Origin of the sequence: Pseudomonas sp. PDM32 (genome assembly GCF_019219225.1) — a bacterium.
Lineage (GTDB): Bacteria > Pseudomonadota > Gammaproteobacteria > Pseudomonadales > Pseudomonadaceae > Aquipseudomonas > Aquipseudomonas laurylsulfatiphila.
In genome coordinates, this window is the sequence record NZ_JAHUWE010000002.1 from 53,771 (window position 1) to 166,459 (window position 112,689).

Sequence of the window (112,689 nt, forward strand, 5' to 3'; positions counted from 1 at the left end):
CTGCGCCTGCGATGCGGTTTGCACGGCGGCGGTATTGCCACTGATCGAAGCCTGCAGTTGCTCCGAGCGTTCGACTTGAGCCAGATCCGCCGACGCCAAGGCGCGGGTTTTCTGCGCGAAGAGCGCGGTGCTCTGGCACGCCTGAATCACCCCCGCCAAATCACCGTTGGCCGTGTCGTCCCGGCCCATGCCGTACACCGCCTGAACGGTGTTTTTCACTCCAGCCAGCGCCTCGTCGGTGTTGACTTGCGACGTCTGCACCTCCTGGATCTTGGCGGTGTTCTGCTCGACCTTGGCTTCGTTGGTCTCGATACGCTGGGTTTGCGCCGCGTCGGCCGCCGCCCGCGTTTCAGACTCGACGCCGAGCGCCGCCGTGTTGCCGGCTACGCCACTGGTGAGCTGATCAAGGCGCGCGGAAGTGGCAAACCTGTCCGTCACGACCACGGTTTCCAGTGACCGAATCCCCGCCCTGTTCTCGCTCACTGCTGCATCCAGTACAGTGGTGCGCTCGACCTGCGCCAAGTTGTCAGCTGCCTGAACCTTCACCTGTTGCGCAAATGATGCGGCGCTTCCCCAGTCATTGAGGACACCAGCCAACGATGCCGAGCCGTCGTCAGCGCGGTATGCCGCACGCAGCGACTGTAAGGCCGCCGCCGAAGCCGTGACCTTGCCGTCCACCTCGGTGATCTTGGTGCTGTTGAAGGCGACCTGTTCCGCCAGTGCATTGGCGGACTGCAGCAGGGTTCCGACATCCGTCCAGTAGGTGACATTCGGCGGCGCTGCATCCACCGGTACCGCGCTGATGGCTTGGTACAGATGCTGGCCCTGCCGGACGATCTCACCGGCGACGTAGGTTTTGCTCGGGTCATACGCCAGGGCGTCGGTGACCTGATCAATCAACGCGGTCAGCTCTTCCTTGGCCTGATCCAGACGCTCATTCACGGAGCCCGGGCCAGCGCCATCGATCAATTCGATGCGGCCCAACAGATGCTCACCAAGCTCCGTCTCGGTGAGTTTGCCGACCAGAATGTCCAGGATAGGGCTGGCTTCAGAGCTGGCCTGCCCCATCACGCCGTTTACCACGGGATAGAACGGGCCGATGTTGCCTGTCCGGTCGACCAGGCGCGCCCAGAAGAAGAAGGTCGCGCCAGCCAGCAGACTTTGCATGACGTAGTCGCTTTGCGGGTAAGTCAGATCGGTCAGCTTGGTTGCAGCTTCCAGGTTGTTGGCCGGCCCGTACCAGATCTCCGTGCGCTGGGTGTCCTCGGCGCCAGCGGGGAAGCCCCACTTGAGGCCGATGCCAAACAGCAGCGAGGTGGCGGTCAGGAACGACACCGCCGGCGGCAGGCCGACCTTTCCGGCCAGGACAACCTCAGGGCTGTTACCCCAAATCGAGGTCACATCCATTGCGTTGACTGAGCTCACGCGAGCTATGTAGCGACCGCTATAGATCCCTTCTACTTCAGCCCCGAGATTCCCGGTGCGTGGCAGGCGAACCCAGTTTCCGCTGTCCTTGCGCCATTCGACGTTATAAGCAATGGCGCCGGGCGCAGCGTCCCAAGTGATGCGCATGCTGGTGACCGCGATCCCCTGCGACACCACGCTCCTCGACTCGATTCCGATGTTCTCCGGCGGAGACATAACGCCCGGCGGGATTATGCTGGTCGGCTGCGGATCAATCCGCGCGCCGGTATCGATAGCCTGGTACTTCAGCGGCTCATGCTGAGTAGCGGAAATCTTGAACTGATGCAGACCTTGCGGCTCGATGGTCTGCACGCGAAAGCGCATGACAGCCAGGTCAGAGCTCTCGACAGACCAACTGCACTCTGGCTCGGGCAGCTCCGAATAGTCAGCCATGACGGTGACCAGGCGGCCGGATACCGATTTGACAATCCGGCCCTCGGACTTGCCGCTCGGCAGGTTGAGGATAAGTCGATCTTCCTCATGCACCTCGGCGTCGATATCCAGCGTAATCACGCGCCTGGTGGCTGCACTGATGCGCCCACCGTTTGCTCGACCAGAAAACATTTCGTCAGCCACGCAGATGATCTGGCCGGGCTCGACGTTCCGACCCTCCATGCCGGTGGTGAAACTCACGGACCATTCTTCGTACTGCTCGGACTTCAGCGCCCAGATACCGTGCCGTATGGCCTCGCCTTCGACCGTGCAGCCGAATCGCGAGATATCCAGCATTCTGTGGCCAAGCGCACCGATCAGTTCGTCGTTGGTGACCGGCGCCGGCTGGGTCTTGAATTCGTTTTCAGGGTTGTCCCAAGCGACTTTCGCTCGGGTGTGTCGATCAGGATAGGCGGCTGCGACGTACTCGAACTCACCAATGATGTTCGAGCGGGTGAAAACGTAGCCATCCTCATTGCCCGGGATGTCCGCCACCATCGTGACCTTTGATCCGTTCCAGCAGCTGCTGCCACGGAACACGCTGGCCAGGTCGGACAGAAGCGCGTAGCCCTCAATTGAATCCTGGATATAGACGTTGGTGGTCATGCGCGGCTGCATACCGCCCTTGCCATCGGGCACCATCACATCGCAGTAACGGCCAATCTCGTATAGCGACCAGTGGTCCACCATGTCGGCAGTGATGCGACGACCCAGACCATAGCGGCGGTGCAACAACAGATCGCGCCACACCCAAACCGGATTGTTGGTGTAGGCCAGTTTGAACGTGCCATTCCAGTCGCCGGTGTAGGTGCGCGTTACTGCGTCGTAATTGGTCGGGACTTGAACAATCCGGCCACGCATCAGGAAGCTGGCCTTCGGTGTGTCCTGGAATTGCTTCGCGTCGAACTGCAGGCCGCCGAGGGCCAAATTCGGATAGCGCAGCTTTTTGTCGATGACCTCTGTCAGGCCCTTGATCCGCATCAGGTCCGCAAAGTTGGAATCATTGCGGTTCGGGGTCAGCCGGCGCACGCGCACCAGCGCGCTGGTAAAACCCTCCGGAAGGTCGATACGGTGCGTACGCTCGTACTCGGTGGTCCCCTTGTCATCAAGGGTGGCCGAGAGAATCGTCTGATAACTGCCGCCGTCAACCGAAAGATCAATGGCGTAATCGATGCGATAGCCGATCTGGTCGCCGTTGGTCTTCACTTGCCATATCTGCGGCCACGACAAGCGAACGCGCACGGCCGACAGTTGCTGGTCGGTGATAGCGCGCGTCCAAGAGTTGTCCGACTTCAGCTCTACCGGAAGCCCTTGGGAAGCCTCATTCTCGATGGCCGGAAAGCCCGCGATATGTTCCTGATCCACGGTGCCCGAGCGAAAGTCCCAGACGGTTCCGGGGAAGTTCTCACTACCATCCGGCGAGATGAGCGGGGTCCCGTTGAGCTTCACTGACCGCTTATCGTCGACCGGGCCAACAATGGGGCCTTCGCTCAACGCATACAGCAACTTTACCGTAGCAACGGACAGCGCACTGTCCGGGGCTTTATAGGGCGTGTATGGCTTCTGCTCTCCACCCTTTGCGCCCAAAACGCGGGCAGCAGCAGGCCGGCGCCGGCGCGGGGAAGCAGGCGCTGTTGCGGTCTTGGACATGGGTTTTCCTTACTGCTGATTTTCCGAGAAGACACCAGCCGAGATGAGGGCGCCGCCGATATCGCGCTCGCCGTAAAGCAATGGTTTGCAGCGGCCCTGGGCCATCGTGGTAACGGCGCCGCCGAAGGCATATGACGGCCTGTTGCCATCTCCTTCCTTATCAAGCACACCCACCGGTGAAGGGGACATACTCATGGCGATACCACCGATCATCAGGCCAGCACCTGCTGCTGCTAAGTAGTACTGCTGGGTGACTGCCCCAATCACCACGAGCGCCAGGCCGGCGATAGTGGCGAAGATGCCGCCACCCTTGCTGCCGATCACGATTGGCGCGATGCGGATGGGCTCTACGGTGTCCTGCCGCATCTCAATCTCGGCGTCGCTGAGGTTCTTCTTCCCACGAAACACGGCATAGGTAAGCCCGCGTTCTTCTGAAAACCGCATGAAGCGCTTGAACCCGGGAATCTTCACGCACAAGGCGTGGACCGCCTCAGCACAGGACGCAACCGCCAGGTGGTGAACACGCCCAAATCGGGCACCAAGCACGCCGTACAGCATCACCAGCACCACAAGGGGCTGCGGGCGAACCGTTGTTCTCATCGCCATCAGTCAATCTCCGGCACTCTTTGGTGCCGAAGGATCAGCACGGTGTAATCGGACCACATGCCGCCGTACACATCGCGGGTGGATTTCTTGTTGTAACGATGGTGCAGGAAAGTCCCGGGCGCCGGGTGCAGGTCCGGAACGCTCGCCAGCAATCCATCGCCCAGGTAAATGCCCGCATGGTTCGGGGCGTCAGCATTGATCTGCATGACGATCATGTCGCCCTTGCGCGGCATGGATACCGGGTAGAACCCTGCCTCTTCGTAGTATTTTTCGTAGAGGCTTTCGCCGGTGTTCCACCAGCCGTCGCGCCGTGGGTAGTTGGGTAATTCAATCCCATACTCGCGCTCGTAGTAATCACGGCAAAGTGCGTAGCAGTCCAGCAAGCCATGGCCAAACTCTCGCCCAACCAGTGGCGCCTGGTAGCCTTCCGGCTTGAATTCGAAGTACTCCCCTGACGGCCAGCTCACAATGCCCCAGGGCTTTTCATGCAGTTCGCAGCTCACCCGGTCGGTCATACTCGGCAGCGGAGGCACGTCAGGGTGACTGTGAATGATCATCGTCACCTCGCCGCGGTCCTCTGCATCGCACTTATCGCCAGGGTTGATGATGAAGTGCTCGCTTGGCGTCTTGGCGTCATTGCCGCAGGGCACGTACTTCAGGCGGCCCGCCTCGCGGATCACCACGCCGCAGCTCTCCTTGGGGTACTCCCGGGCGGCGTGGGCCTGAATCTGTTTCAGCATCGATTTGTTCATTACTTACCTATCCAATGAGTGCAGCACCTGGAGCCCCGCCAAACGGCAGTGGATTCCCCCGGCCGTGCCGTATCTCGCAATCACTCGGGCGCCCGCCGCATCGATCAAGCGCCGGGTCATCCACGGGGTTCCCGTCGAGGTCGAACATCTTGATGCCTGTGTAGTTGCAGTCAGGGCCGCGGTACTCCCCCCACAGACACCACTCACAGCGGTTCATGATCAACCCGGCCGGCAGCCTCTGCCCTTTCACTGCAGTCGGCGGTGCCAGCGAGAAGACCACCTCTTCGCGCAACAGGCTGGTGACCTGGTTGATGTAGGAGATATCCAGCCTTTCCATCGTGCTGGCTAGCGGGTTGCCGCCGGGGAAGTTCACGGCGTCCAGGTACTTAGCGTAGGTCTGACGCACCGTCAGCTTGACTCCACTAAGCCCCTGAAACTGACGACAAAGCGCAGTGATCACGCCGTCGATGTTGCTGATCTTCAGAATGGGCGTGGAATTATTGCCCTCGACGCTGCGCCCGAAACCACCCGTCTCATATGGTCTGGGCAGGTATATATCGCCCTTCCAGATAATCGGCGCGGATTGCTTGTGCGCGTGGTAACGCAGGATGCCCATGCCGCGCGCTTCGCCGTCCAACTCAATAAGCTGAATCAGCGCCCCAGGCTCAAGCTTCTGATCGTCCAGTGTGATCATGGGTTGAATACCTGCTGGAAGGTGGTGCTCAAGGTGTACTTCTTGTTGCCGTGGGTTTGCAGTTGCCACCCACCGGTCGTGATGTACGCCCCTTGAACCTCAAGCGGGGGCGTCCACAGGAAGTGGTTCGCCCCCTTGTGCCTTTTAAAAAACTCGCGGATTGGTTTGATGTAGGCCTCGCCACCGGTAAAAGACACCGCGTAGGCCCCTGCTACATTGTTGATTCCGACCGACAGGCGCTGGCTGTAACCGTTTCCATACTTCGACTCAAGGATGTCCGTCTGGTCATCACCAGACGAGCCAACCCGTGGCGACCAAGCGAATACCTCTGCCATCAGCTATTTCTCCGATTGTTTGGATCAAGGAGACCGTTCTGGCCCTTCTCCTGCTGTATCACCGCGCGGGCGATCTTCGGCATTTCGGAGCGTGCGGTGGCCAGCAACGCCAGCCCCATCTGCTCGTAGCCCTCTGGCGAGTTGACGGCGCCACCGGTACCGTCACCGTTGATGTGCAGATTGATCTCAGGCGCACTTCCCCAACTACCACTGGTAGCGACAGTCGGTGCGGTGAACGCTGGTGAAATACCCGGACTACCGACGAACCCGCCGCTGGCGTAGCCAGGCTTGCCACTGCGGTTCAGGCCAATCAGGTAGTCCTTCATGCCAGGCTGGTCGACCACTTCCTTACGGATCACCACCTCGCCACCGTGCACTACGCCCTTGGGCTCAAACTTGCCGCCCGGACCGGTGTAGCCGCCATCGGAGAAGCCGGCCAACGCCATGCCGGCCACCATGCCCGCGTTGGCATAGCCGGCTGCAAGCAGTCCAGCACCGACAGGGATGCCACCCAGGATGGTGAGCTCTGCCGGCGCTTTCGCCGCAGCGATCTGGGCGTTCATGATGATCGACGCAACAGCGAACGCTTTTTGCGCGAGGAAAAGAGATTTGTACGCGCCCGACTGCTCGCCTGCGATCTTGCCAACCATGTCCGCGGCTTGCCCTGAAAGCTCACTGAAGGTGCCCGTCACGGCCACCTTGTAAGCACCCTGGATATCCGAAAGCCTGGACTGATTGGTCTGATTAATCTCGACTACGCGATCCAAATACTGCTGCTCTGCAGCGAGTTTTTGTTCGTTGGTCGACTTCTGATCGGCCAAGATCTGGTCACGCAGGTCAGCCTGCATGGATAGCTGTGTGTCATGCCATTTTTTGAGCGCAGACTCTGCCTCGGCAATCTTCACCAGTTCGCCGGATGGGCCGCCTACCGACGAGTCAATACCGCCGAACTGAGGCGCCTCTGTAACGGTCGCCTTCGAGATAGCATCGGCACCCGCACGGTAGTCGTCCGAGCTGAGCTTGCCTGCACGGTTCGCTGTTTCCAGCACCTGCATGCGTTCTTTGGTCGTCGACAGCAGCGCCTGTTCTTTGGTCTGCAAACTGGACATCAGGCCGTCGTAGGCTTTCCTCGCATTGAGCGCGTCCAGTTCAATCGCCTTGCCCTCGAGCATCACCTTGTTTTTGTCAGTTAGCTTGGAGAGCTCACCGGTGGTGAGGTCGTACCGCAAGCGCCCAATCTCTGTGGTCTCACCATAGAGCGCTACCTGCTGAGTGAGGTTAGCCAGAGTCTGTTTGTAGGCATTGTTGAGCTGTTCAGCCTGTCGCTGGATATCCTCCGAGGCCTTCTTGGCCTTTTGTTGAGCCTCCTCGGATGCCTTGGCTGCCGCCTCAGACCCCTTGATTGCACCGGCAAGGATTCGCCAGCCCTCGGCGGTGCTGGAGTCGACACCTTCCCGCTCAATCCGGCGATTCACCTCACCAACCAGATCGCCACCGTCACGAACAGAGTTCAGGCGCTCGACAAGATTTTTGGTGTAGGTGCCCCATCCATCGATGGTCTTTTGGTCAGGCCCATCAATCGCTTTCAGGCCTGCTCCAGCCTGCCCTGCAGCGACAGCAACATCGTTCAAACGACCAGTGAGCATCGTGGCGACATCGCCATAGTCTCCGGAGGCCTTGACCGCCTCACCGTATGCAGCCGAAGACGCGTTGATCGCCTTGGTCATTTCCTCATTTGGACCAATCGCCGCAACGAGCTCCTGGCTCGCCGAGTCGATGTCTTGTCCCGCGGCGATACGACGATTGAAATCCGTTACCGCCCGGTCCCGCTGGAAGGGGTTGGCCTTGTAGGTGTCACCCCATTTGTCATTACCCTGAGCCGCTGCACGGATTTCCCGCAGCGCGTTCTGTGCGGCGATTTGCGCATCGGCCTGCTGCTGGATGACACCGCCGAGCTTGTACCGGGCCTGCTCCTTGCCCAGTTCGGCGAACTCCTTCCGGAGTTCCTCAACTGGGCGCTTCAGATCGACAGTGGCCTGGCGAGCCTTATCGCTGTTATCGCGAAACAAAAGGTAGCTGGCAGCCACCGCGCCGGCGGTCACAGCAAGCCCTACAGGGCCACCCATCACACCGAGAAGCGCCGACCCTGCACGTCCAGCCAGCGATGTCGCGGTCGTTTGAGCGGCCTGCGCTGCGCCCTGAGCGGCCGTCGCCTGTGCATCGGCCAATCTGGCCATACGCAGACGACTGAGCGCGGCAGCATGTGCATCAGTAAATTTGGTTGCTGTGACTTCGGCTTCTGCGGCGACAACCTCGGCAGCTGCGCGGCGTACAGCTGTAGTCGCTGCGTCTAATTGTGCCTTGGTCCGGCCGATTTCGGCTGACCGCGCCTCCCGCAATGCGAGTGCTTGATCCTTCAGCCCCTTGACCAACTCGCCAACCTTCAGACCACCATAAGCTGCGCCGGCGATCAACACTGAAGCGGCAAGGGCATCCATGTGCTTGGTGACAAAGTCTATTGATCCTGCCAGTACGGTAGTGCTACCCGTGGCCGCATCCGCGCCACCAATCCAAGCTTGGAAGGCATTACCCAGCGCTGTCGTTGATCGACTTACCGAAGGTGGCATTTTATCGAACTCATCGTTCAGCACGCCAAGCTGGCTGATTAGAGCCGGCACAAGCTTATCGATGGTGATCAACCCATCATCCGCCATCGCTTTGAGGTCTTTCCGAGCAACCCCCATTCCCGCCGCAAGAGCCCGCAGAACTCGGTCACCGCTATCCGCAATGGAGTTGAACTCCTCGCCTCTTAGCACGCCCTGAGCAAGGGCCTGTGAAAACTGCATAATGGCCGCCGACGCTCCTTCAGAGCTTGCTCCAGAGACCTGCAGCCCAACAGAAAGCGCCTCTGTAACCCCAAGAACATCAGAAGTTGAATAGCCAAATTCGCGCATCGAGGACGCGGAACGACTGAATAGGCCGGCATTGTCAGAAAAAGTTGTCCCAGTCCGCTGACTGAGATCGAACAAAGCTTTCTGGCTGACAGCAAAGTCTTCCGTGCCTGTCGTGGCTTGCTTCAGTCGAGCATTGACCTGGTTCCATGCGTCAGCTTGGTGGATGACATTGCCGACTGCCAGTGCGCCAGCCATGGCTGCTGCATAACTCCCAACCGTGGACGTAAGCGACTGCATCGCCGCGCCCTGAGCGCGCACAGCGGCCTCCTGAGATCGCCACGAACTGGTCGCATCCCGATTTCCAGATGTGATTGTCCGAAGGTAGCTCTGCCCCATGCGCCCAGCTCTGGCCATTTCACGCTGGTAGGCGCTTGTCTCGGCAGACACGCTAACAATCAAAGAGCGAAGGGTCTGTCCCGCCATGCTTTTCTCCAGGTAAAAAAAAGCCCCGCACTTGGCGGGGCTCTAGTAGCTCTCTGTATCCTAAGCGCGGTTTGCACACCCCTGACGCGAGGTGTCGATAAGCAAATCACCCTCGACGCGGAAACCGATCATCCCGACCAGAAATGAGTGGTTTAATTGGCTCATGACGACATCAGTCAGGCCTACCGCGCAGCTATCTTGTTGGATGGCGTTATCCATCGCGGTCTTCATATTCGGAATACCCGTAGGGAAGAGAATTACCGGGTAGTTATCCTCGCCGGTAACGCGCTTTCCTTTTACGAACTTCGAGGAATTTACGTTGTAATTCTTGGTACTTGCGACGGTCATGTCGGCCACACGAATGGTGCAGCCAGAAGCAACAGCTGCGCCAAGAAGCATTGCGATAACGGCTTTTTTCATGGATCCCTCCGTAAATTTGGCCGCAATATAGCAGGTCGCCACTACTACAAGTTGAGATTTTCCTAATTAGGTTTCCTTGGCCTTGACCATCAAGAAAGCCCTGAACAGCTCAGCTCCCTCCTCAGCCTGGGCAGCCTCGTCAACAACTTGCTCCGGCTCGGCTTTCCACTTCGGCAACAAGTCCACGGCCGATACCTTCGCACCCTGAGCCTGAAATACTGACGCAGCGATGATCGAAGCCTGGATATCGCCTCGCGTGTCGCTGAGTGGCGACTCCTGGTTGTAGGCCATCCAGAGGAACAACTCCTCGGCAGTCATCCTTGACCGCAAATCCTGCAATGTCATACCGAGCCGGAGGGCTAGAGTCAGCATAAACACCAACTCTGGCTCCTCCTTTAGCCGTTTCCCGCTACGTCCACCGGGTCTTCTGCATCTGCTCCCGCCGCAACACCGCTGAGTTCGAAAGCCTTACCAACCAGTCGGTCGTGGACAGGACTGAAAGCCTCGGCAACCACGGTGACATCTTCGTCGGCAAACACCCGGGAGTTGGACTCATCAAACAGAGTGCGAACCAGGACGAAGGCATAAAGTGGTGACGACTGAATTTCCACCAGTGGCTCCGCCGGCGGTGACTCATCACCTTCAACTTCGACGGGCTGTGCGGTTAGTCCAGCAGCGAGACGTGCAGAGGTAACGATTTCAGACGCCCGCCGACGATATTCGACCCAATCACCGGCGCTCATCGCACGAACCACTACCTTGGCACCGCCCCACTCTGGTACCGGCACCGCTTCATGCTTGAAGTTGCGCATAGGGTCGAGAGCCATTGATCGCAGATCCGTTGCCCCCAATGCTTTTACCTTCGCCATTATGGAATCACCGGCAGATCGAAGGACACGGCACCGGTGATGCGCACATTGAAGGTGCCATTGACCGTACCGTTCGGCGCGGCGTCCCAGGTGAACTGGGTAACCAGACCCAAGAAACTCGAGGACGAACCATCCTTGAACACCGACTTGAATGCCCGGGGCTCGCCGTCGTCACGAGCAGTACGCAGCACGGTCTGGGCTTCGTCATCTGCTTTCCAGTTGCCGGACATGCTGAACGTACCGTTGTCAGCCAGACCAACAGTAAATTCTTTGGCCTCGCTGGCCAGCACCGTAACTTCAATTTCGTCCGACTGACCGCCCTGGAACTGCGGCTGTTTGATGGTGACCGACAGATCCGCCCAGGTCAGGCCCGCCTCTTTCGGATCGGTGGTGGTGAGCTTGGAAACGCTGAGAGCGGTGCCCTGCGTTTTGACAAACTTCGCTTTCGTTGGGGATTGAGCGGCCATGAGGCCTCCTATGGTTGCAGGGTGTATTCCCAGCTCACGCTGTGGAGTTTGGTGTCATCTTCAAAAACGTCTGGCAGTCGATCAGCACTGCCGGTGGTGAAGTCGTCGCCGTCGGCAGTCATGGCGGCAAATGCCAGCCCAGCCAAGGTCAAAGCCTGTAGAAAGCTTTCGCCCCAAGCGTCCAGCTGGATGGTTAGTTCGCTGGAACCATCCCACCCAGCGAGCGTAAAGCCGGTACCGCCGCTGACCGTTTGGATAACCAGTCGCGGTTGCAGGGCGTCTTCGGGGGCAACGCCGAAGTAAACGCGTCCGTCGACCAGAGGCGAGAGCCTGTCGATGAGGGATTTCTCAATCATTGGGTTTACCGGGTGATTGCGTTGTCGATGCCTTCGGCCAACTTGTCGGTGGTGGCCTTCTCGATCTCAGCGATGCTGCTGTCCCAGGCAGGGCGAATGAACGGAGCAGCCGGCATTTTCGACGTGCCTTGCTCGATGAACTTCCAATAGAAAGGTGCCTCGTTGGCCTTCGCTTTCTTCCCATTGGATTTTTTCACTCGGACGCCAGCCGTTGCACCACCAGGCGTATCGGACTGTTTGAGTCGAACCGCTGTGACGTTCTTTTTAAGGATTCCCGTGCGAACTGGTGTCTTCTCCCGAGTTTTGTCCCGAGCTACACGAGCGCCGGCCATGACGGCGTCCCGCACAATTTTGTTGCCCATGGACTTGGCCAAGCTTTCGAAGTCAGCCTGAAGCTCTCCGAAACCCGTCACACTTATGGTTCCATTGCTCATTTGGGCTTCACCGTTTTACACATGAGCTTGAGCATGTCCCGCTGGTTGGTAGCCAACGGGGCAATGATTTCGTAAGAGATACCGTCGTGCACCAAGTGCTGGCCCGCCACGACATCCTTGCGGTAGCGGATGTTGATCTCGGCGTTGACCGTGACCTGCATCTGTGACGCGGCTTCGTACATCCGCCCAGAAGGAATGTTGATCTCTGCCCAGATCTGGCCGAGGTCGTCCCACGTTTTCGATGGCTGGCCGAGGGCGTCCTTATCTTCAACGTAGCCCCGGAGAACACAGAGGTGACGCAAAGGGCCGGCTCTCATACGTTCGCCCAACGATGTGGTGCCCAAAGAGCATTGGTAGCCATGGGAAGCTCGGCAGTGATCGTACCGACCACTACGGCCTCACGACTTGCGTACCAATGTCCAATCAATAGCAAGGCGCCCTGCCGGATAGACTTGGTGATGAGCAGTGCCTTGCCGACCGGATTAGGCAGCGCGCTGCCCTCCTCGATCAGCTTGCGATTGGTAAAGAGCTCGAAGGTGTTCAGGGCTGCTTCTGTGTAGCCCTGAATCAGATCGTCCTCCGCATCGTGAGTAACACGCAGGTGCGCCTTCACGATGGCGAGATCAATCATTTTCCGGCACCAAGGCTTGCAGTGCAGGCTTGTTCGCAGACGGGTCGAAAGTAATGCCCTTGGCGGTGAGCCACTCCTTCAACTTGGGTACCGTCATCTTGAGCGGGTCGGTTTCGCCCTCGGCATCCTTCTGCGCCTTGATAGCCAGGTCGATCTCTTCCTGAGAGCTGCGTGATTCATAACCCTCAGGCGGATAGTTGGTCGCCAGATACCCGGCCTCGACAAACTCGGCGATGGTCGGACCATCTTCACGCAGGACCGACTGCAATTGCCTGTCGAGATATTCGGCCACGCCCAGATGCTCAACCGCTACCAGAGCGCAGCGCTCCGACACTTCCTGCTCGCCAGCCTGAATCTCAACTACCTGGTTACCGTCCACTGCAAACGGGAACGGCTTATTCACGAAAATAATTGGCATACATCCTCCGGTGAACGGGCGCCCGAAGACGCCCGCCACGATTACGCAGCGCTGAGGGTCAGGATCTTCACCGCCTGGGAGTCGACCAGCATGCCGCCGACGCGCTTGGTGGTGTAGAAGCCAACATATGGCTTGTTGGTGTAGGGGTCGCGCAGCACGCGGGTACCGATGCGGTCCACGACCAGATAACCGCGTTTGTAGTCACCGAACGCGACTGCATTGGCATCCGCCGCCGCATCGGGCATGTCTTCGTTTTCCGTGATGCCATAGCTCAACAGGCTGGACGGCTGACCCAACTCCAGGCCCGGACGCCACAGGTAGTTGCCCTCCGCATCCTTGAGCTTTCGCACCATGCCAACGGTGAGGTTGTTCATCATGAACGTAGCGTTCTGGCGGTAGCCGGCCTTGAGCGATTGCACCAGGTCGATCAACTTGTCGCCGGTGATCCCTCCCGCTACGCCAGAAATCAGCTTTTGCAGCTTGCCAAAGGCGCGAACCTTATCGCCTTCCAGTGTCATGTCGTAAGCCAGCAGCCCTTTGGGCTTATTGACACCGTTGCCCAGCAGGAACGCACTGGCTTCCTTCTCGGAGAACTCACGCGACACCTCGTCGTTCAACCACTTTTCTGGATCGAAGAACATGTCATCCAGGCTTTTTTGCGTGGCTTGCGGGTTGGCATAAATCTCGCCCATGAACGCCGACAGTGGCGCCAAGGTCGGGGTGCCAGTTGCCGGCCGATCATCGGTCTCACCGACCCACCCCGAACCCGCACCGCCCAGGCTCACCAGTTTTTTGTAGTCCTCGGTACCGACTGTAATTTGCCCACACACCTGACGCATCGGCGACGCATCCCGCAACAACTCGATGATGGTGCGGTCGAGCTCTTCCGGTACCGCATAACCGCCATCGGCTTCGACGCCAATCTGCAGCGCCTTGGCTTGCAGCTCGCCCAGCCCCGCATCGATGCCCTTACGCACAAACTGCATGAATGCTGTCTTGTGCTCGCTGGCTTCCTTGGTACCGGTACCGTCCGGACGCTTCAGTGCCAGCAGCTCTTTCTCCAGGTTGCTTTTAAGTTCGTCCAGCTCGCTTAGTTTTTCGTTGAGCGTGTCGACCTGGCCGGACAGCTTGCTCTTTTCGGCTTCCAGGCCATCGACTCGCTTGTCGTTCTTTTCCTTGAACTCGTCGAACTTCTTGCCGAGTGCTTCGGCAACTTCCTGCACATCTTTGATTTCAACAGCCATGAGAGGCTCCTTACATTCGGTCAATCAGGGATTTAATGGATTGCAGTGCTTCGCCGGCACCCGCCTCTCGCGGTGATACTGCGCCGTAGCCTTTGGCCATAAAGGCCTTGGCTTGGGAGCCAGAAAACCCGACCTCTCGAAGGGCTCGCTCCACTTTGCTGGGCGGCGGTGTTTCACCGCGAGCCAGCAGAGATTTCACGTCAGTGATTCGGGCTTCATCGTTTGCCGGGAAGGTGACCAGGGAGACTTCCCACAGGTCGATAGCCTTCAGCAGCCAGATGCCTTTTTCCTTGTCGTATTCGTAGTCGTCGAGCATGTAGCCGATGGACATACCGGTCAGGCTGCCGGCCTTCATGTGGCCGTGGGCACGCTTGGCGAGCGGATCGGCCTCGACCAGCAATTGGCCTTTGACGTACAAACCGACGTCGTCCTCGCGCATCTCGGTGTAAATGCCGATCGGCTCGCTCATGTTGTGTTGCCAGAGCATTGCCGGCAGACGCCCCTTCTCTTTCCACTTGGCCAGGCTGGCTGCGAATGCGCCACGGATGACCACGTCGCCGTAGCTGTCTTCGACACCGAACACGGAGCCATAGCCTTCGAACTCGCCGCTGTCGCTGACCGATTTAATGGTCAGCGGCAGGTCAAGACGCTGTTTTGTCTGCATCGCCGGCAGCCTCTGGGTTGGTGGTCATGTTCATAGGGGTGAGGTAGATGTCGCCACCTTCACGGGGGTTTTCGTCCTCGAGCTCGCGGCAGTCGTTGGGGCTCAAGATCCCCCACTGAATACCCTTGCCGTAGGACTCATACCGCCCTTTCAAATCGCCACGCATCAAGGCGCCTGCGTTGAATTTTGCGTAGTGGGTCAGGCGGTCTTTCTCGCTGAGCAGTCCGACCTGAATGCGGTGCTCGATGCGGGTCATGATCGGAACCAGCGAGTAGTTCACGAAGCTCATGCCCATGTGCTCGATGTTGTTGAGCGTCATCTTTTCCATGCTGGCCACCAGGTGCGGCGGCACGCGGAACAAACCGCAGATCTGCGCCTCGGTCAGCTTTTTCGACTCGATGAACTGAGTGTCTTGAGCGTTGAGACTGATGGGCTTCCAGTCGAGTCCCATCTCTAGAATCATGGGTTTATAGGCGTTGGCCACGCCCATGTGTTCACCTTGGAACTCAGTCTTAAGCCGACCGAATGCTTCGTCGGTAAGCTGCTGCTCGGTTCGCAGGACACCACTGGTTACGGCGCCGTTGGTGAATAGCTTCGCGGCATGCGCATCCATCGCCTGGCCAAGGCCAAGCGCCTGACGGGCATAAGCAATCGGATTCAGCCCGTTGAGCCCGTCCAGGGTGAACAGCCGGACATGCCAGATCTCATCTTGTGTCAGCGTCCGCGGGCCGGACTTGAAATTGACCCTGTACTCAACGGACCAGTCATCCTTGAGTTTTGGTGTGACGATGTCCGGGCTGAGTGGAAGAAGCTCGACCACGTTTCCCAGCGCCATCACCTTGTATGCGTAGAAGTTGCCACGCAGACACAGGCACGCGACCAGCATTTCCCAGAACTCTTGAGCCGTCATGTAGCTGTTTGGGGCCATGGTAATCAGCGGGTAAAGCCGGTGAGTCGTAGCAGGTAGTCGAACCCGGCCGGACTGTTTCAATAACCGGCAAGGAAGCATCCCCATCGACTCAGCTAACACCCGCACACAGTTGAACACCACGAGTTGCTGCATCGCGCTGGTGGTCGTTACCCGCTGCCCGGCGCTGGTCTCATAGCCAGTACCTAGCGCTTGCGCAAGCTTCTCCGGTGTATCGATGATCTGCGGATCGCTCTTTCTACCAAGGAGGGCTCGGAGCATCAGCGACCACCTCGGACAATAGAGACTACGGATAGAGCCATCAGGATCAAGCCACAGACTGACAGGGCCACGGCCTCTCCCACTCCTACCCACAAGCCACGGGCAAGCAGCGCATAGCCCAATAGGCCGACAGCATCCGGCAATGCTTCACGAAGGCGTGCGAAGCCCGGTGCCCCAGTCGAACTGGGCACCTCATCTTCAGGGGTCATAAGGTTCTGATTCCGTATTTTGAGATGTGATCCGAAAGCGTCTTCACGACCTGAGGATTCGTTGCCATCAGCGACACAGCGCAAAACAGCGCCATCAGGGGGTCGATCTTTGCTGAGCCGCTGGCCTGCTTGGTAATAAGGATCGAGTTGCCGCGGGGTTCAACCCGGGCGTTGCCGCAGCACCAGTTCATCAGCGGCTGATCTGCATGGACCAAGCCCCCTTCCGCAAGCTTGCGCTCCGTCGTCTTGATCGCTCCACCGAGTCGCCAGCCCTGACTGACGCCCACGATTTTTTCTTGATCAACCCCGCGCGCGTTGATCGCTTCGAGGATGGCGCCGATACCAGCCGGGTCGAGCCCCACCTGGTGCAGAAGACCTGATGCATCTACCTCTTCGACGATGTCAGCAACTTCCTCTACGTCATCGCCAATTCGGTTGACCAGCACGAGGTCGCCGCTGCGTGCGTAGTCATGCAGGTTTGCCGCGATGTCCTTCCGGCGTTCCAGCACAGACGGGTGAGCCCATGCTCGACACCAGGCCAACCACTCCCTGGTCTCGCGATCACGACCTACAACGGCAAGCCCCAACAGGTCATCAAGTCCGCCGCCGTCGACCCCAATGGTCACCACTTCACTGCGTTCTAGGATGTGCTTCAGCGTAACGACCTTGCGAGCCTGAGCCTCCCAAAACTCGGCACCGGCCCAGCGATTCGAAAGCAGTGCCAGCCCAATTTCGACGTTGAGGAACTTCGACAGAAATCCACGCAGAGACTCTTCACCCGATTCCTCGGCTTTGGCCAGCTCGCGCTCCAAGTACTCCCTGTCCACCGAGTAGCCCAGATTCGGGTTCACAACGTGAAAGTTTTCAGGCTTGCGATGCTCACCGGCCTCGATCATCGAGCGCGGAAACTCGTAGATAACAGCCAAGAACCGTGGATCGATGATCCTTCCGTCTCGTACGCCGCGGGCGTACTGCAGCTTCTGCAAAAACAACCCGGCTGGAGGCTTATCGGACTGCGTCGTGAGATAGATGATGCAGCCTTCAGGGCGCGATGCCAGGCCTCCAGTTGCCTCGCGCAGCATGTTCTCGGCATTGTGGTTGCTGCCGAACAGGTGGATCTCGTCCACCAAAATGAAGCTCGCCTTCTTGCCACCAACCGTGTTCGAGTCGGCAGCCACAACCTTTAGGGTCGCACCGGTCTCACGATGGGTAATCGTCCTGATGTGCTCTTGCACATGTAGCAGATCAGCCAGGTCCTCATCGTGCTTGACCATGTCTCGCGCCGGAGCGAAGGCGTTTTGCGCAACCTCGATCGTTGGCGCCAGAATGATCAGCTCGGCCGATTGCCGCCAGTTGCGGATCAACAGCGTCAACATGATCGCTGCGGCAATCGTGGACTTCGAGTTCTTCTTGGGAATGACCAGAGCGAACTCTTTGATTTCACGGCGACCAGTGTCTGGGTTGTATGATCCGAATACTGAGCCTGCGAAATCGGATACCCAAGGGGCGCAAGCCTCGCCAATGGTCGGGCTGCCAGGGGCATCCACGATGCGCAGCTGCTGCATCACCTCAAGACCGGCCTCTGACTCCTCAGGAAACAGCGGCGGCATCGGGATCAGCGACTTGCCAGCAACGATCCTCTCTTCCCAGTCAAGGCAAGCAGTGGACCATTCCATTCAAATCACCGTGTGTTATCGACTGCCAACCTTGGCGGTGCACCCTGGCCAAAACGGCCGGTTGATGCCTTCTTCGCGGCGCCAGCCTTCTGCCCCTTCTTGCCCTGCTCCGCAACTTTGCCGTGCACATAGGGCATGAGTGTCTTGGCAGCCTCGACCCGCAGTCGCGGTTCTGCCACATGCTCATTCATGACCGCCAACAGGAAGTCCCTGGGGTCGTCAAATTCGGCAAGCAGGAACTCTCCATCCTCGTTATCAGCCAGCGGCGAGGAGTTAACTTTTAACTCGGGTTTAACTTCTGCCTTAGCGGCATCCCTGCGCCTGATTTGGCGACCCATGGCGGCAAGCACGTCGGGGTCTTTAGCAAGCTTGGAGCCCGCCTGCGACGCGGTTTTCTCGGAATAGCCAGCAGCAATTGCCGCCTCTCGGTTTGACGCCCCCGACAGCAAAGCGTCAGCAAACCGTCGCTTCTTATCGGTTAACGCCATGTTTAACTTTTCCGTGAAAGGGGAAAAAATCTACGAATGGGAGGGGACGAGGTTTCCGAGCATCTAATGCCTGAGCTTTTGACCCTCCCCCTCCCCTTTGAAGCACGTGAAAGCCCCGAATCCGCACCATTTCAGTGCTCCTGCCTCGATCAGCTTAGGGGCTTTCACTTGAGGTCTTCGTCGCATGACAGCCAGCCTTCACTCGCTGGTCACCGACCATTTCAAAGCGCACGCACAGCACTTGGCAGTTGGCTTCTATGTCTTCACCACCCATGTAGAGCGGAACCTTATGGTCAAGCTCAAAGCCTCGGGGGTAGTCGACCACTCGACCGCATACTGCGCATGTTGGATCGCGTTGCCACACTGCCAGACGTCGAGTCTGGAGCCGCCGACCAGTGATGCGCCTGTCGGCGACCACTGGAACCTTGACGATCTGACTTGCCGCCATCTTGAGTGGTGACTTGACCATCTTCAGCCTGGCCATCAGTTGGATCGCCGCGGCAACTTGAAGTCAGCGAACCGATCAGCCAGATCGGCTATCTTCTTCACACCAAGGAAACCAATGAACACACCGGCGGCTGTGGCGAAGTTCTGAGGCAGGCCGAAGTACTCGAGCAGCGGGATCAGGCCAATGGTTATCAGCGTGCAGAGCGAGGCTTCCAGCAGCGCCTGTCGCCGTGTGCCACCGCCATAGATGATACGCAATGCACCGACGACGAAAGACAACCCGCCGGCATAGATCGTCGGCGAGTGCTGACTCAGCCACGCGAGAACGAGCAGCCAGGTATCTGGTTTGTCGGGCATGTTCGGCATCTCGGGTTCCTCCCTCTCGGGGAGCGGTATAGATCCGGCTCCAATAGCACTCCCAGCTGGGAGCGATGGGTGTGGTGGAGCCGAAAACGAAAAAGCCCCGCACTTGGCGGGGCTTTGATTTGTTTCTATTCGTATCTAACGGACTGACTTGCCGGGCTTAGGAAACGGCACATGAGCACCTTTCGGACCCGACCTGATCGCCTCTTCAGCAATCTTAGTCACCAACTGATCTCGCAACTTGTACTCCGATGAAGATTCGACAACGACTCGCCATGGTCCGTCCTCGGCATCTCGCAGGATTTCCTGCACACGCTGCCTACTAAGTCCCAGCTCGCTAGCCATCTCTGAGATATCAACACTACTCATCTCAGCCGGTGCCGTCTTTACAGCGCTCTTTCCGCGATAAACCGCAACCACGATGAGCAGAAGAACGCCAAATGCCCACAGGGATAGGATCAGAACAGTCATGATTCCTCCTCAAGCATGGCCACCAAATAAGAGGCAACGATTACGAAGAAGCTGATAGCGGACATCGTAGCACCTGTCCTGATCGTATCAGCATCAATTATGTCGCCAATTACCAAGGCGGCAGCACCGGTAACCATAAATCCGGTGCCAATACTCAACAGTAGATTGGTTAACCATCGAATAGTTTTGTTGTTCATCAACATCCTTGCTAAACGATACCCTGTCAAAGGCACCACAGGGTTAACCATACACACATTGTAGCAATGAAAAACCCGACACTGTGGCCGGGTTTTTTATGCCTATCCTCATAACGCGCAAGATCGACATGATGGGGCTAAATTACGATCATTCCGCCAGTACGTCAAGCGGCGTCAATGAAGATTTCTTCCCGGTCGAATATCTCGGTTGCGTGGATGACTGCAGCCTCTTCCAACGATTCAAGGCGCTTGGCGATGCCAGTCTTCCAGCGCCGGCGTGTTGACTCTGGCTTGCCTTCTGTGTCCCAAGTGTTCATGTCATAGAACTCAGCTGGCAGCACGATCATGTCGGTGGAGCGCTTACCGTTCTGGACACCTTTCAGCTTTGGAATGGCCCACGCAGTGAGCGCCTTATAGATGAACAGTTGAGGCGCTGGGGAAACCATGCGGGCCACCAAGCGGCCAATGGCGGCGACCTTGTTGGCCTTGTGTGTCGAGTACTTGGCGACCAGCACATCCCACTGAGCGGGCTCAAGCTGACGATGCAGCAACGCGTAGAGGCAGCAGTCATAGTCGAACTTGTCGCGCACCGACAACGAACTGCCGGTGCCGCCCAGGCGAACGTCGGCATCGATCAGCCTCTGCCAGCTTTGCTTGGTGCTGTTGTCGATGTTGTCGGCGGCCAGTACCCGGACCAGCGTGCTCATTACGTCTTTGTAGATACCCATGGCGTTCCCTCAATCCCCGGTGAAGTTGGTGCCGCCGGCGCCGCGGCGGTTATTCCGTTCGTGCTGCGCTGCCGGACCAAACATCAGTGGCTCGCGCTTCAATAGTTCGACTTGGTGTTCGGCGGCCTGGAGCCGGATGCTCAGTTGGGTTACCAGTACCTCCAGCGGCAGCGCATCGCCGGTATCAGCCAACACCCAACCGGAGGCGTTGCATTGGACGCAGGCCAAGTCGTGGAAGACGCCCTTCACAACCGCCTTGCCCGCACAGATAGAGCACTGAGCCAGGTCGAGCTGATCAGCTTTGAAGGCGGGGCCATGCTGCCTTTTCATCATTTTTTAAACCTCGCCTATGGTTGATTCTTGAATGGCCTTGCAGCCCTTGTGTTCCGTGGGTTCCAGCGGATTACCCGAATTTTCGTTTCTACCGCCCTTCAACCCGTGAATCAGGGCAAAACCCTTCTGGTCTAAATGGGCGTGCCACAGTTCGAGGGCAGCGCGCTTGCGCTCTTCAACGGTGGTGTGGATGTAGGCCTGCACGTTGTGGCCCATGGCGTGGTTGATCAGCATCTCGCCGATCAGGAAGTCGATCCCGAGGTCCGCCCACCCGGTCCTGGCCAACTTGCGCAGGTCGTGACTGCTCCACTCGCCCTTCCCCAACCCGGTGAACACGGCGCTGGCCTGCCCTTCGCTCATACCCTTTCCACTGTGGGAGCGAAACAGGCAGTCGCCGTCGTAATGGCTCGCCTGTTGCGCCGCGCGGTACCGGATTAGAAGGTTGCAGACCTGCTCCGTCAGTGGGAGCGAGTGTTCGACGCGGGTCTTGGTGTTGCCCACCGGCAGGTACCAGGTGCGCTCCGCGAGGCTGATGTGCGACCACTGGGCTTTGCGGGTTTCACCGATGCGGGTGCCGTGGCACAGCATCATCAGCGCGAGCATGGCCGGCTGGGGATCGAACTCGAACAGCTCATGCAGCTGGCCCAGCAGGCCCTCGATCTGCACACCACGAAGGCGCGCCGGCTTGGCCTTGATCTTGGTCTTGGAGAAGTCGCTGAACTTGATCCCTGCCATCGGGTTGGACGGGATCAGGCCCAGCGTGTGTGCCTGGCGGCAGGCGACCACCAGCAGGCCGAAGATCAGACGGACGAACTCCAGCGACAGCGTCTCCTGCAGCGGCCACATCAGTTGGGTGTCGAGGGTGCCGTGACGGACATCGGCAAGCGCCAGATCACCCACGCGCGGAATCAGGTGGCACGCGATGGCTGACTTGCCCGTGGCTTTGCGCTTGTCGGAGAGGTTGCGGTCGCGGCTCATCCGGTCGGCGTACCAGTTCAGCAGCTCGCCCAGCGTTGCCCACGGCGATACGGCGGCACCCGCGTCAGGGTCGGAGCTCAGCCGCATGCGCAGGTCAGGTAATGCCGCCAGCACCGCTTTCGCCGACAGGTCCGGATAGGCACCAATGCGGTTCCACTTCTTGCGCACCACCAGACTCCAGGTCCCGCGCGGTCGAGCCTCGGTGAACCGGAAGTACAGCCCCGGGTGACGCGGGTCACGCATCAGCACCGCGGCCGGATCATCGGCGCGCCGACGAATCTCGGCATCAGAAAAGGCCACGGTCATTGTCATGCGGCCACCACTGTGGGAGCGAGCCGCAGGTAAGCGCGGATCTGCTCGATGGTGTCGAAGTGGCCACGGCACACCACCGCCAAATACCCCTGCTCATTGAGCTTGCGAATACGCGTATGCTGACTGGACGAGATAGGGGCATCGTTCGGCGGTGTGGCCTTGAACTCGATGTACAAGCCAAAGAACCCGCCACGCGCCATGGTCAGCACTAGGTCCGGGATCCCGGCCTTCACGCCCTGGGCTTTCAACTTGCCGGCCACCGCCTTCACGCGGTGTCCGCCGTTGGGAACGTGGTACATCAGCTCGAATACCGCCGGGTACCGCAACTCAAGCTCACGCATCAGGGCGGCCTGCTCCTGCCCTTCCCGGTCGACTGGCTTCGCGCGCAGGGTCCTTTGTTTGAAGAGTTTGGGTTTAGCGGGCGTCATACTGTTTCTCCAGTCAATCGGTCGATCACTTCAAAGGTCGAAGGCCACATCCGCGCACCGTAGGTTTTGGCCATCTCGACGGATCTGAAAATGGCCACAGCGTGGTCCTGCTCGAAGGTGAGGTCCCACTTGTAGCCGCAGCAGTGCACGGCGTAGCGGTAGTCAGACGGGTCCGTTGGTGCGAGATATTGGTTAGGCACGAACAGCGCCTCCCGAACGCATTGCGCGCAGATTGGCAAGCGCCTGGTTGCCGATAGCAGGAGTTCGCTTAGCCACCGGTGATGCCAGTTCGGCCACCGGTACCGGGCTAAGCACAGCCCCCATCCAAACCTTGTGGGTCACCTCCAAGTAACGCTTTTCGAAACTGATCAGAGCCAGTTCGCGACTGAGTAGCGGAAGGCTGTGAAACCCGGCTGCCGCTGTGGCGTGATACACCGCCGGGTGAAACCACTTCGCAACGCCTCGCATTGCCGGATGGCAGTTTCGCAATGCTTGGTCAAACGCAGCGTCAACGCTCGGCAGGCCGATCATTTCCGGTGTCGGCACGCAGCCCTGAATGAACTTGCCGACGCTTGGAATGAAGTCCGATGGCTCCGCACGGCAACGCATCAGACCGAGATCGATTTGCTCTTGGGTGCAGATACCGTTCTCGATAAACGCCTTCAGCCAGGTGGTTTTCGATTCCATGTAGGCCTTCTTGTCCGGCCACGCTTGGCGCCATGCGGTACGGATCGAGCGCAACTGGCGAAACAGCTGGTTAATCACCTTGCCGGTCTCACGTGCTTGGTCCTGCTGGGTTTGTGCCGATACGCCTGTGGTTGCTTCGATAAATTCGCCGTGTCGAACCTTGCTCATAGCCTGGGCCGCGACCGTAGAAACCGCTCTCATTTCGAACCCCCATTCATCCATTCGGTGTTGTCGTCGTCGAACTCATCCGAAGCGGCGGACGATGCATTTCCGGCTGCCTTCACACGCTCACGCTTTACCCAGGCCACCAGTCGGAAGCACCAGCCAGCAGCGCTGTCGATGGTCGCGGGCTTGGCGACGAAGAAGCCCTTAAACCCAGCGAGCTGTTCGACGGTCACTGAGTCATCGGGCAAACCAGCAATGGCGAGCTGATCAGACATCGCCTTTGCCGCAGGCTGCCAAGTGGCGAACATGGCAAAGCGTTGGCGCTCATTCAGCGCCTCGATGGCGGCCTGATTCTGCTCGGCAACCACGTCGGCAAACTCGCGCTGCAGCTGCTCTTCGGTTCCTTGATGGTTAATTGATGTATTGGGTGCAGCGGCTGCACCCCGTTCTGTTCCAGGCTGCACCCCGTTCTGTTGTGAGTTGCACCCCGTTGCGTCATCTGCACCCCGTTTTGTACGGGGTGCAGGATTTGCACCCCGCGATAGTTGAAGGTCGTAAACAACTGGGCGGCGGTCATGACGATCGATGTGCACGGCGGCAATAGCCTGATTGCCCTTCTGGATCAGCCCGACCTTCTCCAGATCGTCCAGCTTGTAACGCACGGTACGCTCGGACAGACCAGTGTCCTGTGCCAGAGTTGAGGCCGATGGAAAGGCACCGGAACCGTTCGAACCGGCGTAGTTGGCAAGGCACAGCAGCACATGACGCGCGCTTGAGTCCTTCAGGGATTCGGTAGGCAGCGAGAGCGCCCAGGACATTGCTTGAACACTCACAGCGAGGCTCCGATATTGAATTCGGCCAGACGAGCAAGGCCTTTCGGGGTAACCAGTGGATCGAAGGCCGCGCGCTCGGCGCCGGTTTCTGGATCAGCCTTCAAGGAAGTGACTTTGTGGATCATGTAGCCGGACGTGATGCGAGGCTGGTAGGCAGTCCAGCGACCTGAGCCCTGACGCCGAAAGATCCACCGGTGCTGCTCCATCCAGGCGAACAGCTTCGACGGTTGAACTTGCAGATGCTTGGCTGCGTCGGTGATGCATATCGCACCGCCAGCCGCAGCCAGTCGTTTGATGGCGGCAACTTTCGGCGCCTGATCGAGAATGACCAAGCGCAGTGACTGATTGTCCTTGGCCTGGTCGGCAGCCGCCTGCAACGCCTCAGCGTAAGTCGCGGGTATCTGAAACTGACCGGCTTGGGCTTCCAGCTCCTGCCAGCGATCAATGATCCGTGCGCGCAGTTCGACGCTGTAGCCCGAGACCACCACCAAGGTGTCGCGTTGGGATAACAAGAACTCGCGGTAGACCTGACCGTTTTGTTGGTGCACATAGGGGGTGTCGTTTGAAGAAACGACACCCTTGGCAACCAGCGCACGAACAGTTTTCAGTACATTGTCATGCGTACTGCCGGTCAGTTCGGCGATTTCGCGTGACGACATGGTGTGATGCGACACGTTTTGCGATTGCTCCAAAAGTGTCGCGACATGGCGGGTATTGCCTGGGGTAACGATCGTGTTCATAATGGCCCCTCAGTGTTTTGCGTTGTGAAGAAGCCGGTCTAGCCACCGGCTTTTTTGTGCCTGCGATTCAGGCGATTACTTTCCTGCAGACGCGACCAATCCCGCCGACTGAGCTACCGCTCTCAGCGTTCAATGTCCCCGCGCGTCCTGTTTTATCGCCGTCCATTTCCTTTCCCCTAATGGTCTTCCTGGTGGATCCGTTCTACTGGATGAATCAACAGCTAACTCTGCGCGCTACCTCGACCCCCAGCTAAACCCGATACTGGTGCCACTCGACCTTCTCGCTACTTCTCGATGTCCTGAAGGTCTTTCCGCAACCGCTCAAGATCTTCCTTGAGCAAATCGAGGTGGCATTGCATGTCTTCCAGTCGCTCCAGTGGGCTTTCGGTTGCTGGCACAGCCCCCGCTATGCCGCAGCCTTTTTTACAGGGTCGCCAAGGGCAGTCTCGGAGACTTGACCCGATAGGCTCGGGCGTAGATCCCGGGCAAGAATTTTTCCGCCGGTCAGCACTTCAGCTCTCAATGCCACCTCCGCCGAACAGCCGTGTAGACCTCGAACCCAGCCGCTGACTGAGCCTTGCTTAACGTTCAGGGCTGCTGCGGTCGCAGCTTGCGAGCCAAAATGCTCGACGAGTTTTTTGAAATTAATGTTCATCGAATCTCCGCCCATATAAAGGGATGCCTTTATGTTATGGAAAGGGATACCTTTTTGCAACTCGAAAGGTTGGCCTATAAATTGGCGGGCATGGAACTCAAAGATCGATTGAAACAAGCGCGTAAAAACGCCGGCCTAACTCAGGTCGAGCTAGCCGAGCGCGCCGGTATAAAGCAGGCTTCCGTATCAGAAATTGAGCGAGGGCTCACTCGGACGTCGGGACACCTAATAAAGCTTGCCCAGGTGTGCGGGGTCGATCCGGTTTGGCTTTCGGATGGAACGGGCAGCCCAGAGGGGAAGTATTCGTCGCAAAACGACAATCGGACCGAAACTATCGAGTCAAACGCGATATTGCTCGGCCCTATGGATGTATGGGACGACGACACACCGCTGGATGATGATGAGGTATACGTGCCGTTTCTCAAGGAAGTAGAGCTGTCCGCAGGCGCGGGGATTAGCGCTGTACAACAGTCCCATAGGCAGAAGCTTCGTTTTGGCAAAGCTACCCTTAGACGGCAAGGCGTACAGCCATCAGAGGCAGTCTGCGTAACCGTTTCAGGGAATAGTATGGAGCCAGTACTCCCCCATGGAAGTACTGTCGGAGTCGACAAGGGCTCCACCTCCATAACTGACGGAAAAATGTACGCCCTCGATCATGGTGGGCAATTGCGAGTTAAGACGCTGTACCGCTTACCAGGTGGAGGAATTCGTATGCGAAGCTTCAACCGCGATGAACATCCAGATGAAGAGTACAGCCCACAGGACATGCTTCAGAAAGAGATAATTGTACTCGGCAAGGTATTCTGGTCTTCAGCGCTTTGGTAATTTCCCCCCTTCTAATTCAATGAATCCCGCTATTGCGGGATTTTTTTTGCCCTCTACAAAAAAATAAAGGCATACCTGTTGACTCAAAATAAAGGCTGCCCTATATTTTGCCCATCGCCGGATAGCCACCGGCCAGATGGAAGGCAGCGATGAACCGGCCTCAACGGTTCAGAGGGTTGGCAACTGACCCAGGTGTGCAGCGTAAAGCACCGCAAACAGTTATCCGGCGGACTGAGTCGCGGTCGGACGAACAACTTGTAAGAGCCCGTACCGCGCCAGCAGCGCCGAAGGGACACGGAATTTTTCACTGATGCACCTGGTTGTCCGGGTGCATTGGGAAAACAACCGGGAGTCAACGCGATGGAAACAGAGATCGTAAATGGCACATGGAAGGGTCACCTCGGACGTGGACTGGCGCCACGAGAACTTCAGTTCCTTCTATGGGTTGCCCTCGGGCTGACCGCGAAAGAAATAGCGCGGGAAGTCGGCATCTCGCCGGCCACCGTAGCGAAACGCCTCACCAACGCAATGTTCAAGCTCGGCGTCACCCGCCGCGCCGCCTTGGTGGCCGAAGCAATGCGCCGCCAAATCATTTCGCCGATGTGCTTCGTGCTGGCTGCGCTCATCGCCATGCACGCAATGCTCGATGGCGACTCAATGCGGCGTGATCGTCGGGTACCTGAGCGCCGTATCGCCCAAGTCCGGACGGCAAAGCGCGCCGAGGCTTACGACCACCACGCATAGCATCACTTCTGCCCATTCACTGAGTGGGTAGCGGGATGCGGATGATTCTGCACCGCGCAATGCGGCCCCCCGCAGGTAGCAAAACCAGAGAACGGCGAGCGCCCGCCAAGATGCCAACGGCGCGTTCTTGAGGATGACCACCATGAAGTAGTCCACCGATTCCCCGGCGTGGCGCAGTAAGCCTGAAGGCTGCGCCCTTCACCCTGGCAGGCAGCGGACATCTGGGCCGACGGTGTCACCGCGCACCAACCGGGCAACCGGTAGGCCTACCCCCTCGCGACAACACACTGATGATGATTCAAACCCAGGCCGTTGCCAGTAGCGGGCCTGGGAGGCTGTCACGTAGGGAGGTCTTCGTGACGCAAACAAAAGCCCGGTTCCGATCGGGCTTTTTTACGCCTGCCTTTATCCGTCAGCACTCTCCCCTGCGCCCAACGGCAACCAGCAGGAGGCCAGAGTGCTGACGAATACACGCAACCCACACCGAGGGATCAGCCATGCAGCAAATGCACCCACTGATACAGCAGCGCCGGGATGTCATCGGCGCCTTGATGATTCGCACCCGCGCTGCCCGTGGGGAGTTCGCCCGTCTTGTCGGCCTGCCACTGCCAACGAAGAAGGTGCGCTTCCAAGTGAAGACGGTCGGCAAGGCCTACCACGTTATTGACCTGGTAACCGACAAGGCCAAAGCCTTCCGCTGGACCTACAAAGCGGCGCTGGATATGGCGATTCAGTTTGAAGAACAGGCCAATCGCCTTAATCAATAACCGATGGCCCCTTCCCGTAGCGTTCTAACCACGACACCGACACCCAATTTATTGCAAATATCACCAAGCATAGAAAAATCAAGTGCAGAAACACTTCTAACCCGAAAACTAAACTTAGATTCCACCGGCGTATTTTTGGTGACTAATACTTGATTCACGCCAGGCATCATTCCTATGGCCCTTCTAGCTTTATCAGAACTACCCTCATCCCCCTCCATGTCCATCTCGTACAACCATGACTGGCTGGGAGCACTAGCTGCCTTAGTGAAGCTGGTGGACATTGCACCTGACTTAATTTCTCCTATGAATGTTTCAATATAGTCTAATTTTTTAATAAGAAAGCTCTGCGCATCATCTGTATCCACGGATTCGCGTAAAGCCTTACTGCCCGTGACACGTAACACTGGATTGTCCACCTCTTCCAATGTCATGGCTGCTTCAACAGCTATAGCCAATCTTGGGCCAAGATCAACCACGCCGGCCATATCATTTTCAAAGAACAATGTTCTTTCATCAGATATATCAAATGGCAGCCTAGTACCATTTTCGGCTAGAACAATAATAGGCAACCCCACACAATGCCTTACCGCAAGCTCGTACATTACATTCGGGTTCAGCTCAGATAAATTCGCCACAACTAAATCATCATATATAACATGCTCAATCACTTGCTTTGTAATTGACCCTGGTGCAGCAATCTCGTGAGCCACATAAACCTCATATCCTAGAGACTTAAGGACCGGCTTCATAACTGCATTAATAAGCCCATCCGCAGCCCTGCGAGTCGCGCTGTTATCAACACCGATAGGGGTAACAATAAAACATTTTTTAGGAGTGTTTTCTTCTTTTGGCGACTCGCTGAGTTTTTTCGTCATTTCCTTGAATTCTCACTTGTAAAATGAACCGCAATAGTTGACCACGTATCTGTTCAAGTCAAATACGAAACATACCTATACGCTGCGTATCCGATCACGGAAAGCGGCGCCTGAACGATCACTAAATCGGGGTCGCACCCCAGTCGTATCGGGAATACAGATGGGTCCTGCTGTCAGGGGTCTTCTTCTTTTTCTCTTTCACCATTAAACGAAATTTCGAGCCCGCCGGATTTTTCTCTCTGAAACTTTTATCGCACTCAATGACCATGTCCGGTGGATACTTCTGCCCAGGTAGCGGCCTAACCCTCATGTGTCCCCTGCGCTGATCAAAGTACAATTCAGCGTCTACCCATTCGTAATCGGCCATCTCGCTTCTCCTTGATCCGGCTCCATACCGGGCCGAACACAAATACCCCACTTCAACGAATCACGCCAGCCGGCGAGGCAGTGTCAGTTGGTTAAAACCGCAGGCGCACCTATTTACCGGCCTTTGCCTTCTCCCACTCCTGTTTGAGAATATGCTGACACCAGCTGACTACATCATTCGCAATCTCTTTCGCGGGGCCACCTGGTTTATCACATTCTTTATATAACTCATTAACTGCGATCATTAGCTCTTTTGAATCTATTTCTTCTGGATTAAGCAAAAGCTCCAGCTTAGCTTTCAGACTCACAAGCTCTTTAACTGATTGAACATGTGACGTCGACCATTCTGAGCGTAGCCTGTCAACATGTGAAAAGTCTATGACACCTCCACGCATACTGATTGCTGATTGGGTAGACTCCCAGTAAACGTTCAGGCGATTTACGTTAAGAGCTGCGGCTATAAATAAGGCTGTTGTGTCACGCAGATCGTTAATCCAATTCTGCCTGCTAGTCTTCAATGAGGCTTGACTAGCAACACGTTCCTGACTAGCGATCATCTCCTTTTGAACTTCAAATGTTTGTTTTGCGGCCTGATCTTGCCCAGCCATAGCATCTCTTTGCAAATCAAAATTTTGTTTGGCTGAAAACTCTTGACTCTCAATTAATTTTTTCTGTAACTCAAAATTTTTCTGAGCAACCGTCTCCTGGCTAATAATGGTTTTATTGAAATTCCGCACAGTGAGATATGTGCCCAAGACGAAAATGGCGATAGTTGCAGAAAAACTCCAAAATGTTGCCCAGTCAAAACCAGAGTCAACAATGATTTTTGGAACTTGCTCAAGATAAACGACAGAAGTTTCGTATTTCACCGTCCTACTCCCCATCTAATTATGATCCATCAACATGGCATCATACTTCCGAGGTAACCCCATGCCCACAGCAATCGATTTGTTCGCCGGTCTCGGCGGATGGTCAACCGGTGCCCGTAATGCCGGTATCGACGTAATCTGGGCCGCCAATCACTGGCCTGTCGCCGTCGAGTGGCACAGCGCAAACCACCCCGACGCTATCCACATCTGCCAGGACCTGCACCAGGCGGATTGGTCGAAGGTTCCAGCGCACGACATCATGCTGGCCTCGCCGTGCTGCCAGGGGCATTCGAAGGCCCGCGGCAAGAAGTCCGGGAACGCTCAGCACGACGCATCGCGGTCAACAGCCTGGGCGGTCGTGTCGGCTGCCGAGTACCGCCGACCAGAAGTGGTTTTGGTCGAAAACGTCGAAGAGTTCACGGCCTGGGCCTTGTACCCCGCATGGGCTCAGGCAATGGCAGCGCTCGGCTATATGGTCGCGCCCCATGTGGTCGATTGCGCCGATCTCGGCGTGCCACAGCACCGCGTGCGCCTGTTTCTGGTCTGCACGCGGAGTAAAGCACCGCTGAACCTTCAGCTTCACCAGCGTCGGCATGTCCCAGCCTCATCCTTCATCGATTTCGACGCTGGCAAGTGGAGCAATGTCGTGAAACCTGGTCGCGCTGAATCGACGCTACTCCGCGTGAAGAATGGCCGGGAGCGCTTCGGTGATCGATTCATCATGCCCTACTACGGATCCGGTTCGGGTCTGACTGGGCGCAGCTTGGAGCGTCCGATCGGGACCATCACCACTTTGGACCGGTGGGCCTTGGTGCGCGGCGATGAAATGCGAATGCTTTCGGCGAGCGAGGCCCTTGCTGCTATGTCGTTTCCTGCTGACACAAAGCGGCCGGACAATCATCGACTGACTATGCACATGGCCGGCAACGCGGTACCGCCGCTGGCTGGACAGAGGATTATCGAGGCGCTGATGGCGGCAGCCTAGTTAACCAAATCTGAACTGACTCCCTTACTCAATGCGGCGCCTCAACTTCTACGCGGCATTCATACGAACAAACCCCGGCCCTCTGTTGACTTCTCGCGGAAGTGGAACCATTTTGAATGTTTTACTCCCATAAGTGCCTTCCTCATTCCTATAACCAAGAGTGATGACAAACTCAGAAAAATCTTCCAACCTCGGGATAGTCATACCAAGATCGAAGGCCCCACCGTGAAGCAGCGATGGATATTCAGATTGAGCCACCCTGTATCTTTCATTATCTACAGAAACAGTAAGCTCTGTTATTTTGTTGCCCGCATTAGTTATTCTACCCTGAAAAAAATACATACCATTATTCTCATGACCGTAAATTTCCTTGAAGGCAAAAACTGGCTCAAGTGAGGCAGCCCTTCTTTCGCGCTCAACTCTGATTCTCTCAAGCTCGGCAGCTACCTGCTCCCTTGTCACGGCAACCATTTCTTTCTGTTGATCAACCGAGTTCTTCAACTCGGCAGCTTGCAGGTTCAGAGCTTCATTATTTTGGCGAAGTTCCAGACCTTGCTGAAAGAAGCCGAGTATCAACCAAAGAATTGAAACTGGACCGAAAACTCCAGCCAAAAAATCACCCAACTCGTTCAACTCCATAGTTTGAAGCGCACCAAGCCTAGAGCCGGCAAAATAATAAATGCCATATAGATAAATCGCTGAAAAAAACAGCCCAATACTAGCCAGCCACCGGTTCATCGCAAACTCCATTTTTAGAAATGGCAAAATCATACCTACGAGGTATCCCTATGCCCACAGAAAACAAACTCGCCATGTCCCAGCCGGCTGTGAAGCGCTGGCAATTGAAAGGTTTCATCCCTGGCGTTGAAGGCGAGAGCAAGGCTGTCTTCCGGACGGTTGTGGTTTTGGCCGATGATTTCGACCGCATCGCCGCCGAGCGAGATGCCCTACAGGAGCGCCTGAACGCAGCGGATCAGCGAATTGATGAGCTAACACGTCCGAACCACGACGACGAACAAACTCTCATTGCACATCACCAGTGGTTCATCGCCGGAGAGTCCGACGAACTTTTAGATCAGGCCTCCGCTTTTCAGGACAAGGCCTATGCGTTGGGTCGAGCTCGCGGACTCTTCGAAGCCGTGCAGCAGTTCACGCCGGTAGCGGTTGTACTGCCTGAGCGAAAGCCTACCCACGCAACGGCGCCCGATAACGACATGCGGGCCAGGCTTGAATGCAAGAACAAAGGCTACAACGAAGCTCTGGACGACACAGCTCGCCTCAGCATCCCGCAGTAACTCCCTCCCCCTTCAAAGTAAGCCGCTATAGCGGCAAGGACGAAGTCATGCTCAAAGAATACCTAGCCGCCCTGCTGGACGGCATTCAGTACCCAGCGCATCGAAGCATCGCAAAGGACCAGATCGAGGCCGCCAAGGCTGCCGGCCTGGTGATCGTTTTCGGCGCCAGCGATGACCTGATGGAATTCGAAGGTGCTATCCGCGACGAGTTCGGCTGCTACGACGGCGGAGTTGCGTTGATCGATGCCAAAGGCCTGTTGCCCGAGCGGGAAAACGTCGAGGATGACGACGAGCTTCAGGAGTACTTCAAACGCAAGCCTCTGGCCAGAAAGATCGAGGCACTCTGGTGCAAGGAGGACGGTTACTCCTGGACTTACTCTACCGAAATTCCCCACGCCACGTTCGACGTGCTGGATGGCAACGATCACTACTGCCGCGGCATCGTGTTCTCGCTGGCTGATCTCGGCACGCAGGTGACGCCATGAGTGCGCGCGAACAGTTCGAAGCCGCTGTCATTACCCGCATGAAAGAAAGCGGGTTCCTCGAAGTCGAGATACGCGTGGAGTGCCTGGGCCGGTCTGGTGACGGCTATGCCGACGGCTCGATCGATGCCTACTGGCATTTCTGGAAAGAATCCCGCGCTGTTGTGGCGGTGGTTCTGCCGCCGGCGCCAGCTCAGCCGGAAGATCCCCGGGATGCGATCGATGACAGCCACATGGATGCCTTCCACGCCGCCAGCCGCATGCGGAGCGCGTGCGAGAAGGCCATTGAAGCCGCCGGCCTGAAGGTGATGCCATGATCGCCCTCGCCTGGTTCGCCTACGTGTACTGCTACAAGGGGCCGCGGCGATAAAGTCAGGCTCGCTTATTTCCCTTTGCCCAACCAGCAACCATTAAGACCAAGCCGGGAATCCAGAGCCCCGGCGCGGTGACAGCGACTCCACAAATTACCAGTGGTAAGCCGGTCAAGAACAACGGATTTCGAAACGCCTTCTCCATAGCAACAACTCCTTTAAGAACACATCTCATTAAACCATAAAGCCTGCCGGTGAACGGCGGGCGAGGAATTCTCATGGCCGATCAAAAACACCATCTGCGAGAAGCCGCTATTGACGCGATCTCCAACGTTGCCCAGCACCTGCCGCTGGACTGCCAAATGTTTCTCATCGCCTGCCGGCCGGGCAAGTCCGATTTCGACCTGGTGCTGCCGTCACCCGAGGCGAACTTGAATAACGCGCTCGATGCTCTGCGCCGACAAGGTCTGAGCATCGATGGCGAAAACGCTTACAAGAGCGACCTGCTCGACGCGACCATTGGTGCCATGTACATGGGCGTGCAGAACACCAATCCTCCGCCGCCCGGACACTGGGGCCAGCGTTTCTGGGATATCGGGCGAGAAGAGCGTGCGCTGTGCGAAGAGCTGGTCGCTGCGCTGAAACTCACCCGCGAGAATCTGCGTGCCTGCCAGGCAACCATCCACCTGTGCGGCGGCTTCGACCCGGCCTATGTGAATGATGCCCAGGCCGCGATGAAGATCGCAGACGCCGCACTCGCCAAAGCCACCCAATAACCACCTTCTGCCGCCACGCGGCGCGGAGCATCATCATGGCAAAAGTCCTGGCCCAAATTACGGTCAAGCTGCCGCGCCTCATGGAGGCAGGCGAATACAGGAAGCTGCGGTACGTCGGCGGCAAGCCGAGCCTGCAGCAGTTGAAAAAATGGATCGAGGAAGGCGAAGTGATTGGAGAGGTAAAGGGCGGGATGTATTTCGTGGATGTGCAAGCGGCAATCATGGGGTCGAATGACCCGCTGCTGGCCAAAATGCTGGAGATCGGCTGATGGCTGCCCGGCCGCGCACGCTTCAGAACAAGAAGCTCCCGCCAAACCTCTACCCGAACGGTAAGTATTGGCGGTACCGCAACCCCATCACCGGCGTGATGACCAGCATCAACCGCCCACTGGAAGAGGCGATCAAGTTGGCCAGGGCGGCAAACTTGAAGTTCGCGGAACTGGTAGTGGACGACGGCTCGCTGCTTGCCGTCCTGACCGGGGATCGACTGCCGATCGTGAGCAACCTGCTGCAGCGCTTCACGGACGAGTGGCTACCGGACAAGGGTTACGCCTCCCGCACCCTGGAGGAAATAAAATTCAAGATCGAGCGGTACCGGCAGGACCTGGGCGACCGCCTGATTGGGCAAATGGACGTGCTTGCTATGGCTGAGTACCTGGACCAGTTCAGCAACAACGCCTACACGAAGCACCGCGGGCTGTGGGTGCAAATCTTCGCCTTCGCGGTTGCCAAGGGACTGGCCGAGCGCAACAACGCCGAACTGACCCTGGTGAAGAAGGAAGCGGAGAAGAAGCGCCAGCGTCACACGCTCGACGGACTGAAGACGATCATTGACGCGGCGACCACGCCACCCTGGCTAAAGCGTGCCATTCGTCTTGCACTGGCCAGCCTTCAGCGCCGCGAGGACATCGTCACCTGGCTGAAGTCGGCTGTGGACATGGACAAGAACACGCTGACGGTATCGCCCGGGAAGACCCAGGGCTACGAAAACCCGGTCCACCTGAAAATCACCATGGGAGCGGCACTGCGTGAGGTTGTCGGTGAGTGCCTGCGGTCGCCGCTGGTGTCGCCGTATCTCATCCACTACAAACCGAAAGCCAGGCGCCGGGAACAGATCGATGCAAAGGACCACTGGACGTCGGTGACCCCAGACTATCTGACCAAGGAGTTCAGCAAGGCCAGGGATGCTGCGCACGCCTACGACCACGTGCCGGCCGGCGAGCGCCCCACTTTTCACGAAATTCGCGCTTTAGGGGCATGGCTGTACGAGCAGCAAAATTTCCCACAGGAATACATCCAGGCGCTGATGGGCCATGCTGACGAGAAAATGACGAAGCACTATCAGGAGGGGCACGACGAAAAGAAGATCGTGTACCTGGAGGTGGGCGCCGAATTGGCGTTCTGATGTGGGAGTTTTGCAAAAGTTTTGCAAAAGTTTTGCAAATCGCAGAAAGCAAAAAGGGGTTACCGTTTCCGGTAACCCCTCTAGACCGCCCAGCAGAGCGGATTTTGTTTGGTAGGCGCGATTGGACTCGAACCAACGACCCCCACCATGTCAAGGTGGTGCTCTAACCAACTGAGCTACGTGCCTGCTGTGAGGCGGCATTCTACGGAATTCCGGAGGGGTGTCAACACCTTTTTTCGCGCTAACCCTATGAATATGCAAAATATTTAATTTTTCCGGTACAAAGAAGATTTTCCGGGTGGCTGGCGGGCGATTTTCAACTCGGGTAGGATCAACGCACTCGTAAAATATATTAAACAGAGGCTGCCGGATGGCTAACACTTCCTACCCAGAGTCCTACTACGCCGCATCGGCCAATACGGTTCCGCCGCGCCCGGCGTTGCAGGATGACGTCGAGACTGATGTCTGTGTGATTGGCGCTGGTTACACGGGGCTGTCCTCTGCCCTGTTTCTGCTGGAGAACGGTTTCAAGGTCACGGTGCTTGAGGCCGCCAAGGTGGGTTTCGGGGCGTCCGGGCGTAATGGCGGACAGATCGTTAACAGCTATAGCCGCGACATCGATGTCATCGAGCGCACGGTCGGTCCCAAGCAGGCTCAGTTGCTGGGGCAGATGGCGTTTGAAGGTGGCCGGATCATTCGTGAGCGGGTCGCCAGGTACAACATCCAGTGCGACCTGAAGGACGGTGGCGTGTTCGCCGCAATGACCGCCAAGCAGATGGGTCATCTGGAGTCGCAGAAGCGCTTGTGGGAGCGATTCGGCCACACCCAGCTCGAGTTGATGGATCAGCGCCGCATTCGCGAAGTGGTAGCGTGTGATCAGTACGTCGGCGGGATGCTGGACATGAGTGGCGGCCACATTCATCCGCTCAACCTGGCGCTGGGTGAAGCGGCAGCCGTCGAGTCCCTGGGCGGTACGATCTATGAGCAGTCGCCGGCCGTGCGCATCGAGCGCGGAGCCAACCCGGTGGTGCACACGCCGCAAGGTAAGGTCCGGGCCAAATTCATCATAGTCGCCGGCAACGCCTATCTGGGTAATCTGGTGCCGGAACTGGCCGCCAAGTCGATGCCTTGCGGAACGCAGGTGATTACCACCGAGCCACTGGGCGATGAACTGGCCAGGACCCTGCTGCCTCAGGATTACTGTGTCGAAGACTGCAATTACTTGCTCGACTACTACCGCCTCAGCGGTGACAAGCGCCTGATCTTCGGCGGCGGTGTGGTGTACGGCGCGCGGGATCCGGCGAACATCGAAGCGATCATTCGACCGAAGATGCTCAAGGCCTTCCCGCAACTCAAGGACGTGAAGATCGATTATGCGTGGACCGGTAACTTCCTGCTGACCCTGTCGCGCCTGCCTCAGGTCGGACGCCTGGGCGACAACATCTACTACTCCCAGGGCTGCAGCGGCCATGGCGTGACCTACACGCACCTGGCGGGCAAGGTGCTGGCCGAAGCGTTGCGCGGCCAGGCCGAGCGTTTTGACGCGTTTGCCGACCTGCCCCACTACCCGTTCCCCGGCGGACAATTGCTGCGTACGCCGTTTGCGGCGTTGGGCGCCTGGTATTACGGATTGCGGGACAAGTTCGGGTACTGACCTTTAAAACAAAAGATCGCAGCCTGCGGCAGCTCCTACAGAAAACATGATCCCTGTAGGAGCTGCCGCAGGCTGCGATCTTTTGATCTTAAAGCCGGTCCCGCGCTATACCGCTGCGAATCCGAAGGATATCCGCCAGCACCGCCAGGGCAATCTCCGCTGGCGTCTTGCTGCCCAGGTTCAGCCCGATTGGCGCATGAATCCGCCCCAACTCTACATCTCCCAGACCGCCGATGCGCCGCAAGCGCTCGAAGCGCTTCTGCGAGGTCTGCATGGAGCCCATCACACCGATATAGAACGCCTCGGTGCGCACCGCCTCCATCATCGCCAGGTCATCGATACGCGGGTCGTGGGTCAACGCCACCACCGCCGTGTCGCTGTGGCAGCCGCCGTCGGCGATGAACACCGACGGCAGTTGGCGGCGAATCTCCACGTTTTCCAGCACGACGCCTTCCAGCACTTCGTCCCGCGGATCGCACAGAATCACCTCGAACCCCAGGCCCACGGCAAATTCCGCACAGGCCTGAGCCACACTGGAGTACCCGGCCAGCAACAAGCGCTGGGCCGCGCCGACACGCACACGCACGCGGTCGATTTCACGCTCGATACGCACACCCTGCTCACGATCATCGAACAGGCTGCGCGCACCGCTTTGCAGATCGACTTCGCGGATCAACCGACGTCGACCCAACAGCGCCGACTCCAGCTCGTGCAAATGCGCCTGCACCTCGCAATCGGCGTCAAGCTTCTCGACCAGCACATCCAACACCCCGCCACAGGGCAGGCTGACGCGCGAGCGTGGGTCGTCGCCTTCGCCGTAGCGAACGACGCTGACCGGCTGCAGAAACGCGCCCTCGGCGACTCGCTCCAGAAAGTCCTCCTCGACACAGCCACCGGACAGCGAGCCAATCCAGTGCCCGTCAGCGTTCACCGCCAGCAGCGAACCCGGTGCGCGCGGTGCCGAGCCGTAAGTGGCCAGCACTGTACACAGCCAGATACGCTGACCGGCCGTCGACCACTCCAGCGCCCGGCGCACCACTTGCAGATCGAGATGCTGCATATCAGTGGGCCTTGTGCTCGAGCGGCGGCGCATCAGCCCGCAACGTCTGCACGTCGTTCACCGCCAGGTCATTGGGCTGACCGCCCCAGCCCTGACGCAGGTAGTTCAGCAGATCGGTGAGTTGCCCGTCGCTCAACTTCTCGGCGAACCCCGGCATCGGCTGCATGTGCTCGAACCCGGAGAACTTCTGCTCACCGATACCGTCGTCGATCACCCGCACCAGGTTGCGCGGGTCTTCCAGGCGCAGCGTGGTGTTGCCGCGCATGGCGACGGCGATGTGCGGCTTGCCCTCGCCGCCCGGTGCATGGCAACCGGCGCAGACGTTCAAATATTCCTGACGGCCCCGCTGGGCACTTGGACTCAGTTTGTCCAACGGCACTTCAGTGAGCACTTTCGCCGCCGGTGGCTGATCGCCGAGCAGGAAGGTCGCCATCGCCGCCAGATCCGGATCGCTCAGGCCCTGGGTGCTGTTGTGGAACACCGGGAACATCTCGTTGAACATCGTGCCCTGGGCGCTCATGCCGTGCTTGAGGAACGAGCTCAGGTCCTGATGATTCCAGCCACGGGCTGCCAGGTCAGTGGCCAGCAGGCTTGGCGCCAGATAACCGTTGAGAATGCCGCCGGTCATGCGCTTGTCCTGCTGCATCGCACCCGGCAAGCCGCGTGGGGTGTGGCACTCGCCGCAGTGACCGAGCACGTCGACCATGTACTGGCCGCGCTTCCAGGCTTCGCTCTTGCCTTCGGCAGACTCCAGCTTCACGTCCTTGCCGTACATCATGTTCCAGCCCATCAGGCCCAGGCGCACGTTGAACGGAAAGCTCAGGCTGGTGACCGGCGCGGCGCGCTCGATCGGCTCGACAGTTTTCAGGTAGGCATGAATCGCGTCGGAATCGGCGCGTGGCATCAGGTGATACGAGGTGTACGGCATCGCCGGATACAGGTTCGCGCCATCGCGGCGCTTGCCTTCGGTCAGCGCGGCGAAGAACTCGTCATCGCTGTACAGGCCGATGCCGTGCTCTTTGCTCGGGGTGATGTTGGTGCCGTAGATCGTGCCGAACGGCGACACGATCGGCAGGCCGCCCGCATAGGGCGCGCCACCCGGCGCGGTGTGGCAGGCCATGCAATCGGCGGCGCGGGCAAGGTATTGGCCTTGCTTGACCTGCGCCTCATCGGCGTGGGCCAGCAACACAGGCGCAGCCAGGCCGACCGCCAGCGTCAGGCGGGACAATAGTGACTTCATGCTTAACCCTCCTTGACCAGGCCGAGATCGGTCAGCACGTTGCGGGTGGCACTGTAGTAGCGCACGTACCCGGTGCAACGGCAGATGTGATGACCGAGGCTGTCCTCGATGACTTTTTCCAGCTGGCTTTTGACGATCGGCTGACGCTGCAGCTTTTCCACCAGTACAGTCGCGGCATTGACGAAGCCCGGCGCGCAGTAGCTGCACTGGAAGGCGAACTCATCGACGAAGCGCTGCTGGATCGGGTTCAGCTCGGTGACCTTGCCCTGCTCGTCGCGGGTCGCATGGCCTTCGATGGTCCGCACTTTCTTGCCTTCGAAATAGTGCGCGCCGGTGATGCAGGTGCGCACTTCTTCGCTGGTGCCGTCGGGGTTGTCGACGATCACCACGCAGGCGTGGCAGATGCCCTGGCCGCAGCCCAGGCGCGAACCGGTGAGGTTCTTGTATTCGTGCAGGTAGTCGATCATCGGCAGGTCATCAGGGATGTCCACCGGACCGACGGATTGACCGTTGAGGGTCAGTTGAAGCGGACGGTTAGCCATTGAGGGCCTCCTTGATGCGTGCAGAAGTGATAGGCAGGTCGCGGACACGTTTACCGATGGCATGGGCCACCGCATTGCCGATGGCTCCCACCACAGGAATCATCACCACTTCGGCGATGCCCTTGGACGGGTCGCTTGGCGAGAGTGGCGGCAGGATCTCCGCCGTCTGCTTCCACACCGCGACGTGCCGCGCCATTGGCAGGCGGTAACGGTTGAAGTTCCAGTCACCCTCCCCCGGCCCGCCTTCGTACAGCGGCATTTCTTCCATCAGCGCATGGCCGATACCCATGGCGATGCCGCCTTCGAGCTGGCCCTTGACCAGTTCCGGCACCAGGACGCGACCGCACTCTACCCACGAGTGATGGTTGAGTACCGACACTTCGTTCGAACCCTTGTTGACCTTCACTTCCACCAGCGTCGCCACCGGGCTGTAGTACGTCACCGCCGCGTTGTTCAACTGGGTTGCCGGGTAGGCGATGTTCTGCCGGTCCAGCAAATGGAAACCGGCGCTGTTCATCTGCGCCTTCTTCGCTTTCGGTGCACCGTCGCCGTACTTCACGGCCAGGCCATCGAGCGGCAAGCGCTCACGCACGCCGTCGATGCTGAACTCGGCCTCGGCCCAGCTCCAGCGGTTGAAACCGTGCACCGTGGCGCCGCTCACCAGGCCGCGCTCGTGAACACGCTTGGCCAGCATGGCGAACGGCAGGGGTTCCATGCCGTTGGCGGTGAGCTTGCCGTCGACCCAATGGGCGTCTTCGCGGCGCACCACGTAAGGGTTGGCCTGACCGCCGTAAGGGCCTTGGCGCCAGATCTCCAGCGCCGCCGGCCACAGGCCGTGGTTGAACAGCACGCGCGCCGCTTCACGGGTGGCGTGGCTGAAGTAGTACGCGGAGTTGGTGGCCGACGATGCCGAAGCCACCTTGCCGACCCAACGCGGGTTGCGCAGGACACTATCCTGCTCGGCCTGGCTCATGATGTACGGGTTGCCGCTGCTGATCAGCTGCAATTCTTTCCATTCGGTTTCACCGGTCTTCACTTCGTGCGCCGGGACACCGAGGAAGTCGGCCACGACCATGGCCTGCGAGGTCGACATGCCGGTGCCGATCTCGATACCGATGTGGCGCAGGCTGATGCGACCTTCGGCGGTGAATTCAATGCTGGCCATCGGCGCTTCGGAACCGGTGCCGAAGTCTTTCTGGCAGATGGCGAAACCTACGCCGTACCAATTGTCCGGATCGGCGGCTTCGCGTTGCTTCTTGATCGCGTCGCGGTTTTTCCAGACCTCGTGGACCGCCGCCTTGTCGAGAATCTCGTGCAGGCGCAAGGCACCGGCCGGGATCGCGCCCTGGGTGTTTTTCATGCCCGAGCGCAGTGCGTTCTTGCGGCGCAGTTCAATGGCATCGATACCGAGGCGATCGGCGATTTCGTCGACCATCATTTCGGTCGACGCCATGCTCTGCAGGGTGCCATAGCCACGCATCGACCCGGCTTCTACCGCGCGGGAATGGTAAGCCGTGACCTGCAGGTCGTTCTGCGGCATGTAATAGATCGATTGCGCGGCCGTGGCACCCACCGCCGCCACCGATGGGCTGTAGTTGATTCGCCCGCCACCGTCGACGCTCATTTCAGCGCGGAAGATCTTGAAGCTGTGGTCGTTCTTGTCCACCGCCAGTTGGTAGCGAATGTCGAACGGGTGACGCTTGATGCCGCTCTGGAACTGCTCGTAGCGGTCGTTGGCCAGGCGCACCGGCACACCGGCGCCGTACAACGCGGCCAGCGCTGCGTAGTAGACGAAAATGTTGTGGTCTTTCGAGCCGTAACCGACGGTGTAACCCGGGTGCATGTTCAGGTTTGCCAGGCCGAAACGCGACGGCGCGATCATCTTCGCGGTCTCGGTCGCGGCTTCCAGCGGGCACTGGGTGGCGACGACGAAATGTAGGGTCTTGGTGGCCGGGTCGTACCAGCCGTTGCCGTTGTCCGGCTCCAGGGCAGCCGGTTCGATCGACGGGGTCTTGTAGCGCTCGTCGAACACCAGCCAGTTGTCCGGCGGCGTATCGATCTGCTGCTTCATGCGGTCGGCGTAGAACAACCCGCGCTCGGTCAGGTTGCCGTGCAGGTTCGGCTGGGAGTTCCACACCGGACGACGGTTTTTCAGCATCGGGAACAGGATCGAATCCTTGAGGCTGGCGAACTCGTCTTCGTCGGCCGAGGTCGCACCGCCGACGCGCACGTAGCGGAAGCTGCCGTATGGATCGCCTTCGTAGAACGGCACTTTATCGCCGTAGCGGATGGCCTTGTCATTGAATTTGAGTTGGTTCTTGGCCTGACGGAAACGCTCGAAGTCGTTCCAGATCAGGATCGCCACCGGGTGCCCGATGAACATCGGCACCTTGCCGGCCGGCAACAATGGATCCGGGGCGTGCTCCTCAGGGAACACGATACCGTCCTTGACCAGGTCTTCGGCGGTGACGATGCGGTCCGGCTGCAACTCGGCCCCCAGCCACGACAGGTCGATGCCTGCGAAGATGTGGTCGGCCTTGATGGTTTTCAGCAGCATGGCGTGGCCTTGTTGCTGCGGCCAGCCCGGCATGTCCTTGGCGCGGATGTCGCGGGCAAAGACCTTGCTACCGCAGACCTTGGACAAGGCATCGTTACGGGCGCGCGCCTTGCCGTTGTTGCCGAGCCACTGCTCGGACGGCACGGTCACGCTGTTTTCCATCAAGGCGGCCAGCGCCTGGCTGCTCAATGGCGTGAGCGTCACGCTCACGCCCGCTACCAGCCCGCCCTGAAGGAACGAGCGCCGGGATATATCACGGTTGGACATGGATCATCCTCTGGGCGGTTATGGAGTCCGCCCTTCTGATTATGTACTGGAAAATCTCGAGTCTTGCAGAAGCCCCTTTTGACGATACAAAGGGCTGTTGTTGACAGTGCAAAGCTGACCGAAAGGTTAAGTTTATAGGCTTATGGCCTGACGGAAAACTAAAAACTGACCAGCAAATCAAAAAAACGCGACTATTCGACGCAGCACATTAAGAGTAGCCGTGAATTTCGGTAGCGTGAGGCTGGAGGGGTGCAGCTGGACGACGGCGTCGTCAGCGTCCGATAGCCATTCCAGCAATGAGCATGCAGAAAGGTCCACCAGGAATAAGGCGAGAGGAAAAAAACCCAAATTTCAGAAACAAAAAACCCCGGTCTTTCGACCAGGGTTTTTGCTATCGACTCGAAGTAACCAGTGGTTTCTTCGTAGCTCCAAGGCGTTCAGTGGGCCTCGGGGCAGATATGGCGCAGCGGACGGGACTCGAACCCGCGACCCCCGGCGTGACAGGCCGGTATTCTAACCGACTGAACTACCGCTGCGTATCGCTTTGAGCAGATGCTCAAGTAACTCGTCTGATTGAAAACTCAGTAGCTTTTCAATCTCGAATCAGGACATGCCTGACTCGGAAAATATGGCGCAGCGGACGGGACTCGAACCCGCGACCCCCGGCGTGACAGGCCGGTATTCTAACCGACTGAACTACCGCTGCGCGTCGGTGGAGGCATTTCAGCCTACCTCTTGCTTTCGCAAGTATCTCGGGAGTGGTGGGTGATGACGGGATCGAACCGCCGACATTCTGCTTGTAAGGCAGACGCTCTCCCAGCTGAGCTAATCACCCGTTTGCATCTCCGAGGCCGCGAAATTTACGCAGGTAGCGAACCTAAGTCAATAGCAGGATTGAAGTTTTTCTGAAAAAGACAAAATCATTTCATTCCGGCCAATGTCGGCAACCATCAGTCCGCCATCGCGAGCAGGCTCGCTCCCACAATGGACCGCACTTCTTCAGAAGACATGCTTTCAAATGTGGGAGCGAGCCTGCTCGCGATGAGGGCGATACATTCAACGCCAATATTACTCGCTGTAAATCATCTTCTTGGTCATGCCGCCATCGACCACGAATTCCTGACCGGTGACAAAACCTGCATTCCTCGACAGCAGCCAGGCCACCATCGCCGCCACATCCTCGACCGTCCCCACCCTGCCCGCCGGATGCTGGGCATGATCGGCCTCGGTCAAGGGTTCGGCGCGCCGCACCGAGGGGTCACGCGCATCGATCCAGCCAGGGCTGACGGCATTGACCCGGATCTCCGGGCCAAGGCTGATGGCCAATGCGTGAGTCAGGGCCAACAAGCCACCCTTGCTCGCCGCATAGGCCTCGGTGTCCGGCTCCGACTGCGCGGCGCGGGTCGAGGCCAGATTGACGATGGCGCCACTGTGAGCGCGCAGGTACGGCGCGCAGTGCTTGGCCAGCAGCATCGGCCCACTGAGGTTCACCGCCAACACCCGGTTCCAGTGAGCCAGGTCGAGGCTTTCGAGGGTAATGTTGTGCGGATCGGCCACCGCCGCATTGCAGACCAGCGCATCCAGGCGCCCGAACTGGCCGAGCACCTCGGCCACGCCCAGCGCGACTTGCCCCTCGTTGGCGACATCCATGGCGATGAACCAGGCGTTGTCGCCCAGTACTTTTGCCACTTTCGATCCGCGCTCGCGGTCCAGATCCGTCAGCACGACTTGCCAGCCTTCGCTGATCAGCCAGGCTGAAATCCCCAGGCCTATGCCTCGCGCGGCGCCGGTCACCAGCGCTACGCGGCCATTGGAGCCGGTGGTCGGCGTAGACAACTCGATCACAACGCAGCCAGGCCGCGCGCCAGGTCGGCTTGCAGGTCCGCCACGTCTTCCAGGCCGACCGCAATGCGGATCAGGCTGTCACGAATGCCCGCCGCTTCACGCTCCTGCGGCGCCAGGCGACCATGGGACGTGGTGCTCGGATGCGTGATGGTGGTTTTGCTGTCGCCCAGGTTGGCGGTGATCGAAATCAGGCGCGTGGCATCGATAAAGCGCCAGGCGCCCTCTTTGCCGCCCTTCACCTCAAAACTGACGACCGCACCGAAACCCTTCTGCTGGCGCAGCGCCAGCTCGTGCTGCGGATGGCTCTTGAGGCCGGCGTAATGGACTTTCTCGATGCCTGCCTGCTGTTCCAGCCACTCGGCCAGTTGCTGGGCGTTGGCGCAATGGGCCTTCATCCGCAGGTTCAAGGTTTCCAGGCCCTTGAGGAAGATCCAGGCGTTGAACGGGCTCAGGGTCGGCCCAGCGGTGCGCAGGAAGCCAACCACTTCTTTCATCTGCTCGCTGCGACCGGCGACCACGCCGCCCATGCAACGGCCCTGGCCATCGATGAACTTGGTGGCCGAGTGCACGACGATGTCCGCGCCCATTTTCAGCGGCTGCTGCAAGGCCGGGGTGCAGAAGCAGTTATCGACCACCAGCATCGCGCCCTTGGCGTGAGCGATTTTCGCCAGTTCGGCAATGTCGACCAACTCGGCCAGCGGGTTGGACGGCGACTCGACGAACAGCAGCTTGGTATTGGACTTGATCGCCGCATCCCAGCCGGACAGATCCGCCAGGGCCACGTAATCGACTTCGATGCCGAAACGCTTGAAGTACTTTTCGAACAGACTGATGGTCGAGCCGAACACGCTGCGCGACACCAATACGTGATCGCCGGCGCTGCACAGGCTCATCACCACAGCCATGATCGCAGCCATGCCGGTGGCGGTGGCCACGGCTTGCTCGGCGCTTTCCAGAGCGGCGATGCGCTCTTCGAAGGCGCGTACGGTCGGGTTGGTGTAGCGCGAGTAAACGTTGCCCGGTACTTCGCCGGCAAAACGCGCGGCTGCGTCGGCAGCGGTGCGGAATACATAGCTGGAAGTGAAGAACATCGGATCACCGTGTTCGCCTTCCGGCGTACGGTGCTGACCGGCACGTACGGCCAGGGTATCGAACGCTACGCCTTCGAGGTCGCTGTCCAGCCGACCGGCATCCCAATCCTGACTCATGCTGTCACTCCTTTCCCTATTCTCTTAAATTAAAAGCCGGATACAAAACCGGCCCCTCAGGGCCGGTAGAAACTCAGTTGTTGTACAGGTCGATGATCGCGCTGACTGCCTGCGTCTTGACCTTGGAGGCATCGTTGCGTGCCTGTTCGATCTTGTTCAGGTAAGCCTCGTCGACGTCGCCAGTGACGTACTGGCCATCGAACACCGCGCAATCGAACTTGTCGATCTTGATCTTGCCGCCACCGACCGCTTCGATCAAGTCAGGCAGATCCTGATAGATCAGCCAGTCGGCGCCGATCAGGTCAGCCACGTCCTGGGTCGAACGGTTGTGTGCGATCAGCTCGTGAGCGCTCGGCATGTCGATGCCGTAGACGTTCGGGTAGCGAACCGCTGGCGCCGCGGAGCAGAAGTAGACGTTCTTGGCGCCGGCTTCGCGGGCCATCTGGATGATCTGCTTGCACGTGGTACCGCGAACGATGGAGTCATCCACCAGCATCACGTTCTTGCCGCGGAATTCCAGTTCGATGGCGTTGAGCTTCTGGCGTACGGATTTTTTCCGCGCGGCCTGGCCCGGCATGATGAAGGTCCGGCCGATGTAGCGGTTCTTCACGAAGCCTTCGCGGAACTTCACGCCCAGGTGGTTCGCCAGCTCCAGCGCGGCAGTGCGGCTGGTGTCCGGAATCGGGATGACCACGTCGATGTCGTGATCCGGACGCTCGCGCAGGATCTTCTCGGCCAGTTTCTCACCCATGCGCAGACGGGCCTTGTAGACCGACACGCCGTCGATGATCGAATCCGGACGCGCCAGGTAGACGTGTTCGAAGATGCACGGGGTCAGGGACGGGTTGGTCGCGCACTGACGGGTGTACAGCTTGCCCTCTTCAGTGATGTAGACCGCTTCGCCTGGCGCCAGGTCGCGAATCAGGGTGAAGCCCAGCACGTCCAGGGAAACGCTTTCCGAGGCGATCATGTACTCGACGCCTTCGTCGGTGTGACGCTGGCCGAAAACGATCGGGCGGATGCCGTGCGGGTCGCGAAAGCCCACGATGCCGTAGCCGGTGATCATCGCCACGACGGCATAACCACCAACGCAACGGTTGTGCACGTCGGTGACGGCGGCAAACACGTCTTCTTCGGTCGGCTGCAACTTGCCGCGCTGGGCCAGTTCGTGCGCGAACACGTTGAGCAGCACTTCCGAATCGGAGCTGGTGTTGACGTGGCGCAGGTCAGATTCGTAAATCTCCTTGGCCAGTTGTTCAACGTTGGTCAGGTTACCGTTGTGCGCCAGGGTGATGCCGTAAGGCGAGTTGACGTAAAACGGTTGAGCTTCAGCCGACGTCGAGCTGCCCGCGGTCGGATAACGCACATGGCCAATGCCCATGTGACCGACCAGGCGCTGCATGTGACGCTGCTGGAACACGTCACGCACCAGGCCGTTATCCTTGCGCAGGAACAACCGGCCATCATGGCTGGTCACGATACCGGCAGCGTCCTGGCCGCGGTGCTGGAGCACGGTTAGCGCGTCATACAGCGCCTGATTGACGTTCGACTTACCGACGATACCGACGATGCCACACATGCGACGCAACCCCTACTTAATGGATCTGAACTGAACAACACTTACTGAGGCGTTTTGGCCGTCGGCAAGAGTTGCTCCTTGAACGGAATATCAGCGGGTACGCTGATTCCGCTGGCAAGCCACTGACTGCTCCACCCGAGGATCAGGTTTTTGGACCAGTCAGCGACCAATAGAAATTTTGGCACGAGCTGTGACTCTTTCCACCACCCGTCCTGCTGTACCGGCCCCAGGCTCAACAGCCCGACGGCGATGACCACCAGCAACCCGCCACGCGCGGCGCCGAAGGCCATGCCGAGGAATCGGTCGGTCCCGGAGAGCCCGGTGACGCGAACCAGTTCGCCGATAAGATAATTGATCATTGCGCCTACGATTAAAGTGGCGACAAACATGATGGCACAGCCCGTGATTATACGGGCCGATGGCGTTTGAATGTACCCGCCGAGGTACTCGGACAGTGAGCCACCGAACATCCAGGCAACGACTCCTGCGATGATCCAGGTCAGCAGCGACAATGCTTCTTTGACGAAGCCGCGACTCAGACTGATCAATGCGGAGATGGCGACGATTGCTACGATCGCCCAGTCAACCCAGGTAAATGGCACAGTGCAGCCTACAGACGGATAAGGCGGCGCATTTTAGCAGAGCCCATGCTTATCGGTAAGCTGCGATTGTCAGTGCATTTCATATCGGGGCGATAGTTTTAGCCACGTTCCGGCTGAAAGCGCACGACAAACCCCTTCAGGTTCTGCTGGCGGTTCAGCAAATCCCGCAGCCGGTCGGCTTCTGCGCGCTCGATCAGCGGCCCGACAAACACCCGGTTTTTGCCGTCGGCGGTCCGGATGTAGGCATTGTAACCCTGGCTGCGCAGGGTTTTCTGCAGCTTTTCCGCGCTTTCACGGTTCGCCAGGCTGGCCAGTTGCACCGACCAACTGACCGACAAACCATTGGCATCGACACGGCTTTGCGTGGTGTCCGGCTTGCCCGGTGACGCCGTGATGGGCTGGGCAGGCGCGGTCGCAGGCTTGGCGGCCAGCGCCGGAACCGGCGCAGGCGGCGGCGTAACCGGTTTGACAGCAGGTGCCGGAGCCACCGGTGCAGCCGGCACCGCCGATTCCTGCTGGGCGATTTCGTCATCGCTCGGCACAGGTTCCTGGGGCAAGGCTTGCGGCTCAGGCACCGCCACGGGTTCGACCTGCACCTGGGGCAGCGCAGGCGCCTGCGGGGCCGCCGGCGCTTCGACCGTCACCTGGCGCTGTTCGTCCTGGCGGGAAAACAGCATCGGCAGAAAAATCACCGCCAGCGCGACCAACACCAGGGCGCCAACCATGCGCTGCTTGTATGCCTTATCCAGCAATGCCATTTGCCGCTTCCTCCGTGGAGCGCCGGGCCAGCCATTCAAGGGCCTCGGCGACACAATAAAATGATCCGAACAACAGGATTTCGTCGTCGCTCGTGGCCTGCGCGCACTGCCCTTCCAGGGCGGCCGCTACACTGCCGTATGACGTGACCGAGGCACCAAGACCCTGCAATGCATCGTGCAGATCCGCAACCGGACGCGCCCGAGGCGAATCCAGCGGTGCAACAGCCCAGTGCTGGACACTAGCATTCAATTCGCCGACAACACCACCCAGATCCTTGTCCGCCAGCAGCCCGAACACCGCCAGGCGCTTGCCGACCGGTGGACGGCTGGCCAGACGACGGGCCAGGTACTCCGCCGCATGCGGGTTATGCCCCACATCCAGCAATAAATTCAAACGCTTGCCCTGCCACTCGAACGCGCGGCGATCCAGACGACCGACCACCTTCGTAGCCCGCAGCGCTTCGATAATCTGCGCATCCACCCAAGGCAAGCCAAGCAGCAAGTAAGCCTGCAACGCCAGCGCGGCGTTTTCCATCGGCAGATCGAGCAGCGGCAGGTCGCGCAGCTCGACCGCACGCCCTTGCGCATCGACACCGCGCCACTGCCAGTTGTGATCGGTCACGCCGAGATCAAAATCGCGCCCACGCAGGAAAAACGGGCAATTGAGCTCGCGCGCCTTGTCCAGCAGGGGTTGTGGAGGATTCAGATCGCCACAGAGCGCAGGCGCGCCCTGGCGGAAAATACCGGCCTTCTCGAAGGCCACGGACTCTCGGGTATCACCCAGGTAGTCGGCATGATCGACGCCAATACTGGTGACCAGCGCCATGTCGGCATCCACCACGTTGACCGTGTCCAGACGACCGCCCAGACCGACTTCCAGCACCACCGCATCGAGCCCGGATTGCTGGAACAGCCAGAACGCCGCCAGGGTGCCCATTTCGAAGTAGGTGAGCGAAGTGTCGCCACGCCCGGCCTCTACCGCAGCAAAGGCCTGGCACAGCTCGGCGTCAGTGGCTTCGACGCCGTTGACCGTTACCCGCTCGTTGTAGCGCAGCAGGTGCGGGGAGTTGTAAACCCCCACTTTCAAGCCCTGGGCCCGCAGCAAGGACGCCACGAACGCACAGGTGGAACCCTTGCCGTTGGTCCCGGTGACCGTAATCACCCGAGGCGCCGGCTTGCCCAGTCCCATGCGGGACGCTACCTGCTGCGACCGCTCCAGCCCCATGTCGATGGCCGAAGGGTGCAACTGTTCGAGGTAGGCGAGCCATTCGCCAAGGGTACGTTGGGTCATAGGCTGGCAGGTACCGGTGGAACCACGATTGGAACGATGGGTGCAGCCACGAACTTCGGCGTCGGCAGGCCCATCATTTGCGCCAGCAGGTTGCCCAGGCGCGGACGCAGTTCCTGACGGTCGATGATCATGTCGATGGCACCGTGCTCCAGCAGGAACTCGCTGCGCTGGAAGCCTTCCGGCAGTTTTTCACGCACGGTCTGCTCGATCACTCGCGGACCGGCAAAACCGATCAGCGCCTTCGGCTCGCCGACAATCACGTCGCCCAGCATCGCGAGGCTGGCGGAAACGCCGCCGTAGACCGGATCGGTCAGCACGGAGATGAACGGGATGCCTTCTTCGCGCAGACGCGCCAGCACCGCAGAGGTCTTGGCCATCTGCATCAGGGAAATCAGCGCTTCCTGCATCCGCGCACCGCCGGAAGCCGAGAAACAGACCATCGGGCAACGTTTTTCCAGGGCGTAGTTGGCGGCGCGAACGAAACGCTCACCGACGATGGCGCCCATCGAACCGCCCATGAAGGAAAACTCGAACGCAGAAACCACGATCGGCATGCCCAGCAAGGTGCCGCTCATCGACACCAGCGCGTCTTTTTCGCCGGTCTGCTTTTGTGCAGCGGTCAGGCGGTCCTTGTACTTCTTGCCGTCGCGGAATTTCAGACGGTCAACCGGCTCCAGGTCTGCACCCAGCTCGGTACGGCCTTCAACGTCGAGGAAGATGTCGATACGGGCGCGGGCGCCGATACGCATGTGGTGGTTGCACTTGGGGCAAACGTCCAGGGTCTTTTCCAACTCCGGACGATACAGCACAGCCTCGCAAGACGGGCATTTGTGCCAAAGACCTTCAGGCACCGAGCTCTTCTTGACCTCGGAACGCATGATCGAAGGGATCAGTTTGTCTACTAACCAGTTGCTCATGCTTTCTTTCTCCAGTACCGGCGGCCCGAACGCTCTGGTTCGCAGCCCCGTGTATGCCCTAGCGCTAAATTCATGTGTGCGGCGATGATCAGTGAATGGCCGGATCAGCGAAACGTGACCTGCGTACCACCCCATGACCCTCAGCCGTTTTGTACAGTGCAGTGGACGGCGGCAGTCTGCCAGCCGTCACATCAACAGGTGCTACCGCGTACCGCCTTGATAAATGCCTGGACCTTTGCGTGATCCTTGATGCCCTTGCTCGCCTCAACCCCGCCACTGACATCCACGGCATAAGGCCGGACACGGGCAATGGCTTCGGCGACGTTATCCGGCGTCAGGCCGCCGGCCAGAATGATCGGTTTGCTCAAACCTTGCGGTATCAGTGACCAGTCAAACGCCTCACCGGTTCCTCCGGGAACGCCTTCGACATAGGTATCGAGCAGGATACCGCTGGCACTGGCATACGCATCACAGGCCGCGGCGATGTCATCACCGGCCTTGACCCGCAGCGCCTTGATGTACGGGCGGTGCCAGCCTTCACAATCCACCGCGCTTTCATCGCCGTGAAATTGCAGCAGGTCCAGGGGCACCGCATCGAGGAGTTCGCCCAGTTCGCAACGGCTCGCATTGACGAACAGGCCCACAGTGGTCACGAACGGCGGCAGCGCCTGGATGATCGAGCGCGCCTGCTGGAACGTCACCGCACGGGGGCTTTTGGCATAGAACACGAAGCCGATGGCATCCGCCCCGGCCTCGACGGCTGCCAACGCATCCTCTATGCGGGTAATCCCACAGATCTTGCTGCGAACGGCTGACATGTCAACACAACTCCAAGACAAATCCGGGAAAGTCCCGGATGGTAACAAAAGCGTTCGAGGGCGTCAGCCGCCAAGTTCCGAGAAGCCGGTCAGGAAGTGCGGACCGATGTAACGTTCTGGCAATTCGAACTCGTCACGATACTCGACCTGCACCAGATACAACCCGAATGGATGCGCGGTCACACCACCGGTCCGGCGAATCCGGCTCTCCAGCACCTCTTTCATCCACTCCACCGGGCGCTCACCGGCGCCAATGGTCATCAGCACACCGGCGATGTTGCGCACCATGTGGTGCAGGAAGGCGCTGGCGCGAATGTCCAGCACGATCATCTTGCCGTGACGGGTGACACGCAGGTGATGCAGCTCCTTGATCGGCGACTTGGCCTGGCACTGGCCGGCACGGAAAGCGCTGAAATCATGGGTGCCGAGCAGGTATTGAGCGGCCTCGGCCATGCGCTCGACGTCCAGCGGACGGTGGTTCCAGGTCACTTCTTCGTTCAGGTGCGCGGGGCGGATCTGATCGTTGTAGATCACGTAGCGATAACGCCGGGCGATGGCCTTGAACCGTGCATGGAAGTGCGCCGGCATGACCTTGGCCCAACTGACACTGACATCGTGGGGCAAGTTGATGTTGGCGCCCATGGTCCAGGCCTTCATCGAACGCTCGACCTGGGTATCGAAATGCACCACCTGTCCGCAGGCATGCACCCCGGCGTCGGTACGCCCGGCGCACATCAGCGAAACGGGCGAGTCGGCGACTTTGGACAAGGCGTTTTCGAGGGTTTCCTGCACGGTGAGCACCCCGGACGCCTGGCGCTGCCAGCCACGGTAGCGCGAGCCTTTGTATTCGACGCCCAGCGCGATCCGGAAAAAGCCGTCGGCTGCCATTTCGGCGGCCGGGTTATCTATATTTGCCAAGGAGGGACAGCCTGATGATGTACCAAAGGCGGGCATTATAAGGCCACCGGGCGGGGATACCAGAGAGATCTCCTTTGACTGTTACGACCCCATCGCGGGCAAGCCCGCTCCCAGAGGTTTTGTGGGCGACATAAATCACTATGGGAGCGGGCTTGCCCGCGAAGGGGCCACAACAGACGACATCAATTCATCGGCCAAACAAAAACGGCAGCCTCACCGGGCTGCCGTTCTGTTTACAACGTACCGATCACTCAAGCCAGACGCGAAAGCATCTCCCTGGCTTCGCTCTTCTGCTCGTCACTACCTTCGCTCACGACCTCATTGAGGATGTCGCGGGCACCGTCGCTGTCTCCCATGTCGATATAGGCCTGGGCCAGATCGAGCTTGGTAGCGGCTTCATCGGTACCCGAGAGGAAGTCGAACTCGTCATCACCATCCAGTGCGGCGTCGGCTTCGGTAAAGGTCGGCTCACCGATGCTGTTGGACAGGCTTTCCAGCTCGGCGTTGACATCATCCAGCTCGGCGGCGAACGCATCCGGCGTGCTCATTTCGTCGGCCAGCGACAGGTCGAAGTCGGCAGGCAAATCCAGATCATCCAGCGCAACGTCAGGAGCAGCCGGGGTTTCGGCGACTGGAAAATCCTTCACACCCTCATCCAGATCCAGCAGGAAATCGTCTTCAGCCAGCATCGCCGGCGACGGTTGCGCACCGAGATCCAGGTCAAGGTCGAAGTCCGACAGGTCATCGAGGTTTTCCTTGATTTCGGTCTGTTGCTGCAACACCGACTCAAAACTCAGATCGTCATCCAGCGGGAATTCGTCCAGATCCGCCAAAGCCTCCACTTCAGGCTCCGCTACAGGTGCAGGCGCCACAGGCTGGATCGTGTCCAGATCATCCAGGCTCAGGTCGAAGGCGCTGTCGAGGTCATCCTCGAGCGGCGTCGGTTCCGGCGCGGGGGCTTGCGGCTCATCGAGCAACAGGTCCTTGACGTACTGCGCGTCCAGCTCGGCAGCAACGGCGGCTGCGGCGATGCCACCGGCAGCGACCAGCGCCATGGCCGGGAAGCGGCTTTTGAGCTTTTCAACCTGGGCGAAGTTGTCGCCATTGGCCACCAGCTTGCGCTCCTGGCCGACGAACGCATCACGGTCGCCTTGCTGGCCGTAGACTTCCATCAGCTTCAAGCGCAAATCGCTGCGCTGAGGCTCTCGCTTGACGCCGTCCTCCAGCAATGCGGCAGCCTGGTTCAGGCGACCGGCACTGATGTGCGACTGAGCCTGGCCCAGCACGTCATCGGAACGCTCGGCAGCCGGCGACACCAAGGGCGCGGCGATCGGCGTGGTCATCACGACGGGGGCAATGACCGGCGCAGGCGCGGGAGCTGGTGTCGGTGCAGTCGCCAGCTTCACGCTCGGCGACGGAACTTCAAGGCCTTCGAAGCTGCTTTCCGGCAAGTCGAGATCGGCCGAGAACGGCTGTTCTTCGGCCAGGGCACGCGCCATGCGCTGATGCTTCTCGGCAGCTTGCTGGGCTTTGCGGCGGCGCGCCAGCAACAGCAGCAAGAGCAGCAGAACGACAGCACCGCCACCCACCAGGCCCAGCAGCACCGGATTGCTCAGCAACTCATTGAATTTCTGATCGTCGGATGCGGCCGGCGTCGCCTCGACAGGTTGCCCGACCGGAGTCGCAGCTGCCTCGGGCGCCGCGGCCACAGGCGCAGTGTCTGCCGGAGCAGGTGCAGCCGGATTGGGCGCCAGCTCGGCCGACATTGCCGGAGCCGTTGCGGTGCCTGGTGCGTCAGTCGCGCCCTCGGCCTGCAACTTGGCCAGTTGATTGTTCTTCAACTCGAGCAGGCGCTGCAGCTTGTCCATCTGACTTTGCAGGTCGGCCACGCGGCTCTTCAGCTCGGCGTTATCACGACGACTGGTGTCGAGGCTTTCCTGAGTCACCGCCAGCTTGTTGCTGAGGGCCACGGCATCGCCGGCAGGTCCTTTGCCACGATTCTTGCCGGACTCGGCAGACACCAGGCTCAGCTTGTCGCTGGCCGCTTGCGCCGGAGCAACATCGCTGCGAGCGCGATTGGTGGCGTCCAGTTGCTGCTGCCCTGCCCCGGGCTTGGCGACATAACGGCGACCCTGACGCCAGGCCTTGTTCTGCGCGGCCACTTCGGCGATGGCCTTGGGTTGCGGCAGGTTGGTGCTCTGCGCCTGATCCGGCATACGCAGCACCTGGCCGGTTTTCAAGCGGTTGATGTTGCCGTCAATGAAGGCGTCCGGGTTCAGCGCCTGAATGGCCAGCATGGTTTGCTGGATCGAACCGCCATTACGCGCCTTCGCGGCGATCTCCCACAGGGTATCGCGCGGCGTGGTGGTGTATTGCGACGGCTTGGTCGCACCGGTGACCGGCGCAGCGACGGTTGAAGTCGGTGCGGGCTGCGCAGCCGCCTCGGCGGCTTGCGGCGAGAATTTCGATGGATCGAGCAGCACACTGTAGTCGCGCAGCAAACGGCCGTTCGGCCACATCACCTGAACCAGGAACTTCACCATCGGCTCGGAGAGCGGCTTGCTGGAGGTCACGCGCAGGATGCTTTTGCCGTTGGCGTTAAGCACCGGGGTGAAGGTCAAGTCATTCAGAAACGCCTGGCGGTCGACACCGGCCTTGGCGAAATCTTCCGGCGAAGCCAGGCTCGGCACCAATTCGGCAGCGGTGAGGTCCTTGACATCGAGCAGCTCGATTTCCGCCACCAGCGGCTGGTTGAGCGTCGATTTCAGGGTCAGTTCCCCGAGCCCGAGGGCATGCGCCATACCGGAGGACAGCGCCGAGGCGGCCGCTATTGCTAACACCAGTTTGCGAACTTGAACCATTAGCTCATCCTTAGTTTGAACATTCCTCGGCCAGCGAGAAGATATTGATAGCCGCAGCCGTACGGCATTGCGTGCAACGACGAAGGTCGTCGCGCGCGATCATTTGATTGATGCCCCGCAAAGCCCCGCAGAGTGGCTCGCCTTCAGCACTCCGGCAAGCATAGGCTCGCCCGGAATCATTCGACAAATTGTTGCAAAGTATCTTTTACAGCAGGTCTTTAATCAACAACTCAGCCAGCTGCACAGCGTTGAGCGCGGCGCCTTTGCGTACGTTATCTGACGTCAGCCACAAATTAAGTTCCGACAGGTCGTCGATACCGTGGCGAACCCGCCCCACGTAGACCACATCCTGCCCTACCGCGTCACCTACCGGCGTCGGGTAATCGCCTGCCTCGACCAGCTCGATACCGGGCGCATCTTCCAACGCAGCATTGACTTTGGCCAAATCAATGTCCTTTGCGCACTGCAGGGTCACGCTATAGCTATCGCCAAAAAACACCGGGGCTTGAATGCAAGTGACGGAAACTTTCAATGAAGGCAGCGCCATGACCTGACGCAGCTCCCGCACCAGGCGTTTTTCCAGCAGCGTATGACCTTGTTCGTCCGGCTTGCCGACCTGGGCCAACAGGTTGAAGGCCATTTGCCGGTCAAAAAATTTCGGTTCCAGCGGCCGCACATTCAGCAGTTCGGCGGTTTGCCGGGCGAGCTCGCTCACGGCTTCACGGCCCTGGGCCGATACTGCCAGGCTGGCGGTCAGGCTGACACGCTGCAAATCGAGCACATCCATCAGCGGCGCGAGCACCACCGCCAGCGTGGTAGCCGACGGACTTGGAGCACTGACCAGAAACGGCTTTTTCAAGCCCGCCAGCACCTGAGCGTTGGCCTCAGGCACGACCTGCGGCGCCTTATCCGCGGGCAAGGCACCGGACAGATCGATCACCGAGCAACCGGCGTCGTTCGCACGGGAAGCAAAACTCAAGGAAACCGCCGGGCCGGCGGCAAAAAATGCCAACTGCACCTTGCTGAAGTCGAACTCATCGACTTCCCGCACCCGCACGTTCTTGCCGCGATAGGGCACGGAACTGCCGGCCGACTCGCTGCTGGCCAACAGATGAAGGGTGCCGATCGGGAAATCGCGCTCTTCGAGAATCTGCACGAGCGTTTCGCCGACAGTACCGGTGGCGCCGATCACGGCAATATCAATGGACTGGTTCATGGCTTGGCCTCTGGCGAAACGGGGGGAGCGGCACTTTACCGGGTGACTGACATGCAGGCAATTCTGCCGGGCCTTGTGGTGCCTGTGATGGCCCCTTCGCGAGCAGGCTCGCTCCCACAGTTGATCGCATTTCCCTGTGGGAGCGAGCCTGCTCGCGAAGGCGTCGCACCTGACAACATTTCGCCCATAAAAAAACCCGCACCTCTTTCAAGGCGCGGGTTCTTTCACTGCATCAGTCGATCAACGCTCGAGCAGGATCCGCAGCATGCGACGCAGCGGTTCGGCCGCGCCCCACAGCAACTGGTCGCCGACGGTGAACGCGCCGACGAACTGCGAACCCATGTTCAGCTTGCGCAGACGGCCAACCGGGATGTTCAGGGTGCCGGTGACCTTGTTCGGGCTCAGCTCCTGAATGCTGGTCTCACGGCTGTTCGGCACCAGCTTGACCCAAGGGTTGTGCTGGCTGATCAACCCTTCGATATCGGCAATCGGCACATCTTTGTTCAGCTTGATGGTCAGCGCCTGGCTGTGGCAGCGCATGGCGCCGATGCGCACGCAGATGCCATCGACCGGGATCGGGCTCTTGAAGCGACCGAGGATCTTGTTGGTCTCGGCCTGGGCCTTCCACTCTTCGCGGCTCTGGCCGTTCGGCAGTTCCTTGTCGATCCACGGGATCAGGCTGCCGGCCAACGGTACGCCGAAGTTTTCGGTCGGGTACGCGTCGCTGCGCATGGCTTCGGCCACACGACGGTCGATGTCGAGGATCGCGCTGGCCGGATCGGCCAGTTGATCGGCGACAGCAGCGTGGGTCGCGCCCATCTGCTTGATCAGTTCACGCATATTCTGCGCGCCGGCACCGGAGGCCGCCTGATAAGTCATGGCGCTCATCCATTCCACCAGGCCCGCTTCGAACAGGCCACCGAGACCCATCAGCATCAGGCTGACGGTGCAGTTGCCGCCGATGTAGTTCTTGGTGCCAGCATCGAGCTGCTGGTCGATGACCTTGCGGTTCACCGGGTCCAGTACGATCACCGCGTCATCCTGCATGCGCAGGCTGGAAGCGGCGTCGATCCAGTAACCCTGCCAGCCGGCTTCGCGCAGCTTGGGGAAGACTTCGCTGGTGTAGTCGCCACCCTGGCAGGTCAGAATCACGTCGAGGGTTTTCAGCTCTTCAATGCTGTAAGCGTCCTTGAGCGGAGCAATGTCCTTGCCCACGGACGGGCCTTGGCCACCGACATTGGAAGTGGTGAAAAACACCGGCTCGATAAGATCGAAATCCTGCTCTTCCAGCATCCGCTGCATGAGCACGGAACCGACCATACCGCGCCAACCGATCAGACCTACACGTTTCATCGCAACTACACCTTCTTGAAATGTGGGCCGCTGCCTTGTCTTGAATTTGGCAGCGGGCCCGAGAGATTACAGATTCCGCAGCGCGGCGACTACTGCGTCACCCATTTCCTGCGTACCGACTTTAGTGCAACCGGCCGACCAGATGTCGCCCGTGCGCAAGCCCTGATCGAGCACCAGGCTCACGGCTTTCTCGATGGCATCGGCAGCTGCCTGCTGATTGAAGCTGTAACGCAGCATCATCGACACCGACAAAATGGTCGCCAGCGGGTTGGCAATGCCCTTGCCCGCGATGTCCGGCGCCGAACCGTGGCACGGCTCGTACATGCCCTTGTTGTTGGTGTCCAGGGACGCCGACGGCAGCATGCCGATGGAACCGGTGAGCATCGAAGCCTGGTCGGACAGGATGTCGCCGAACATGTTGTCGGTGACGATCACGTCGAACTGCTTCGGGGCACGCACCAGCTGCATGGCGGCGTTGTCGACGTACATGTGGCTCAGTTCGACTTCAGGATAATCCTTGGCCACTTGCTCGACCACTTCACGCCACAACTGGCTGGACGCCAGTACGTTGGCCTTGTCCACCGAGCACAGCTTCTTGCCGCGGACCATGGCCATGTCGAAGCCGACACGGGCAATGCGACGGATTTCGCTTTCGCTGTACGGCAGGGTGTCGTAGGACTGACGCTCGCCGTTTTCCAGGGTACGGGTACCACGTGGCGCACCGAAATAGATGCCGCCGGTCAGTTCGCGAACGATCAGGATGTCCAGCCCGGAGACGATTTCCGGCTTCAGGCTCGAAGCCTCGGCCAGTTGCGGGTACAGGATCGCCGGACGCAGGTTGCCGAACAGGCCCAGTTGCGCACGGATTTTCAACAGGCCGCGCTCAGGGCGGATGTCACGCTCGATGGTGTCCCATTTCGGGCCGCCGACCGCACCCAGCAACACGGCATCGGCCGCGCGGGCACGTTCCAGGGTTTCATCGGCCAAAGGCACGCCGTGCTTGTCGATGGCCGCGCCACCGATCACGTCGTGGCTCAGCTCGAAGCCCAGAGAGAACTTGTCACTGGCCAGTTCCAGCACCTTGACCGCTTCGGCCATGATTTCCGGGCCAATACCGTCACCTGGGAGAATCAGAATCTGCTTGCTCATGCTTTCCTCATGTCATCAGTCGGTGCACCCTGGGGTGCTCCCGGAAAAATTCTATCGCTCGGCCATCAATACCAACACATCGGTACTGAACGAACCGTCTGCCTCAATCTCAAAATATTCGCGCACTTCGTTGCCCATCGACTGCTGCAACTGGCGGATCGCCGCGCGCATCACTTCAGGGGTGCGCATGCGCTCGACCCAGCTGTTGTACTCCAGACGCAAGCGCTGACGGGTGGTACTGCGAGTGTACAACCCCGCCTCGCTGACCTGGCGCAACCACTCACCGGCGGAATAATCGCGCACATGGCTGGTGTCGCGCAGCACTTCGACGCTTTGCAGGTAAGTGTCGAACAACGGACTGCCCGGTGACAACACGTCGACAAATGCCGCCACACCACCCGGCTTCAACACCCGGCGCACTTCCCGCAGGGCCACGCCCAGATCGCTCCAATGGTGCGCCGAATAGCGGCTGAAGACGAAATCGAATTCGCCATCGGCGAACGGCAGGCGCTCGGCGGCACCGAGGACCGTCGATACGTTGCTCAAGCCACGATCAACGGCAGCACCGGCGACCACATCCAGCATTTGCTGCGACAGGTCGTAGGCCACCACTTCCTTGACCAGCGAAGCCACGTGGAAACTCACGTGACCGGCGCCGCAACCCAGGTCCAGGACCCGGGCATCGCCCTGCCCCGCCAGTTCAGCCTGTAGCAGCGCGAATTCGGTGCCTTGAGCGTGGACGGCGCTGCTCAGGTAGGCGGCTGCCTGTTCACCGAATTGCTTTTGGACTACTTGGCTGTGCTGGGCGGTGCTGGTCATGGGGACTTCCTTTTTGGGGTGAGTCTTGGGGTGTTTGGGCTGCCGCCTTCGCGAGCAGGCTCGCTCCCACATTGGATTTTCAGTGTTTACAAAATCCCTGTGGGAGCGAGCCTGCTCGCGAAGAGGCCGGCCCTGCCTACATCAATTTCTGATCAATCACGCGTCGCGAAACAACCACGGCTGGCTCGCCCGGTGCTTGGCTTCAAACGCTGCAATCGCATCGCCGTCCTGCAAAGTCAGGCCGATATCGTCCAGGCCGTTGAGCAGGCAGTGTTTGCGGAACGCATCGATTTCAAAGCTCAACACCTTGCCGTCAGGGCGGGTCACGGTCTGGGCTTGCAGATCGACCTGCAACTGATAACCCGGATTGGCCTCGACCTGCTGGAACAGTTCGTCGACTTCGGCATCGCTCAAGATGATCGGCAGCAAGCCGTTCTTGAAGCTGTTGTTGAAGAAGATGTCGGCATAGCTCGGCGCGATGATGCTGCGGAAACCGTACTCTTCCAGCGCCCACGGCGCGTGTTCACGACTGGAGCCGCAACCGAAGTTCTCACGGGCCAGCAACACGCTGGCGCCCTGGTAACGCTCGGCATTGAGGACGAAGTCCTTGTTCAGCGGACGCTTGGAGTTGTCCTGGTACGGCTGCCCCACATCCAGGTAGCGCCATTCATCGAACAGGTTCGGGCCAAAGCCCGTACGCTTGATCGACTTCAAGAACTGCTTCGGAATGATCTGGTCGGTGTCGACGTTGGCACGATCCAAAGGCGCGACAAGTCCAGTGTGCTGGGTAAAAGCTTTCATGCTGCGCTCCTTAAATCAATTCACGGACGTCGACGAAACGACCGTTTACGGCAGCGGCCGCGGCCATGGCCGGGCTGACGAGGTGGGTACGGCCACCGGCGCCCTGACGGCCTTCGAAGTTACGGTTGGAAGTCGAGGCGCAATGCTCGCCACTTTCCAAACGGTCCGGGTTCATCGCCAGGCACATCGAGCAACCCGGCTCGCGCCATTCGAAACCGGCTTCGAGGAAAATCTTGTCCAGGCCTTCCGACTCGGCCTGTGCCTTCACCAGGCCCGAGCCCGGCACCACGATGGCCTGCTTGATGGTCGAGGCCACTTTGCGGCCCTTGGCGATCACCGCTGCAGCGCGCAGATCTTCGATCCGCGAGTTGGTGCAGGAACCGATGAACACGCGGTCGAGCTGAATGTCGGTGATCGCCTGGTTGGCGGTCAAACCCATGTATTTCAACGCGCGGACGATGGAATCACGCTTGACCAGGTCCATTTCCTTCGCAGGATCCGGCACGTTCTGATCGACCGCCAGGACCATTTCCGGCGAGGTGCCCCAGCTGACCTGCGGCTTGATCTGGGTCGCGTCGAGCTCGACCACGGTGTCGAAACTGGCGTCGGTGTCAGACACCAGGTCTTTCCAGGCTTCGACGGCCAGGTCCCACTCCACGCCTTTCGGCGCGAACGGACGACCCTTGACGTATTCCACAGTCTTTTCGTCTGCAGCCACCAGGCCTACGCGAGCGCCGGCTTCGATGGCCATATTGCAGATGGTCATGCGGCCTTCCACGGACAGGTCGCGAATCGCACTGCCGGCGAATTCGATGGCGTGGCCGTTACCGCCGGCGGTGCCGATCTTGCCGATCACGGCAAGCACGATGTCCTTGGCGGTCACGCCGAACGGCAATTGGCCTTCGACGCGCACCAGCATGTTCTTCATTTTCTTGGCGACCAGGCACTGGGTGGCGAGCACATGCTCGACCTCGGAAGTGCCGATACCGTGGGCCAATGCGCCGAATGCGCCGTGGGTCGAGGTATGGGAGTCGCCGCAGACTACGGTCATGCCCGGCAAGGTGGCGCCCTGCTCCGGGCCGATGACGTGGACGATACCCTGGCGAACGTCGTTCATCTTGAATTCGACAATGCCGTATTCATCGCAGTTGTCATCAAGGGTCTGGACTTGCAGGCGCGAGACCTGGTCAACGATGGCGTCGATGCCGCCCTTGCGCTCCGGGGTGGTCGGTACGTTGTGGTCCGGGGTCGCGATGTTGGCATCGATGCGCCATGGCTTGCGCCCGGCCAGACGCAGGCCTTCAAAGGCTTGCGGCGAAGTCACTTCGTGGATGATGTGACGGTCGATGTAGATCAGCGCAGAACCATCGTCGCGCTGCTTGACCAAATGCGAATCCCAGAGCTTGTCGTAGAGCGTTTTGCCGGCCATCAGACGGTTTCCTCATCAGCTTGTTTCTATGCCCCGGATTTTGAATGACTCAATAACCCCTTGGCTTGTGAGGTCGATCCTATGGGGTTACATTAAATAACTCAAATTCATATTTTTTATGCTTTGGATAACCAACTGGAATGCAAACATGGACCTGGCGAACCTCAATGCTTTTATTGCCATTGCCGAGACCGGAAGTTTCTCCGGTGCAGGTGAACGGCTGCACCTGACCCAGCCAGCCATCAGCAAGCGCATCGCCGGACTGGAGCAGCAATTGAAGGTGCGACTGTTCGATCGCCTGGGTCGCGAAGTGGGTTTGACCGAGGCCGGGCGCGCCCTGCTGCCACGGGCCTATCAGATTCTCAATGTGCTGGATGATACTCGCCGCGCCCTGACCAACCTCACCGGCGAAGTGACCGGCCGCCTGACCCTGGCCACCAGTCACCACATCGGCCTGCACCGCTTGCCACCTTTATTGAGGGAATTCACCCGGCGCTACCCGCAAGTGGCGCTGGATATTCAGTTCCTCGATTCGGAAGTGGCCTACGAGGAAATTCTCCATGGCCGCGCCGAACTGGCGGTCATCACCCTCGCACCGGAGCCCCACACGCTGGTCAAGGCCACGCCTGTGTGGGACGACCCGCTGGATTTCGTGGTCGCCCCGGAGCATTCACTGCTCAACAACGGCAAGGTCAGCCTGGCGGACATCGCCCGACACCCGGCGGTATTCCCCGGCGGCAACACCTTTACCCACCACATCGTGCAACGGCTGTTCGAAGCCCAGGGCCTGACACCCAACATCGCCATGAGTACCAACTACCTGGAAACCATCAAGATGATGGTCTCGATCGGCCTGGCCTGGAGTGTCTTGCCGCGCACCATGCTCGATGACCAGGTGGCGCGCATACCTTTGCCGGGCATACAGCTCACTCGCCAGCTAGGCTATATCCTGCACACGGAAAGGACGCTGTCGAATGCTGCGCGGGCCTTCATGGCCTTACTGGACGCTCAACTCGATCTGCCAGGGACTCAAGGCTAAGTTGTGCTACTCCTATAGAGCCGCGAATGCCCGCAACAAACGCCCAACACCAGCCCAAGGCTCGCCAATGCCGAAATCTGTAGACCGTATTCCGCCGATGCCGCGTATCCAGGCAATTGATCCGAAAAGCTCCGAACAGAGCTGGGAAAGCGCCTCGCAATTGCTGGCCGCGCTCAACGGAGCGCGCCTGGGCGCCTGGTATTGGGACATCGAGCGCGGGCAGATCAGCTGGTCCCGGGGTACACAGGCACTGTTCGGCTTCGATCCCCGGCAACCGCTACCCCATGACCTGGAATACCTCGACCTGCTGCCGCCAGAGGATCGCGCCAAAACCGTTCGTGCCTTTCACGCGGTCATTGGCGGTGCGCCACTGGAGCAGGCCATGCACCACCGCATCCGCTGGCCCGATGGCAGCCTGCACTGGCTGGAAATCAGCGGCAGCCTGTTGCCGGACAAGCATGGCCGGCCGCGGATGATTGGCGTGATCCGCGAGATCACTCACCAGCGCCAGCGTGAGCAGGCGTTGAGCAGCTCGGAAAAACGCTTCGCCACCCTGTTTCACCTGTGCCCGAACATGGTTCTGCTGACCCGTCAGGAAGACGGCCTGATTACCGAAGCCAACCAGTATTTCGAAAGCCTGTTCGGCTGGCCGGTGCAAAACGCGATCGGCCGCACCACCCTGGAACTGGGGCTGTGGGTACACCCCGAGCAACGGGCCGACCTGGTCAAGGCCACTAAAGCCAAAGGTGACGTGGTCAGCATGGAAGTGCAGTTCCGCGCCAGCAACGGCCAGATCCATGACGGCATCCTCAGTGCGCAAAAAGTTGAGCTCGAAGGCCAGCCCTATCTGCTGAGCACCTTCCTCGACACCACCGAACGCAAAGCCGCCGAACACGCCCTCAAGGACAGCCAGGAACGCCTCGACCTGGCCCTGGATTCGGCGCAACTCGGTACCTGGGACTGGCACATTCCCAGCGGCATGCTCTACGGATCGGCACGGGCCGCCCAACTGCACGGTCTGGAAGCCAAACCCTTTCACGAATCCTTCGACGCGTTTTTCGAGGGCGTGCCCGGCGAAGAGCGCGACACCATGCGCGACGCCTACCGCAGCCTGCGCGAAGGCCCGGCCGGCAACTATCAATTGACCTACCGCGTGCAATTGCCCGACGGCAGCTCACGCTACCTGGAAAGCCGCGCCCGCCTCTACCGCGATGACAACGGCGTGCCGGTGCGCATGGCCGGCACCTTGCTTGACATCACCGACCAGGTGGAGCGCGAACAACGGCTGGTGGCCTCCGAAGAAAAATTCGCCACGCTGTTCCAGGTCAGCCCCGATCCGATCTGCGTCACCCACCAGGACAGCGGCCAGTTCATAGAAATCAACTCCAGCTTCACCCAGACCTTCGGCTGGAGCACCGCCGATGTGATCGGCCGCAGCGCCGACGAAATCGGCCTGTGGGACGCCTCGGCGAAAAGCCTGCGACGGATCGAACAAGTGATCCGCGAACAAGGCCTGAACAACGTCGCCATTCTCGTCCAGCACAAGGACGGACAGGCCCTGACCTGCGTGATTTCCAGCCGTCAGATCAGCGTCGGCGACCAGCCCTGCATCGTCACCACGCTGCGCGACATCACCCAGCAACAACGCTCTGAAGCGGCGCTCAAGGCCAGTGAAGAGAAATTCGCCAAGGCCTTCCACTCCAGCCCCGACGCAATCACCATCACCGAGCGCGACACCGGACGCTACCTGGAGGTCAACGACGGCTTCTGCCGCCTGACTGGCTACCGCGCCGAGGAAGTGGTGGGCCGCACGGTGTACCAGGTCGGGATCTGGGCGGAAGAAAAACAACGCTCGGCGCTGCTGGCCGAATTGCAGATCAAGGGCCGGGTTCATCACCAGGAAATGCTCGGGCGCAACAAGCGCGGCGAACTGCTCACCGTCGAAGTCTCGGTGGAGCCAATCACCCTCAACGAAACCGCCTGCCTGCTGTTGACCGCGCGGGACGTGAGCCTGCTGAAAAACGCCGAAGCGCAGATTCGCCACCTGGCCTACCACGATCCCCTGACCAACTTGCCCAACCGTGCCTTGCTGATGGACCGCCTGAGCCAGCAGATCGCCCTGCTCAAACGGCATAACCTGCGCGGCGCGCTGATGTTCCTCGACCTCGACCACTTCAAGCACATCAACGACTCCCTCGGGCACCCGGTGGGCGATACCGTGCTGAAAATCATCACCGCGCGCCTGGAGGCCAGCGTGCGCATGGAGGACACCGTTGCGCGCCTGGGTGGCGACGAATTCGTGGTGCTGCTCAGCGGTCTCGAAGGTTCACGCAGCGAGGTCAGCGATCAGGTTCGGGAACTGGCCGACACCATCCGCGAGTTGCTGTCCGAACCGATGTTCCTCGACGGCCAGCGCCTGCAAGTGACGCCAAGTATCGGCATTGCGCTGATCCCCGATCACGGCTCGACCCCGACCGACCTGCTCAAGCGTGCAGACATCGCGCTCTATCGCGCCAAGGACTCGGGGCGCAATACCGCGCAGATGTACCACAACACCATGCAGAAGGCCGCGAGCGAACGCCTGCGCATGGAAACCGACTTGCGCCTGGCCCTGTCCCGGGGCGAGTTTCGCGTGCATTACCAACCCCAGGTCGACGCCCGGGGCGACCGCATCGTCGGCGCCGAGGCCCTGGTACGCTGGAATCACCCGGAACTCGGCGCGCAGTCACCCACCGAGTTCATCAAGGTGCTGGAAGACAGCGGACTGATCCTGGAGGTCGGCACCTGGATCCTCGACGAAGCCTGCCAGGCCTTCAAGCAACTGATCGACCGAGGCCTGGTGAACCCGTACAAATTCAGCCTGTGCGTGAACATCAGCCCGCGCCAGTTCCGCCAGAACGATTTCGTTGAACGCGTTGAAAACAGCCTCGCCACCTGCGGGCTGCCCTGCACGCTGCTGAAGCTGGAAATCACCGAAGGCATCGTGATCCAGAACCTGGAAGACACCATCAGCAAAATGCGCCGCCTGAAAAAACTCGGCGTGAGCTTCGCCATGGACGACTTCGGCACCGGTTATTCCTCACTGACCTACCTCAAGCGGCTGCCGGTAGACACCCTGAAAATCGACCAGTCGTTCATCCGCGACGCCACCAGCGACCCCAACGACGCCGAGATCATCCGCGCCATCGTCGCCATGGCCCGCAGCCTGGACTTGAAGGTGATTGCCGAGGGGGTGGAAACAGCGGAGCAGCTTGAATTCCTGCAGGGGCTGGAGTGCCATTTCTACCAAGGGTATTTGCACAGTCCGCCGTTGCCGGTGGAAGAATTCCAAAAACTCCTGAAGTAACGCAAACCCTGTAGGAGCTGCCGCAGGCTGCGATCTTTTGATCTTGAAAATCAAGGTCAAAAGATCGCAGCCTGCGGCAGCTCCTACAGGGATCGGGCACAAAAAAGGGCGCCAATGGCGCCCTTCTTACTGCCCGGACTCAGTGTTGCAGAGCCGGTTTTTGCGCCCCGTTGATCGGGATGCGCTTGGCTTTCGCCTCTTCCGGAATCACCCGCAGCAGGTCGATGCTCAACAGACCGTTGCTCAGGCCGGCAGCCTTGATCTCGATGTGGTCCGCCAGACGGAAGGACAGTTTGAAGGCACGCTGCGCAATGCCCTGATACAGATAAGTGACGTCTTCGTTTGCGTCGCGCTTACCGCCACTGATGGTCAGCACACCCTTCTCGACTTCGAGCTCCAAGTCTTCTTCCTGGAAACCAGCCGCAGCGATGACAATACGGTATTGGTCGTCGCCATGTTTTTCCACGTTATAGGGTGGATAGCTGCTGCCTGGCTCATTGCGCAGGGCGGTTTCGAACAGGTCGTTGAAACGGTCGAAACCTACCGAGGAACGGAACAGTGGGGCCATGGAAAATGTAGTAGCCATGATTCAAATCTCCTGAAAACAATCAGCAAGGTTTTTTGTCTCCGCGACCCGAATTCGGCATCGCGTAACCCTTAGATAGGGACCGCCGATTACATTTCAAGAGATTATTTTCTACTTTTTTTAAAAGAGCCTCAGGCGGCTTCAGCCACCGGCAGCCCCAACAAACGCGAGACGTTATCCAGTTCGGTCTCACGACGCAGGACGGTGAACAGCTCTACCGCCTCGGGATAATTGCGGGTCAGCATCGCCAGCCATTGCTTCAGGCGACCCGGCGATTGGCGTGGCGTCATCTGCGCCTTGGCTTGCAGCCAGAAGTCCTGGATCAGCGGCAGCAGTTCGCTCCAGGTCATCTCCACGACCTCTTCACCGGCCCGGGCAGCGGCGATCTGCTTGGCCAGATCGGGGCGCGAGACCAGGCCGCGACCGAGCATGATGTCCTCCACGCCACTGATCTCGCGGCAACGACGCCAGTCTTCGACGCTCCAGATATCACCATTGGCGAACACCGGCACCTTGACCACGTCCTGCACCCGCGGAATCCACTCCCAATGCGCCGGCGGCTTGTAGCCATCGACCTTGGTCCGCGCGTGCACCACGATGTGTTCCGCACCGCCTTCGGCCAAGGCCGTGGCACACACCAGCGAACCGTCCGGGCTGTCGAAACCCAGGCGCATCTTGGCGGTGACTGGAATGTGCGCGGGGACGGCACGGCGGACGTGCTCGACGATCTGGTTGAGCAACTCGGGTTCCTTGAGCAGGACCGCACCCCCTCGGGATTTGTTGACGGTCTTGGCCGGGCAGCCGAAGTTCAGGTCAATCACTTGCGAACCCAGCTCGCACGCGAGCGCGGCATTTTCCGCCAGGCACACCGGATCGGAACCGAGCAGTTGCACACGCAGCGGCACGCCGGAGGCTGTCCGGGCACCGTTGAGCAGCTCCGGGCCGAACTTGTGGAAATAGGCAGGCGTTAGCAACTGGTCGTTAACCCGAATGAACTCGGTCACGCACCAGTCAATACCACCCACGCGGGTCAGCACATCGCGCAGGATGTCGTCGACCAACCCCTCCATGGGCGCCAAAGCAATTTGCATGAAAAACACACTCGAGGAAAATCGTGCGGCAGTTTACTGGGTTTCAGAGAAAATCTGCAGAACATCGCAAATCCAATGTGGGAGCGGGCTTGCTCGCGAAAGCGTCGTGTCAGCCAACATTTAATTTGCTGACACACTGCATTCGCGAGCAAGCCCGCTCCCACAGGGAATCAGGGTTGTACCAACTCCTGCGCTTGAATCGCCGGGCCATAGCCTTCGATGAACTCCGTCGGCATGCGCTTGGGCTTGCCGGTGGACAGCTCGATGCAGACGAACGTGGTTTGAGCGCGCAGCAACGTTGCATTGTCGCTGGGGCGGATCAGCTGGAAGTGCCGGGTCATCTTCAGGCGCTGGTCCCAATCGACGATCCAGGTCGCCAATTGCAGCTCATCGCCTTCGTAGGCCGCGGCCAGGTAATCGATCTCGTGGCGCACCACCGCCATCGCCCGGTCCAGGCGCCGGTATTCGACCAGATCCAGGCCAAGGCGTTGGGAGTGGCGCCAGGCGCAGCGCTCGAGCCAGGTCACGTAGACCGCGTTGTTCGCGTGTCCCAGCCCGTCAATGTCCTCGGCGTCCACTTGCAGATCAATGATAAATGGCGTTTCCCGATCCCAGCCCATGCCCCACTCCCGGTCAGATGATTTCGACCGGGGCAGTGTAACGGAAGCTCAAGCGGATTGGCGTGATTGCAGACTGCGTCCGGCCAGCAGTGATAACACGCCATCAATCACTCGGGGGTCGGCCAATACGCGCTGATGACCACCCTCCTTCAAGCGCAGCAAGCGACTATCGAACCACGCTTCGTGGATCAATTGCGACTCGCTGACCGGGACGAAGGTGTCATCTTCGGCGTGAACGATCAGGCCGGGCATATCGAGTTGATAGCGCGCGACATCCAGCATCGCGGCGCGCATGCCGACATCATTCTCCACCTGGCGAATGAACGCCGAACGAGCCTTCGGCGGCAGCCCGACATAACGGGCGAAACCACGCAGTACGCCAAGAATCCGCGCCGGGGCGGCAATGCTCACGAGGGTTTCGGTACGCAAACCCAACTGGACCGCGAGCATGGCACTGGCGCCGCCCATGGAGTGGCCGATGACCGCTTGCAGCGGAGGCAATTCGGAAGCAGCTTCAAGCATGGCCCGAGCAAACAGCACTACATTCGCTTCTCTGCCCGGTGAGCGGCCATGGGCCGGACCATCCAGGGCGACGACCGAGTAACCGGCATCGACCAGCGCGGTGATGAGGCTGGCAAACTGCGTCGGCCGACCTTCCCAGCCGTGCATCAGCAGCACGGCCGGCCCCTGCCCCCAGCGCAGCGCCGAAAGGCCAAACCGCAGGGTAATGCGCTCGGATCGCGCCAACAGCGGCAGTTCCCAATCACGGGGCGGCAGGTCCCGCGGAGTCATGAAGGCCAGTCGCATTTTGCTAGCGACCAGTTTCGGGGCAAACCAGCCCAAAGTGCCATTAACGCCACGAACCCACTTTAACGCGCTCATCGCATTCTCCTCAGGCCGCAGCCTTCAGGGTCAACGCACTGCCGATTTGGCGGCGCGCAGTAATCGATCGGACAACTCGCCCGGCCCCAGCGCCCGCGCCAGAGCCAGCCCACCCACCATCAAGGCCATATCGGCCAGGGCTTTTTCGGTTTCTTCAGGACTGGCCGCCAACTGCGCGACCATCAATTCCACATGTTCATTCAGGGCGACACGAAACGCTTCCGGCAGCCGCCCCAGTTCGCCGACCGATGCCGGGATCGGACAGGCCGATTCAGAGGAGTCACGGTGCTTGCGCGACAGATAGAACGCAGCCACCAGCGCGCGGCGCTCTTCACCGGTCAACTGCGCATCCATGTCGGCAATCAGGTCGCGACGGTGACCGAGCAATTGCTTGAACGCCTCGAGCATCATCGCGTCCTTGCTTTCGAAGTGTGCGTAGAAGCCGCCGACCGTCAGGCCCGCCGCGCCCATCACTTCGCCCACGCTTGGCTCGGCCGGGCCGCGCTGAATCAGCGCTGCGCTGGCAGCCTTGAGGATGCGCTCGCGGGTTTGAGCTTTTTTATCGTTCATCGTCGCCTCCGAATATTACGATTGAAATATTATTCTCATAATAAATTTTAGCAAGTCATGGCCGTGACCGCTGGTCTGAAGAACAGTTTTTTTGGAAATGGAGGAATTTGGCCAAACGCCAGACAAACAAAAGGGTCATTCAATAATTGAATGACCCTTATAAATCCCGCAGAGCGGGTAATCGTGGCGTCCCCTAGGGGACTCGAACCCCTGTTACCGCCGTGAAAGGGCGGTGTCCTAGGCCACTAGACGAAGGGGACACAAACCCTTCTATACAACTGATCAGTGCTGAGAGCTGATCGATTCAAGGCCGGTGTGGCCAGACCTTGAACTGTAAAATTGGTGGAGCTAAGCGGGATCGAACCGCTGACCTCCTGCATGCCATGCAGGCGCTCTCCCAGCTGAGCTATAGCCCCGGATTTTTCGCCTCGCGGCGGAGCGACATCTTGCAACATCGCTTCTGTAAAACTGGCGTCCCCTAGGGGACTCGAACCCCTGTTACCGCCGTGAAAGGGCGGTGTCCTAGGCCACTAGACGAAGGGGACGCAAACCCTTCTATACAACTGATCAGTGCTGAGAGCTGATCGCTTCAAGGCCGGTGTGGCCAGGCCTTGAAGTGTAAATTGGTGGAGCTAGACGGGATCGAACCGTCGACCTCTTGCATGCCATGCAAGCGCTCTCCCAGCTGAGCTATAGCCCCTCATCGTTGATGTCATCGCTGAGGACGGGGCGAATCTTAAGGGCGTATCGAAAGCCTGTCAAACTTATTTTTGAAATTTTTCAAAAATTTTTGTCGGCATAACAACCACTTACCGCCCTCCCCCCGGAAATTCGGGAGGTTTACACTGTAGGAGCTGCCGAAGGCTGCGATCTTTTGACGTTGGCTTTTGGAAGCAAGATCAAAAAATCGCAGCCTTCGGCAGCTCCTACAGGGTATCAAGAGCGCTTAGGCGATGGCGCCCAACAGCTTTTCCCATTCTTTGTTTTCTTTCTTCGACACACCGCCCAGCAGGTCGATGGCCTGGCGCAGCCGGAATCGGGTCAGGTCCGGACCGAGGATTTCCATCGCATCGAGCACCGACACCGAGCTCGCCTGGCCGGTGATCGCGGCAAACATCAGCGGCATGGCATCACGCAGCTTCAACTCCAGGGATTCGACCACGGCCTGAATGGTCGCGGTGATGCTGTCCTTCTCCCACTGACGCAGGCTTTCGAGCTTCCACAGGATCAACTGCATCAACTGACGGACCTGATCACCCGACAGTTTCTTGGATTCGAACAGCTTGGCATCCGGACTCACGCCACCGGCAAAGAAGAACCCGGCCAGCGGTGCCACCTGGCTGAAGGTTTCGACCCGGCCCTGTACGTGCGGCGCGATCTTCATCATGTATTCGGAATTGAACGCCCACTTCTGCACGCGCGCGGCGAACTCTTCCACCGGCAGGTCACGCAGCCATTGGCCGTTGAGCCAGGACAGCTTCTCGATGTCGAAGATCGGCCCGCCGAGGGACACGCGCTTCAGATCGAAGTGGTCGACCATCTCCTGCAACGAGAACTTCTCGCGCTCGTCCGGCATCGACCAGCCCATGCGGCCCAGGTAGTTGAGCATCGCTTCCGGCATGAAGCCCATGCGCTCGTAGAACGTCACCGAGGTCGGGTTCTTGCGCTTGGACAGCTTGCTCTTGTCCGGGTTACGCAGCAGCGGCATGTAGCACAGCTCCGGTTGTTCCCAGCCGAAGTACTCGTATAGCAGGATCAGCTTCGGTGCCGATGGCAGCCACTCTTCGCCGCGCAATACATGGGTGATGCCCATCAGGTGATCGTCGACCACGTTGGCCAGGAAGTACGTCGGCAGGCCGTCGGTCTTCATCAGGACTTGCATGTCCATGCGGTCCCACGGGATCTCGACGTCGCCACGCAGCATGTCCGGCACCACGCAGACGCCTTCGCTCGGCACCTTCATGCGGATCACATGGGGTTCGCCAGCGGCCAGGCGACGGGCGACTTCTTCCTTGGACAGCAGCAGCGCGCGACCGTCGTAACGCGGGGTTTCACCGCGAGCCATCTGCTCGGCGCGCATCTGGTCCAGCTCTTCGGCGGTGCAGAAGCACGGAAAGGCATGCCCCATGTCAACCAGTTGCTGGCAATACTTCTGATAAATATCGCCGCGCTCGCTTTGCCGATACGGACCGTGCGGGCCGCCGACGTCCGGGCCTTCGCTCCAGTCGATCCCCAGCCAGCGCAAGGCGTCGAAAATCTGCTGCTCGGACTCACGGGTCGAACGCAATTGGTCGGTGTCTTCGATCCGCAGGATGAACTCACCGCCGTGCTGCTTGGCAAAGCAGTAGTTGAACAAGGCGATGTAGGCGGTACCTACGTGGGGATCCCCGGTAGGCGATGGCGCGATGCGAGTGCGGACGGTGGTCATGGCATGTCTCGAAAAGAAAAAAAGCGAAGTTCAAACTAGGCGCGAATGGTAACAGGCGACACCCGCCCGGCTCCAGCGAACAGGGCATTTAAGCCAAGGTTGCGTCTGTAACGCCCCTATGACGCGGTGAATAGCCGAATATCCGCCGATGGCATTTACCACTTATCGGCTGTATGCCAGATTTGCCTGCTGATAACTTCCCTTACAATTTCTCGACTACAGTTTGCCTCATGCCTGCCCAACTCAAGCGTCGCCTCTTTACATTCCTGCTGATGGTCCTGTTGATTGCCGGGGGCCTGTTTGCCCAGTGGTTCTTCAAGGGGCGCTTTTATGAAAGCACCGACAACGCTTATGTCCAGGGCGAGATCACCCGTGTGTCGAGCCAGTTGGGCGCGCGCATCGATCAGGTGCTGGCGCAGGACAACCAGCATGTCGAGAAAGGCCAGTTGCTGATCAAACTCGAAGGCGACGACTTCCACCTCGCTGTCGACCGCGCCAATGCCGCCCTGGCCACCCGCCAGGCCGAACGCCTGCAAGCCCAGAGCAAGCTGACCCAGCAGGCCAGCCTGATTGCCGCCAGCGAAGCGCAAGTCGCGTCCAGCCAGGCCAGCCTGGGCCGCTCGCAGATCGACCTGACCCGCGCCGAGACCTTGCGCAAACCCGGTTATGTCTCGGAAGAGCGGGTGACCACCCTCTCCGCCGAATCCCACATTGCCCGCTCGCAAGTGGCCAAGGCCCAGGCCGATGCGCAAAGTCAGCGCCAGCAAGTCAACGCGCTGACCGCCGAGATCAAACGCCTCGACGCGCAGATCGCCAACGCAAAAACCGACCTGGCCCAAGCCGAACTGAACCTGACCCGCAGCGAAATCCACGCCCCCATCAGCGGCCTGATCGGCCAGCGTGCCGCCCGCGAAGGCCAATACGTGCAGGCCGGCGCTTACCTGTTGTCGATCGTGCCGGACGAAGACATCTGGATTCAGGCCAACTTCAAGGAAACCCAGATCGGCCACATGCAGCCCGGCCAGAAAGCCGAGTTGACCTTCGACGCCTACAGCGACACGCCGATCGAAGCCCGCGTCGACAGCCTGTTCGCCGCCTCGGGCGCGCAGTTCAGCCTGCTGCCGCCGGACAATGCCACGGGCAACTTCACCAAAGTCGTGCAACGGATTCCGGTAAAACTGACCTTCGCCGCCGACAACCCATTGCGCGGCAAGATTCGTCCGGGCATGTCGGTGACCGCCAAGGTGAACATCAAGGATGCCCCTGAAGGCGTCACCCCCACAGTGAGCAGCAAAGACGCCGCCGACGATGGCCGGTGATCAACTGATCCGCCCGGTCGGCGAGCCGACCCGGCGGGACTGGATCGCGGTGATGAGCGTGATGCTCGGCGCCTTCATGGCGGTGCTGGACATCCAGATCACCAATTCCTCGCTCAAGGATATCCAGGGCGCGCTGTCGGCGACCCTGGAGGAAGGCTCGTGGATTTCCACCTCCTACCTGGTGGCGGAGATCATCATGATCCCGCTCACCGCCTGGCTCGTGCAGTTGTTGTCGGCGCGACGCCTGGCGGTATGGGTGTCCCTCGGGTTTCTCGCGGCCTCCCTGCTCTGCTCCATGGCCTGGAGCCTGGAGAGCATGATCGTGTTCCGCGCCCTGCAGGGGTTTACCGGCGGCGCGCTGATTCCGCTGGCGTTCACCCTGACCCTGATCAAGCTCCCGGAACACCACCGCGCCAAAGGCATGGCCATGTTCGCGATGACCGCCACCTTCGCGCCCTCCATCGGCCCGACCCTCGGCGGCTGGCTGACGGAGAACTGGGGTTGGGAGTACATCTTCTACATCAACATCCCGCCCGGCCTGATCATGATCGCCGGCCTGATGTACGGCCTGGAGAAGAAAGAAGCGCACTGGGAATTGCTGAAAAGCACCGACTACGCCGGCATTCTCACCCTCGGCGTCGGGCTCGGTTGCTTGCAGGTATTCCTGGAGGAAGGCCACCGCAAGGACTGGCTGGAATCCAGCCTGATCGTGACCCTGGGCAGCATCGCGCTGGTCAGCCTGATCACCTTCGTCATCGTGCAGTTTTCCAAACCCAATCCGTTGATCAACCTCGGCATCCTCGGCAACCGCAATTTCGGCTTGTCCAGTATTTCCAGCGTCGGCATGGGGGTTGGGCTGTACGGCTCGATCTACCTGCTGCCGCTGTACCTGGCGCAAATCCAGAACTACAACGCTCTGCAGATTGGCGAAGTGATCATGTGGATGGGTGTGCCGCAGCTGTTTCTGATCCCGCTGGTGCCCAAACTGATGAAGTTCGTCTCGCCGAAATGGCTGTGCACATTGGGCTTCGGGCTATTCGGGTTGGCGAGCTTCTCTTCGGGCGTGCTGAACCCGGACTTTGCCGGACCGCAGTTCAATCAGATCCAGATCATCCGCGCCCTGGGCCAGCCGCTGATCATGGTCACCATTTCGCTGATCGCGACGTCCTACATCCTGCCCCAGGATGCAGGGTCGGCATCGAGCCTGTTCAACATCCTGCGCAACCTCGGCGGGGCCATCGGCATCGCCCTGCTCGCCACGCTGCTGGATGCGCGGACCAAGGTTTATTTCGATTACCTGCGTGAGTCCATCGTGCCGAGCAATCCGCAGGTGGCCGAGCGCATTGCCTCGCTGACCGACCGGTTGGGCAGTGAAACGGCGGCATTGGGCAAACTCAGCGAGATCGCGCATCAGCAGGCATCGATCATGGCCTACAACGATGCGTTTCATTTTGTCGGGATCGCGCTGGGGATCAGCATGCTGGCGGTGTTGCTGACCCGGAAATTGCCGGCGGGGCTGAAGGCCGGCGAGGCCCATTGATACACCGCAACCTTGTGCAGGAGCTGCCGCAGGCTGCGATCTTTTGATCTTAAAAAATCAAGATCAAAAGATCGCAGCCTGCGGCAGCTCCTACAGGGGGATTTGTCCGGCCATCAATTGGCGTGTTTCAGACGGTAATCAGGCGCTCGCGCAACTTGGTGATCTCGTCGCGCATCTGCGCCGCTGCTTCGAATTCCAGGTCACGTGCCAACTGGTACATCCTCTCTTCCAGCCCCTTGATGCGCTTGGCAATCTCGCCCGGCGAACGCAATTCGGCTTCGTACTTGGCGTTTTCCTCGGCGGCCTTGGCCATGCCTTTGCGCTTCTTGCTGCGCGAGCCGGGCACTGTGGCGCCTTCCATGATGTCGGCGACATCCTTGAACACGCCTTTGGGCGTGATGCCATTGGCCAGGTTAAAGGCAATCTGCTTGTCGCGACGACGCTCGGTTTCGCCGATCGCCCGCTCCATGGAGCCCGTGATGCGGTCGGCGTACAGAATCGCTCGGCCATTGAGGTTTCGCGCCGCCCGGCCGATGGTCTGAATCAGCGAGCGCTCGGAACGCAGGAAGCCTTCCTTGTCGGCATCAAGGATCGCCACCAGCGAGACCTCCGGCATGTCCAGGCCTTCGCGCAACAGGTTGATGCCCACCAGCACATCGAAGGTGCCCAGGCGCAAGTCGCGGATGATTTCGACCCGTTCCACGGTGTCGATGTCCGAGTGCAGGTAGCGCACGCGCACGCCGTGGTCGGCCAGATAGTCGGTCAAGTCCTCGGCCATGCGCTTGGTCAGCGTCGTGACCAGCACCCGCTCTTCCAGAGCGACACGCTTGGTGATTTCCGACAGCAAGTCGTCGACCTGGGTCAGTGCCGGGCGGATCTCGATTTGCGGGTCCACCAGCCCGGTCGGGCGCACCACCATGTCAATCACGCGCCCGGCGTGCTCGGCTTCATAGTTGCCCGGCGTCGCCGAGACGAAAATCGTCTGCGGGCTGATGCTTTCCCATTCATCGAAACGCATCGGCCGGTTGTCCAGGGCCGAGGGCAGGCGGAAACCGTATTCGACCAGGGTTTCCTTGCGCGAGCGGTCGCCCTTGTACATGGCGCCCACCTGCGGAACGCTGACGTGGGATTCGTCGATCACCAGCAAGGCATCGGCCGGCAGGTAATCGTAAAGGGTTGGTGGCGCCGCGCCAGCTTCGCGACCGGACAGATAGCGCGAGTAGTTTTCGATGCCGTTGCAGTAACCCAGTTCGAGGATCATCTCCAGATCGAAACGAGTGCGCTGCTCCAGGCGCTGGGCTTCCACTAGCTTGTTGTTGGAGCGCAGGTATTCCAGGCGTTCCTGCAACTCGACCTTGATGCCTTCGACCGCGCCCATCAGGGTTTCCCGGGGCGTGACGTAGTGGCTCTTCGGGTAGAAGGTGAAGCGCGGCAGCTTGCGGATCACTTCGCCGGTCAGCGGATCGAAGGCCGACAGGCTTTCCACTTCATCGTCGAAGAGTTCGATGCGGATCGCTTCGAAATCCGATTCCGCCGGGTGGATATCAATCACATCGCCGCGCACACGGAAGGTCGCACGGGCGAATTCCATGTCGTTGCGGGTGTATTGCAGGTCGGCCAGGCGACGTAGCAACTCACGCTGGTCGAGCTTGTCGCCGCGATCCACGTGCAACACCATCTTCAGATAGGTCTCCGGGCTACCCAGGCCGTAGATGCACGACACCGTGGTGACGATGATCGCGTCCTTGCGCTCGAGCAATGCCTTGGTCGCCGACAGCCGCATCTGCTCGATGTGGTCGTTGATCGAGGCATCTTTCTCGATGAAGGTGTCCGAGGACGGCACGTAGGCTTCGGGTTGGTAGTAGTCGTAATAGGAAACGAAATACTCCACCGCGTTGTTCGGGAAAAACGCCTTGAACTCGCCGTACAGCTGCGCCGCCAGGGTCTTGTTCGGCGCCAGCACCAGCGTCGGGCGCTGCACCTGGGCGATCACGTTGGCGATGCTGAAGGTCTTGCCCGAGCCGGTCACACCGAGCAGCGTCTGGTGCGCCAGCCCGGCCTCGATGCCCTCGACCATCAGGCGAATGGCTTCCGGCTGGTCGCCGGCGGGCTCGAAACGGGTGACTAGCTGGAATTCGGACATGAAATACCTCTGGTTCACTCTTGCCGGTCAAACCGGCACGAACGAGAAAGACCGCAAACGACCAATGTCGCCCGAGGAAAAAACTGGATTGTGCTCAATGTGGAGCCGATTGCCAGCGCTTTCAAGGCAAACGTCCTGCATCACGCAAAACCTTTGCCGACACCATTCGACTGACGGTCGATAAATAATCGGAAAAACTTGCCTTAAAAGGTAAATAGCCTGTCGCCAGCCATCGCCGATGGCCTCTATACTAGCTCCCCGTTTGTGCACCGCTCTAGTGCATTCGGCTGGAGCGCGACACGTCCCTCCACTCTCCATTCAGAGCCGCCGCAATAATGAGCCTGTTCTCCGCTGTCGAAATGGCACCACGCGATCCAATCCTGGGCCTCAACGAAGCATTCAACGCCGATACCCGTACCAACAAGGTCAACCTGGGGGTCGGTGTTTACTGCAACGAGGAGGGGCGAATTCCACTCCTGCGCGCCGTTGTCGAAGCCGAAACGATTCGCGCCGCTCAACACGTTTCCCGTGGCTACCTGCCAATCGACGGCATTGCCGCCTACGACCAGGCCGTGCAAAAGCTGCTGTTCGGCAATGATTCGCCACTGCTCGCCGCTGGCCGCGTCATCACCACCCAGGCCGTTGGCGGTACTGGCGCTCTGAAAATCGGTGCCGACTTCCTCAAGCAACTGCTGCCGAACGCCGTCGTGGCGATCAGCGACCCGAGCTGGGAAAACCACCGCGCCCTGTTCGAAACCGCCGGTTTCCCGGTGCAGAACTACCGCTACTACGACGCCGCGACCCACGACGTGAACCGTACCGGCATGCTGGAAGACCTGAACGCGCTGCCAAACGGTTCGATCATTGTGCTGCACGCCTGCTGCCACAACCCGACCGGCGTGGACCTGAGCCCGGCCGACTGGAAAAACGTCCTGGAAGTCGTCAAAGCCAAAGGCCACGTGCCGTTCCTCGACATGGCGTATCAAGGTTTCGGCGATGGCATCGACGAAGACGCCGCTGCCGTGCGCCTGTTCGCCGAGTCGGGTCTGACGTTCTTCGCTTCCAGCTCGTTCTCCAAATCGTTCTCGCTGTACGGCGAGCGCGTCGGTGCCCTGTCGATCGTCAGCGAATCGAAAGAAGAAAGCGCGCGCGTGCTGTCGCAAGTCAAACGCGTGATCCGTACCAACTACTCCAACCCGCCGACCCACGGTGCCAGCGTTGTCGCTGCCGTGCTGAACAGCCCGGAACTGCGCGCTCAGTGGGAAGCCGAACTGGCCGAAATGCGCCTGCGCATTCGTGGCATGCGTACCCAGATGGTCGACCTGCTGGCAAAAAAAGCGCCTCAGCGCGATTTCAGCTTCGTCGGCCGTCAGTGCGGCATGTTCTCCTACTCCGGCTTGAGCGTTGAGCAAGTTCATCGCCTGCGCAACGAGTTCGGCATCTACGCCCTGGACACCGGCCGCATCTGCGTGGCCGCGCTGAACCAGAGCAACATCGAGGTGGTGACGGACGCGATTGTCCAGGTCATCTGATTCAGCCTTGAAATGAAAAACGGGAAGCCTGTGGCTTCCCGTTTTTTATGGACCATCGATATTCCCCTAGACTGAGTCAGATCAACGTGTGGGAGCGGGCTTGCTCACGAAAGGGCCAGCAGCTCCAACACCGATGTCTCAGTCAGATCGCATTCGCGAGCAAGCCCGCTCCCACAGGTTTGCGTACACCTGAATGACCTACGAGATCTCACATGAAAAACGATGACCTGCGCGCCGACCGCGATGACCTGGATGACCTGGATCGCTTCACCCCCCGCGCCCCGGCCAAACGCGGCAACAACCTGGTAATGCAAGTCGCTGCCGGTGTATTCCTCGGCGGCCTGGCCCTGTGGCTGGTGCAATTGGGTGCCACAGCGCTCTACGCCAAACTGATGGTTGCCACCATTACCTTCGGCGGTTAAGCCAGTTCGGACGCGCGCTGGCTGGCAGCGTCGTCATAGGCGACGTACAGCGATTCGGCGATCTGACTCTTGATCGCCTTGGTGCTTTCCAGCCCCAGGACGAAACCTTCGGCTTTGCCACCCGCACGGTTCAATGCTTCAGCGGTGCCGGCCTGAGTGATGGCGTCGAACAACTTTTCGGCATGGGGGCCGACACCCTTGGGCAGGCTGATCTGAGAGATGCTCATGGGTGCACCCCGTGGTGTCGGGGTTGGAGGATCAGATGATTCATGGCGCGTACCTTTTCGGCGAATGGCCGGCAGCGCGTGTCACCACTTCCGGGCGGCCATGGTAGACCTCTGGGGCGATCCTGGTAACCGTCAATCGCCGCTAAACCAACGCCCGTCCCGATAATTCGCTCCATTTATTATTCGATGCTTGACTTCTCTTTTTGAATCAGTAAGATACGCGCCATTCCGCGATAGCTCAGTTGGTAGAGCAAGTGACTGTTAATCACTGGGTCCCTGGTTCGAGTCCAGGTCGTGGAGCCAGACAGCAACACCGAAAAGCCCCTGAATCGAAAGATCCAGGGGCTTTTTTGTGGCCGATACAAATATCAAAAGATCGCAGCCTGCGGCAGCTCCTACACAGGCTGCGATCTTTTGATCCATAAAAAAGGGCCGATCTACAGATCGGCCCTTTTTTCAATCGCCGCGAACGTCAGACATGCTCACTGCTTTTGACGTGCACCGCCCGTGGTTCTGCCCCGCCGTGTTCCGATTCCACCACCGGAATCTCCTTGCCGTCGCAATCGTGCAGCTTACCGTCGCTGAAGTAGTCCCCTTCGCGCAACGCCGCCAGATCCTGATAACGCAGCACCCGCTCGGTACCGGCCGCAAACACCGATTGCTGGTCGGAGTTACCGGCAGTGAGGTGGTTGAAGGTCAGGTTCAGCACGATGGCCATGATCGCCGACGAGCTGATGCCCGAATGGAAAATGGTCGCGAACCAGCTTGGGAAGTGGTCGTAGAAGCTCGGTGCCGCGATCGGGATCATGCCGAAGCCGATCGAGGTAGCAACGATGATCAGGTTGACGTTGTTGCGGTAGTCGACCTTGGACAAGGTCCGAATGCCGCTGGCCGCGACGGTGCCGAACAGTACGATGCCGGCGCCGCCCAGTACGGAGGTCGGCACGGCGGCGATGACCCGGCCCATGAAGGGCAGCAGGCCGAGGAGCACCAGGAACAGACCGCCAGTGGCGACCACATAGCGGCTCTTGATGCCGGTAACCGCCACCAGCCCGACGTTCTGGGCAAAGGCGCTCTGGGTGAAGGAACCGAAGATCGGCGCGAACATGCTCGACAGCATGTCGGCGCGCAGGCCGTTGCCCAAGCGCTTGGAGTCAACCTTGGTGCCGATGATCTCACCGACGGCCAGAATGTCGGCCGAGGTCTCCACCAGCGTCACCATCACCACGATGCACATCGACAGGATCGCCGCGAAGTGGAAGGTCGGCATGCCGAAGTGGAACGGCGTCGGGAAGCCGAACATCGGGCCCTGGGTCACGGACGAGAAATCCGCCATGCCGAGGAACACCGCGATCACCGTACCGACGACCATGGCCAGCAGGATCGACAGGCGGGAGATGGTCGCACTGCCGATTTTGCTCAGCAGCAGCACCAGCACCAGCGTCACCGCCGCCAGACCGATATTCGCCATGCTGCCGAAATCCGCTGCGTGGCTGTTGCCGCCCATGGCCCAGCGCGCGGCTACCGGCATCAGCGTCAGGCCGATGGTGGTAATCACGATGCCGGTCACCAGCGGCGGGAAGAACTTGGTGATACGCGAGAACACCGGGGTTATCAGCAATCCGATCAGGGACGCCGCTATCACCGCCCCCAACACCGACTGGAACCCGCCCTCCCCGCCACTGCTGACAATCGCCACCATGGTCGCGACGCCGGAGAAGGATACGCCCTGCACCAGCGGCAACTGACAACCAAAAAACGGTAGACCCAGGGTTTGCAGCAGCGTTGCCAGCCCCCCCGCAAACAATGAAGCAGCAATCAACAAACCGATGTCCGCTGGCGAGAGCCCGGCCGCCTGGCCGATGATCAATGGCACAGCGACGATACCGCCATACATGGTCAGAACATGTTGCAGGCCATAAGCCATATTCGCGCCGATCCCTAGGTTTTCGTCCTCGGGCCGTTGGTGTGAAACATGGGGCGTTTTCATGGTAGGGGGTTCCCTGGTTTTTGTTATGCGCACACTGTATGCAAGACATAGGACAAATGTCTATAGAGTTGTATACAACTTATCAGTCACAAAATGGATACTTGTCCATTTCCGCCTGATAGTCCCCCTCCCGGCTCCGCAAAAAACCTTGAAATACATCCCTCGCTGCCTCCCCCCGAGTGCTGACTAGTCTTTTGAATTCCTGGCGACCATCGGTAAGACCCGCCCCTTTCATATACATATAAAGTATGCATAATGAAGTCATTCGACATTCAGTTCCACAAGGCAAAGAACGCAGCCAACAAACTCAAGCACCAAGGCATCAGCCTCGCAGAGACTGAACCGGTGTTCCATGACGAACGAGCGCTGACCATCGAGGACCACCACCACGACGAACAACGCTGGATCACTCTGGGGCTGGATGCCAAAGGCCGTTTGCTGGTCGTCGCGTACACCTACCGCGATCCGAATTTCGTTCGAATCATTTCCGCGCGCATCGCCACCAAAAGCGAGCGCCGTCAGTATCTGGAGACTTGACCGATGAAAGACGAATATGACTTCAGTGACGCCAGGCGCGGGGCCGTGGCGCCCGCCAAAGGCAAGACCCGCATTACCATCATGCTCGATGACGCTGTCATCGAAGCCGCCCGGGCCCTGGCAGAACACGAGGGGTACGGCTACCAGACGGCAATCAACAATACGTTGCGCCGGGCCCTGCTCAACGAAGGCAAGAGCGCAAAACTGAAACCAACCCTCACCCCTGCCGAACTCAAGGGCCTGGAGCAGAAACTGGCAGAGGCCTTGCGCGAAATTCAACGGGTGATGGCGCCGGGTGTCCGGCCCTGAAACGCAAAGGGCCGATCAATCCGACCCGCCCTTTGTGATGTCTGCGATCAGCCCGCTATTGCGGCGCTGCGATCAATCGCTCCAGCGTCCGCGCCAATTGCGCCTGCTCCGGTACGCGGATGCCGAACTCGCTGTCCAGCAGCCCAACCAGTTGCTGCACATCCGTCACCTCCCGCCGCTCGCTGTCATGGCCGATCCGGTGAATGGCGAAGCTACCGTTGTTGAGCGTGCGGCGCCAGCCCTCCCCGGTGCGCGCCACCATCAACTGCCTGACGAAAGTCGACTCGGGGTGGGTCGAGACGTACCAGTTGCCCACAGCAAAATCGATATCTTCCTGGCGTTGCAGGTCGAAGATGTACATCGCTCGCCATTCACCGGCCACATTGGCGCGCAGGGTAAAACCGTCAACGTGCAGGTCGATGCGATACGGCTCGTGTGGGGTGAGCTGTTCGGCGCGGGAGTCGAGCAGCAGTGGCGCGGTCGGCACCATGCCGCCGAAGCCGACGTCGGTGATGTAGCGTACGTCGTCAATGATGACCAGGCTCAGGCGATGGGTCCGGGCCGTCCAGGCGCCCTCCGGTTGCCCCATCACCACCCGACCGCTGATGGCGCGGGCGTCGAAACCCAATTCCTGAAGCAAGGCCAGAAACAGCTTGTTGAGTTCGTAGCAGTAACCGCCACGACTCGCGTGCAAGACCTTCTGCTCGATGGACGGCAGGTCGATCAGCACCGGTTCGCCGGACAACGTGGTGAGGTTTTCAAACGGGAAAACCCCGGTATGGCGCAGCTGCAGTTGGCGCAAGGTTTCCAGGGTCGGTGCCGGGGGTGCATCGAAGCCCAGGCGTTGCAGATACAAAGCAGGGTCAGTCAGGCGTGGCTCGCTCATCGTTCAATCCTTTTGCACGCAAGCGGCGGATTGCTCCGCCAATGGTCGCTATGTATACGGGATCAGGCACGGCCACCGACAATTGATTTAGCCAATCGCTCGTCAGGAAAAACTCAACGCCGCTTGCGCGAACCCAATTGAATCCAGGTCGGCGCATGGTCGCTGGCGTGGGGCTCATTGCGCACCCAGGCATCTACCCCGGCGTCTTGCAGATACGGACTCAAGGCCGGGTTGAGCAGCAAATGATCAATGCGCAGGCCGGAGTTTTTCTGCCAGTGCTGGCGGAAGTAATCCCAGAATGTGTAGAGCCGATCCTGCGGATGCAGGTGCCGCAATGAATCGGTCCAGCCCTGGTCCAGCAAGCGCTGGTAGCACTCGCGGCTCTGCGGTTGCAGCAAGGCGTCCTTGAGCCATGAGCGCGGGTTGTAGATGTCCAGGTCGGTGGGCACCACGTTGTAGTCGCCCGCCAGCACCACCGGATGTTCACTGCCTTGAAGTGTCTGCGCATGACGGATCAGCCGCTCGAACCATGCCAGCTTGTACTCGAATTTCGGCCCCGGCTGCGGGTTGCCGTTGGGCAGATACAGGCAACCCACCAGAACCCCGTGGACCGCGGCTTCCAGATAACGACTGTGGTTGTCGCTGTCATCGCCGGGCAACCCGCGTCGGCTCTCCAGCGGCTGCGCATCCCGCGCCAGGATTGCCACGCCGTTCCATGACGCCTGCCCCTGCCAGATGGCGCCGTAGCCGAGCGCTTCAAGCTCGGCAGCCGGGAATGCGCTGTCCACTGCCTTCAATTCCTGCAAGCAGGCGATATCCGGTTTTTCCCGCTCAAGCCAGGCCAGCAGGTTGGGCAGCCGGGCGCGCAGGCCATTGACGTTGAACGTGGCGATCCGCAGCTTCTTCATGAATGGACACTCCTGAGGACGAGGTGTCTCAACTGTGACACCTGCCCTTTTCGGTGGTTGCATCCGTGGTCCCGGGGGCGGCAGCACATTAAGCACAAGCTGGTCGATTCGAGGGTGTACGCAATTTCCCGTTCGACACAGATCAACTGTGGGAGCGGCGGTGCGGCGATCCGACTTGCTCGCGAATGCGCAGTGTCAGCCAACATCAATGCTGAATGGGCCGACGTCTTCGCGGGCAAGCCCGCTCCCACAGGGTTCGAGGGTGTCCGCAATTTCCCGTCCGGCACAGATCAAATGTGGGAGCGGGCTTGCTCGCGAAGGCAATCTGTCTGTGACATTGATGCCAAATGTGCCACCGCTTTCGCGAGCAAGCCCGCTCCCACAAGGTTCTCGCTGGCCATGGATCGGTGGCCCACCAGGGCCGCGCGCCACTCGTCAACCGGATCGGCACCCTTCACCTGCCCTGTCACACTAACATTCAGGTAACGACTCATCCTGGAGACCACCATGATGAACATAAAGATGACTTCGCTGCTCATGGCCGCATGGTTGTCGGCCACGTCCGTGGCCACCTTTGCGGCGTCCGGCGAGGGTCCTGGGGCGACCGGTACGGCACCCGGCGCCACCCGCAGTTCAACCATGCTGCCAGACAGCAACAGGCCCAGCGCCCCCTCGACTAATAACGGGCGCGCAAAGAGCCCCGGCTCGTCAATGGGCAGCACCGGCGTCAATGGTCCGGGCAGTGGCGCGGGTGGAGGCACCGGTGCACCCGGTGGCGGAACCGGCGGTGCCGGCGGCGGGACGGGTAGCTGGACAGGCAAAGGCAACCAATGACATGCCGCCATTGGCTAATGCCAGTCAGTTAAGCGTTTGATCACCGCAAACCTTGCTCGCGATGACGGCTGGACAGTCAAACAAGGGGTGCCTGACAGTCTGCCATCGCGAGCAAGCTCGCTCCCACAATGTCCGGGGCTTAACTGATCGGCATTAGCCGCCATTGGCCGCTTTTTGTCAGCTGATACCTACATCGGCTTGATCGTCGGCGGGTTCCATTGGCCATTCAACGCCTCGGCTTTCGGGCCGTACAAGCGCATGGTCAGATTGAATGAGCCTTTGGGCGCCGGCAGCCAGTTGGCCTCCAGATCCTTGCCGGGGCTTTCGTTCTGGAAATAGAGGTCCAGCGAGCCATCGGCGTTGTGCTTGAACGGCATCCAGCTACTGACTGCAAAACGGTTGAGTGAGTTGCCAACCTGGAAACCTTGCGGGTCATACAGGGTGATCGACCAGAAAGCGTTAACCGGCGGCGTCTCGCCCTTGTTGAAATGCAACACGTATTTGTTCGCACCATCGAGTGGCTTGCCGTTGCTGTCGCCGATATTCAACGGATAAATCGCGTCCTCGGGCAGGTTGGCGCCGAGCCCCACCTGCGTAACGATGGCACGCTTGAGGTAATAGTTACCGTAGACGCCCATGGTGTCGGTGTTCATCGACCAGCCATTGACCTCCCGCGCCAGGGTCGGCACTTTCCAGGCCATCAAGGCCTGCGCATCCTGGGGCACCCTTTGCAGCACGGCCTGGATTTGCGGGTCCAGCGCGCCCATGCTGAACGACTTACCGACTTCGATTCCAAGGCGCTTGATCTGCGCCAGCATTGGCTGGTCGGTGCTGTGCGGCGGGTTCACCTTCAGCAACTCGGCAGCGTAAGTGAAGTAATCGGCAGCCGACATGGAGTCGACCTGAATCTTCGGTGGCGTTTTCATGTCCACCGCAGGGTCGACTTTCACGGTGACGGCTTCAGGTTCCTTACCTAAGCGCGACAACGGCGTCACCGTGTAGCCGGCCTGGATCTTGTGCACCGCCGCGTAATCCTCTGCACCGTCAGTCTTGGTCCTGCCGATGACCCAGACAAAGGGCGTTGGCGCTGGCAGATGGCTCATACCGGCAGGCACCGCGCCCGTCCAGCCCGGTGGCGTCACGAGGAATTGCCCGGCCTCGGTGCCCGTGGTGCGCCAACCCGGCGATGCGAACACGTCGCTCCACATATCGAGCATTGGCAGCAGGTAAAAGCGTCCATCGGTATTCGGCGCAGCGATCACCAGCGGCTCCTTGCTCAAGTCCAGCCAGGCAATCGAATACAAGGTGTCGAAGTTTGAGCGCACCACCCCTTTGAAATCGGCTGGTGGGTACTGCGGCACACTGACAAACATGTTCATCGGACCCTTGCCGAATTCCTTGCCCGGCTCAATGTTGGTGAATTGCTTGCGGGTGACATCCATGCTCAGCAGCGGGTAAAAATAGATGTAGGCATCCACGCCGATGGCATGCGCTTCTTCGGCGGTGATTTTCGGTTGCGCTTGGCTGACCAGCGGAAAAATGGCAGCGGCTGCGACGGTCAGAGCAACGGCTGTCAACGTTTGAAGTAGCAACATGTTGGCGATCGTCCGTACGTGGGGGGGCCTGCCGGGTTCGACAGCGCTAACGGAACTCTAGACGATCAATTCTGACTGACCCGGAAGACGGACCACCGGCAGCAAAAGCACTTCAACGGTCGGAGCGCATCAACGCCTCGCCAGCCCCGGCCATCGACAACGTAGCCACGCGGTTTCGTCCAGAATGCTTGGCTTGATACAACGCCGCATCCGCCCGCTCGACAAACACGTCCATGCTGTCCCGGCCCGCGGGCACGAACGAATAGCAACCCAGGCTGACCGTCACGTAGCCATTGGGCGAGCTGGTGTGAGTGATGTTCTTGTCGATGACACTGCGACGAATCTGCTCGGCAATCGTCATGGCGCCATGGATGTCGGTGTCGGGCAGCAGCACCGCAAACTCTTCACCGCCGTAACGCACCGCCAGATCGGCCTTGCGGTGGCAGCAACTCTTCAGCGCACGCGCCACTTCGGCCAGGCAGTGATCCCCCACCACGTGGCCGTAGGTGTCGTTGTAGCGCTTGAAGTAATCGATATCGAGCATGATCAGGCTCAAGGAGCTTGCCTGCCGGGCACCGCGCCCGAACTCGACGTCCATCGCCCGCTCGAACAACCGGCGGTTGGCCAGGCCGGTCAGGCTGTCATGCGTGGCGATAAGCTCCAGTGCTTGCTGGGCCCTGCGCAAATCCGACTCGACCCGCTCGCCAACACGCACCTGATGCAGGAACACCCACCCGAACAGCCCCACGCCCAGCAGCACCAGGGCAACGATGAGGCTGGAGCGGAACGCCGTGTCGTACCAGCCCGCGAGAATGGTCTGCGTGGACGACGCCGCGGCGACCACCAGCGGATACGCCTCCAGTTGGCGGTAAGCGTACAGGCGTGTCACGCCATCGATGATGGACGTGAACATCGCATTGCCAGAGTTGGCCAGTGGCAGGAACTTCTGGAAAATCTCGCCCTGGGCCAGCGACACGCCGATCTGCGCTTCTACAAAAGGTCGACGCGCCAACAAGGTGCCATCGGTCAGGCCGAGAAACATCGAGCCGTTGTCGTCGAGGCTGAAGCTTTTGAAGAACTGGTCGAAGTACGACATCTTGATGCCGGCCAGCAATACGCCCTGAAAATGCCCGTTCCTGTCGTTGACCCGTTTGGAAATCGGGATGATCCACTCGCCGTTTTCCCGGCTGCGGATGGCCGGGCCGATATGCGCCACCGACGATACGTTCTGCTGGTGATACTTGAAGTACTCGCGATCCGCGACCCCGGCCCCCCGGGGCAGGTTTTCAAACGAGGTCACCACCCACTGGCCCTTCTGGTCGAACAACAGGATGCCGTGCAATTGATCCAGTGCCAGCACCCGCCGGGCAAAGGTCTGCTGCAAGCGGGGTCGCATGTCCTGGCCGAAACCGTCGACCTGAATCCAGTCCACCAGGCTGGTCAGCACCAGGTCGGCCTTCATGAAGGTGTCTTCGGCTTGCTGCGCCATGGCCCGCGTCAGGTTCGAAGACGCCACTTGCGCCAGGCTCAGGTCATGGCGACGGGACTGTTCCAATTGCAGGTAGAGCAAACCGCACAGGCACAGGCATACCGTGGCAATGAACAACACCGCGGCCTTGCGCAGCGGTATGCGTTTCAATGCAACGCCAGGGGCGTGGTCCGGGTTGTTAAAGCGCGTGGGCAAACGTTCATCCTGTCGAGGCAAGGCATGGGCAACGGCCCAAAGCCCTCAGTGTTTGTGGGCCGTAGTTTACGGGGTTATCCACGACAAAGGGGCAACCACGTGCCCGGTGGTGCTGCAAACCTGACCCAGGGCAGCACTGCCTGCGCGTCAACGAGCTACGATTAGACTGACCTTCATACAGGGAATCGACATGAGTAAGGCAGACGAGCTCGCTGCAAAATTGAAACAGACACGGCTTACCGGCGCGGATCAGGCGATCGATGTCTGGCCAGGCCAGGTCTACGAACTGTATCAACGGATAGAGCACTGGCTGCTGCCCTTGACCGAAGCGGGCCTGGTCCTGCGGCGCAACGCCACCCACGTGATCGAACGTCATACCGATGGTGACGCTTACGATTACGCCATCGACCAGTTGGTCATCGCCGGCAACGGGCACAGCATGACCTTTGACCCGGTTGCACGCTTCACCGCCGATGGCGAGGGGCGCGTCGAGATTCACTCCCCGGGCAACGAGTTCGCCCTGTTGCGCACCGTGGACGAACACGGCGAAACACACTGGTGGCTACAAACGATCGAGCAAGCCACGGCACAGCTGGATGCGGTGGCGCTGACAGAAAGCGATCTGCTTGTCGTGGTGCAACAAGGATTGGCGCTTTAGGGATCATCCGAATAGCGCAGTCGGGATCAATCTGTGGCGGGGGAGCTTGCTCCCGCTGGACTGCGCAGCAGGCCCATTTTTCAGGGCCGCTTCGCTGCCCAGCGGGAGCAAGCTCCCTCGCCACAGATTCAGGGCCTCGGCTTAACTGATCGGCATTAGCTCCAGTGGCGCCTTTTTACCCTTTCAGGGTTGATTGCCCTGCCCCGTCACCACCAGCGGGATCTCTGCCTGACGCAAGTCCAACGGAGGCAATTTCGTCGGCTGACTCAAGCCCTGCAACACCCGGGTGTCGTAATCATAAATGTCCGGCTTGAACGTCACCCGCCCGTCAGTGCTCAGGTCCACGGTCCAATAGGCCAGAAGCACCGGCACCTTCACCGGCAGCTGGATATTCTCGGTCCGGCCATTGGCCAACTGTTTTTGAATCCCGGCACTGTTCCAGCGCACCGGGTCGTTGAACAACAACTCGACCAGTTGCAGCGGGTTTTCCACGCGGATGCAGCCCGAGCTGGTGGCCCGGACCGTCTTGGCAAACAGCTCGCGGTGCGGCGTGTCATGCAGGTAGATCGCATAGTCGTTGGGGAAGCGGATCACCACCTGCCCCAACGAACTGTCGGGCCCGGCATCCTGACGCAGGTGGATGCCTCGCGGGTTGCTCCAGTCAACGTCCGACGGATCGAGCACATTGCCTTCGCGATCAAGCACACGAATCCGGTTGGCCGCCAGATAGCCAGGATCGTTCTGGACTTTCGGAATCACGTCCTGCTTGAGGATGGTCGGCGGCACGGTCCAGGTCGGGTTGAACGTGATGTAGGTGATTTCGGCCTGGAACACCGGGGTACTGCGCACCGGCTTACCGACCTGCACCCGCGAACGCCAGATCGGCAGACCGTCGCGGTACATCGCCACCTTGTAGCCGGCGATATCGACGATCACGAACGTGCCCTGAAGTTTGTACAACAGCCAGCGGGCGCGCTCCATGTTGACCCGCACCTGATCGATCCGCGCCTCGACCGGCACATTCAGCGCCGCCAGCGTCGCCGCCCCCGCCACGCCATCGGACCCCAGGTATTGCTCGGTCTGATACTTCTTCACCGCAGCGATGACCTTGTCGTCGTAACCGGCTTTTTTCACCAGGTGCGGGTCCAGGTACCCGCCCGCCACCAGGCGCGCACGCAATTGAGCGACTGCCACCCCGTCCATGCCGGGCTTGAGCGATTGACCTTCAGTGACTTTCGGCCAGCCGCCCGCATCACGCACCTGGCGCAACCGGGCCAGGCCTTCACGCAAATTGCGGTAAATCTCTTCCTGAGGCGGCGCATCGGCGAATGCACGTGCCACGTCATGGGCATCGAGGGCGGCGAACAGGTTGTTCATGTCCTCGCGGGCATTGCCGCCGGCAGGATCGAAATTCCAGTGAATGTCCAGCCGCGACGGATCGACCTTACCCCGGCGCAGTTGCAACAGCGCGGTGATGAAGGTGCGGGTGGCCGCCATGTCGAACATCGCCCGTTGTGCCGTGGAAGGCATGGCAGCCACCAGCGACTCATGGGCCTGGGCCAGTTCGGTGATGCGGAAATCCGCCGGGTTCAGGCCGTCGATCCGGGTGTCTTCAAGGCTCTTGAGTAACTGCACCACATCATGATCGTCTGTCCATGCGGCGCGATAGTTGCGATGCATATAGAAATCCAGCACCACCCGGCTGACGTCCACACGCTGGTTGCGCTTTGCCGTGAGCAACGGCGGAAAGGCCGAACGCAGCGGTTCCAGCGTTGCCTGAATCGCCTGGCCGACCGCATCGTCGGGCGCCGCGGCATCGCTTATGCTGCTCGCCGCAGATACCGGCTCAATCGGCGAAGTTTGCGCAAAGGCTGCACCGCTGATCAGAAAGCCCATAAAAAACATGCGGCTTATGACGAATGACCTTGTTAATTGCACCATGGATAATCCTTAATCCCCCGATTCAACGGCGCCAGCTTTGCGCGCGCTGCTAGACTCGAAATTATCATGATGAGACCCGACTATGGCGCTAAACCGCTTTGGCCTTTTATTTGCCATATTACTGACGTGCCTTTCAGTAACGTCAGCCTACGCCGATTCGCTTGAAAACGCGCTGGTCAAAGCAGCACCAGGCGCCGACGCCAAAGTGATTGCCCTGGCCGTTCGCGCCACCCAATGCAGCCGTGCCCAAGGCGTCGCCCCGGCCCAAAGACTGGCGGTGATCGATTACTCCCTGCCTTCGACTGAACAACGCCTGTGGGTCTTCGACCTTAAACGGCGCAAGTTGCTGTTTCACGAACTGGTCGCCCATGGTCGCAACAGTGGCGAGAACATGGCGACGCTGTTCTCCAACCGCAACGAAAGCCACGCCACCAGCCTCGGTCTGTTCCGCACCCAGCAAAGCTATCTCGGCCAGAACGGTTACTCGCTGCGCATGGAAGGCCTGGAGCCTGGCTTCAACGACAACGCCTTTGACCGGGCCATCGTCATTCACGGCGCGCCCTACGTCAGCCCGGTGCTGGCCCGCGCCAATGGCCGCATCGGCCGCAGCCTGGGTTGCCCGGCCGTCAGGCCGGCGATTGCCCATCGGCTGATTGATTCGATGAAGGACGGCCAGTTGTTGTTTTCCTACTACCCGGACCAGCGCTGGTTGAAGTCGTCCTCCTACATCAACTGCGGCGACACCGTGGCCTCAAGGGAAAAGTCCACTTCAAGCCAGAAATCGACGTCCAACCTGTCAAAACTGTAATCTTCGCCTCAGCCTGCTGAAAGGCACCGCCCGCTAGCCTCGTCGACAAGTTCAACAGGCTGACGGGCGGAACACACGGCATGCACTCCCACACTTCAAGACGCACCTTCGTCAAAGGCCTGGCCATCGGCGGGCTCTTCGGCGGCCTCGGGTTATGGCGCACGCCGGTCTGGGCGATCAGCAGTCCCGGCGAACCGCAGGTGTTGGCCGGTAATGAGTTCGACCTGTTCATCGGTGAATCCCCGGTCAACCTCACCGGCACCCCGCGCACTGCACTGACCATCAACGGTGGCATTCCCGGCCCGCTGCTGCGCTGGCGTGAAGGCGATACGGTGACGCTGCGGGTACGCAACAGACTCAAGGACAGCACCTCCATTCACTGGCACGGCATCTTGCTGCCGGCCAACATGGACGGCGTGCCGGGCCTGAGTTTCAAGGGCATCGAGCCGGGCGGCCTGTACGTCTACCAGTTCACCGTGCGGCAGAACGGCACCTACTGGTATCACAGCCATTCGGGGTTCCAGGAACAATCCGGCGTCTACGGCCCGCTGGTGATCGACGCCAAGGACCCGGAGCCGTTCCAGTACGACCGCGACTACGTGGTGATGCTCAGCGACTGGACCGACGAAGACCCGGTCGACCTGATGAAGACGCTGAAAAAACAGTCCGATTACTACAACTTCAACAAGCGCACCGTGGGCGACTTCATTCACGACGTCAGCGAAAAAGGCTGGGGGGCGACGGTCGCCGATCGAAAAATGTGGGCCGAGATGAAGATGAACCCCACCGACCTCGCGGACGTCGGCGGCGCCACTTACACCTACCTGCTGAACGGCCAGGCGCCGGACATGAACTGGACCGGGGTGTTCCGCCCGGGGGAAAAGCTGCGGCTGCGCTTCATCAACGGCTCGGCCATGAGTTACTTCGACGTGCGCATCCCCGGCCTGAAAATGACCGTGGTCGCCGCCGATGGCCTGCACGTCAAACCGGTGAGCGTCGACGAATTTCGCATTGCCGTGGCGGAAACCTTCGACGTTATCGTCGAACCGACCGAAGCGGCCTACACCCTGTTCGCCCAGGCGATGGATCGCACCGGCTACGCACGCGGCACCCTGGCGGTGCAGGCGGGACGGGTAGCGCCGCTGCCACCACTGGACCCACGCCCCCTGGTGACCATGGATGACATGGGCATGGCCGGCATGGACCACGGCAGCATGGCGGGCATGGATCACAGCAACATGGCCGGCATGCAGTCCCATCCCGCCTCGGAAACCGACAACCCGCTGGTGGACATGCAAGCCATGTCCACCTCAGCGAAACTCGACGACCCCGGCATGGGCCTGCGCAACAACGGGCGCCGCGTGCTCACCTACTCCGACCTGCGCAGTACCTTCGAAGACCCGGACGGCCGCGAGCCCGGCCGTACCCTCGAACTGCACCTGACCGGGCACATGGAAAAATTCGCCTGGTCGTTCAACGGTGTGAAGTTCTCTGATGCAGAACCGCTGCGCCTCAAGTACGGCGAGCGGCTGCGGATCGTGCTGGTCAACGACACGATGATGATGCACCCCATCCACCTGCACGGCATGTGGAGCGACCTCGAAGACGAGAACGGCCAGTTCATGGTGCGCAAACACACCATCGACATGCCACCGGGCTCCCGGCGCAGCTATCGGGTCACGGCCGATGCGCTCGGTCGCTGGGCCTATCACTGCCATCTCCTGTACCACATGGAAATGGGCATGTTCCGTGAAGTTCGCGTGGAAGAATGAGGCGCACCCCATGATTCGATTCACCCCGGTTTTTTTTGCATTCGTGACTTCGACGGCAATGGCCGCCAGCGACGGCATGCAAGGCATGGATCATAGCCAGATGGACCATACCCAGATGCAAGGCATGGACCACAGCCAGATGCAGAGCATGGACGAGGGCCAGATGCAGCCCGCTGCCCCCAGCGAAAGCCGTACGCCGATCCCGGTGCTGACCGATGCCGATCGCGCGGCGGTGTATGTCGATCCCGCCGGCCACCATGTGCACGACAACACACTCAATTCGTTTTTCCTCGCCGACAAACTCGAATGGCAGGACGCCGATGACGGCAGCACCCTGGCTTGGGATTTGTCCGGTTGGGTCGGCGGCGATATCGATCGCCTGTGGCTGCGCTCCGAAGGCGAGCGCACCAACGGCGTGACCGAGGATGCGGAAATCCAGGCCCTGTGGGGCCACGCGATTTCCCCGTGGTGGGACGTGGTCAGCGGTGTGCGCCAGGACTTCAAACCCGGCGCCCCGCAAACCTGGGCCGCGTTCGGCGTGCAAGGCATGGCGCTGTACAACTTCGAGGCCCAAGCCACGGCCTTCATCGGCGAAGGCGGCCAGAGCGCCGTGCGGCTGGAAGGCGACTACGACATCCTGCTGACCAACCGGCTGATCCTGCAGCCGACCGTCGAACTCAACGCCTACGGCAAAAACGATCCGCAACGGGGCATCGGCGCGGGGCTGTCCAACACCGAGGCGGGCTTGCGCCTGCGCTACGAAATCCGCCGGGAATTCGCGCCTTACCTCGGCGTGACCTGGAACCGCACCTACGGCAACACCGCCGACTACGCCAACGACGAAGGCGAGGACCGCAGCGAAGCCCGCCTCGTGCTCGGTGTTCGGATGTGGTTCTGAACAGACTCCCCCCAAAACCAACAACAACCGCTTCGAGCGGTAAAGGACCTTGCATGCGCATCATCAAACCCACCGCCGTCGTTATCGCGTTACTCAGCGGCCTGCTCATGAACACCCTCGCTCAAGCCCACCCCAAACTGCTCGCCTCCACTCCAGTGGAAGGCGCGGAAGGTGCGCCGCCCGACAAGATCGAACTGCACTTTTCCGAAAACCTCGTCACGCAGTTTTCCGGCGCCAAACTGCTGATGACCGAAATGGCCGGCATGGCCCACGCCCCGATGCCGGTCAAGGCCAAGGTCAGCGGCGGCAGCGATCCGAAAACCATGCTCATTACCCCGACAACACCTTTGACTGCCGGTACCTACAAGGTCGAATGGCGCGCGGTGTCGTCGGACACCCACCCGATCACCGGCAACGTCACCTTCAAAGTGAAATGATCGATGAGCGACCCGGCCAACGTCGTTCTGCGGTTTGTGTTGTATGTGGATTTGATGCTGTTGTTTGGCGTGGCGCTGTTCGGGCTCTACAGCTTTAAAGGGCAGCAACGGCGATCCGGCACGGTTCTGCCCTTTCGCCGATGGCTGACGGGAACTGCCGGGTTCGGTGCACTGCTGTCCATCGCCGGCATGGTGCTGATGGTCCGCGCCATGAGCGGCGAATCAGACATAGCCGAGCTAGGCCCTCACCTCGAGATGATGCTGTTCGAGACAGACGTCGGGATGGCCTGGGCCGTGCGAATGATTGCGTTGGCGGTCGCAGGTCTGGCGGTGACGCTCAACCCACGCGCCCCCGGCCTCAGCCTGGTGATCGCCAGCACTGCCGGCGGCATCGCCCTCGCCAGCCTGGCCTGGAGCGGGCATGGCGCCATGGACGAAGGCAGCCGTCGTAACTGGCACTTCGCCACAGACATCCTGCACCTGCTGGTGGCGGGCGCCTGGCTCGGCGCATTGCTGGCGTTTGCGTTGATGGCGCAACCCCGCACCCTGCAAACTGAAGCACACATTCGTTTGCTGGCTCACGCCGTCAGGCGATTCGAGCTTGTCGGTGCGTTGATCGTCGTGATCATCACCGTGACGGGCGTGGTGAACTACCTGTTCATCGTCGGGCCGAGACTCGATGAGGTTTTACTCGGCCATTACGGAATTCTGCTAGCGATCAAAGTGCTGCTGTTTGCCGGGATGCTGGTGTTGGCGGCGCTGAACCGCTTTCATCTTGGCCCCTTGCTGGAGCGGTCATTGCGCGAGGGCCAGTATCGCGTGGCAGCCCATGCACTTCGACGCAGTGTGGTAGTGGAAATGGTCGCGGCGGTTTTGATTGTGGGGTTGGTGGCGTGGCTGGGGACGTTGAGCCCGGAAGTGGAATGAGGCAACTTCAAGGGGAAATCTCTGACACTGACGTACCGATTTAAACTTGGGCCAGCCAAACCAGGACAATGGCCCAGGCGATGGGATCATTTCTGGCTGACGCTTTCATCTTCCCGAGTACGAGTTTTCTCTAAATTAGCCGTATGTCTCGGCGGACTTGCCAATGAGGAACTCTTGATTCAATGTAATGACAAATGTCATTACATGAGAACCTGTCCCATGGCATCTATCAACATCCGTATCGATGACGACCTCAAAGCTCGCGCCTATCTCGAACTGGAAAAACTCGGCGTCACGCCTTCCGAACTGATGCGCCAGACCCTGCAATATGTGGCGGAGCGTGGTCAATTGCCTTTCAAGCCTGTCTTGATGACTGAAGATGATGAGGCTCTATTGGCCACTGTGCGGGAACGGCTTGCATCTCCTCAACGAGTCAGGGTTTCCATAGATGACCTATAGCCTTGAGTTTGATGCCCGCGCATTGAAGGAATGGCAAAAACTTGGCGACACAGTCCGACAGCAGCTCAAAAAGAAGCTGGTGGAGATCCTGAACAATCCACGCATTGAAGCTAACCGCCTGCATGGTTTTCCTGACTGCTACAAAGTCAAACTACGTAGCAGCGGTTACGGCTTGGTCTATCAAGTGATTGACCAGGAAATTACCGTGTTTGTGGTAGCCGTGGATAAACGGGAACGTGAGCAGGTTTATCGCAAGGCGGCTGAACGCTTGAAGTAATGGTCGATTGAGTAACGCTTCTGACGTAATCCAACCACCAGGCAACGTTCTACCCCCGAGCGGGAAATCAGCCGTAATTTATTCAGGCCGAGTGAGCGCGATACTGAAGCCCTATTCAGGGGGCATTGATTTTTCACACCGATGAAAGTTTCACTACACTCCCCCTTTCAAAACCACTCCAGCACAATAGCCCGATATCAATGACGAAAATCAAAAGAGCAATGATGCTCGGCGGCTTGCTCGCACTCTCCCTTGGCGCCCAGGCAGAACCTTCGCATCTGGACAGCGTCATGCAACAGGGACAGCTGCGCGTTTGCACCACCGGCGACTACAAGCCCTACACCCTCAAGGCCGAGGACGGCGCGTATTCCGGCATCGACATCGCCATGGCCCACGCCCTGGCCGACAGCCTGGGCGTCAAAGTCGAGTGGGTGCCCACCACCTGGAAAACCCTGATGCCCGACATGCTCGCCGGCAAGTGCGACATCGCCATGGGCGGCATCTCGGTCACCCTGGAACGGCAGAAAAAAGCCTTCTTCAGCAACATCCTGGACGTCGACGGCAAAATCCCGTTGGTGCGTTGCGAAGACCAGGCGCTGTACCAGACCGTCGAACAGATCAACCAGCCCTCGGTTCGCCTGGTCGAACCCGCCGGCGGCACCAACGAAGCGTTCGTCCACGCCTACCTGCCCCAGGCGCAATTGCAGCTGCGCGATAACCTGAGCATCTTCCAGGAACTGCTGGATAAAAAGGCTGACGTGATGATCACCGATGCGTCGGAGGCGTTGTATCAGCAGAAGCTCAAACCGGGCCTGTGCGCCGTCAACCCGACGCACTACCTGCAATACGGCGAAAAAGCCTACCTGCTGCCCCGTGACGACATCACCTGGAAGCTGTACGTCGATCAGTGGCTGCACCTGGCCAAGGCAACGGGCAATTATCAGAAGATTCGGCGGCAGTGGCTGGCGGTGCCTGAAGGCAAATAACGGCATGCCAAGGCGCCTGATCATGACTTGTTAAATCGCGTTACATCCTTGAAACTACTTTCGCACCGGTAACAGGCCGGTCACAGCAAAACGCGTTGATAGGCGCACCGAACGATAATCCGGTCGATGCCTCGACCGAGCAGAACCCTCAAATAAGGACAGATAATGAGCAGCACGGATGAATTGCAAACCTACAATGTCAGCCCGAAATGGCAGGAACGTTTCGCTTTTTTTGATCAGTACGGCGGCCCCAAAAGCCCTGACTTCAAATTGGGCTTCAAACAGTTGCCAGCGCGCAAGCGCATCCTGATCAACCTGAACTTCATCGCATTCTTTTTCGGGCCGATCTATTTCTTCGTGCTTGGGCTGTGGAAAAAGAACCTGGCGATCATCGCGATCATCGTTGCCCTGTCCTTCGTCCTGGCCTTGATTTTCACCCTGCTGGGTTATGAAGAAGCCCCCAAGGCCCTCAACAGCGGTATGAATATCGTCTTTGCACTGATGTACGGATTGAGCGCCAACTACGCCTACTACCTGAAACAGGTAAAAGGCTCGCAAGGCTGGAATCCTTTTGAAGGCTTGAGGATGGTCTGAGCCTCGCCCGGATAGCAAAACGGTGGAGTGATTTCCACCGTTTTGCGTCACCGGTCAATCGTCATGCAACAACCCCGCACCATACCCGCCAAAGCTATTGCCCAACGCACTGCCATGGAAATTCATCTGGTTGGCGTTGCTGTGGGTGGGTCCCGGGCCAAAGCCGGCCGGCTGCACCGAGTCAGCCGAATAATCGCGATGGGCACTCACACCCGAACAGGCGCTCAACAGCACGGCACTTGCGATTAGCGAGACCTTGATCAGGTTTGCGAACATTTTTTATTCCTGTGTGTTGAGGCGCGGGGGAAATGACCTTTGGCGGTCATCCTATGCCTCGTCTGAGCCAGGCAACATGTAACTTTTGGGGGTGACAGCGCTGGTTCAGGAACCGGGGCGCACCTGGCATTCTCTCAAACCCACTGCCTTGGGGATCGACATTGTCCAATGCTCGATTCACCAACAACTCCCCCACCACCGCCAGTTGCTGAATCGACAGCGCCAAACTGGGTGCTGAACCTTCGAGCTTGCAAGCCAGATCAGTGGTCAAGACGTTCAACGATGCAAGGATCTCGTAGACGTTTGCTGACCACCTGCTGAGAGTCAGCGGAGCATTGACCAAGATCGAGAGAATCGGAAGCCGTTGCAGTTTCCGGAGGGGGTTACCAGACCAATCCCCCTCGAACAGATTGAAAACGAGAGGTAAAGTTTCCCGTACCGTGACACCTTTCCCCCCATAGCTTAAAATCCGCGCCTTAAACCGACCAATCAACGTGCTTTGTTCGGTGCCCTGTACGCATTTGTCCGACACTTGGTTGCTGGTAGAGCCTGATGGCCCACCTCACATGAGAAGTAATGTTGTTCATGCGTTCGGTGTCCCGCTTCCTGAGGATTACCCATCAGTTGGCATATGGCATACCCCCTCCTTCAGCGCGTGATGCCAAGTAGCAAACAACAACTCTACAAGCTTGTAAAATCCAGGCAGGACGCATTGGCAGCATGCGTCATCGCACAATCGAATGATCAGGATGAGGCTCAAGGTGATTGATAAAACCGTCTCAGTAAGCTTAGTGGTACCCGTTTATAAAAGCGCAAGTACGCTCCCGCAATTTTACGAGCGTGCACGCGCGACTCTTGATCAGATTTGCGACGACTGGGAGATTATTCTTGTCGATGACGCAAGCCCGGACCAGACGTGGTTTGCCGCTCTGGCACTTCACGAGCAAGACCGCCGAGTCAAAGTCGTTCGCTTCGCGAAGAACAAGGGACAACAACACTCTACGCTGTGCGGCATCGGCTATGCCTGTAAACGCTATGTCGTGACAATCGACGATGACCTGCAGTGCTTTCCCGAAGACCTCCCACTGTTTATTGATCAACTTCGAGCCGGCAAGCATGTCGTCATCGGTAAGATCCCGATGGCTGAAAAACAGCACAGTGCCTGGCGCAACGTGGCTTCGCGCATCAACCAGAAACTGGTTAGTAAGGTCATGGGCAAACCGGCCGACTTCAGCCTCTCGAGCTACAGGGCCATGAGTCAACAGGTGGCAAGACAACTCGTCAGATATCAGGGTTCACACCCACATATCGCCGCGATGCTTTTTAATTCGGTGCCCGTCAGCATGATGGCGAACGTGAGCATTCGCCACGCGCCGCGCGCCGATGGCGGCCCGAGCACTTACACCCTTGGCAAGATGTTCAAAACGCTTTCGTTCCTTATCGTCAATTACTCCCTGTTGCCACTTCGCTACGTGTCGATCTGGGGCTTTTTGGTCAGTGCGTCGAGCATTTTTTTTGCTATGTATGTTCTGCTGCGCACCCTCCTGACCGATCATATAGTGCCAGGCTGGGCGTCGCTGGCGATCCTGCTGTCATTCCTCACCGGGAACATCCTTCTGGCACTAGGCGTGCAAGGCGAGTACCTCGGAAGACTGGTTGAAAATGCAACCCACCTCAGTCAATTCCCCATTATTGAAGAGCATGTGGAGTAATGATGACATCCGCTTACCGCGTCGTGGATTATTTCCCTGCTGAACACATTTTAAACAATGGGGTATTTGCACACCTCGACGAAATCGATGCGCAAACGCCAGGCGCACTGGTTTACTGCCAGAATTTGCACTATTTGCAAAAAGCATTGGCTACGCCCAATGTCGCGTGCGTCCTGTGCCCCGAAAGTTTAAAAAATGAAGAATTAGCGACTGAAAAATCAATTGTGTTCTGTGCCGACCCACGCACTTCTTTTTTTCGCCTCTACAACCGCTTGAGTGAAAATTCAAAGCGCGCAACTGCGCAAGCACCGAGCATCGGTGAAAATTGCACGCTGCACCCCAGCGCTGTTATCTCGCCACTGGCCACACTGGGTAACAATGTCGAAATTTCAGCAAATGTGGTGATCGAAGGCCTTGTCGAAATCGGAGACAATGTCTACATCGGCTCAAATGCCGTTGTAGGCGCCGAGGGCTTGATCACGCTACGCAACGACAACGGCACGCTGATGGTGGTCAAACATCAGGGCAGTGTACGTATTGAATCGGGTTGCCAGATACTTGCTGGCGCAGTGATCGCGAGGTCCTTGTTCCAGCAGCCGACAACCATCAGCGAAAATTGCCAGATCGGCATCATGACCAATATTGGTCATGGCGCCGTGATTGGTAAGAACTCTGTGATTTCTGGCAATACCGTTATTGCAGGACGCACACGCCTGGGGACCGGCGCATGGGTTGGCGCCTCTTGCTCCATCGCACAGGGACTTGTGATTGGCGACGCGGTACAAATAAAAATGGGTTCGGTCGTCATCGGCGACATCGCGCCAAACAGCGTCGTTTCTGGAAACTTCGCAATCAATCACAGGGCTAACATGACAGCTCACCTCAGGAAACAAAAGTGATGCACTTCATCGAGCTATCACTGGGATTCAAAGGCGAACGAACCTACATACACGGGTCCGACATGCTCAATGCCACGATGCAGGCCATCACTCGCCATGCACCGCACGCACGCATCGAAAAGCTGGACTTCAGAATCAATAGAATGACCAAACATCTACTCACCTGTCACTGGTGGCCTAGATCAACCCCTCGATCATTGCCGGGTGAGGCTATCGCCACCTTCACCTTTCAACTCGACGGTATTGATCATGAAGGCAAATTGATTCAAGGCGAAGGTTACGCCGATACACGACGTGCTTACGATGAGTCACTGGTTGAAAAACAATGTGTTTTCACACCCGCCCAGCGGTCAGTGAGCCTGACGACCATGCCAGATGACATCTCTCCGATCGAAGTGCTGGTATCCATGAACAAGGCACTGCATCTCAAGGAGTTGAGCATACCCAGTGGCAGCCAGTGGGTTTTCTGTCGCTGGGAAAGCCCGAAGTGGCCGCCGCGTTTTGACTTGAGCGGGGTAGACCTGACACTTGAGCAGACGCTGGGCACTCGATTGACCCGTAGTCGCATCAAGCTCAATACACAACATATCGGTACGCTCTACTTCAGCGCCCTCAAAGCCGAGTAGCCTGCCACTCGCATATGAACCTTGCAGTAAGGCGGGGTGCCGGTTCAACGAGGCTTCTGGCTCGACGATCAACGCGACACGCCTCTCTCGACAGCTGCTAATGTGCTACATCTTTTGGAGCATGCAACAGAGCAGGCTCCCTCTGTTGCATGGAGTGTGGCAACATGTCCACCGTTCAGCACAGTAGCCTGCAGAAGACCTCGTCAACTGCCAGCAATACCACTTGGCTCCCTGCGCAGTACAAACGTACCGGCCGGGGTAACTTCAATACCCACATGATGAAATACTGACTATGCCCCAGACAAAAGAACAAATTATCAACATTATTTCCCAGGCTGAGGTTGTACCAGATGCCTCAACGCTGCGCGACAACATCAACCTGAGCGACCAGGGCGTTGACTCGCTCGGCATGTTCAATATCATTCTGTCTATCCAGGATCACTACGTCATCGAGATACCTGACGAGGATATTGAAGGCCTTAAAACCATCAATGACCTGGCCGACTACATAAAATCGAAGCTGCAATAACCGACATCCTTTGTCATGTAAGGGAGAAAAACAGTATGTTCACTCCCCCTCATGCCGCTCTCGACCGTGACAGGGTTCGCCAACCTATTATCTACACAGCGTTAGCCTCACTCTCCTACGTTGAGCACCCTGCATGCCTTTAACGCTTATGAAATTGTTGATCGCAATTTTTATCTGTGCGTTTCTCATACACACATTTGATCTTAAACTAACGGCATTAATCAGCGACATTACAGCATGGCACTACCTTGCGTTGGCTGCTGTTATCCCAATCACTTTGAGTTCTTTTTTCTCTGTCAACCGCTGGCAAGTGTTCCTGCGACTCAATTCGATTGAAGAAAAGTTAGCAAGCCTCTGGAAAATAACTCTGGTTTCTCAATTTCAAGGTTTGATTTTACCTTCATCACAGGGGGCGGACGCCTTTCGTATGATTCACATCGAACGACGCCACCCGGAAAAGCGGGGTACCGCAGGCAGTTCAGTAATCATTGAGCGCATGATTGGACTATTGGTGTTGTGCACCTTTACTCTTTTTGCCCTGCCCTTCTTACCTGTTTCAGACAACTACGCGCCACTCATCATCACCGTCGGCACCGTCAGCAGCATAGCCCTAGTGACCCAAATAATATTGACCAGTAAAAAAATCCATGCACTTTATGGCTTCCGCACCGTCAAAAACCCGCCACTGTCTCTATTGCTGGGGTATATTCAGAAACTTCATGCCAGCACCATTAACTTCCCCTACCGGCAGGCGCTCACGTCATCCCTGTTTTTTATCTGCTGCTATCAAATATCTCTGATTTCGGTAGTGTATTTTGTATTTCGCGCCTATGGCTATGACATCCCCTTCATTCAGCACTTTGCTCTCTATCCGGTCATCGCCATCCTGACCATGGTTCCAATAACAGTGGGTGGACTTGGGGTACGCGAAGGTTTTTTTGTTTATTTTTATGGCCTACTTGACGTACCAGCCAATATCGCCGTGGGCGCCTCCCTGGCAAACTACATTCTAATGGTACTGATCCCTGCCGCTTGCGGTGGCTTTGTTTACTTGTGGGATACTATTCGGGAAAATCGCCTGAAAGATAGAAACTAAAAACAGAGAGCCAGTTTGATGCCCCCAGATCGCACCCCGTTCCCCAAGTCCGCCTTTGAGGCACTTGCCCAGGCAGAGGCACGCCACTGGTGGTTTCGCGCCCGTAACCGCGTGATCATTTGGGTGCTGAAATCTCGCATCGGCAAAATCCGGAATTTCCTGGAGATTGGTTGCGGTACTGGCTTTGTGCTGGAAGGGATTCACCAGGAATTTCCCGAAACGACACTCTCCGGCACCGAGTTTTTCGATGAAGGCCTGATACATGCACGTCGACGCGTACCCAGTGCAAGCTTTGAAAAGCTGGACGCGCGTGCCATGAACGATGCAGAGCGATTTGATGTAATTGGCGCTTTTGATGTCATCGAACATATCGAGGAAGATGAACAGGTACTGGCGAATCTTTCCCGCGCATTGCATAAGAACGGTCAGCTATTGCTGACCGTTCCCCAGCACCGCTGGCTGTGGTCCGCTGCGGATGAGCGCGCCTGCCACGTGCGCCGCTACACGCGACGCGAGATCGTCGACAAGGTAGGCCGCGCCGACCTTGAGGTTCAATACGTCACATCCTTTGTCACCCTGCTCGTCCCCTTGATGTGGCTGGCACGACAGCGCCCCGGGCAAAAAAATGCGGAAGTAAACAGCGAGTTCGATATTTCTGACCGGACCAATCGGCTCCTTGAGTTCGTTATGAAGATGGAGCTTTGCCTTTTGAAGGCAGGCATCACCTTTCCTCTCGGCGGCTCACTCTTACTGTTAGCCAAAAAACGATAACCTGGAGACCTACAGTGAGCGACTTTAAAATCCCCTTCAATCGCCCTTTCATGACGGGAAAGGAACTTTACTACATTGCAGAGGCAAAGTTCCTTAATAAGCTTGCTGGTGACGGCCCCTTCACTCGACGTTGCCATCAGTGGCTTGAGCAGCACACTGCCAGCGAAAAGGCACTGTTGACGCACTCTTGTACTGCTGCTCTGGAAATGTCAGCCCTATTGCTGAATATTGAACCTGGGGATGAGATCATCATGCCCTCTTACACTTTCGTCTCCACGGCTAACGCTTTTGTATTGCGCGGTGGAATACCGGTATTTGTCGATATCAGAAAAGACACACTGAATATGGACGAACGCCTGATCGAGGCTGCGATTACACCTCGCACCAAGGCAATCGTTCCGGTTCACTACGCTGGCGTCGCATGCGAAATGGACACGATCATGGAGATCGCCCGCCGGCACGGCCTCCGCGTGGTTGAGGATGCTGCGCAGGGGGTCATGGCCTCTTATAAAGGAAGAGCCCTGGGCAGTATTGGTGATCTGGGCGCGTATAGCTTCCATGAAACCAAGAACGTGATATCCGGCGAAGGCGGCGCGCTACTGGTTAACGACCCGACACTGGCATTACGCGCCGAGGTTATTCGGGAGAAAGGTACGGACCGAAGCCGTTTCTTCAGAGGTGAAGTGGACAAGTACACTTGGCAGGAAGTCGGTTCTTCCTACCTGCCGGGTGAATTGACCGCCGCTTTTCTTTGGGCGCAGCTGGAAGAGGCACAGTCGATTACACAAAATCGCCTGGATAGCTGGAACCGCTATCACCAAGCGCTCGAAGGGCTTGAGTTGACAGGCGCAGTACGCCGCCCGATCATTCCGGCAGATTGCACACACAATGCGCACATGTACTATGTCTTACTTGCTCCCGGCATCGATCGCCAACGCACGCTAGAGAAGCTTAAACACGACAATATCTACCCGGTGTTCCATTACGTACCGTTGCACTCCTCACCGGCAGGACTGCGCTACGGCCGAAAACATGGCGCGATGACAAATACAGACACCCTGTCGGAACGCTTGATCCGCTTGCCACTGTGGGTGGGGCTGACACAGGAGCAACAGGCAGGCATCGTCGACTCGCTACAGCGCGCCGCTTCCTGAGGGAGAACACGCAGCGTGCAATTGCTGATCTGCACCCTGCGTAGCTGCACCCATGACATTGGATGCACGGTATATCGTTACCAGTAAGATAAATGAATTAACCGCTCAGCACACTGGTGGCCTGATCTCTACGTCTGACGAGTACTAAACATGGGGATTAACGGGCGAACTGGCGTAATGAAGTGATTTATAGAACGCCTTTTCCATTGCCGGATCGCTCAAGACAAACCAGTTTTGCAGCAGCTGAAGCCCCCCTCTCCATTTCAGGTTAGATGGATACAATGTAGGGTCAATGCTGGGATTGGGCTATCATTGGCGCCGATTAATACGAATTTACTGACGAAGATGGAATAATCGATTTCTAAATCGACCGGATACTTAAGAATGAGAAATGTTTTAACAAGTAAAATTCCAATAATTATTCTGGTATTGTTCTTTGCTGTATTACTGAGCGGAGTACTTCTTCCGATTTACTCCGATGAAGTCATGACAAAATTCAGGGTTGCACGACTCTTTCTGGATGACGGAAATGCGGTTACCCTTTTTCCACAATGCACAACAACCGCAGGGCGGACAGTTTCACCGGTGTTTTATCCGGCCGGTATATTACTGTCGACGCTCTATGCCCACCTGGGTCCTTTTGGCTTGAGAGTCAGCGGTATTTCTTTATCGCTGATCTGGTTTGCCTTGCTCGCTTATTGGTGCTTGGCGCAGACACGTGATTTGGGAGGGGCTCTTCAGCGTTTCGCTGGATTGGTTGCAGTGGCTTCATTGGGTGTCCTACCCTATCTATGGGTCTTGTCGCGTCCTGAACAGTTTCTGATGTTGCCGATCCTGGTGCTTTGTTTGTTGGCACTCTTCTTCAAGGAGCAAAAATCTGCGCGCGCGCAGATGGCGATGACTGTTGGGCTTGCATTGTTGCTGACATTATTTTTCTATGCTCACCCGAAGAGCATGTTCTATGCGCCATTCGCGCTTGCGGCAGTATGGTTGGCGACGGCAACGTACCACAAAGCGATTCGCTATGGCTTGTGGCTGTTCATCGTGATTCTGTGCGTTCAGACCTTTCACGATTTCAGCGCGCTGGCGGGCTGCCAGGATGCGCCGAACATTCAAAAAATGCTGGCGGCCAACACATTGTTACCGGGCATGCTGTTCTCTGCACCAGGCGAGTTTGTCAGCGCCGCTTACAATAACTTAATGAGCTTCCCTGACCGATTGTTGATACATATTACCTTTAATGACACTTTTCAATCGGGCTGGCTGCCGCCTATGGTCGGTAGCTTTGAAGCGTTGCCGTACCTCAATCTTGCCATTTATTACTCTCTGTATGCATTTATTATCGGAATCCACGTTGTAAGCATCCCGGTATTTCTGTTGCAAGTAGTTCGTCGCCAAGTGTCTGCGCCTGTCGTACTGGCGCTGTTGTTGGTCGGCGCAGATTTAATCAATGCGTTTTTTTACAACATCCAGAATTTTTATGCAGCTAATCAATTCATGCCTGTGTCGATCATCATCGCAGCCCTGTTGATGCACTCCCGGCGCGCAGTGAAGCTGAGTAATACCCCGACACTAGTAGCCTACTCACTATTATTGCTGCTCTCTATGACGTCGATGGTGACACTGTTAACTCTCGTGACCCCTGGCTTCGCACACAACTCCTCCTTCGCGCAATCGAGTTTGCCCGGGCAGCCGCTTTCGATTCCGGTACTGGGGGCTCAGCTTCACTTGGATTCAATCAGTAAGCTAGGGGAGTCATGCGGTATTCCTGCGGAGTCGGCAGAAAATGTCGTAGTGGACCACATGACATATTTTGCCTTTTTGCGCGACAAGAAACCTATCCATGTGCTCTATGTGTCTGAGACCGGCTACGGTGGCGACTTGAGTAACGGCAGGCTGCTGCCATTTCTCAAAGGACTGAATAGCCCAGGCCTGGTCACGCGTTGCGAATGGGTGCCGTATCAATTCCGGCAGGCGCAGGAGAAGGACGATATGGGCTACTGTTGTGTCAACTTCGGCAAGATCTGACTAGCGTTAGCGGCGTTAGCGCCCTCGGTCTCCCCGGAGTCGGGAGGCCGAGGGGTTTCGATGCATCAGGCAATCGCACGACCAGCGTTCCGGCGTTCATGGACGCCCCCTTGCTGGTTACCTCAATCGCTTACACGGAGCCATCAAGGTTCGTAGGTACGCGCCTTCGCGTTTGTTCATTCCTGACAACGTCGGCTTTGCACCGCCGGAGTGCTGCCTGGGCATAAGGTCTGACCAGGCAGCCAATTGCCGTCCTTTTTTAAAGCCTTTCGCATCGCCGATCGAGGCGATTAACGCATTGGCGGTCAGCAGGCAAACCCGGTAGCGCTCGATCAGCTCCTTGACCGTTACGCCCTTGCGATTGGCCTTGGCAATTGCACCAGATTCGGCCAGCTCAGTTTCGCGTCGCTTGAGCCAGACTTGGGTTGTGGTGTTGCAATCGAAAGTCTGGCTTTCCTGATAAACTGTCACACCCTTTTGCATGATGCGGATCAATGCGGTGTACGCTGCAGAGCCATCCTTGCGCTTGCGAACGGTGATTGTTCCCATGGTTTTGCTACACGAGTGGTTTGCATTGCTACATTGCAGCGGCACTCTCTCAATACCAAGCAAAAACCGTAGCAAATGAGAAGTAGCGAAATGCCGATAAAACCCACAGAAAACCAAGCCTATCCAGCAGATTCGGTATCCAGGCGGTTTTCTGTTGCCCCCATGATGGACTGGACCGACCGCCACTGCCGCTTCTTCCTGCGTCTGCTGTCGAAAAACGCCCTGCTCTACACCGAAATGGTCACCACCGGTGCCCTGCTCAACGGCGATCACGAGCGTTTTCTGCGCCACAACGAGGCCGAGCATCCGCTGGCCCTGCAGCTTGGCGGCAGTGTGCCGCTGGACTTGGCGGCGTGTGCGCGCATGGCGCAGGAGCATGGTTACGACGAGGTGAACCTGAATGTCGGCTGCCCGAGCGATCGGGTGCAGAACAATATGATCGGCGCGTGCCTGATGGGGCATCCGCAGTTGGTGGCCGATTGTGTGAAGGCGATGCGTGATGCGGTATCGATTCCGGTGACGGTCAAGCACCGTATCGGGATCAATGGCCGGGACAGTTACGAGGAGTTGTGTGATTTCGTCGGCACGGTGCGGGATGCCGGGTGCACCAGTTTTACCGTGCATGCGCGAATTGCGATTCTGGAGGGGTTGTCGCCGAAGGAGAACCGTGACATCCCGCCCCTGCGTTATGACGTGGCGGCACGGTTGAAGGCGGATTTTCCTGAACTTGAGATCATTCTCAACGGTGGGATCAAGTCGCTGGAGGCCTGCCACGAGCATTTGCAGACGTTCGACGGCGTGATGCTGGGCCGCGAGGCGTATCACAACCCTTATGTGATGGCCGAGGTGGATCAGCAGTTGTTCGGCAGTACGGCGCCGGTGATCACCCGTGCCGAAGCGCTGGCGCAGTTGCGGCCGTATATCGCGGCACACATCGATGCCGGCGGTTCGATGCACCACATCACGCGGCATGTGTTGGGGCTGGGCACCGGGTTTCCGGGGGCGCGCAAGTTTCGGCAGTTGTTGTCGGTGGATATCCACAAGGCCAAGGAGCCCCTGGCCTTGCTGGATCAAGCGGCCGGGTTGCTTGAAGGGCGTTGATGCCCGGTTGTTCTCGCCATTCAAGCCAGGCGGTTCGATCCGCCTGGCTCGCCTGTCAGCTGGCGGCCGCCGCCGTCCAGTTCACCCAACCGAATGCCCAGGTCGCCAGGATCAACAATCCGAACACAATCCGGTACCACGCGAAGGCGGCATAGCTGTGGTTCGCAATGAACTTGAGCAAGCCGCGCACGGCGATCATGGCGAAAAAGAACGCTGTGACGAAGCCCAGGGCGAAAACCGCCAGGTCGTCGGCCTGGAACAGCTCCCGGTACTTGTAGCCTGAATACACCGCCGCACCGACCATGGTCGGCATCGCCAGGAAGAACGAGTATTCGGTGGCGGCCTTGCGCGACAGGCCAAACAGCAACCCGCCGATAATGGTCGATCCGGAACGGGAAGTGCCCGGTATCATCGCCAGGCATTGCGCGAAGCCTACCTTCAACGCATCCGGCCAGCGCATGTCGTCGACATGGTCGATGTGCACCACGTGGTCCCTCTGCTCCGCCCACAACATGACAATGCCGCCCACGACCAATGCGACTGCCACGGTGATCGGGTTGAACAGGTAGTGATGAATCTGGTCGGCAAACAAGACACCCAGAACGACGGCCGGAAGAAAGCCGATCAGCAAGTTCAGCGTGAAGCGCTGTGCATTGCGTTGAGTCGGCAGTCCTTTGACGATCTCTGTAATCTTGCGGCGAAACTCCCAGACTACGGCAAGAATGGCGCCCAGCTGAATAATGATATTGAACGCCATGGCGCGTTCGCCGCCAAACTCCAGCAAGTCCGCAACAATAATCTGGTGGCCCGTACTGGAGATGGGCAGAAACTCAGTCAGGCCCTCTACCGCGCCCAGGATCAACACTTTGAAAAGGGTCCAGAAATCCATCAATCCTCCGTCAGACCGTTCTTTGGGAACGATCCGTCAACTGCACTCAGATATTGAGTAGCTCAAGCAAAACAATCGAGACATCCACACCCATTACCTGATGTAGCGAGGGAGAATATGTCTTATCAAAAGACACACTCAAGCCATGTTAATAATCGTCCGGGTACGAACAGCCCGGTAAATATTTAGGTAATTAGTAGAAAAAAGCCTCGCCACTCAATAAAGTGTGATCGCACTCACAGTATTTGTGTTCTTACTGGATTCAGCACCCGGGCATGAATGGTGGCACCTAGTGGGCCAAACAGTGGCAAAAGGACATAAAAACAAATCGCCATCGTTTCAAAATAGTGGCACAATTCCATATTGCCACCATCTAAGTACGCTATTTCACTAGTTCAGCCCGCCGAGAAAATCAACTAAAAGCTTGAAAAGCTTAACTATTGTTAGAAAACTCGGGAGCCACGTCTAAAATTGGCGTAAATGTTACCAATTGTCAGTCACAGATGAGAACCGGTGCTTTAACATCCCGATGTCAGCACCTATTCGAGTCAATGCATGATGCTTACAGGGAACTTAGCGACTAGAAGCCTGCGCCAGACTAACGATGAACCCGGAGTTCTCACTCTGGGTCGTACCCGTGGCGTGGCTGAACATTTTAGAGCGCTAGTCGCAAGGCATGTGCGGACCGATATGGCACTAGAGGCCAACGCCTACACTAGTTCATTCAAGAAGAATGAACGCTCTGATTCGTACCGCGCCATCTTCATCATCATCGACAGCCCCCAGGCCCTCGAGGAAAGCCTCGCGCTAGTGGAAAACCTGCGCGCCGGCAACTTGAAACCCATCATTTGCGCAGTGATCACGGGCCGTGGCAGCTACAACAAGATCAAGTACTATCTTGCGGGGGCCGACTACTGTATCAAGTTCAATACCCTTTCCGATGAAAGCTCCGAGTTACTCGCCGAGTTCTTCAACAGTGAAGAATGGCAAAGAGATATCAATTTGATATTGGACCCCACCCGTATTTGCCTACTCGGCACCAGCAAGAAACTGGACATTTCCTTTGCAGAAATGAAGATCCTGGAAGCCTTTGCGCAAACCAGTAACCACATACTAAGCCACGATGAAATCGCCAACATCATGGGGCTCAACACCAACTTTTATGACCCCAGGGCGCTGGAAAAATCGATCAGTCGCCTTCGTGGAAAAATCAAGGACATGTATGGCACTAACGCCATCCAGAGCATCCGGGGGCATGGCTACCGGTTGATGAGGGGGCTGATCTCGACCCCCTGATACACAGCAGGGATGGCGCTTTAATATCAATTCAACAGGCGATACTCCTCAACGATACAAAGGTCTCGACTTCATCGTTTTTTTTGTATTTCATACTGACGGCACTTATCGATTCAATCACCGAGGCAACATCGGACCATAACAATAAGAGTTTATTCTGCAGCTGTAGATCGAGTGGAACCTATCGAGGGCCAATTTTGGGCCCAGACCCTGCCTTTCGATTACTTCCAAGGGAGTCTTTACTCCCCTGCCGATCATCTTTTTTCGCCAAATTTGGTGTGTACTTCAGGAGAGAGACATGGAAACTAGTACAACCCTCCCAAGGAAATACTTTGTCGTCGTGACCCACAGCACTACGTCGCAGCGTGAACTTGAGACCATCCTGTCCAGTGAGCGTTTCAACTCGTTTGGCACCTCCCAGGCACAAATGTTTGTTGAAGGTGTTGCTTCGCCCTCTTCCGCTCCCGTGCTGATGGAGTTCAGCTACCCAAACGTTTCAAGGAAGAACGTCGCGCGCAGTATCGAACATGATACACAGCGACTATTGGCCACCCTGGAATCCGAATGGCTGGCAGCGCAATCGACGAATCCATTCCACAGCCTGCCGGCAACTGCCGGGGTAGCCAACGATATCTCGCGATCAATCGAAGGCGACACTCCTTACAGCGAAGCCTGGCAACTCGACAAGGACCAAAGCGTATTGGCAAAAGAGGGTGTCGAGATCAGCCTGACCGGATTGGAAGCCGCGCTGGTGAAGAAGATGCTGCACCATGAAGAGCGCGTCGTCAGTCGCGACGAATTGATCCTCAGCATCGGCAGGGAGCCGGAGCAGTATCGCGGCCTGGAAATGTGCTTGAGTCGGTTGCAAGACAAATTCAAATTGGCCAGTAACGGTGAACGACTGTTTCGCGCAGTCCGAAATCGTGGCTATTGCCTGATCCAGGAAGTCGTGGCGTAGGTACCTCGACCTTTATCAATTAAAACAAACAGAAACAGTGCGACTACAACAATAAAAAAAGCACTCTGTTTGGTTTCAACCTCCGCGCTGGCAAGACTCTCTTATCCCCACCCCTCCTACAATACCAAAGACCACGTTCATTATTCACCCACTTCCCTTCGACCTTTTCTAACGCTCGAACTTTTCTAAAATTTTGCTAGTTGGCACTTTGCCACCTTGTTAGAACTCGTCAGACAGTATCTCCGCCAATAACTTAGTCTATTG

The 112,689-nt window shown here is 58.7% G+C and carries 114 protein-coding genes, 9 tRNA genes and 2 pseudogenes (1 of these 125 running past the window's edge); 42 read left to right on the forward strand and 83 right to left on the reverse strand.

All coding sequences use genetic code 11. The annotated features are described in order from the left end of the window. The 33 genes from KW846_RS03690 to KW846_RS03850 form a co-directional block, all read right to left on the reverse strand. Positions 1-3,546, reverse strand: the 5' portion of a protein-coding gene (locus KW846_RS03690) for a phage tail protein (protein WP_218481365.1). The gene continues 438 nt to the left of window position 1, outside the view; only the first 3,546 of its 3,984 coding nucleotides appear in the window; the start codon lies at positions 3,544-3,546; its stop codon lies off the left edge, out of view. A gap of 9 nt (positions 3,547-3,555) precedes the next feature. Continuing rightward, entirely contained in the window at positions 3,556-4,152 is a 597-nt protein-coding gene (locus tag KW846_RS03695) for a tail assembly protein (protein ID WP_256356594.1), read from the reverse strand. Then, positions 4,152-4,904 (reverse strand): C40 family peptidase, encoded by a 753-nt coding sequence (locus KW846_RS03700; RefSeq protein ID WP_218481366.1) that lies wholly within the window; start codon positions 4,902-4,904, stop codon positions 4,152-4,154. The genes KW846_RS03695 and KW846_RS03700 overlap by 1 nt, the downstream gene beginning before the upstream one ends. Positions 4,905-4,911: 7 nt before the next feature. Next, on the reverse strand, positions 4,912-5,598 hold the full coding sequence (locus KW846_RS03705) for a phage minor tail protein L (RefSeq protein ID WP_218481367.1): 687 nt from the start codon (positions 5,596-5,598) through the stop codon (positions 4,912-4,914). Further along, positions 5,595-5,933, reverse strand: coding sequence for a phage tail protein (locus KW846_RS03710; RefSeq protein ID WP_218481368.1), 339 nt, complete (start codon positions 5,931-5,933; stop codon positions 5,595-5,597). Before KW846_RS03710 ends, KW846_RS03705 begins: the two co-directional genes overlap by 4 nt. Beyond that, complete coding sequence (locus tag KW846_RS03715; RefSeq protein WP_218481369.1) at positions 5,933-9,310, reverse strand: tape measure protein; 3,378 nt, start codon at positions 9,308-9,310, stop codon at positions 5,933-5,935. Before KW846_RS03715 ends, KW846_RS03710 begins: the two co-directional genes overlap by 1 nt. A 60-nt stretch (positions 9,311-9,370) precedes the next feature. Continuing rightward, a complete protein-coding gene (locus KW846_RS03720; RefSeq protein WP_218481370.1) occupies positions 9,371-9,730 on the reverse strand; it encodes a hypothetical protein in 360 nt (119 codons plus the stop codon). A gap of 66 nt (positions 9,731-9,796) precedes the next feature. Then, positions 9,797-10,102, reverse strand: coding sequence for a DUF4035 domain-containing protein (locus KW846_RS03725; protein WP_256356607.1), 306 nt, complete (start codon positions 10,100-10,102; stop codon positions 9,797-9,799). A gap of 23 nt (positions 10,103-10,125) precedes the next feature. After that, a complete protein-coding gene (locus tag KW846_RS03730; protein ID WP_218481372.1) occupies positions 10,126-10,599 on the reverse strand; it encodes a phage tail assembly chaperone in 474 nt (157 codons plus the stop codon). Further along, complete coding sequence (locus KW846_RS03735) at positions 10,599-11,066, reverse strand: phage tail tube protein (RefSeq protein WP_218481373.1); 468 nt, start codon at positions 11,064-11,066, stop codon at positions 10,599-10,601. Before KW846_RS03735 ends, KW846_RS03730 begins: the two co-directional genes overlap by 1 nt. Before the next feature lie 8 nt (positions 11,067-11,074). Then, on the reverse strand, positions 11,075-11,422 hold the full coding sequence (locus tag KW846_RS03740) for a DUF3168 domain-containing protein (protein ID WP_218481374.1): 348 nt from the start codon (positions 11,420-11,422) through the stop codon (positions 11,075-11,077). 5 nt (positions 11,423-11,427) lie between these two features. Continuing rightward, positions 11,428-11,856 (reverse strand): HK97-gp10 family putative phage morphogenesis protein, encoded by a 429-nt coding sequence (locus tag KW846_RS03745; protein WP_218481375.1) that lies wholly within the window; start codon positions 11,854-11,856, stop codon positions 11,428-11,430. Further along, positions 11,853-12,173: a phage head closure protein gene (locus KW846_RS03750; RefSeq protein WP_218481376.1), complete on the reverse strand. Its 321-nt coding sequence runs from the start codon at positions 12,171-12,173 to the stop codon at positions 11,853-11,855. Before KW846_RS03750 ends, KW846_RS03745 begins: the two co-directional genes overlap by 4 nt. Further along, a complete protein-coding gene (locus tag KW846_RS03755) occupies positions 12,170-12,487 on the reverse strand; it encodes a head-tail connector protein (protein ID WP_218481377.1) in 318 nt (105 codons plus the stop codon). The genes KW846_RS03750 and KW846_RS03755 overlap by 4 nt, the downstream gene beginning before the upstream one ends. Then, positions 12,480-12,905 carry a HeH/LEM domain-containing protein gene (locus KW846_RS03760; RefSeq protein ID WP_218481378.1) on the reverse strand — a complete coding sequence of 142 codons (426 nt, stop codon included), beginning with the start codon at positions 12,903-12,905 and terminating at the stop codon, positions 12,480-12,482. The genes KW846_RS03755 and KW846_RS03760 overlap by 8 nt, the downstream gene beginning before the upstream one ends. 41 nt (positions 12,906-12,946) lie before the next feature. Next, entirely contained in the window at positions 12,947-14,149 is a 1,203-nt protein-coding gene (locus KW846_RS03765) for a phage major capsid protein (protein ID WP_218481379.1), read from the reverse strand. Positions 14,150-14,159: 10 nt separating this feature from the next. Then, on the reverse strand, positions 14,160-14,813 hold the full coding sequence (locus tag KW846_RS03770; RefSeq protein WP_218481380.1) for an HK97 family phage prohead protease: 654 nt from the start codon (positions 14,811-14,813) through the stop codon (positions 14,160-14,162). Then, entirely contained in the window at positions 14,791-16,002 is a 1,212-nt protein-coding gene (locus KW846_RS03775) for a phage portal protein (RefSeq protein ID WP_218481381.1), read from the reverse strand. Before KW846_RS03775 ends, KW846_RS03770 begins: the two co-directional genes overlap by 23 nt. 205 nt (positions 16,003-16,207) lie before the next feature. Next, positions 16,208-17,887, reverse strand: coding sequence for a terminase large subunit (locus KW846_RS03780; protein ID WP_218481382.1), 1,680 nt, complete (start codon positions 17,885-17,887; stop codon positions 16,208-16,210). A gap of 5 nt (positions 17,888-17,892) precedes the next feature. Further along, positions 17,893-18,375 carry a terminase small subunit gene (locus KW846_RS03785; protein WP_218481383.1) on the reverse strand — a complete coding sequence of 161 codons (483 nt, stop codon included), beginning with the start codon at positions 18,373-18,375 and terminating at the stop codon, positions 17,893-17,895. Between the two features lie 154 nt (positions 18,376-18,529). Further along, positions 18,530-18,859 (reverse strand): HNH endonuclease signature motif containing protein, encoded by a 330-nt coding sequence (locus tag KW846_RS03790; RefSeq protein WP_256356595.1) that lies wholly within the window; start codon positions 18,857-18,859, stop codon positions 18,530-18,532. Next, positions 18,859-19,188: a phage holin, lambda family gene (locus KW846_RS03795; RefSeq protein WP_218481384.1), complete on the reverse strand. Its 330-nt coding sequence runs from the start codon at positions 19,186-19,188 to the stop codon at positions 18,859-18,861. Before KW846_RS03795 ends, KW846_RS03790 begins: the two co-directional genes overlap by 1 nt. A 135-nt stretch (positions 19,189-19,323) precedes the next feature. Beyond that, a complete protein-coding gene (locus KW846_RS03800; RefSeq protein ID WP_218481385.1) occupies positions 19,324-19,656 on the reverse strand; it encodes a hypothetical protein in 333 nt (110 codons plus the stop codon). After that, a complete protein-coding gene (locus KW846_RS03805; RefSeq protein WP_218481386.1) occupies positions 19,653-19,853 on the reverse strand; it encodes a hypothetical protein in 201 nt (66 codons plus the stop codon). The genes KW846_RS03800 and KW846_RS03805 overlap by 4 nt, the downstream gene beginning before the upstream one ends. 164 nt (positions 19,854-20,017) lie before the next feature. Then, entirely contained in the window at positions 20,018-20,581 is a 564-nt protein-coding gene (locus KW846_RS03810) for a hypothetical protein (protein ID WP_218481387.1), read from the reverse strand. Between the two features lie 9 nt (positions 20,582-20,590). Continuing rightward, entirely contained in the window at positions 20,591-20,911 is a 321-nt protein-coding gene (locus tag KW846_RS03815) for a hypothetical protein (protein WP_218481667.1), read from the reverse strand. Positions 20,912-20,917: 6 nt separating this feature from the next. Further along, a complete protein-coding gene (locus KW846_RS03820) occupies positions 20,918-22,204 on the reverse strand; it encodes a site-specific integrase (protein ID WP_218481388.1) in 1,287 nt (428 codons plus the stop codon). After that, positions 22,201-22,632: a VRR-NUC domain-containing protein gene (locus KW846_RS03825; RefSeq protein ID WP_218481389.1), complete on the reverse strand. Its 432-nt coding sequence runs from the start codon at positions 22,630-22,632 to the stop codon at positions 22,201-22,203. The genes KW846_RS03820 and KW846_RS03825 overlap by 4 nt, the downstream gene beginning before the upstream one ends. Next, on the reverse strand, positions 22,629-22,832 hold the full coding sequence (locus tag KW846_RS03830) for a hypothetical protein (protein ID WP_218481390.1): 204 nt from the start codon (positions 22,830-22,832) through the stop codon (positions 22,629-22,631). Before KW846_RS03830 ends, KW846_RS03825 begins: the two co-directional genes overlap by 4 nt. Further along, a complete protein-coding gene (locus KW846_RS03835) occupies positions 22,825-23,487 on the reverse strand; it encodes a replication protein P (RefSeq protein ID WP_256356596.1) in 663 nt (220 codons plus the stop codon). Before KW846_RS03835 ends, KW846_RS03830 begins: the two co-directional genes overlap by 8 nt. Positions 23,488-23,516: 29 nt before the next feature. Further along, positions 23,517-24,302, reverse strand: a complete 786-nt coding sequence (locus KW846_RS03840) for a DnaT-like ssDNA-binding domain-containing protein (protein WP_218481668.1) — start codon at positions 24,300-24,302, stop codon at positions 23,517-23,519. Between the two features lie 11 nt (positions 24,303-24,313). Continuing rightward, positions 24,314-24,976, reverse strand: coding sequence for a phage regulatory protein/antirepressor Ant (locus KW846_RS03845; protein ID WP_218481669.1), 663 nt, complete (start codon positions 24,974-24,976; stop codon positions 24,314-24,316). 487 nt (positions 24,977-25,463) lie between these two features. Beyond that, a complete protein-coding gene (locus tag KW846_RS03850) occupies positions 25,464-25,712 on the reverse strand; it encodes a YdaS family helix-turn-helix protein (protein ID WP_218481392.1) in 249 nt (82 codons plus the stop codon). Between the two features lie 90 nt (positions 25,713-25,802). On the opposite strand from KW846_RS03850, the gene KW846_RS03855 reads away from it, so the two are divergent. The 3 genes from KW846_RS03855 to KW846_RS03865 all read left to right on the forward strand — a co-directional run bounded on the left by KW846_RS03855 (position 25,803) and on the right by KW846_RS03865 (position 28,048). After that, on the forward strand, positions 25,803-26,537 hold the full coding sequence (locus tag KW846_RS03855) for a helix-turn-helix transcriptional regulator (protein ID WP_218481670.1): 735 nt from the start codon (positions 25,803-25,805) through the stop codon (positions 26,535-26,537). Between the two features lie 360 nt (positions 26,538-26,897). After that, positions 26,898-27,281: a response regulator transcription factor gene (locus tag KW846_RS03860; RefSeq protein WP_093219601.1), complete on the forward strand. Its 384-nt coding sequence runs from the start codon at positions 26,898-26,900 to the stop codon at positions 27,279-27,281. 497 nt (positions 27,282-27,778) lie between these two features. Beyond that, a complete protein-coding gene (locus KW846_RS03865) occupies positions 27,779-28,048 on the forward strand; it encodes a hypothetical protein (protein ID WP_256356597.1) in 270 nt (89 codons plus the stop codon). On the opposite strand, the gene KW846_RS03870 is transcribed toward KW846_RS03865, so the two are convergent. The 3 genes from KW846_RS03870 to KW846_RS03880 form a co-directional block, all read right to left on the reverse strand. Beyond that, positions 28,042-28,923, reverse strand: coding sequence for a hypothetical protein (locus tag KW846_RS03870; RefSeq protein ID WP_218481393.1), 882 nt, complete (start codon positions 28,921-28,923; stop codon positions 28,042-28,044). The two genes, KW846_RS03865 and KW846_RS03870, sit on opposite strands and share 7 nt — an antisense overlap. Positions 28,924-29,044: 121 nt before the next feature. Beyond that, positions 29,045-29,290: a hypothetical protein gene (locus KW846_RS03875; RefSeq protein ID WP_218481394.1), complete on the reverse strand. Its 246-nt coding sequence runs from the start codon at positions 29,288-29,290 to the stop codon at positions 29,045-29,047. 109 nt (positions 29,291-29,399) lie between these two features. Beyond that, positions 29,400-30,158 (reverse strand): hypothetical protein, encoded by a 759-nt coding sequence (locus tag KW846_RS03880; RefSeq protein ID WP_218481395.1) that lies wholly within the window; start codon positions 30,156-30,158, stop codon positions 29,400-29,402. Between the two features lie 61 nt (positions 30,159-30,219). Between KW846_RS03880 and KW846_RS03885 the strand changes: the two genes are divergently transcribed. Further along, complete coding sequence (locus KW846_RS03885; protein WP_218481396.1) at positions 30,220-31,143, forward strand: DNA cytosine methyltransferase; 924 nt, start codon at positions 30,220-30,222, stop codon at positions 31,141-31,143. A 48-nt stretch (positions 31,144-31,191) separates the two neighbouring features. Here KW846_RS03885 and KW846_RS03890 read toward each other — a convergent pair whose 3' ends face one another. Continuing rightward, a complete protein-coding gene (locus tag KW846_RS03890; protein ID WP_218481397.1) occupies positions 31,192-31,881 on the reverse strand; it encodes a hypothetical protein in 690 nt (229 codons plus the stop codon). A gap of 50 nt (positions 31,882-31,931) precedes the next feature. Between KW846_RS03890 and KW846_RS03895 the strand changes: the two genes are divergently transcribed. The 6 genes from KW846_RS03895 (at position 31,932) to KW846_RS03920 (ending at position 35,412) form a co-directional block, all read left to right on the forward strand. Beyond that, positions 31,932-32,438, forward strand: coding sequence for a hypothetical protein (locus KW846_RS03895; protein WP_218481398.1), 507 nt, complete (start codon positions 31,932-31,934; stop codon positions 32,436-32,438). A 47-nt stretch (positions 32,439-32,485) separates the two neighbouring features. Next, on the forward strand, positions 32,486-32,923 hold the full coding sequence (locus KW846_RS03900; RefSeq protein ID WP_218481399.1) for a hypothetical protein: 438 nt from the start codon (positions 32,486-32,488) through the stop codon (positions 32,921-32,923). After that, positions 32,920-33,237 (forward strand): hypothetical protein, encoded by a 318-nt coding sequence (locus tag KW846_RS03905; protein WP_218481400.1) that lies wholly within the window; start codon positions 32,920-32,922, stop codon positions 33,235-33,237. Before KW846_RS03900 ends, KW846_RS03905 begins: the two co-directional genes overlap by 4 nt. A gap of 272 nt (positions 33,238-33,509) precedes the next feature. After that, positions 33,510-34,007, forward strand: a complete 498-nt coding sequence (locus tag KW846_RS03910; RefSeq protein WP_218481401.1) for a hypothetical protein — start codon at positions 33,510-33,512, stop codon at positions 34,005-34,007. A gap of 35 nt (positions 34,008-34,042) precedes the next feature. Beyond that, positions 34,043-34,276 carry a hypothetical protein gene (locus KW846_RS03915; RefSeq protein ID WP_218481402.1) on the forward strand — a complete coding sequence of 78 codons (234 nt, stop codon included), beginning with the start codon at positions 34,043-34,045 and terminating at the stop codon, positions 34,274-34,276. After that, on the forward strand, positions 34,276-35,412 hold the full coding sequence (locus tag KW846_RS03920) for a tyrosine-type recombinase/integrase (protein WP_218481403.1): 1,137 nt from the start codon (positions 34,276-34,278) through the stop codon (positions 35,410-35,412). The genes KW846_RS03915 and KW846_RS03920 overlap by 1 nt, the downstream gene beginning before the upstream one ends. 109 nt (positions 35,413-35,521) lie before the next feature. Here KW846_RS03920 and KW846_RS03925 read toward each other — a convergent pair. After that, positions 35,522-35,598 (reverse strand) — tRNA-Val (locus KW846_RS03925). 184 nt (positions 35,599-35,782) lie between these two features. Here KW846_RS03925 and KW846_RS03930 point away from each other — a divergent pair. Further along, complete coding sequence (locus KW846_RS03930) at positions 35,783-37,066, forward strand: FAD-binding oxidoreductase (protein ID WP_218481404.1); 1,284 nt, start codon at positions 35,783-35,785, stop codon at positions 37,064-37,066. Positions 37,067-37,154: 88 nt separating this feature from the next. Here KW846_RS03930 and KW846_RS03935 read toward each other — a convergent pair whose 3' ends face one another. From KW846_RS03935 to leuC, 23 genes are all read right to left on the reverse strand, one after another. Continuing rightward, entirely contained in the window at positions 37,155-38,126 is a 972-nt protein-coding gene (locus tag KW846_RS03935; protein ID WP_218481405.1) for an XdhC family protein, read from the reverse strand. Between the two features lies 1 nt (position 38,127). Next, positions 38,128-39,366: a cytochrome c gene (locus KW846_RS03940; protein ID WP_218481406.1), complete on the reverse strand. Its 1,239-nt coding sequence runs from the start codon at positions 39,364-39,366 to the stop codon at positions 38,128-38,130. 2 nt (positions 39,367-39,368) lie between these two features. Further along, a complete protein-coding gene (locus tag KW846_RS03945; protein WP_007982256.1) occupies positions 39,369-39,908 on the reverse strand; it encodes a (2Fe-2S)-binding protein in 540 nt (179 codons plus the stop codon). Beyond that, a complete protein-coding gene (locus KW846_RS03950) occupies positions 39,901-42,732 on the reverse strand; it encodes a xanthine dehydrogenase family protein molybdopterin-binding subunit (RefSeq protein WP_218481407.1) in 2,832 nt (943 codons plus the stop codon). Before KW846_RS03950 ends, KW846_RS03945 begins: the two co-directional genes overlap by 8 nt. Positions 42,733-43,191: 459 nt before the next feature. Continuing rightward, positions 43,192-43,268, reverse strand: a tRNA-Asp gene (locus KW846_RS03955). A 93-nt stretch (positions 43,269-43,361) separates the two neighbouring features. Then, positions 43,362-43,438: transfer RNA gene (locus KW846_RS03960), tRNA-Asp, on the reverse strand. A gap of 53 nt (positions 43,439-43,491) precedes the next feature. Continuing rightward, positions 43,492-43,567, reverse strand: a tRNA-Val gene (locus tag KW846_RS03965). 233 nt (positions 43,568-43,800) lie between these two features. Next, positions 43,801-44,577, reverse strand: a complete 777-nt coding sequence (locus tag KW846_RS03970; RefSeq protein ID WP_007975672.1) for an SDR family oxidoreductase — start codon at positions 44,575-44,577, stop codon at positions 43,801-43,803. After that, the gene (locus tag KW846_RS03975) at positions 44,574-45,785 is read right to left on the reverse strand and encodes an O-succinylhomoserine sulfhydrylase (RefSeq protein WP_102699276.1); all 1,212 of its coding nucleotides are present in this window, start codon (positions 45,783-45,785) and stop codon (positions 44,574-44,576) included. Before KW846_RS03975 ends, KW846_RS03970 begins: the two co-directional genes overlap by 4 nt. Positions 45,786-45,858: 73 nt before the next feature. Then, positions 45,859-47,364, reverse strand: a complete 1,506-nt coding sequence (purF, locus tag KW846_RS03980) for an amidophosphoribosyltransferase (RefSeq protein WP_007975670.1) — start codon at positions 47,362-47,364, stop codon at positions 45,859-45,861. 41 nt (positions 47,365-47,405) lie between these two features. Beyond that, on the reverse strand, positions 47,406-47,966 hold the full coding sequence (locus KW846_RS03985) for a CvpA family protein (RefSeq protein WP_056722189.1): 561 nt from the start codon (positions 47,964-47,966) through the stop codon (positions 47,406-47,408). A gap of 98 nt (positions 47,967-48,064) precedes the next feature. Next, complete coding sequence (locus tag KW846_RS03990; RefSeq protein WP_218481408.1) at positions 48,065-48,724, reverse strand: SPOR domain-containing protein; 660 nt, start codon at positions 48,722-48,724, stop codon at positions 48,065-48,067. Continuing rightward, positions 48,708-50,015: a bifunctional tetrahydrofolate synthase/dihydrofolate synthase gene (folC, locus tag KW846_RS03995; RefSeq protein ID WP_218481409.1), complete on the reverse strand. Its 1,308-nt coding sequence runs from the start codon at positions 50,013-50,015 to the stop codon at positions 48,708-48,710. Before folC ends, KW846_RS03990 begins: the two co-directional genes overlap by 17 nt. Next, on the reverse strand, positions 50,012-50,932 hold the full coding sequence (gene accD / locus KW846_RS04000) for an acetyl-CoA carboxylase, carboxyltransferase subunit beta (protein WP_015095887.1): 921 nt from the start codon (positions 50,930-50,932) through the stop codon (positions 50,012-50,014). Before accD ends, folC begins: the two co-directional genes overlap by 4 nt. Positions 50,933-51,123: 191 nt before the next feature. Beyond that, a complete protein-coding gene (locus KW846_RS04005) occupies positions 51,124-51,750 on the reverse strand; it encodes a phosphoribosylanthranilate isomerase (protein WP_218481410.1) in 627 nt (208 codons plus the stop codon). Positions 51,751-51,813: 63 nt separating this feature from the next. Beyond that, positions 51,814-52,638 carry a tRNA pseudouridine(38-40) synthase TruA gene (truA, locus tag KW846_RS04010; protein ID WP_032829430.1) on the reverse strand — a complete coding sequence of 275 codons (825 nt, stop codon included), beginning with the start codon at positions 52,636-52,638 and terminating at the stop codon, positions 51,814-51,816. Positions 52,639-52,919: 281 nt separating this feature from the next. After that, positions 52,920-55,529: a FimV/HubP family polar landmark protein gene (locus KW846_RS04015; protein WP_218481411.1), complete on the reverse strand. Its 2,610-nt coding sequence runs from the start codon at positions 55,527-55,529 to the stop codon at positions 52,920-52,922. A 205-nt stretch (positions 55,530-55,734) separates the two neighbouring features. Next, positions 55,735-56,745 carry an aspartate-semialdehyde dehydrogenase gene (locus tag KW846_RS04020; protein ID WP_218481412.1) on the reverse strand — a complete coding sequence of 337 codons (1,011 nt, stop codon included), beginning with the start codon at positions 56,743-56,745 and terminating at the stop codon, positions 55,735-55,737. Between the two features lie 240 nt (positions 56,746-56,985). Next, positions 56,986-58,098, reverse strand: coding sequence for an aspartate-semialdehyde dehydrogenase (gene asd / locus KW846_RS04025; protein WP_007975660.1), 1,113 nt, complete (start codon positions 58,096-58,098; stop codon positions 56,986-56,988). Between the two features lie 66 nt (positions 58,099-58,164). After that, a complete protein-coding gene (gene leuB, locus KW846_RS04030) occupies positions 58,165-59,247 on the reverse strand; it encodes a 3-isopropylmalate dehydrogenase (RefSeq protein WP_007975659.1) in 1,083 nt (360 codons plus the stop codon). A 51-nt stretch (positions 59,248-59,298) separates the two neighbouring features. Further along, complete coding sequence (locus tag KW846_RS04035) at positions 59,299-60,066, reverse strand: class I SAM-dependent methyltransferase (RefSeq protein WP_218481413.1); 768 nt, start codon at positions 60,064-60,066, stop codon at positions 59,299-59,301. 156 nt (positions 60,067-60,222) lie between these two features. Further along, positions 60,223-60,867: a 3-isopropylmalate dehydratase small subunit gene (leuD, locus tag KW846_RS04040; protein WP_015095895.1), complete on the reverse strand. Its 645-nt coding sequence runs from the start codon at positions 60,865-60,867 to the stop codon at positions 60,223-60,225. A gap of 10 nt (positions 60,868-60,877) precedes the next feature. Continuing rightward, positions 60,878-62,296, reverse strand: a complete 1,419-nt coding sequence (gene leuC / locus KW846_RS04045) for a 3-isopropylmalate dehydratase large subunit (RefSeq protein WP_218481414.1) — start codon at positions 62,294-62,296, stop codon at positions 60,878-60,880. Positions 62,297-62,444: 148 nt separating this feature from the next. Here leuC and KW846_RS04050 point away from each other — a divergent pair, with 148 nt between their 5' ends. Both KW846_RS04050 and KW846_RS04055 read left to right on the forward strand, forming a co-directional pair. After that, on the forward strand, positions 62,445-63,335 hold the full coding sequence (locus tag KW846_RS04050; RefSeq protein WP_007975654.1) for a LysR family transcriptional regulator: 891 nt from the start codon (positions 62,445-62,447) through the stop codon (positions 63,333-63,335). 67 nt (positions 63,336-63,402) lie between these two features. Continuing rightward, a complete protein-coding gene (locus KW846_RS04055; protein WP_218481415.1) occupies positions 63,403-66,681 on the forward strand; it encodes a PAS domain S-box protein in 3,279 nt (1,092 codons plus the stop codon). A gap of 139 nt (positions 66,682-66,820) precedes the next feature. Here the strand turns inward: KW846_RS04055 and KW846_RS04060 are convergent, their stop codons facing one another. The 10 genes from KW846_RS04060 to gltX all read right to left on the reverse strand — a co-directional run bounded on the left by KW846_RS04060 (position 66,821) and on the right by gltX (position 72,858). Further along, on the reverse strand, positions 66,821-67,267 hold the full coding sequence (locus KW846_RS04060; protein WP_007978681.1) for an Hsp20 family protein: 447 nt from the start codon (positions 67,265-67,267) through the stop codon (positions 66,821-66,823). 131 nt (positions 67,268-67,398) lie between these two features. Next, positions 67,399-68,358: a tRNA-dihydrouridine synthase gene (locus KW846_RS04065; RefSeq protein ID WP_218481416.1), complete on the reverse strand. Its 960-nt coding sequence runs from the start codon at positions 68,356-68,358 to the stop codon at positions 67,399-67,401. A 170-nt stretch (positions 68,359-68,528) separates the two neighbouring features. After that, positions 68,529-68,978: a thioesterase family protein gene (locus tag KW846_RS04070; RefSeq protein ID WP_102675339.1), complete on the reverse strand. Its 450-nt coding sequence runs from the start codon at positions 68,976-68,978 to the stop codon at positions 68,529-68,531. 48 nt (positions 68,979-69,026) lie between these two features. Beyond that, positions 69,027-69,860: an alpha/beta fold hydrolase gene (locus KW846_RS04075; protein ID WP_116582044.1), complete on the reverse strand. Its 834-nt coding sequence runs from the start codon at positions 69,858-69,860 to the stop codon at positions 69,027-69,029. Between the two features lie 30 nt (positions 69,861-69,890). Beyond that, a complete protein-coding gene (locus KW846_RS04080; RefSeq protein WP_007978672.1) occupies positions 69,891-70,430 on the reverse strand; it encodes a TetR/AcrR family transcriptional regulator in 540 nt (179 codons plus the stop codon). A gap of 184 nt (positions 70,431-70,614) precedes the next feature. Next, positions 70,615-70,690 (reverse strand) — tRNA-Glu (locus KW846_RS04085). An 80-nt stretch (positions 70,691-70,770) separates the two neighbouring features. Beyond that, positions 70,771-70,846 (reverse strand) — tRNA-Ala (locus KW846_RS04090). 53 nt (positions 70,847-70,899) lie between these two features. Further along, positions 70,900-70,975 (reverse strand) — tRNA-Glu (locus KW846_RS04095). 79 nt (positions 70,976-71,054) lie between these two features. After that, positions 71,055-71,130: transfer RNA gene (locus KW846_RS04100), tRNA-Ala, on the reverse strand. 246 nt (positions 71,131-71,376) lie between these two features. Beyond that, entirely contained in the window at positions 71,377-72,858 is a 1,482-nt protein-coding gene (gene gltX / locus KW846_RS04105; protein WP_218481417.1) for a glutamate--tRNA ligase, read from the reverse strand. 230 nt (positions 72,859-73,088) lie between these two features. Here gltX and KW846_RS04110 point away from each other — a divergent pair, with 230 nt between their 5' ends. Together KW846_RS04110 and KW846_RS04115 are read left to right on the forward strand one after the other, a co-directional pair. After that, positions 73,089-74,177: an HlyD family secretion protein gene (locus KW846_RS04110; RefSeq protein ID WP_218481418.1), complete on the forward strand. Its 1,089-nt coding sequence runs from the start codon at positions 73,089-73,091 to the stop codon at positions 74,175-74,177. Positions 74,178-74,226: 49 nt separating this feature from the next. Then, a complete protein-coding gene (locus KW846_RS04115) occupies positions 74,227-75,717 on the forward strand; it encodes an MDR family MFS transporter (RefSeq protein WP_172435702.1) in 1,491 nt (496 codons plus the stop codon). 127 nt (positions 75,718-75,844) lie between these two features. Here the strand turns inward: KW846_RS04115 and uvrB are convergent, their stop codons facing one another. Further along, positions 75,845-77,860, reverse strand: coding sequence for an excinuclease ABC subunit UvrB (gene uvrB / locus KW846_RS04120; RefSeq protein WP_218481419.1), 2,016 nt, complete (start codon positions 77,858-77,860; stop codon positions 75,845-75,847). A 335-nt stretch (positions 77,861-78,195) separates the two neighbouring features. On the opposite strand from uvrB, the gene KW846_RS04125 reads away from it, so the two are divergent. Together KW846_RS04125 and KW846_RS04130 are read left to right on the forward strand one after the other, a co-directional pair. Next, positions 78,196-79,392, forward strand: coding sequence for an amino acid aminotransferase (locus tag KW846_RS04125; RefSeq protein ID WP_007978664.1), 1,197 nt, complete (start codon positions 78,196-78,198; stop codon positions 79,390-79,392). Between the two features lie 212 nt (positions 79,393-79,604). Then, positions 79,605-79,814, forward strand: a complete 210-nt coding sequence (locus tag KW846_RS04130; RefSeq protein WP_007978661.1) for a hypothetical protein — start codon at positions 79,605-79,607, stop codon at positions 79,812-79,814. On the opposite strand, the gene KW846_RS04135 is transcribed toward KW846_RS04130, so the two are convergent. Further along, positions 79,811-80,041, reverse strand: coding sequence for a hypothetical protein (locus KW846_RS04135; RefSeq protein ID WP_116582050.1), 231 nt, complete (start codon positions 80,039-80,041; stop codon positions 79,811-79,813). The two genes, KW846_RS04130 and KW846_RS04135, sit on opposite strands and share 4 nt — an antisense overlap. Before the next feature lie 227 nt (positions 80,042-80,268). Here KW846_RS04135 and KW846_RS04140 point away from each other — a divergent pair. After that, a tRNA-Asn gene (locus KW846_RS04140) sits at positions 80,269-80,344 on the forward strand. A gap of 169 nt (positions 80,345-80,513) precedes the next feature. Here the strand turns inward: KW846_RS04140 and KW846_RS04145 are convergent. Beyond that, positions 80,514-82,031, reverse strand: a complete 1,518-nt coding sequence (locus tag KW846_RS04145) for a nucleobase:cation symporter-2 family protein (protein ID WP_218481420.1) — start codon at positions 82,029-82,031, stop codon at positions 80,514-80,516. A gap of 255 nt (positions 82,032-82,286) precedes the next feature. Between KW846_RS04145 and KW846_RS04150 the strand changes: the two genes are divergently transcribed. Together KW846_RS04150 and KW846_RS04155 are read left to right on the forward strand one after the other, a co-directional pair. After that, on the forward strand, positions 82,287-82,568 hold the full coding sequence (locus KW846_RS04150; RefSeq protein WP_104449664.1) for a BrnT family toxin: 282 nt from the start codon (positions 82,287-82,289) through the stop codon (positions 82,566-82,568). A 3-nt stretch (positions 82,569-82,571) separates the two neighbouring features. After that, positions 82,572-82,877, forward strand: a complete 306-nt coding sequence (locus tag KW846_RS04155; RefSeq protein ID WP_095965273.1) for a BrnA antitoxin family protein — start codon at positions 82,572-82,574, stop codon at positions 82,875-82,877. Positions 82,878-82,932: 55 nt separating this feature from the next. Here KW846_RS04155 and KW846_RS04160 read toward each other — a convergent pair whose 3' ends face one another. Together KW846_RS04160 and KW846_RS04165 are read right to left on the reverse strand one after the other, a co-directional pair. Beyond that, a complete protein-coding gene (locus KW846_RS04160; RefSeq protein WP_218481421.1) occupies positions 82,933-83,763 on the reverse strand; it encodes an arylamine N-acetyltransferase in 831 nt (276 codons plus the stop codon). Between the two features lie 113 nt (positions 83,764-83,876). Then, positions 83,877-84,671, reverse strand: coding sequence for an exodeoxyribonuclease III (locus KW846_RS04165; protein WP_218481422.1), 795 nt, complete (start codon positions 84,669-84,671; stop codon positions 83,877-83,879). 507 nt (positions 84,672-85,178) lie between these two features. Here KW846_RS04165 and KW846_RS04170 point away from each other — a divergent pair. Then, entirely contained in the window at positions 85,179-85,505 is a 327-nt protein-coding gene (locus KW846_RS04170; protein ID WP_218481423.1) for a hypothetical protein, read from the forward strand. Positions 85,506-85,693: 188 nt separating this feature from the next. Here the strand turns inward: KW846_RS04170 and KW846_RS04175 are convergent, their stop codons facing one another. Both KW846_RS04175 and KW846_RS04180 read right to left on the reverse strand, forming a co-directional pair. Beyond that, entirely contained in the window at positions 85,694-87,100 is a 1,407-nt protein-coding gene (locus KW846_RS04175; protein WP_218481424.1) for a DUF1254 domain-containing protein, read from the reverse strand. Positions 87,101-87,212: 112 nt separating this feature from the next. Next, positions 87,213-88,784, reverse strand: a complete 1,572-nt coding sequence (locus KW846_RS04180) for a GGDEF domain-containing protein (RefSeq protein WP_218481425.1) — start codon at positions 88,782-88,784, stop codon at positions 87,213-87,215. Between the two features lie 190 nt (positions 88,785-88,974). Between KW846_RS04180 and KW846_RS04185 the strand changes: the two genes are divergently transcribed. Continuing rightward, entirely contained in the window at positions 88,975-89,442 is a 468-nt protein-coding gene (locus tag KW846_RS04185) for a hypothetical protein (RefSeq protein WP_218481426.1), read from the forward strand. Positions 89,443-89,625: 183 nt separating this feature from the next. On the opposite strand, the gene KW846_RS04190 is transcribed toward KW846_RS04185, so the two are convergent. Then, positions 89,626-91,383, reverse strand: coding sequence for a murein L,D-transpeptidase (locus KW846_RS04190; protein ID WP_218481427.1), 1,758 nt, complete (start codon positions 91,381-91,383; stop codon positions 89,626-89,628). Positions 91,384-91,465: 82 nt separating this feature from the next. Between KW846_RS04190 and KW846_RS04195 the strand changes: the two genes are divergently transcribed. From KW846_RS04195 to KW846_RS04235, 9 genes are all read left to right on the forward strand, one after another. Then, positions 91,466-92,191, forward strand: coding sequence for a murein L,D-transpeptidase catalytic domain family protein (locus tag KW846_RS04195; protein ID WP_218481428.1), 726 nt, complete (start codon positions 91,466-91,468; stop codon positions 92,189-92,191). A gap of 80 nt (positions 92,192-92,271) precedes the next feature. After that, positions 92,272-93,963 carry a copper resistance system multicopper oxidase gene (locus KW846_RS04200; RefSeq protein ID WP_218481429.1) on the forward strand — a complete coding sequence of 564 codons (1,692 nt, stop codon included), beginning with the start codon at positions 92,272-92,274 and terminating at the stop codon, positions 93,961-93,963. Positions 93,964-93,973: 10 nt separating this feature from the next. Beyond that, complete coding sequence (locus tag KW846_RS04205) at positions 93,974-94,861, forward strand: copper resistance protein B (protein WP_218481430.1); 888 nt, start codon at positions 93,974-93,976, stop codon at positions 94,859-94,861. Positions 94,862-94,914: 53 nt separating this feature from the next. Then, positions 94,915-95,298 (forward strand): copper homeostasis periplasmic binding protein CopC, encoded by a 384-nt coding sequence (copC, locus tag KW846_RS04210; RefSeq protein WP_116582062.1) that lies wholly within the window; start codon positions 94,915-94,917, stop codon positions 95,296-95,298. A gap of 3 nt (positions 95,299-95,301) precedes the next feature. Further along, entirely contained in the window at positions 95,302-96,225 is a 924-nt protein-coding gene (copD, locus tag KW846_RS04215; RefSeq protein ID WP_218481431.1) for a copper homeostasis membrane protein CopD, read from the forward strand. 219 nt (positions 96,226-96,444) lie between these two features. After that, a complete protein-coding gene (locus KW846_RS04220) occupies positions 96,445-96,684 on the forward strand; it encodes a type II toxin-antitoxin system RelB/DinJ family antitoxin (protein ID WP_007978625.1) in 240 nt (79 codons plus the stop codon). After that, a complete protein-coding gene (locus tag KW846_RS04225; RefSeq protein WP_218481432.1) occupies positions 96,674-96,961 on the forward strand; it encodes a type II toxin-antitoxin system RelE/ParE family toxin in 288 nt (95 codons plus the stop codon). The genes KW846_RS04220 and KW846_RS04225 overlap by 11 nt, the downstream gene beginning before the upstream one ends. A 224-nt stretch (positions 96,962-97,185) precedes the next feature. Further along, on the forward strand, positions 97,186-97,947 hold the full coding sequence (locus KW846_RS04230) for a transporter substrate-binding domain-containing protein (RefSeq protein ID WP_371321727.1): 762 nt from the start codon (positions 97,186-97,188) through the stop codon (positions 97,945-97,947). A gap of 165 nt (positions 97,948-98,112) precedes the next feature. Continuing rightward, on the forward strand, positions 98,113-98,541 hold the full coding sequence (locus KW846_RS04235) for a DUF2628 domain-containing protein (protein WP_218481434.1): 429 nt from the start codon (positions 98,113-98,115) through the stop codon (positions 98,539-98,541). A gap of 54 nt (positions 98,542-98,595) precedes the next feature. Here KW846_RS04235 and KW846_RS04240 read toward each other — a convergent pair whose 3' ends face one another. Next, positions 98,596-98,817 (reverse strand): hypothetical protein, encoded by a 222-nt coding sequence (locus KW846_RS04240; protein WP_218481435.1) that lies wholly within the window; start codon positions 98,815-98,817, stop codon positions 98,596-98,598. Positions 98,818-98,962: 145 nt separating this feature from the next. Further along, positions 98,963-99,112, reverse strand: a pseudogene (locus KW846_RS29930) (DUF6124 family protein); the annotation flags it as partial. A 466-nt stretch (positions 99,113-99,578) separates the two neighbouring features. On the opposite strand from KW846_RS29930, the gene KW846_RS04245 reads away from it, so the two are divergent. From KW846_RS04245 to KW846_RS04280, 8 genes are all read left to right on the forward strand, one after another. Next, positions 99,579-100,529: a glycosyltransferase family 2 protein gene (locus tag KW846_RS04245; RefSeq protein WP_218481436.1), complete on the forward strand. Its 951-nt coding sequence runs from the start codon at positions 99,579-99,581 to the stop codon at positions 100,527-100,529. Positions 100,530-100,531: 2 nt separating this feature from the next. Next, the gene (locus tag KW846_RS04250) at positions 100,532-101,428 is read left to right on the forward strand and encodes a DapH/DapD/GlmU-related protein (RefSeq protein WP_218481437.1); all 897 of its coding nucleotides are present in this window, start codon (positions 100,532-100,534) and stop codon (positions 101,426-101,428) included. Beyond that, positions 101,428-102,054, forward strand: a complete 627-nt coding sequence (locus KW846_RS04255) for a hypothetical protein (RefSeq protein WP_218481438.1) — start codon at positions 101,428-101,430, stop codon at positions 102,052-102,054. The genes KW846_RS04250 and KW846_RS04255 overlap by 1 nt, the downstream gene beginning before the upstream one ends. Positions 102,055-102,346: 292 nt before the next feature. Beyond that, positions 102,347-102,583, forward strand: a complete 237-nt coding sequence (locus KW846_RS04260) for an acyl carrier protein (protein ID WP_218481439.1) — start codon at positions 102,347-102,349, stop codon at positions 102,581-102,583. 133 nt (positions 102,584-102,716) lie between these two features. After that, entirely contained in the window at positions 102,717-103,679 is a 963-nt protein-coding gene (locus tag KW846_RS04265) for a lysylphosphatidylglycerol synthase transmembrane domain-containing protein (RefSeq protein WP_218481440.1), read from the forward strand. A gap of 18 nt (positions 103,680-103,697) precedes the next feature. Then, positions 103,698-104,450 (forward strand): trans-aconitate 2-methyltransferase, encoded by a 753-nt coding sequence (locus tag KW846_RS04270; RefSeq protein WP_218481441.1) that lies wholly within the window; start codon positions 103,698-103,700, stop codon positions 104,448-104,450. Between the two features lie 14 nt (positions 104,451-104,464). Then, entirely contained in the window at positions 104,465-105,604 is a 1,140-nt protein-coding gene (gene rffA, locus KW846_RS04275; RefSeq protein ID WP_218481442.1) for a dTDP-4-amino-4,6-dideoxygalactose transaminase, read from the forward strand. A 384-nt stretch (positions 105,605-105,988) separates the two neighbouring features. Next, positions 105,989-107,632: a hypothetical protein gene (locus KW846_RS04280; RefSeq protein WP_256356599.1), complete on the forward strand. Its 1,644-nt coding sequence runs from the start codon at positions 105,989-105,991 to the stop codon at positions 107,630-107,632. Positions 107,633-107,773: 141 nt separating this feature from the next. Here KW846_RS04280 and KW846_RS29935 read toward each other — a convergent pair. Beyond that, a pseudogene (locus KW846_RS29935) lies at positions 107,774-107,941 on the reverse strand (transposase); the annotation flags it as partial. Positions 107,942-108,271: 330 nt separating this feature from the next. On the opposite strand from KW846_RS29935, the gene dusA reads away from it, so the two are divergent. Further along, positions 108,272-109,282 carry a tRNA dihydrouridine(20/20a) synthase DusA gene (dusA, locus tag KW846_RS04290; protein ID WP_218481444.1) on the forward strand — a complete coding sequence of 337 codons (1,011 nt, stop codon included), beginning with the start codon at positions 108,272-108,274 and terminating at the stop codon, positions 109,280-109,282. 55 nt (positions 109,283-109,337) lie between these two features. Here the strand turns inward: dusA and KW846_RS04295 are convergent, their stop codons facing one another. Further along, the gene (locus KW846_RS04295) at positions 109,338-110,171 is read right to left on the reverse strand and encodes an undecaprenyl-diphosphate phosphatase (protein ID WP_218481445.1); all 834 of its coding nucleotides are present in this window, start codon (positions 110,169-110,171) and stop codon (positions 109,338-109,340) included. A 555-nt stretch (positions 110,172-110,726) separates the two neighbouring features. On the opposite strand from KW846_RS04295, the gene KW846_RS04300 reads away from it, so the two are divergent. Both KW846_RS04300 and KW846_RS04305 read left to right on the forward strand, forming a co-directional pair. Continuing rightward, positions 110,727-111,467, forward strand: a complete 741-nt coding sequence (locus tag KW846_RS04300) for a winged helix-turn-helix domain-containing protein (protein ID WP_218481446.1) — start codon at positions 110,727-110,729, stop codon at positions 111,465-111,467. Positions 111,468-111,765: 298 nt separating this feature from the next. Continuing rightward, entirely contained in the window at positions 111,766-112,425 is a 660-nt protein-coding gene (locus KW846_RS04305) for a winged helix-turn-helix domain-containing protein (protein ID WP_218481447.1), read from the forward strand. Positions 112,426-112,689 lie beyond the last annotated feature (264 nt).

What these genes read in the sequence shown, in the direction of transcription:
- KW846_RS04240 (WP_218481435.1), bottom strand. Translation starts at nt 98,817, where the DNA reads ATGTTCGCAAACCTGATCAAGGTCTCGCTAATCGCAAGTGCCGTGCTG.
- KW846_RS04150 (WP_104449664.1), top strand. Translation starts at nt 82,287, where the DNA reads ATGAAGTCATTCGACATTCAGTTCCACAAGGCAAAGAACGCAGCCAAC.
- KW846_RS03920 (WP_218481403.1), top strand. Translation starts at nt 34,276, where the DNA reads ATGGCTGCCCGGCCGCGCACGCTTCAGAACAAGAAGCTCCCGCCAAAC.
- KW846_RS04295 (WP_218481445.1), bottom strand. Translation starts at nt 110,171, where the DNA reads ATGGATTTCTGGACCCTTTTCAAAGTGTTGATCCTGGGCGCGGTAGAG.
- KW846_RS04220 (WP_007978625.1), top strand. Translation starts at nt 96,445, where the DNA reads ATGGCATCTATCAACATCCGTATCGATGACGACCTCAAAGCTCGCGCC.
- KW846_RS04130 (WP_007978661.1), top strand. Translation starts at nt 79,605, where the DNA reads ATGAAAAACGATGACCTGCGCGCCGACCGCGATGACCTGGATGACCTG.
- KW846_RS03915 (WP_218481402.1), top strand. Translation starts at nt 34,043, where the DNA reads ATGGCAAAAGTCCTGGCCCAAATTACGGTCAAGCTGCCGCGCCTCATG.
- KW846_RS03705 (WP_218481367.1), bottom strand. Translation starts at nt 5,598, where the DNA reads ATGATCACACTGGACGATCAGAAGCTTGAGCCTGGGGCGCTGATTCAG.
- KW846_RS04255 (WP_218481438.1), top strand. Translation starts at nt 101,428, where the DNA reads ATGCACTTCATCGAGCTATCACTGGGATTCAAAGGCGAACGAACCTAC.
- KW846_RS04230 (WP_371321727.1), top strand. Translation starts at nt 97,186, where the DNA reads ATGCTCGGCGGCTTGCTCGCACTCTCCCTTGGCGCCCAGGCAGAACCT.
- KW846_RS04070 (WP_102675339.1), bottom strand. Translation starts at nt 68,978, where the DNA reads ATGGGCTGGGATCGGGAAACGCCATTTATCATTGATCTGCAAGTGGAC.
- KW846_RS03730 (WP_218481372.1), bottom strand. Translation starts at nt 10,599, where the DNA reads ATGGCGAAGGTAAAAGCATTGGGGGCAACGGATCTGCGATCAATGGCT.
- KW846_RS03810 (WP_218481387.1), bottom strand. Translation starts at nt 20,581, where the DNA reads ATGGGTATCTACAAAGACGTAATGAGCACGCTGGTCCGGGTACTGGCC.
- KW846_RS04155 (WP_095965273.1), top strand. Translation starts at nt 82,572, where the DNA reads ATGAAAGACGAATATGACTTCAGTGACGCCAGGCGCGGGGCCGTGGCG.
- KW846_RS03910 (WP_218481401.1), top strand. Translation starts at nt 33,510, where the DNA reads ATGGCCGATCAAAAACACCATCTGCGAGAAGCCGCTATTGACGCGATC.
- KW846_RS03805 (WP_218481386.1), bottom strand. Translation starts at nt 19,853, where the DNA reads ATGAACAACAAAACTATTCGATGGTTAACCAATCTACTGTTGAGTATT.
- purF (WP_007975670.1), bottom strand. Translation starts at nt 47,364, where the DNA reads ATGTGTGGCATCGTCGGTATCGTCGGTAAGTCGAACGTCAATCAGGCG.
- KW846_RS04225 (WP_218481432.1), top strand. Translation starts at nt 96,674, where the DNA reads ATGACCTATAGCCTTGAGTTTGATGCCCGCGCATTGAAGGAATGGCAA.
- KW846_RS03740 (WP_218481374.1), bottom strand. Translation starts at nt 11,422, where the DNA reads ATGATTGAGAAATCCCTCATCGACAGGCTCTCGCCTCTGGTCGACGGA.
- KW846_RS03770 (WP_218481380.1), bottom strand. Translation starts at nt 14,813, where the DNA reads ATGCAGACAAAACAGCGTCTTGACCTGCCGCTGACCATTAAATCGGTC.
- KW846_RS03780 (WP_218481382.1), bottom strand. Translation starts at nt 17,887, where the DNA reads ATGGAATGGTCCACTGCTTGCCTTGACTGGGAAGAGAGGATCGTTGCT.
- KW846_RS03800 (WP_218481385.1), bottom strand. Translation starts at nt 19,656, where the DNA reads ATGACTGTTCTGATCCTATCCCTGTGGGCATTTGGCGTTCTTCTGCTC.
- KW846_RS03835 (WP_256356596.1), bottom strand. Translation starts at nt 23,487, where the DNA reads ATGAGCAAGGTTCGACACGGCGAATTTATCGAAGCAACCACAGGCGTA.
- leuD (WP_015095895.1), bottom strand. Translation starts at nt 60,867, where the DNA reads ATGAAAGCTTTTACCCAGCACACTGGACTTGTCGCGCCTTTGGATCGT.
- KW846_RS03755 (WP_218481377.1), bottom strand. Translation starts at nt 12,487, where the DNA reads ATGATTGATCTCGCCATCGTGAAGGCGCACCTGCGTGTTACTCACGAT.
- KW846_RS04125 (WP_007978664.1), top strand. Translation starts at nt 78,196, where the DNA reads ATGAGCCTGTTCTCCGCTGTCGAAATGGCACCACGCGATCCAATCCTG.
- KW846_RS04300 (WP_218481446.1), top strand. Translation starts at nt 110,727, where the DNA reads ATGATGCTTACAGGGAACTTAGCGACTAGAAGCCTGCGCCAGACTAAC.
- KW846_RS04065 (WP_218481416.1), bottom strand. Translation starts at nt 68,358, where the DNA reads ATGCAAATTGCTTTGGCGCCCATGGAGGGGTTGGTCGACGACATCCTG.
- KW846_RS03785 (WP_218481383.1), bottom strand. Translation starts at nt 18,375, where the DNA reads ATGGCGTTAACCGATAAGAAGCGACGGTTTGCTGACGCTTTGCTGTCG.
- truA (WP_032829430.1), bottom strand. Translation starts at nt 52,638, where the DNA reads ATGGCAGCCGACGGCTTTTTCCGGATCGCGCTGGGCGTCGAATACAAA.
- KW846_RS03870 (WP_218481393.1), bottom strand. Translation starts at nt 28,923, where the DNA reads ATGACGAAAAAACTCAGCGAGTCGCCAAAAGAAGAAAACACTCCTAAA.
- KW846_RS04005 (WP_218481410.1), bottom strand. Translation starts at nt 51,750, where the DNA reads ATGTCAGCCGTTCGCAGCAAGATCTGTGGGATTACCCGCATAGAGGAT.
- KW846_RS03935 (WP_218481405.1), bottom strand. Translation starts at nt 38,126, where the DNA reads ATGCAGCATCTCGATCTGCAAGTGGTGCGCCGGGCGCTGGAGTGGTCG.
- KW846_RS04055 (WP_218481415.1), top strand. Translation starts at nt 63,403, where the DNA reads ATGCCGAAATCTGTAGACCGTATTCCGCCGATGCCGCGTATCCAGGCA.
- KW846_RS03795 (WP_218481384.1), bottom strand. Translation starts at nt 19,188, where the DNA reads ATGCCGAACATGCCCGACAAACCAGATACCTGGCTGCTCGTTCTCGCG.
- KW846_RS03945 (WP_007982256.1), bottom strand. Translation starts at nt 39,908, where the DNA reads ATGGCTAACCGTCCGCTTCAACTGACCCTCAACGGTCAATCCGTCGGT.
- KW846_RS03775 (WP_218481381.1), bottom strand. Translation starts at nt 16,002, where the DNA reads ATGCTCCGAGCCCTCCTTGGTAGAAAGAGCGATCCGCAGATCATCGAT.
- KW846_RS03895 (WP_218481398.1), top strand. Translation starts at nt 31,932, where the DNA reads ATGCCCACAGAAAACAAACTCGCCATGTCCCAGCCGGCTGTGAAGCGC.
- KW846_RS04160 (WP_218481421.1), bottom strand. Translation starts at nt 83,763, where the DNA reads ATGAGCGAGCCACGCCTGACTGACCCTGCTTTGTATCTGCAACGCCTG.
- KW846_RS03875 (WP_218481394.1), bottom strand. Translation starts at nt 29,290, where the DNA reads ATGGCCGATTACGAATGGGTAGACGCTGAATTGTACTTTGATCAGCGC.
- KW846_RS03710 (WP_218481368.1), bottom strand. Translation starts at nt 5,933, where the DNA reads ATGGCAGAGGTATTCGCTTGGTCGCCACGGGTTGGCTCGTCTGGTGAT.
- KW846_RS04035 (WP_218481413.1), bottom strand. Translation starts at nt 60,066, where the DNA reads ATGACCAGCACCGCCCAGCACAGCCAAGTAGTCCAAAAGCAATTCGGT.
- KW846_RS03990 (WP_218481408.1), bottom strand. Translation starts at nt 48,724, where the DNA reads ATGGCATTGCTGGATAAGGCATACAAGCAGCGCATGGTTGGCGCCCTG.
- accD (WP_015095887.1), bottom strand. Translation starts at nt 50,932, where the DNA reads ATGAGCAACTGGTTAGTAGACAAACTGATCCCTTCGATCATGCGTTCC.
- KW846_RS04020 (WP_218481412.1), bottom strand. Translation starts at nt 56,745, where the DNA reads ATGAACCAGTCCATTGATATTGCCGTGATCGGCGCCACCGGTACTGTC.
- KW846_RS04075 (WP_116582044.1), bottom strand. Translation starts at nt 69,860, where the DNA reads ATGAGCGCGTTAAAGTGGGTTCGTGGCGTTAATGGCACTTTGGGCTGG.
- dusA (WP_218481444.1), top strand. Translation starts at nt 108,272, where the DNA reads ATGCCGATAAAACCCACAGAAAACCAAGCCTATCCAGCAGATTCGGTA.
- KW846_RS03930 (WP_218481404.1), top strand. Translation starts at nt 35,783, where the DNA reads ATGGCTAACACTTCCTACCCAGAGTCCTACTACGCCGCATCGGCCAAT.
- KW846_RS03700 (WP_218481366.1), bottom strand. Translation starts at nt 4,904, where the DNA reads ATGAACAAATCGATGCTGAAACAGATTCAGGCCCACGCCGCCCGGGAG.
- KW846_RS03900 (WP_218481399.1), top strand. Translation starts at nt 32,486, where the DNA reads ATGCTCAAAGAATACCTAGCCGCCCTGCTGGACGGCATTCAGTACCCA.
- KW846_RS03975 (WP_102699276.1), bottom strand. Translation starts at nt 45,785, where the DNA reads ATGAGTCAGGATTGGGATGCCGGTCGGCTGGACAGCGACCTCGAAGGC.
- KW846_RS03695 (WP_256356594.1), bottom strand. Translation starts at nt 4,152, where the DNA reads ATGGCGATGAGAACAACGGTTCGCCCGCAGCCCCTTGTGGTGCTGGTG.
- KW846_RS04200 (WP_218481429.1), top strand. Translation starts at nt 92,272, where the DNA reads ATGCACTCCCACACTTCAAGACGCACCTTCGTCAAAGGCCTGGCCATC.
- gltX (WP_218481417.1), bottom strand. Translation starts at nt 72,858, where the DNA reads ATGACCACCGTCCGCACTCGCATCGCGCCATCGCCTACCGGGGATCCC.
- KW846_RS04250 (WP_218481437.1), top strand. Translation starts at nt 100,532, where the DNA reads ATGACATCCGCTTACCGCGTCGTGGATTATTTCCCTGCTGAACACATT.
- KW846_RS04080 (WP_007978672.1), bottom strand. Translation starts at nt 70,430, where the DNA reads ATGAACGATAAAAAAGCTCAAACCCGCGAGCGCATCCTCAAGGCTGCC.
- KW846_RS03735 (WP_218481373.1), bottom strand. Translation starts at nt 11,066, where the DNA reads ATGGCCGCTCAATCCCCAACGAAAGCGAAGTTTGTCAAAACGCAGGGC.
- KW846_RS03845 (WP_218481669.1), bottom strand. Translation starts at nt 24,976, where the DNA reads ATGTCGTCACGCGAAATCGCCGAACTGACCGGCAGTACGCATGACAAT.
- KW846_RS04015 (WP_218481411.1), bottom strand. Translation starts at nt 55,529, where the DNA reads ATGGTTCAAGTTCGCAAACTGGTGTTAGCAATAGCGGCCGCCTCGGCG.
- KW846_RS03885 (WP_218481396.1), top strand. Translation starts at nt 30,220, where the DNA reads ATGCCCACAGCAATCGATTTGTTCGCCGGTCTCGGCGGATGGTCAACC.
- KW846_RS03850 (WP_218481392.1), bottom strand. Translation starts at nt 25,712, where the DNA reads ATGAACATTAATTTCAAAAAACTCGTCGAGCATTTTGGCTCGCAAGCT.
- KW846_RS03940 (WP_218481406.1), bottom strand. Translation starts at nt 39,366, where the DNA reads ATGAAGTCACTATTGTCCCGCCTGACGCTGGCGGTCGGCCTGGCTGCG.
- KW846_RS04145 (WP_218481420.1), bottom strand. Translation starts at nt 82,031, where the DNA reads ATGAAAACGCCCCATGTTTCACACCAACGGCCCGAGGACGAAAACCTA.
- KW846_RS04280 (WP_256356599.1), top strand. Translation starts at nt 105,989, where the DNA reads ATGAGAAATGTTTTAACAAGTAAAATTCCAATAATTATTCTGGTATTG.
- KW846_RS04235 (WP_218481434.1), top strand. Translation starts at nt 98,113, where the DNA reads ATGAGCAGCACGGATGAATTGCAAACCTACAATGTCAGCCCGAAATGG.
- KW846_RS04110 (WP_218481418.1), top strand. Translation starts at nt 73,089, where the DNA reads ATGCCTGCCCAACTCAAGCGTCGCCTCTTTACATTCCTGCTGATGGTC.
- KW846_RS03840 (WP_218481668.1), bottom strand. Translation starts at nt 24,302, where the DNA reads ATGTCCTGGGCGCTCTCGCTGCCTACCGAATCCCTGAAGGACTCAAGC.
- leuB (WP_007975659.1), bottom strand. Translation starts at nt 59,247, where the DNA reads ATGAGCAAGCAGATTCTGATTCTCCCAGGTGACGGTATTGGCCCGGAA.
- copD (WP_218481431.1), top strand. Translation starts at nt 95,302, where the DNA reads ATGAGCGACCCGGCCAACGTCGTTCTGCGGTTTGTGTTGTATGTGGAT.
- KW846_RS03750 (WP_218481376.1), bottom strand. Translation starts at nt 12,173, where the DNA reads ATGAGAGCCGGCCCTTTGCGTCACCTCTGTGTTCTCCGGGGCTACGTT.
- KW846_RS04270 (WP_218481441.1), top strand. Translation starts at nt 103,698, where the DNA reads ATGCCCCCAGATCGCACCCCGTTCCCCAAGTCCGCCTTTGAGGCACTT.
- uvrB (WP_218481419.1), bottom strand. Translation starts at nt 77,860, where the DNA reads ATGTCCGAATTCCAGCTAGTCACCCGTTTCGAGCCCGCCGGCGACCAG.
- KW846_RS04170 (WP_218481423.1), top strand. Translation starts at nt 85,179, where the DNA reads ATGATGAACATAAAGATGACTTCGCTGCTCATGGCCGCATGGTTGTCG.
- KW846_RS03865 (WP_256356597.1), top strand. Translation starts at nt 27,779, where the DNA reads ATGCAGCAAATGCACCCACTGATACAGCAGCGCCGGGATGTCATCGGC.
- KW846_RS03725 (WP_256356607.1), bottom strand. Translation starts at nt 10,102, where the DNA reads ATGCTGACTCTAGCCCTCCGGCTCGGTATGACATTGCAGGATTTGCGG.
- KW846_RS04060 (WP_007978681.1), bottom strand. Translation starts at nt 67,267, where the DNA reads ATGGCTACTACATTTTCCATGGCCCCACTGTTCCGTTCCTCGGTAGGT.
- copC (WP_116582062.1), top strand. Translation starts at nt 94,915, where the DNA reads ATGCGCATCATCAAACCCACCGCCGTCGTTATCGCGTTACTCAGCGGC.
- folC (WP_218481409.1), bottom strand. Translation starts at nt 50,015, where the DNA reads ATGACCCAACGTACCCTTGGCGAATGGCTCGCCTACCTCGAACAGTTG.
- KW846_RS04265 (WP_218481440.1), top strand. Translation starts at nt 102,717, where the DNA reads ATGCCTTTAACGCTTATGAAATTGTTGATCGCAATTTTTATCTGTGCG.
- KW846_RS03860 (WP_093219601.1), top strand. Translation starts at nt 26,898, where the DNA reads ATGGAAACAGAGATCGTAAATGGCACATGGAAGGGTCACCTCGGACGT.
- KW846_RS04165 (WP_218481422.1), bottom strand. Translation starts at nt 84,671, where the DNA reads ATGAAGAAGCTGCGGATCGCCACGTTCAACGTCAATGGCCTGCGCGCC.
- KW846_RS03815 (WP_218481667.1), bottom strand. Translation starts at nt 20,911, where the DNA reads ATGAAAAGGCAGCATGGCCCCGCCTTCAAAGCTGATCAGCTCGACCTG.
- KW846_RS03825 (WP_218481389.1), bottom strand. Translation starts at nt 22,632, where the DNA reads ATGACGCCCGCTAAACCCAAACTCTTCAAACAAAGGACCCTGCGCGCG.
- KW846_RS04305 (WP_218481447.1), top strand. Translation starts at nt 111,766, where the DNA reads ATGGAAACTAGTACAACCCTCCCAAGGAAATACTTTGTCGTCGTGACC.
- KW846_RS03765 (WP_218481379.1), bottom strand. Translation starts at nt 14,149, where the DNA reads ATGGCTGTTGAAATCAAAGATGTGCAGGAAGTTGCCGAAGCACTCGGC.
- KW846_RS04050 (WP_007975654.1), top strand. Translation starts at nt 62,445, where the DNA reads ATGGACCTGGCGAACCTCAATGCTTTTATTGCCATTGCCGAGACCGGA.
- leuC (WP_218481414.1), bottom strand. Translation starts at nt 62,296, where the DNA reads ATGGCCGGCAAAACGCTCTACGACAAGCTCTGGGATTCGCATTTGGTC.
- KW846_RS03715 (WP_218481369.1), bottom strand. Translation starts at nt 9,310, where the DNA reads ATGGCGGGACAGACCCTTCGCTCTTTGATTGTTAGCGTGTCTGCCGAG.
- KW846_RS04185 (WP_218481426.1), top strand. Translation starts at nt 88,975, where the DNA reads ATGAGTAAGGCAGACGAGCTCGCTGCAAAATTGAAACAGACACGGCTT.
- KW846_RS04260 (WP_218481439.1), top strand. Translation starts at nt 102,347, where the DNA reads ATGCCCCAGACAAAAGAACAAATTATCAACATTATTTCCCAGGCTGAG.
- KW846_RS04175 (WP_218481424.1), bottom strand. Translation starts at nt 87,100, where the DNA reads ATGTTGCTACTTCAAACGTTGACAGCCGTTGCTCTGACCGTCGCAGCC.
- KW846_RS03855 (WP_218481670.1), top strand. Translation starts at nt 25,803, where the DNA reads ATGGAACTCAAAGATCGATTGAAACAAGCGCGTAAAAACGCCGGCCTA.
- asd (WP_007975660.1), bottom strand. Translation starts at nt 58,098, where the DNA reads ATGAAACGTGTAGGTCTGATCGGTTGGCGCGGTATGGTCGGTTCCGTG.
- KW846_RS04195 (WP_218481428.1), top strand. Translation starts at nt 91,466, where the DNA reads ATGGCGCTAAACCGCTTTGGCCTTTTATTTGCCATATTACTGACGTGC.
- KW846_RS04205 (WP_218481430.1), top strand. Translation starts at nt 93,974, where the DNA reads ATGATTCGATTCACCCCGGTTTTTTTTGCATTCGTGACTTCGACGGCA.
- KW846_RS03890 (WP_218481397.1), bottom strand. Translation starts at nt 31,881, where the DNA reads ATGAACCGGTGGCTGGCTAGTATTGGGCTGTTTTTTTCAGCGATTTAT.
- KW846_RS03720 (WP_218481370.1), bottom strand. Translation starts at nt 9,730, where the DNA reads ATGAAAAAAGCCGTTATCGCAATGCTTCTTGGCGCAGCTGTTGCTTCT.
- KW846_RS03790 (WP_256356595.1), bottom strand. Translation starts at nt 18,859, where the DNA reads ATGGCCAGGCTGAAGATGGTCAAGTCACCACTCAAGATGGCGGCAAGT.
- KW846_RS03820 (WP_218481388.1), bottom strand. Translation starts at nt 22,204, where the DNA reads ATGACAATGACCGTGGCCTTTTCTGATGCCGAGATTCGTCGGCGCGCC.
- KW846_RS03745 (WP_218481375.1), bottom strand. Translation starts at nt 11,856, where the DNA reads ATGAGCAATGGAACCATAAGTGTGACGGGTTTCGGAGAGCTTCAGGCT.
- KW846_RS04190 (WP_218481427.1), bottom strand. Translation starts at nt 91,383, where the DNA reads ATGGTGCAATTAACAAGGTCATTCGTCATAAGCCGCATGTTTTTTATG.
- KW846_RS03905 (WP_218481400.1), top strand. Translation starts at nt 32,920, where the DNA reads ATGAGTGCGCGCGAACAGTTCGAAGCCGCTGTCATTACCCGCATGAAA.
- KW846_RS04135 (WP_116582050.1), bottom strand. Translation starts at nt 80,041, where the DNA reads ATGAGCATCTCTCAGATCAGCCTGCCCAAGGGTGTCGGCCCCCATGCC.
- KW846_RS03950 (WP_218481407.1), bottom strand. Translation starts at nt 42,732, where the DNA reads ATGTCCAACCGTGATATATCCCGGCGCTCGTTCCTTCAGGGCGGGCTG.
- KW846_RS03760 (WP_218481378.1), bottom strand. Translation starts at nt 12,905, where the DNA reads ATGCCAATTATTTTCGTGAATAAGCCGTTCCCGTTTGCAGTGGACGGT.